The following is a 112,510-nucleotide window of genomic DNA, read 5'->3' on the forward strand; positions in this document are numbered from 1 at the left end:
GGCACTGCACGAGCTGAAACTGCGCGGGGACCTGGTGGCGGTGATCCTCGCCGACTACCGCATGCCGCAGATGAACGGCATCGAATTCCTCGAGCAGGCCCTGAACGTGTACCCGGGCGCGCGGCGCGTGCTGCTGACCGCCTACGCCGACACCAGCGCCGCGATCGACGCGATCAACGTCGTCGACCTCGACCACTACCTGCTCAAGCCCTGGGACCCGCCCGAGGAGAAGCTCTACCCCGTCGTCGACGACCTGCTCGCCGCCTGGCGCTCCAGCGACTACCGCCCCGTTCCCGCCACCAAGGTCGTCGGGCACCGCTGGTCGGCCCGCTCCTCGCAGGTGCGGGAGTTCCTGGCCCGCAACCAGGTGCCGTACCGCTGGTACTCCTCCGACGAGCCCGAGGGACGGCGGCTGCTGGAGGCGGCCGGGGCCGACGGACAGCGGCTCCCCCTGGTCGTCACCCCGGAGTGCACCGTGCTCATCGAGCCCGAGGCGGCCGACCTGGCCGCCCACGTGGGGCTCGCGACGACGCCGGCCGCCGACTTCTACGACCTCGTCGTGATCGGCGGCGGCCCGGCCGGCCTCGGCGCGGCCGTGTACGGGGCCTCCGAAGGACTGCGGACCGTGCTGGTCGAGCGGTCGGCGACGGGCGGGCAGGCCGGGCAGAGCTCCCGCATCGAGAACTACCTAGGCTTCCCCGACGGCGTGTCGGGTGCCCAGCTCACCGAACGCGCCCGCCGCCAGGCCGGCAGGTTCGGGGCCGAGATCCTCACCGCGCGCGAGGTCACCGGCCTCGAGGTCAACGGCCCCGCGCGCCTCGTCCGCTTCTCCGACGGCTCGTCCGTCGCCGCGCACAGCGTCATCCTGGCCACCGGAGTGTCCTACCGGCAGCTCCTGGCGCCCGGCTGCGAGGACCTGACCGGCCGCGGGGTGTATTACGGCTCCTCGCTGACCGAGGCCGCCTCCTGCCAGGGCCACGACGTGTACATCGTGGGCGGTGCCAACTCCGCCGGCCAGGCGGCGATGTACCTGTCGCGCGGCGCGAAGTCGGTGACGCTGCTGGTGCGCGGGCAGTCCCTCACGGCGTCGATGTCCTACTACCTGATCCAGCAGATCGAGGAGGCGCCGAACATCTCGGTGCGGACCCGGACCGTCGTCGAGGCCGCGCACGGCGAGGAGCACCTGGAGCGGCTGGCGCTGCGCGACATCGACAGCGGGGCGACGGAACTGGTCGACGCGCAGTGGATGTTCGTCTTCATCGGCGCGGCCCCGCTGACCGACTGGCTCGACGGCACGGTGCTGCGCGACGACCGCGGGTTCATCCTGGCCGGCCCCGACCTCACGCCGGACGGGCGGCCGCCCGCCGAATGGGCGCTGGACCGGCCGCCCTACCACCTGGAGACCAACATCCCCGGCGTGTTCGTCGCGGGCGACGCGCGGGCCCAGTCCGCGAAGCGCGTCGCCTCCGCGGTCGGAGAGGGAGCCATGGCCGTGATGCTCGTCCACCGCTACCTGGAGCAGTCATGAGCGGGCAGTTCGTGCACTGCGACCCGCAGGAGATCGCCTCGCTGTTCCTGTTCGAGAAGCTCACGCCGCAGCAGCTCGGGCAACTGTGCGCCGAGGGCGGGGTGGAGCGCTTCGACACCGGTCCCGTGTACACCGAGGGCGACCCGGCGTCCTGCTTCTACGTGATGATCGAGGGCACCGTCGTCCTGTCCCGCCGGGTCGGCGGAGACGACGTCGAGGTGAGCCGGACCTCGCAGCGCGGCGTGTACGCGGGCGCCATGCAGGCCTACCTCGGCGACCGGGTGCCCCAGACGTACACGAACTCGATGCGGGTGACCGAGCCGACCCGGTTCTTCGTACTGCCCGCGCAGGCGTTCTCGGACTTCATGCAGGAGTGGTTCCCGATGGCCGCGCACCTGCTGGAGGGGCTCTTCTTCGGCGCGAAGAACACCCAGCGGGCCATCGGGCAGCGGGAACGGCTGCTGGCCCTCGGATCGCTGTCCGCCGGTCTCACCCACGAGCTCAACAACCCGGCCGCGGCGGCCGTCCGGGCCACCGCGACCCTGCGTGAACGCGTCGGCAAGATGCGGCACAAGCTCGCCGTGATCGCCCAGGGCCACTACTCCCGCGAGGCGATCGCCGACCTCATCGAAGTCCAGGAACGCACGGTGGAACGCGTCGCGAAGGCGACGGCGCTCAGTCCGCTGGAGGCCTCCGACCGGGAGGACGAGCTCGCCGACTGGCTCGACGACCACGGCATCGCGGAGGGCTGGCGGATCGCACCGACCTTCGTCCAGGCCGGACTCGACGTCGACTGGCTGGAGCAGGTCGCGGCGGCGGTGGACGACGACATCCTCCCGGGAGCCATCGGCTGGCTCAACTACTCGGTCGAGACCGAGCTGCTGATGGACGAGATCGACGACTCCACCACCCGCATCTCCCACCTCGTCGACGCCGCCAAGCAGTACTCGCAGCTCGACCGGGCCCCGACACGGGTCGTCGACGTCCACGAACTCCTCGACAGCACCCTGCTGATGCTGTCCGGCAAGATGGGCCCCCGGGTGCAGGTGGTCAAGGACTACGACCGCTCCCTGCCGGACGTGCCCGCCTACCCGGCGGAGCTCAACCAGGTGTGGACCAACCTCATAGACAACGCCGTCTTCGCCATCGGCAGCACCGGGGGCGACGGCACCCTGACAGTCCGCACGGCACGCGAGGGGGAACGGCTGCTCGTGGAGTTCCGCGACACCGGACCCGGCATCCCGGCCGACATCCGCGGCCGCATCTTCGACCCCTTCTTCACCACCAAGCCGGTCGGCGAGGGCACCGGCCTCGGCCTGGACATCTCCTGGCGCATCGTCGTCAACAAGCACCACGGCAGCCTCCAGGTCGAATCCGCCCCCGGCGACACCCGCTTCCAGGTACTGCTGCCGCTGACCGCACCGGAACCCGAACCCGGACCCGAGAACGCCCCCGGAACCGAGACGGCCGAGGAGCCCGTATGAGTGACATCAAGGGGATCGAACCGAGCGTCCCGCCGACCGGCACCGGCTGCGCCGACTGCGACGCGGCGGGCGGCTGGTGGTTCCACCTGCGGCGCTGCGCCCAGTGCGGCCACGTCGGCTGCTGCGACTCGTCGCCCGGCCAGCACGCCACCGGCCACTGGAAGGCGACCGGACACCCGCTGGTGCAGAGCTTCGAGCCGGGCGAGGAATGGTTCTGGGACTACGACGCCAACGAGATGTACGAGTCCGGGCCCCGGCTGGCCCCGCCGGGCGACCACCCCGCGGACCAGCCGGCCCCCGGACCGGCCGACCGGGTGCCGGAGGACTGGACGCGCCGGCTGCACCGCTGACCCGCCGGTACGCGGGCACGGACGGGACGGGCTACAAGGCGGGGCTACCGGACGGGCTCCAGGGCGTGGCCGTGCGGGTGGCCCGCGCGGCGCAGGGCGGCGGGCGTCGTGCCGTACCAGCGCTGGACGGCCCGGCGCAGGGCGCGGGCGTCGGCGTAGCCGCTGCGGGCGGCGATCGCGTCGATGCCGAGGTCGGTGGTGTGGAGCAGCCGTGAGACATGGTCCCGGCGTACGGCCTCGGCCTCGGCGCTCCAGGTGGTGCCGTGTTCGTCGAGGCGCCGCTGGAGGGTCCGCGGGCTGACGGCCATGCGCCGCGCGACGGTGGACAGGTCCGGGCCGGATTCGTCCTGGACGGAGGCGAGCGCGCTGCGGAAGAGGTCCAGCCAGTCGCGCAGCGGGACGGCCGAGGCGAGGCTCTGGTCGGCATGCCTTCGGAGTACGGCCGACAGCCCGGGCTGGGCGTGCGGAGTCGGGGCGGTCAGATCGGCGGTCCGGAAGGTGATCGAGCTGATCGGGGCGCCGAACTCGATGGCGCGGGTCCCGTAGAGCTCGATCAGCGCGTCGTGCCGACGGGGCGCCTCGGCGGCCAGGGCCACGTGGAGGGGGACGAGGGGCCGCTGCGCGGCCTCGCGCAGGCGGCGCAGGTACAGGCCGAGGGCGCAGGCGCGGACGGCGCAGGCCGCCTCGTGGGCCAGATCGGCCCTGTTGAGGTGGCTGAGGGTGATGCGGTTCCCGTCCTCGGTGATCCGGAGGTCGTCCGTGCTGGTGTCGACGACGGTGGCGAGGTAGACCGCGGCGTCCCGGATCCCGTCGAGCGGGGTGGGCGCGGAGGTGATCAGGTAGTCCCAGACCCCGAGGCTGCCGATGTCCGACTGCTGTGCCAGCAGCAGGGCCACCTCGGTCCAGTGGGCGTGGACGGTCGCCAGTTCCGCGATGCGGATGCTCGTGACGGCGGGCGGCCGGCACAGGTCGTCGCCCAGGTGCTCGGGTGCCATGCCCAGCAGGTGCGCGTACCCGGTCGGGGGTATCCCGAGCAGACGTGCGGCATGGACGTTCAGGCGGGTGAGGGCGGAGGACGTCGTCCCCGGGTGCGCATGCGAGACCACAGGTGGTGAGCATAGACCAGCGCGAAATGCCAGCTCATCGCCACCATTTGGGACCTGATGCCCCCCATTCGGCGTGGCGGGTCCCTCCTTGGCGCGTTCGGTCCCCTTGCTGACGTCCGCTGCCATGGGTCGAGCCGGCCTCCCCGGCCTAGCGTTGTGATCGTTCTCGCGGGGTGCCGCGGCACCCGGGGACGAGTACGGGAGGTCCCGTCCGGATCGGAGTCCCCCCACGGGGGTGGGGGGCTCGGACCCAGGACGCCCCGTCGCCTCCCGTCCCTCGCTGCGGACCTGCCGTTTGACCCTCGACCTGGTGGAGGGCGCAGAGTTCCGGGTGTGGAGAACGACATGCGCAGCATCGGTGAGATGGCCAGGGACAGCGGCCTGGGCGTGAGCGCGCTCCGGTTCTACGACGGTGCCGGTGTGCTGGTCCCGGCCCGGGTGGATCCGGTCACCGGCTACCGCTGGTACGGCCCCGAACAGCTCGACGAGTCCCGGGTGCTGGCCCACCTGCGCCGGGCGGGCATGCCGTTGGCGGACATCCGGCTGGTGCTGGCGGGCCTGTCCGGTGCGGACACCGACCTGGTGCGCGGGCTCCTCCGGGCGCACCTGCACCGCCTGGAGCAGGGGCTCGACGATGCCCGCGGCGAGTTCTCCACGGTCCGAGCGCTACTCGAACGCAGGGAGAACCCCATGACTTCGCACCGCACCGCCACCGTCCGGCTCACCCTCCGCGCCCCGGAGCTGGCCGAGGCCCTGGACTCGGTGCGCTTCGCCGCCGGCACCGACCCGGAGCTGCCGATGCTCGGCGGCGTCCTGTTCGACATCGACCGCGGGGAGCTCCGGCTCGCGGCCACCGACCGGTACCGGATGGCCGTCGCACGGGCCGGGGCCGCCGCATACGACGGACCCCGTGTCCAGCTGGTCGTGCCCTCCCGGCTGACGGACGCCATGCGGGCCCTGCTGAGCGAGGACGCGTCCGTCCTGCTGACCGTGGACGGCGACCGCGCGGCCCTGCGGGCGGGCGACCACGAGGCGGCCGGCCAGTGCCTCGACCACGACTTCCCCGACTACCGCCGCCTCGTACGCCTGCCCGCGGGACGCCGGGCCCTCGTCAACGTAGCGGCGCTCCGGCACGCGGTGGAGACCGGCCCCGTCCGGGAGAGCGAGATGCGCGAGCCGGACGGCCCGCTCTTCGACCTCAGCGTGCTCGAGGTGGCCGACGGCTCGGTGACCGTCTGCGAGGACGGCCAGGGCGCCCCCGACCGCGTCGCGGTCAACCGCGCCTTCCTGCTGCAGGCCCTCGCGGCCGGGGCCCGGGACGAGTTGGTCGTCGAGGCCGGCGCCCCCACGGCCCCGCTGGCCGTCCGCCGGACCGACACCGGAGACACCTTCTCGATCCTGATGCCCGTCCGCCTGGACGACTGACGGGGGGCGACGTGATGGTCCGGCGCCGATCGGCCGCAGCGCCGCCCGCCCTGTTCGTCACGGCGTGCTGGTGAACGAGCGGCGGTAGGAGCGGGGCGGCACTCCCCGGCGGCGCACGAACTGTTCCCGCAGGATGGCCGCGCTTGCGTATCCGACGCGGTGGGCGACCTCCTCGACGGGCAGGTCCGTGGTCTCCAGGAGTTCCTCGGCGCTGCTCAGACGCAGGTTCCGCAGCCAGGCGTGGGGGGTGGTACCGGTCGCGGCGGTGAAGCGGCGGGCGAAGGAGCGTTTGCTCATCAGGGCCCGCCGGGCCAGTTCCGCGACGGGAAGGGGCTCGTGGAGGTTTGCGGCGGCCCACGCGAGGACGTCGGCGAGACGCTCGTCGCCGCAGTCCTCCGGGACGGGGGCGGCCAGGTACTGCGCCTGCCCGCCGTCGCGGTGGGAGGGGAGCACCACGTCCCGGGCGACGGTGTTGGCCACCGCGGCTCCGTACTCCCGCCGCAGCAGGTGCAGGCAGAGGTCGAAGCCTGCCGCGGCCCCGGCACCCGTGAGGACAGGGCCTTCATCGATGTAGAGGGCGTCGGCTTCGACGCGGACTTCGGGGTGGCGGCGGGCGAGCAGCTCGGCGAACCGCCAGTGGGTGGTGGCCCGCCTGCCGTCGAGCAGCCCGGCGGCAGCGAGCGCGAAGGCACCGACACAGTGGGCGGCGACCAGTGAGCCGCGCGCGTGCGCGGCCGACAGCGCATCGAGCACGGCGGGCGCGGGCGGCGTGCGAAAACCGGCCCACGGCAGGGCGATCACCAGATCGGCCGAGGCGAGCCGGTCCAGGCCGTGCGCGATGGTGAGCGGCACGCCGAGGTCGGAGGGGACCGGCCCGGGCCGGTCGGTGCACAGGGCGAAGTCGAAGCCCGGCAGTTCCTCGCCGCGCGGGCCGAAGACCTCGCTGACGATGCCGACGGCGAGCATGCCGACTCCGGGCGGGGCGTACGCGGCGACGGACACGAAGGGAGGCACCCGCGCAGTGTGGCACTAATCCTGCGATCGGTGGCAGCCGTGCCACTCGTGAACGGCCTTCCGGACAGGGAGGATTGAGGCCATGACAGACGCACCGCTCGGCCGCAGCGCCGTGTACACGATCCTGACCACCGGTTACGTCGGCTCCACCGGCCCCGGAGTCGCCGCCACCGTCTCCTTCATATCCGACGCCGGCCGGCATGTGATCTTCGACCCGGGCATGGTGGCGAGCCCCGACCGCATCCTCGCCCCCCTCGCGGAGTTGGGGCTCGGGCCCGACGACATCACCGACGTGGTGCTCAGCCACCACCATCCGGACAACACCATGAACGTCGGCCTGTTCGGGCGGGCCCGGGTGCACGACCACAAGGTGGAGTACCTCGGCGACCAGTGGACGAACCGGGATGCCGAGGGCTACGAACTCACCCCGTCACTGCGGCTGATCCGTACCCCGGGCCACAGCACCGAGGACATCACCTTGCTGGCGGGCACGGACGCGGGCGTGGTCGCCTTCGCCGGTGATCTGTGGTGGCACGCGGACGGCCCGGCGGACGACCCGGTCGCCCCCGACCGCGCGGTGTTGCGCGCCTCCCGGCTCCGGGTCATGGCAGCCGCGGATCTGATCGTTCCCGGCCACGGCGGCCCGTTCAAGCCCGACGACACCACGCCACGCTAGTCCGTGTCGTCGCCGGTCACACCCGCCGGGCCCGGCCGCCCACCTGGGTGGCGAGCCGCAGGGCGTGCTCCACCGGGCCGCGGCGCAGCGGGCTGTCGGCCCAGATCCGCTGCCAGGCCCAGGTCAGGGCCAGGGCCGCGCCGCTGAAGGCGATCCACGCCCACCAGGACGCGGCGCCGTGGGCCGGACCGGCCAGGACCAGCGCGTGGACGACGTACGCGCTCAGCGCCATCGCGCCCAGCACCGTGAGCGGCCGCAGCAGGCGGGCGCCCACCGCGTGCCGCGCGGCCAGTGCGCACAGGCCGATGAGGGCGCACCCGACCCCCGCGTTGCCGAGGGTCTCCAGCGGGGTCTGGCTGTAGGGGTCGGCGAGCAGCAGCCAGTCCCAGGAGGTGCTCGGTACGGCGCCGAACTGGCCGCTCAGCACCTCCCGTACGGGGTCGGCGGCGGCCATGGCCTCCGGGTGGTGGACCGCTATCGCCTCCAGCAGCCGCTGCCGGGTGCCGAACACGTGGGTGGCCAGCCAGGCGGAGCCGTACCCGGCGACTGCGGCCGCCGTGCCCCACACCGCCATCCTCCGGGCCGTCACCCGCTCCCGCACGTCGCAGAGCCGGGCGAGGGCCATTCCGGCCAGGACGTACGGGAAGTAGGTCGCCAGCGGATACGCCCCGGTCAGCAGCAGCTCGACCACCGCCGCGCCCAGCCCGGGCCAGCTGGTCAGGTCCGCGGCCTCGGGGACCAGGCCGCGCCCGGAGGACCCGTACCCGAACAGCGGGCCCAGCAGGAACGACAGCAGCGGCCCCACCACCACCGACGCGCCCGCCACGGCGGTGAGCACCGGGGTGGAGAGCCGCGTGAAGGGCTCGGCCGCCAGGAAGTACACGGCGAAGAAGGCGAGGATGACCAGGATCCCGGGCCACAATGAGGCCAGATACAGGCCGAGGACGGCCAGGACGGCGCAGCGGATCAGCAGCGGACGCCACCGTGCCGCCCATCCCTCGGGGCGCCGCGCCGGGTCCGTGCCGCGCTGCGCGAGGACCAGGGAGAAGCCGGCGAGGAGGGTGAAGAGCGCCGGGGCGCGCCCGTCGGCGGCGACGAGCAGGTATCCGGCGCCCTCGGGCTGCGGGCTGGGACCCACGTGTACGGCGAACATGCCGAGCACGGCTATGCCCCGCACGGCGTCGACCCCGGCCAGCCGGACGGAGCCGCCGCCCCGTCCGCCCGCCTCCGCTCCGTTCCCGGCACCTGTTCCGGCACCCGTCCCGGCCCCTGCTTCCACCGCTGTCCCCGCCACTGCCGTTCCGCTCCGCCCCGAAGTTGGTCGGACCGGCGGTGTTCATGCCGCCAGTCCGCTCCCGCACCGTACCAACGAAGACATAACCAGGTAATAAGGAGGTATAGCGGTGGCAAAGCCGGTCTGCCGGTTCCGGCCCCGCGGCCTGCCGGTTCCGGCTCCGCGGCCCGCCGTAACCCGCGGGCCGCGCCCGCTGTTGGACAGGCGGCGGGTCCACCCAGGTGAACGGAGTCCCGATGCCGCAGCTGACCGACCACAGCGCGACCGACGATCCTGAGTGCGGCCCGGGGACCTGGATGACCCCCGAGGAGTACGGTGCCTCGCGCGCCGCCGTCTGGACCGCGGCCGTCGTCCTCGTCACCGACACCGACGGCCGGATCCTGGTCCAGAGCGTCGACTACCGCGCCGACCGGCTCCTCCCCGGCGGGGCGATCGACGCGGGCGAGGCCCCGTCCGCGGCGGCCGCCCGCGAGCTGCGCGAGGAGCTCGGTGTCGACGGCCGCTACCCGCGCGGCCTGGCCGTCGACTGGATCCCGGCCGACACCCCCGGCTTCCCGCCGGAGATGCGCTTCCCCGGCGAGATCCTGCACGTCTACGACGGCGGGACCTGGACTCCGGACCGGATCGACGCCGTCCGCCTCCCGGCGCAGGAGATCACCGGCATTCACTTCGCCGAGCCGGCCGACCTGCCCGCCCTGATGGACCCCGGCGACGCCCGCCGCGCCCTGTCCGCCCTGCGCGCCCGCATCAACGGCTGCGGCGCCGCCCTGCTGGAGGACGGCCGCCCCACCGCACCGACCGCCCTCGACCGGCTCGGGGTGCTGCGCGCCCGCCGGACCCCGCAGCGCGGCGCCTGGCACGCCGGCCCGGTCCCCGCGCAGGTGCCTGTACGGTCCGTCTCCGCCTGGCTGTTCGCCCCCGACGGCCGCGTCCTGCTGCTGATCGCCCGGACCAGCGGCGCCGCCCACCTCCCGCCCCCGGCCGCCGCGGCCGCAGCGGGTTCCGCCCCGCTCGGCTACCGCTACGGCGAGGAGGGCGCCCACGCCCGCGTCGCGGCCCGCCTCACCGCACTCCCGCCGGTCGTGGACCCGGCGTACGCCCGGCTGCTGGCCACCCCCGAACAGGTCCGCGAACTCAGCGACTGGGGCCCGGCCGGCGAGGACGAGGTCGCCGCGGTCCACGCGGCCCGCGCCCGGCTGGGCCTCCCGGCCCCCGCCCGCACCCCGCTCGCGGAGCTCGCCGAGGAGGGCGTGCGCTGGTGACCCGGTGGCGGGACCGCCCGCCACCGCCGTGACCGGGAAATCCCTCGTCCACGGTCCGCGGTCCCGCAGCATGGGGCCATGAGCGACAGTGCGATCACCTACACCCTCTACATCCAGGCCGACCCGTCCCGGGTCTGGCAGGCCCTCACCGACCCCGCCCTCACCCGCCGGTACTGGGGCCTGAGCTTCGAGACCGACTGGTCGGTGGGCTCGGCGATGGACTGGGTCGAGCGGGGCACCCGCACCAGCGACCCGGGCCAGCTGGTCCTCGGCTGCGTCCCGGACCGCCTGCTGTCCTACACCTGGCACACCTTCAGCCCGCAGTGGGCGGCCACGGTCGGGATCGACGAGGAGCTGCGGTCCGAGCTGGCGCAGGAGCCCCGCACGAAGGTGACGTACGAGATCGAGCCGGTCGGCGACACCCTCGCCCGGCTGACGATCCGCCACGACGGATTCGAGCCGGGCGGCACCCTGATCGGAATGTGCCGCCGGGCCTGGCCGATGCTCGCTTCGAGCCTCAAGACCCTGCTGGAGACCGGGGCACCGCTTCCCGAGCCGCAGCACGAGACGGGCCAGGGGGCCGGCGGATACGAGGCGCACGAGACCCGCGCGCCCCGAGAGACCCGCGAGGGCTGATCCGCGGGGCACGGTCATCCGGCGGGCTCCACAAGCGGGCGCCCGGCGCCCGCCCCACCCGAACGGCCCGGCACCGCACCTGAGATCATGTGTACGGAGCATGAATCAGGAGCGCAGCCATGACACTCGAACAGCACCGCGTCGTCATCACCGCCGCAGGCCGCGACTTCGGGCGTACCCTCGCCCTCCGGTTCGCGAGCCGGGGAGCCGAGGTCCACCTCTCCGCCCGGACCCTCGAAGCCGCCGAACACGTCCGCGACGAGATCCGGGCCCAGGGGCACGACGCCGACCGCGTCCACGCCTACGCCTGCGATCTCACCGATCCCGTCTCCGTGCGGGAGTTCGCCGCCACGGTGGCCGCGCGCACGGACCACGTCGACGTGCTCGTCAACAACGGCTCCCGCTACCAGCACGGCACCGACCTGCTGTCCGCCTCCGACGAGGACGTCGTCGACACCCTCGCCTCCGGAGCCACCGGAACCGTACTGGCCAGCAAGGCATTCCTCCCGCTGCTGCTGAAGTCGGCCAAGCCGGACATCGTCACCATGGTGTCCGGCTGCGGGGAGACCGGCCACCACCGCTCGGACGCCCACGACGCCTTCTACGCCGCCAAGAGCGCCCAGGCCGGTTTCACCGAGATCCTGTCCCGCCGGCTGCGGGACCGGGGCGTCCGCGTGATCTCGCTCTACCCGCCGGACTTCGACAACCACGACCCCCTGTCGGACGCGTGGGAGGGGGCCCCGCGCACCGCGAAGGACCCCCTCACCGCCCAGTCGCTGGTCGACTGCGTCTTCTTCGCGATCGGCCAGCCGCGCGACTGCTTCATCAAGTCCTTCCACTTCGAGCAGGTCTGACGGCATGGGCCGCACCCTGACCGAGATCCTGGACGCGGCGGCCGAAGGCCGGTTCCCACCCCCCGACGGCGGCACGACCGTGGTGCCGCAGGAACACCACCGCGACGCGGGCGTCCTCGCCTTCACCGCGCACTCCGTCGTGTTCACCGACGAGGACCCGGACTGGGTGCTCGCCACCCTCGCCACCCTGGACTGCGACGCGCTGGCCGCCACCATGAACCCGCGCTTCCTGGCCGCGCTCCTGGACCGCACCGGCCGCCGGACCGACACCATCGACCTGCTCACCGTCGCCGGCCCGCTGCCCGGCAGGCCCGCGGTGGAGCTCCGTGAGACGACCGACCCCCATCACCCGCGCGTACGCAGGGCCCTGCGCCGCCGTCACGACGTACGGGTCTGGTCGGCCGACGGGGGAGTCCTCGTCCTCGGCCGCGGCGTCGCGGGCCGCTGGGAGGCGGCGATCGAGGTGGACGAGGACGTCCGGCACCGCGGGCTCGGCAGGCAACTGGCGCGCGCCGCACGCCACCTCGTCCCCGACGGCCGGCCGGTCTGGTCCCAGCAGGCCACCGGCAACGCGCGCAGCGTCCGCGCCTTCCAGGCGGCCGGATACCGGCCGGTCGGCGCGGAGGCCCTGATGCGGCCTCCCGGGCCCTGAGTACACTCCGGCAACGCGCCGAGGGCGCCCGGACGGCACCCTGACCACCGGCCCGCCGCGGTGATCGTGTGGAATGGGTGCCATGCGGACAGGCAAGAAGCAGCGGCGATCCGCCATAGGCATGCCGCCGAAGGCGCCGGTCGTCCCGGTGGGGGCGGGCCGGGCCATACCCGTCACGGGTGCCGGCCGGACCGGACACGTCCGCGAGGAGGCCGCCCGATGAGCCTTCCCGACGCGGGCACGCCCCCCGAGCACTGGCGCTACGCCCGCCACCTGGAGTCCCTGGCCGCCGTACCGGACGGGAACGCCGGGGCCGAGGCCCAGGTGGTGACCGCCGTACTGGGCGATCCCGACCGGGTGATGGCGGAGGCCGCGGTGGTCACCCACCTCGACCGCAGGGCGGCGGTCCTGCTCGCCGACGACGGGTTCACCGCTTGGGCCCGGGCCATGTCCGGCGTGCTCGCCGGCCGGGCCTTCCCCGAGCGCCGGCTGCGGGAGTGGAGCCTGCTCAAGGCTGTCACCCGGGGCGAGGCCTGGTCCGCCGCCGAGCTGACGGGCGCCTCCGACTGGTGCCAGCGCACCGCGGCCCGGCTGCTCGGCTCCCGCGAGGCCCTGGAGCTGCTGGCCGCCGATGCCCGCACCCGCCGCGTCCGCAACGCCGCCGCCGAGCGCCTGCGCCGGGGCACGGTCGCCTGAATCCGGGTGACCCGCCTCCGGCCACAGCACTAGGCTGCCCGGGTGACCAGCGAGCACCTCTCCAGGATCAACGGCTTCCTGGCGGCCTTCGCCCGCCGCCAGGCCGCCCGTACCGTCCGGCTGCCCGGCGGGTTCGCCGCCTACGACGACGCCTTCGCGCACTCCCGCGGGAACAACCAGGTCGTCATCGAAGGGGCCGTCGACCCCGAGGCGCTGCCCGCGATCGCGGAGGAGGCCCTCGGCCACCTGCCGCACCGCCTGGTCTCCGTCCTCGACGACGAGACCGCGCGCGCGTGCGCCGGACCAATGGTCCGTGCCGGCTACACCCACTCCGCCTATCTGGTGATGCTCCACACCGGACCGGTGCCGGCCCGCGCGGATGCGCAGGAGGTCGGCCTCGACGCACTGCGCGGCCCGCTCACCACCCGCTGGCGCGGCATCCTCCCGGACGTCGAGGACGAGGTCGTACGCCATCTCGTCGACCGGCGCGAGGCCCGCCTGCGCGGTGCCGACGACGTCCGCTTCATCGGCTCCCGCGCCGAGGGCGGGGAGGTCGCCTCCTGGGCCGACCTCTACCTCGACCCCGCGGCCGGCACGGCCCAGATCGAGGACCTGATGACCTCGGAGGCGCACTTCCGGCGCGGCCACGCCGATGCCGTCGTGGCCACCGCACTGAGCCTCGCCGCGGACGCGGGCTGCGACACCCGCTTCCTGACCGCCGACGCGACGGACTGGCCGCGCCACTGGTACGAGCGGCGCGGCTTCCGCGTCATCGGCCACTCGCACGCCTTCGAACGGGACTGACCGGGCCGCCAGCCCCCCGGGGGCGTCGAAGCGGTCAGATGCCGCGGCGCACCCGGGCGGCGCGGCGTGCCTCGGCCTGCTGACGGGCCTCCAGCGTCTTGCGGGACTCCTTGCCCTTCCCGGGCCGGCCCGGCCGCGTGCCGATGCCGCGGAAACCGAGCTCCGTCCCCGAGGGCCGGCCCTTGGCGTCGGTCGGCGCGGCCCCGGCCAGCGGTACGCCGGAAGGCGCCTTCGCACCGGTGATCCGGCTGAGCGCCGCCTCTCCGGACCGCACCTGCGTGATCGTCGGCCGGATCCGGGCGTCGGACAGCAGCCGCACCATGTCCCGGCGCTGGTTCGGGGTGACGAGCGTGACGACCCGGCCGGACTCCCCGGCGCGGGCGGTCCGGCCGCCGCGGTGCAGGTAGTCCTTGTGGTCGGCCGGCGGGTCGACGTTGACGACGAGGTCGAGGTCGTCGATGTGGATGCCGCGCGCGGCGACGTTCGTCGCGACCAGCACGGTGACCGCCCCGGACTTGAACTGGGCCAGGGTGCGGGTGCGCTGGGGCTGCGACTTGCCGCTGTGCAGGCCCTCCGCCCGTACGCCCATCGCGCGCAGGTGCTTCACGAACTGGTCGACGCCGTGCTTGGTGTCGAGGAACATCAGCACCCGGTTGTCGCGGGCCGCGATCTCGGTCGCCGCCGAGATCTTGTCGGCCGCGTGGATGTGCAGGACGTGGTGGTCCATCGTCGTCACGGCGCCCGCCTGCGGGTCGACGGACGACGAGACCGGGTCCTTCAGGTACCTGCGCACCAGCTGGTCGACATTGCGGTCCAGGGTCGCCGAGAACAGCATCTTCTGGCCCGCGTGGTGCACCTGGTCCAGGATCTCCGTGACCTGGGGCATGAACCCCATGTCGCACATCTGGTCGGCCTCGTCGAGCACGGTGATCCGTACCCGCTCCAGGTGCACGTCGCGGCGTCCGACCAGGTCGCTGAGGCGCCCCGGGGTGGCCACGACGACCTCGGCGCCGGTCCGCAGGGCGCTCACCTGGCGGCCGATGGACAGCCCGCCGACCACCGTGGCCATCCGCAGACGCAGGGCCGCCGCGTACGGCTCCAGCGCCTCGGTCACCTGCTGCGCCAGCTCGCGCGTCGGCACGAGGACCAGGGCCAGCGGGCGCTTCGGATCGGCCTGCTGCCCCGCCGTGCGCGCCAGCAGGGCCAGGCCGAAGGCCAGGGTCTTGCCGGAGCCGGTCCGTCCGCGTCCGAGGACGTCACGCCCGGCGAGGGCGTTCGGGAGGGTCGCGGCCTGGATCGGGAACGGCTGCGTCACCGACTGGGCGGCCAGGGTCTGCGCCAGCTCCACGGGCAGGTCGAGCTCCGAGAACGACTCCACCGGCGCCAGCGCCGGCGACTTCGGTTCGGGCATCGCGAACTCACCCTGCGGCCCGAGGCTCCGGGGGGCCTTGGCGGTGTTCTTGGAACCGCCCTTGGCACCGCCCTTCACACCGAAGCGGCCATGAGCTGACGGGTTCCTCATGCAGGACCTTTCGAAGCAGGGGGAGAAGAAGGAAAGAAGATGGTCAACCGCCCATGGTACCAGCGGGGGGCAGGGCCTCGGGGGCGTCCAGCTCGCCCGAGCGGACCTGGGCGCAATGGGCGCGGACCTCGGCCGCGGCGCGCTCGAAGAAGTCGGCGATGACGGCGGTCTCGTCGGGGGTGTAGTCGGCGAACAGCGTGCCGAGCCGGTCGTAGAACGGCTGGTAGACGGCGAAGACCCGGGCCGCCGCGGCGGGCTCGGCCGCGACGCGCACCCGGCGCCGGTCGGCCGGGTCGGGGCGGCGGCGGGCGTAGCCGGCCTTCTCCAGGCGGTTGAGCACGCCGGTGACGGCGCCCGTGGTGAGGTCCACCAGCTCGGCCAGGTCGCCGGCGGAGAGGGGGTGCTCCCCGGCTCCCAGGATGTGCCCGAGGCAGGTCAGGTCGGTGACGTTCAGCCCGAGCCGCTGCGCCACCTCCTGCTGGCCGACGATGCCCAGGGCGACGAACTGGTCCATGCGCGAAAGCGCCTCCGCGGCCGTGGCCGCGGGGCGGGGCTTGCCCTGCACGCAAATACTCCTTAGTATCTAAGTTACTTAGCTACTGAGATACTTACCTCGCGAAATAAGCATCTCCTTGTCCTGAGCCTACTGCTGCCACTCCGACCAGGGAGAACCATGAGCGCGCACGGTCACGTCGATCTCGGCCACACGGTGGCCGGCTGGACCGGAACCACGTTGGCCCTGCTGGGCTTCGCCGGGGCGGGCGCCGCCGTCTGCGCGGCCTGGCCGCCCGGGATCCTGATGGGCCTCGCTGTCGTCGTCCTGGCCGGGGTCGTCACCTGGCTGCTGCACCTCGCCGGGTGGGGCAAGCCGAGCGGCCCCCGCCCGGAATCCGAATGGGACTGGCGCACCCGCGACACCGCGGCCCACGCCGGGCACGCCGACTGCCTGGGCTGCCGGGCCGGCGGACCCCGCCGGGCCGTCGCGGCCGCCCGTCCCCGCCCGGTGGCGCCGCTGCCGGCCGCCGGGGAGGGCGCGTGAGCCCGTGCGGCGTAGGCCCGGTCCCCCGTATCGCGGACAAGGCGGCCGCAAGTTCGAATGCGCGACGCGCCCCGGTTGGCCGCGTCCGGCGTGTGCTCCGCGGGACTGTTGGGCAGGATCGAGACGGCCGCGTGTGCGGCCCGCAGTGGACCGTTGTGAAGGATCAGCAAGATGGCAACAGGTGTCGTGAAGTGGTTCAACTCGGAGAAGGGGTTCGGCTTCATCCAGCAGGACGACGGCGGTCCTGATGTGTTCGTGCACTTCTCCGCGATCCAGACCACGGGGTTCAAGTCGCTGGAGGAGAACGCGCGAGTCGATTACACCGTCACCCAGGGGCCCAAGGGCCCCCAGGCCGAGAACGTGGTCCCCATCGGGTAGCCGCCACCACGAGCCGCGTGCCGTGAACGAAGCCCCGCCGGTCCGCCGGCGGGGCTTTCGGCGTCCCGGACCCGGCCTCAGGCCGCGGGGGCCCGGTGCAGGGCGAGGAGCAGTTGCCACAGGTGGTCCGCAAGGGTGGTCGGATCCGCCGGGATCTCCTCGTGCAGCCAGTCGGCGAGGACTCCGGTGAAGGCCGCGGCGACCGCCGAGGCGACGAGCTCGGGCCGGGGTGCGCCCACCGCCGCGCGCTCGGCGCGGGCGCGGGCGCGCAGCTCCCGGTGCAGCCGGTCGCCGAGGGGGCCGCCGCCGCCCGGGAGGAGCAGGGTGCGGTAGAGCGGTGCGCGGGCCGCCGCCCCCGCCAGGAACCCGGCCAGTGCTGCCGGGGGCTTCACCGGGGGGAGCGGGGAGGGGCCGGTCTGCCAGGCGTGCAGGGCGTCGACCGCCGCGTGCACGACGTCCGCGCAGGCGTCGACGGCGAGCGCGGTGAGGTCCTCGTAGTGCAGGTAGAAAGTGGCCCGTCCGACGCCGGCCCGGCGGACCACCGCGGAGACGCTGACCTCCGCGAGCGTCCGGTCGGCGCACTCGGCCAGCAGGCTCTCCCGCAGCCGCGCCTTCGTCCGCGCCCTACGCGGATCCTCCGGGCTCATGCGGCCAGCAGTGCCGCACCGAGCGCGAGGGCGCCCGGTACGGCCTGGGCGACGAGGATCCGGCGGTTGGCGGTCGCCGCCCCGAACACGCCGGCCACGATCACGCAGGCCAGGAAGAACACCTGCGTGGCGAGCGAGTCGATGGTCAGCCCCCAGACCAGGCCGGCGGCGAGGAAGCCGTTGTACAGGCCCTGGTTGGCGGCGAGCGGCGCGGTCAGCCGCGCGGTGTCCGCATCGAAGCCGTGCAGCGCCCGGCCGGGCGGGCGCTGCCACAGGAACATCTCCAGGACCAGGAAGTACGCGTGCAGCGCGGCCACGAGGCCGATCAGGATCTGAGCGACCGTCTGCATGGCCGCCTCCACTTCTCTGGGGAAGGAACGGGGGATGGGGACACTTCCTGGACAACTGTACAGGAAATGTGGTGTCCGACCCCCTGGCTACCCTGGCCGCATGCTCCTGTACGAGGACTTCGGCACCGAGCGCCACCGTGAGAGCTCCCTCGTCCGGCACGCCCTCGGCAGCACCCACGACGAGGCGCTCGTCGCGGGCCTCGCCGGCGGCATCGGCTTCATGTACTTCGTCTTCGAGTACACCGGCCGCCCGCCCCAGCTCACGATCGTCGCCCAGGCCCACCCCGATCCCTGGATCCGCTCCGCCCTCGACCGGCTCCGCGTCCCCTACGACGTGGCCCACAGCGCCCGTCCGCACTGGGGCCGGGTGCACGCGGCCCTCGACGCCGGGCGCCCGGTGTTCTGTACCGTCGACCGGTCCGGGCTCCCGTGGCACGGCCCCGGCGACGAGATGGCGGGAGCCGATCCGTACACCGTCGTCCTCGCGGGGTACGAAGGCGACACCCTGTACGTCGAGGACGAGGCCCGGACCCCGTACCGGATCCCCGAGGAGGAGTTCGGAGCCGCCTGGTCCGGGCACCGCAAGGGCCGCCACGAGATGATCGTGCCCACTGGACCGGCCACCGGGGACCCCGACGTCGCGGGGGCCCTCGCCGCCACGGCCGCACGTCTCACCGGACCCGTGCTCGGCAACCGGTTCGACGTCAACTTCGGCTTCTCCGGCATGGAGAAGCTGGCCGCGCACCTGCGCGACACCCGTACCAGAACGGGCTGGCAGCGCCGCTTCGCCGCCCCGGAGGCCTTCCTCGCAGGAACCCGCCGGCTGTACGCCTGCCTGGAGCGGGAGTGGACCGCACCCGGAGCCACCCGGCCGCTCTACGCCGACTTCCTCGACCTGGTCGGACGGCCCGCGGCGGCCGCCCTCTTCCGGGAGTCGGCCGGGCACTGGTCCCGGCTCGCGGAACTGGCCCGCACCGCCGGACCGGACCCGGACGCCGGGGCCCGGCGCACTCTCTTCGACGAGTTCGCCACCCTCGTGGAGCACTCGCTGGACCTGGAACGCCGGGCCGTCGCCCTCCTGTGAGCCGGGCCGTGGCATCCGGGTCCGCGGTCAGAGATGGGCGTCCAGGAACGCCCGGAGCTCCGCGAGGCCCATCGGGCCCGCCTGGCTCGCGACCGCCTCGCCCTCCGCGACGAGGACGACGGTCGGCGCGCCGGTCACCCCGTACCGCTTCGTCGGCCCCGGGCAGCGCGTCATGTCGGTGCGGACGGCCGTCAGCCGCGTCCCGTACTCCCGCACCACCTCGGCGACGACGGCGTCCATCGCGCGGCAGGCCTCCACCGCCTTGGGCCAGGTGCCGCAGAAATAGGCCAGGACGGGCCCCTTCGCCATCGACAGGACGAAGTCGAACTCCTCGTCCTCCTGTGGCCGGTGCACCCCATGTGCCATGCGTGTCGCTCCTCGCTCGCGCGCCCCTCCGCCGGGGGCGCGGCACCCATCATCGCCGCCGGCCCGGCGGGCGGCCGCCGGGCCGTTGTCAGTGCCGCCTGTGAAGCTGATCGACATGGACGACAGGATGCTCCGGCGCCGGGTCTACGGCGCCGACCACGAGGACCCCGACCCCGGCCCGCGCCCCGGCCACGTCTACGGCGAACTGGTCGGCGGCCCGCTCGACGGCCTCCTCCTGGACATCACGGGCTGGAGCGCGCCCCAGCTCGACGAGGAGGCCCGCCTCCCCACCGAGATAGGACGCTACGGGGCGGGCGGCCGCGCCCACTACCGCCGCCGCGCGGGCGATCCGGGCCACTGGGACTGGACCGGCGACAGTCGCTGACCTGCTCCCGCGGGTGTCCGGCGGAGTCTTCCGGTGGCCGCCGCGAAAAATTCCTCGAAGTATTTCCGGAGAGCTGTCGATCCGGGCGCCTCCCGTTCGACGCAAGGGTGAGAGGCGGGGAACGGCCCCGCCACCGCGACCGAGGAGTCACCATGCCGCGCTTCCTGACGATGATCCGCATCAACGAGCAGGACCTTCCCCCCAACGAGTTCCCGCCGGAGTTCGAGCAGCGCATGGGCGCCCTGCTGGAGGAGATCACCAAGGCCGGCGTCATGCTCGACACCGCGGGACTGCTCCCCACCTCCGAGGCCACCCGCCTCAGCTGGTCCGGAGGGAAGATCAGCTACACCGACGGCCCCTTCACCGAGACCAAGGAGGTCGTCGGCGGCTACTCCCTCAGCCAGTGCAAGGACAAGGCCGAGGCGATCGAGTGGACCCGGCGGTTCCTGGAGATCCACCCGGCGGAATGGAACGTCAGCGCCGAGGTCAGGGAGATCCAGGAGATGTGATCCCGGAGATCCGGGAGAAGTGATCCGGGAGTGGTGATCCGGGAGTGGTGATCCCGCCCGCTCGCGCCGCGTTTGCCCTGCCTCGTCACGGCTGCTCTGATGGGTGGCCGTGACGGCAGTGGATACGGCCCGGGCGGTCGAAGCGGTGTTCAGGATCGAGTCGGCGCGGATCATCGCCGGAGTCACCCGCATCGTGCGGGACGTCGGCATCGCCGAGGAGATCGCGCAGGACGCCCTCGTCACCGCCCTGGAGCAATGGCCGGAGTCGGGTGTCCCGGACCGACCGGGCGCCTGGCTCATGGCGACCGCCAAGCACCGCGCGATCGACCTGGTCCGCCGCAAGGAGACGTACGCGCGCAAGCTCGCCGAGGTCGGCCGCACCCTGGAGGACGAGCCGCCGCCCGCCGAACCGGCCGAACCCGACGACATCGACGACGACCTGCTGCGCCTGATCTTCACCGCCTGCCACCCCGTCCTCGCCACCGAGGCCCGCATCGCGCTGACCTTGCGCCTGATCGGCGGACTGACGACCCAGGAGATCGCCCGCGCCTTCCTCACCTCCGAGAGCACCGTCGCCCAGCGCATCGTGCGCGCCAAGCGGACCCTGGCCAAGGCCGCGGTGCCCTTCGAAGTCCCGTACGGGACCGACCGCGACGCACGGCTGTCGTCGGTCCTCGAAGTCATCTACCTGGTCTTCAACGAGGGCTACTCGGCCACCTCCGGCGACGACCTCGTCCGGCCCGCCCTCTGCGAGGACGCCCTGCGACTGGCCCGCGTCCTCGCGGCCCTCATGCCCGAGGAGGGAGAGGTACACGGCCTCGCCGCACTGCTGGAGTTCCAGGCCTCCCGCATCGCCACCCGCACCGGCCCCGACGGCGAACCGGTGCTGCTCGCCGACCAGAACCGGGCCAGGTGGAACCGCCTGCTCATCGCCAGGGGCGCCCGTGCGATGAGCCACGCCGGCAGCGGCCCTTACTCCCTCCAGGCCGCGATCGCCGGGTGCCACGCGGCCGCCGTCCGCTACGAGGACACGAACTGGGCCAGGATCGCCGCCCTCTACGGACGGCTGGTCCGGCTGACCCCCTCACCGGTCGTGGAACTCAACCGGGCGGTGGCGGTCTCCATGGCCGACGGACCGGCGGCCGCCCTGCCGCTCGTCGACGCCCTGGCCCGCGAACCGGCCCTGAGCGCCTACCACTTGCTGCCGAGCGTACGGGGCGACCTGCTGGAGCGCCTCGGCCGACCGGGCGAGGCCCGGGCCGAGTTCGAACGCGCGGCCTCACTCACCCGCAACGCGCAGGAACGCACCCTGCTCCTGCGGCGCGCGGCCCGCCTCTGATCCGCGCTCCCGAGCCCCGGATCAGCCGCGGCGCGCGAACGCGGCCACGTCCAGCGGGGTCGTCCGTACCGGACGGCGCTGCGGGGTCAGGGCGACGGGGCGGCGGAAACCACCGCTGCGGGCGACCTCCTGGACCGTCAGGCGCAGCGCCTCCTGGAAGTCGCGCATGGTCCGGCGGGCTGCCGGGGTGTCGACGTAGATGGAGTTCATGTGCAGGCCGTCCGTGTCCCGCTGGAACCACGAGCAGGCCCCGTTGGCGCGCGCCGACCACACGTGGGTGGTCGGCCGCCAGTCGTCGTGGCGCTCGGCGCCCGGGCACTTGCGCATGTCGATGTACGAGAAGAAGTTCACCGGGTACGGCCAGGAGCGGGCGGCGAACTCCTCGGGCGCCAGCAACTCCCAGGCCCGCACGAACGGAACGTCGAGATGGGTCATCATCTCCCCGAACCCGGCCCGGACGGAGGCCATCACCTGGGCGAAGTCCCGGCCGGGCGAGGCGTCGAACTCGATCGGCAGCGTGTTGACGAACCAGCCCACCGAGTTCGTCCAGGTGCTCCGGCCGCGCTCGCTGACCGGCATGAAGCCCCGGTAGACACCCGGACCGCCGGCCTCGCGCAGACACACGGCCACCGAGCCGAGCACGCCCATGAACGGCTTCCCGCCGACCGCCAGGCAGGTCTTCTCGAAGACCTCCGCCTCACCGGCGTCCAGCAGCATCGACGCCTCGTTGACGATGGGGTACATCCGTCCCGGCTCCACGCCGAGATCGAGGGGGAAGCGCGGGAAGAACTCGCCCGCCGGCCCCATGAACGCCTTCCAGTAGTCCAGACGGCCGTCGCCGGCGTCGATGGACAGGTACCGGCGGCGCTGCTCCTCGGCGAAGTCGAGATAGCTGGGCGCGGGCGGCAGTTCGGCGCTCTCGCCGCGGCACAGGCCCTCGTAGGCAGTCAGCACCTCGCGGGCCACGATGGGCATCGACATGCCGTCGCAGACGATGTGGTCGAAGGCCAGGTAGACGGTCGCCGAGTCCTCGCGGACCACCGCGCCCATGATGAACAGCGGCCAGGACAGCGTGTCGATGCTCCGCTTGAACCGCTCCACGAGGAAGTCGCTCAGCACACCGGCGTCCTCGAAGGTGCCCACGAGCTCGGGGTCGAGGATGAGGGTGGCGGGAGCGAAGGGCTCGCAGGCCACCTCGCCGGCCAGCCGCCGGAACGCGCAGCGCAGGACCTCGTGCCGCTGGACGAAGGAGAGCAGGGACTGGGCCAGGGCCTGTTCGTCCAGCGGGCCGGTCACCTCGAAGGTGACCGCGACCCAGGACGCGACGGGGTCGTCGGCGGCCCGGCTCTCCTCCGCGACGGTGAAGTGCTTGTCCTGGTTGAAAGACGCTTTCCGGCTCGCCGCGTCACCCGGCCCGTGGGCCTGCGCCGCGGTGGACCTGAGCCGCCACTCGACCACCCTGCCGGGTGCCACGTGGTGCATCTCCAGAGGAAACTGCCGCATACCGCCATCCCTTCGCCCCCGAGTCAACCCCCAGGCCCTAACGACCCCCGGCCCGGGGAGGTGACGGAATCACTCCTGCGGGGCGGGCGGCGGCCCGGCGGAGCCCTTCCGCCTGCGGAGGGCGGCCTCGAAGAGGGTCCACCCGTCGATCTCCATGCCGGACGGGCCGTCGGGACGCCACCCGCGCTCCCGGGCCTCCTCCATCAGGGCCCGGACGGCGCCCGGTTCGTGCAGGTACAGGGAGTCGGTCGTGGTGAGCGACACCTCCCCGGAGACCATCGGGTAGCCGCTCGGGACGAGTCTGCCGGGGCCCTCGCGGAAGACGATGCGCAGGGCTCCCCGTGCCCCTGTCAGGTGGACCGTGAGCGACTCGCTGCAGTCGCGGCCGGAGCCGCCCGATCGGCTGTGGGAGTGGCGTACCGACCGCGTGTAGGTGTGCCCGTCCACGACCAGACGCCGGGCCTTGTTCGGACTGCGGGGCATCAGCGGCTCCTTCCTGGGGCTCCGGGTGCCGGGGAGCAGCCTACGAAGCCCCGGACGCCGGCCGCATCCGCACTTCCTCCCTGCCCGGTGGCCTATTCGGTGTGCAGGGCCGCCGCGATGGTCATCCGAGCCGCCGCCCGGGCCGGAACCAGCGCACCCACGACGGCGATCGCGACCCCTGCGAGCAGCAGGCCGGACAACTGCGGCGCGTCCCATACGTCCTTCATCGACTCCGGGAAGGAGACCACCCCGACGTTGTCCACGACCAGCCGGTGCGCCAGCATCCCGAGCGGGATGCCCAGCAGCCCGCCGACCGCGCCGACCCCCGCCACCGAGGTCACGGTCATCGCCACCACCTGCCGTGGTGTCATCCCGATGGACTTGAGCATCCCGAGGTCCCGGCGGCGCTCCCGGGTGCCCAGGAGGACGGTGTTGAACACACCGAGCGACGCGACGGCACTCAGCAGGACCGTGAACACCGTGGAGAAGGCGACGACAGTGGTGGTGGCGCTGTTCCCCGCATCCGAGACCGAGGCGCGCAGCCCCGGGCCGACGGCTTCCGCCGCCGCGGCGTACGTCCGGGCGTCGGCTCCGGGAGCCAGCCGCACCTCGTACTCGACCGGGCGGGCGTCCGGTGCCAGCGGCAGAAGGGTCTCCCAGGAAGCCTCCAGGCCACGGGCGTTGCCCTCGATGAGCTCCCCCACGACGGTGGCGGAGGTCTGTCTGCCGCCCAGCGCCAGGGCGACCCGGTCCCCGAGCCGCAGTCCGTTCTGCGTCAGGAAGGCCGGCCCGGCCACGAACTCGCCGGCCGCCTCCGGCATCCGTCCCGCGACGATCCGACCGGCGGACGAGGCGTCGTCCCCGCGGTAGAAGTCGGCGAAGGCCGGCCGGCTCTGCCCCACGACGGTCACCTGGGCCAGTGCCCGGGCCCGTACCCCCGCCGTGCCGGGCAGCGACCGCAGCCGCTCCTCGATCTGGGCGTCGCCCGGCAGGGGAGCGGCCCGGCCTTCGGCGGGCTCCCCGGCTTCCACCCTGACCAGCGCGCCGCCGCGTCCGGCCTCGCTGTACGCGAGCATGGTGCTGGTCAGTCCGGTCGCCAGGGTCACCGTGGTCACGCCGAGGACGACGGCCGCCAGGGTCAGCAGCGTGCGGCTCGGGCGGGCGAACGGCTGACCGAGGCCCATGCTGACCGCGCGGGGCAGCCGGCTGCCGCCGAGGACGCGCTGGACGCGCAGACCGCGGCCGGTCAGCGGGGCGCTGCCCGCGCTGATCGCCCGGGCAGCCGGCAGCCGGTGCGCGCGCAGCGCGGGAACCAGCGCGGTCAGCAGGACGAGTGCGGGCATTCCCAGCAGGCAGACCACCGACACCCAGGAGGAGACGCCGCCTACGGCGGCCCGGCCGGTCTCGATGCCGGAGAACGCGATCCCCAGGATGGGCTCGGCCAGCGCGTTGCCGAGCAGGGTGCCCGCCACGGAGCCGAAGAGGGCCGGCACGGCCATCATCGTCAGGTAGACGGCGACCACCTGGTTCGGGGTGAAGCCCAGGGCCTTGAGCACACCGATGTGCCGGTACCCGGAGACGACCGCCCCGCTGACGACGTTCCCGACGATCAGGGCGGACACCAGCAGGCCGAGGATGCCGAAGAGCGTCATGAAGGGGAGGTAGGCGTCCGCCAGCGACGAGAAGGCCTTCCTCAGATCGAGGTGGGTGTGCGCACTGGTCAGCGCCCCCTCGGGCAGCCCTGCGGTGGCCCGGCCGAAAGCGGCGTTCAGCCGTGCCTCCGTCGAGGAGTCGGTGAAGCGGTACAGCATCTGGGCGGTGGCCGGACGCAGCGCGGTCATCTGCTCGGGGGAGACCCAGGCGTCCGCCGACCTGCCCATGCCCGCGGCGAATCCGACGACCGTCAACGGCGCCGATCCGGGGACCTCCAGCACGGTTCCGAGCAGCTCGTTCCCGGGTGTGCCCGCCGACGGCCAGGCGACGACGATCTCGCCGGGCGCGGTCGCCCAGCGGCCCTCCAGGACCTGGACCCGGTCGACGGGGCCGCCCGGGTCGGCCCGTCCCACCACCGTCAAGGAGCCGCCGGGCATCCAGAGCCAGTCCTTGGGCACGTCCAGGACCCGCTGCCCGAACGGCCCCGCCGCAGCGGTCACACCGGGCCGCCGGGCTGTCTGCGCCAGCTGCTCCGGGGTGGCCTTCGCGGTGTCGAACGCCGCCACGGTGTGCGGGCCGCGCTGGGCGGCGTACGCCTTGTCGAAGGGGCTGGTGGCAACGTCGAGCAGCCCCAGGGCCAGCAGGACGGCCGTGGTCGAGCAGAGCACGACCAGCCCGATGACGAAGGTCTGGAGCCTGCGGCGCTTCACGGCCGCGCGGGAGGCCCGCCACACGGCGCTCACGCGGTCGCCTCCAGCCGGCTCTGCCGTGCGACGCGGCCGTCGGCGACCTCCACCAGGCGGCTGGCGCAGCGGGTGGCCAGCTCCGGGTCGTGCGTGACGACCAGCAGTGTCTGGCCGATCTGGTTGAGGTCGATCAGCAGGTCCATCACCTGCTCGCCGGCGCGGCTGTCGAGGGCCCCTGTCGGTTCGTCCGCGAGCAGCAGTGCCGGACGGTTCATCAGGGCGCGCGCCACGGCGATCCGTTGGCGTTCGCCGCCGCTCAGCGTCGCCGGGTAGTTGTTCCGGCGGTCGGCCACGCCGAGCTCGTCGAGGAGCTCCAGAGCCCGGCGGCGCGCCTGCCGCGCCGGGATGCCGGTCAACTGGGCGGCCAGCGCCACGTTGTCCAGGGCGGGCAGGTCGTCGATGAGGTTGAAGAACTGGAAGACCATGCCGATGTGCCGGCGCCGGAACAGCGCCAGCCCCGTCTCGTTGAGCCCGCCCAGGTCATGCCCCTGCACCTCGACGGTGCCCGAGGTCGGCCGGTCCAGCCCGGCCACCATGTTGAGCAGGGTGGACTTGCCGCAGCCGGAGGGGCCCATCACGGCCACGGCGTCACCCGCCCGGATCTCCAGGGAGAGGCCGTCGAGGGCCTTCGCGTCGCCGTACTCCTTGTGCACGTCGTCCAGTCGTACGACGACCTGCCGTGCGCTGTCGTGATCGGTTGTCATGGCCCCGAACCTAAGTCGGGGGCCGGGGGCGGGGCGTCAGCCCCCGGATGTAAAGGCCGGCGCAGGTCATCCCGGGGATGTATGCGCCGTCCGGCACAATGGCATCAGGGCTCGCGGGGTGGGGAGTTGAGGGTGGGGCAGATCATCGCCACGGTTGTCGCCTGCGTCGCGGCGGCAGGGTGCGGCGTACTCGGCGCGGCGCTGCTGCGCGCCCGGCGCAGCCACCGGGCGGCGATCGAGGAGCGCGGCTGGCTGCTGGAACGGGAGCGGGAGAGCGCCGCCCGCAGTGCGGTCGACGCCGAACGGGCCAGGATCGCTGCCGAACTCCACGACATCGTCAGCCACAACGTCAGCCTGATGGTGGTCCAGGCGGGAGCCGCCCGCGAGGTGCTCACCAGCCTGCCCCAGGAGGCCGCTGCGGCCATGGGCGAGGTGGAACGCGCCGGGCGGAACACCATGACCGAACTGCGGCACCTGCTGGGGCTGCTCGCCCCCGCGCAGGACGGCGCGGACGCCCCGTACGAGGAACGGCTCGCCGCGGCCACCCGGCTGGCCCCGCAGCCGAGCCTGACCCGGCTCAGCGCGCTCATCGACCGATTCGCCTTCGCGGGCCTGCCGGTGGAGGTACGCGTGTCCGGCGACCCGCGCCCGCTGCCGGCCGGGATCGACGTCACGGCGTACCGGATCGTCCAAGAGGCGCTCACGAACGCGCTCAAACACGGAGAGGGAGGCAGGACACAGGTGACGGTGCGGTACGCGGCACACGCACTGCGCGTGGAGGTGCTGAGCGGCGGAACGAGCGTCCTCCCGGGAGGTGCGCCCGAACCCCGCCCGCACACCCCGGGCGGCAGCGCGCCGAAGGCCGAGGGAACCGGGCGGGGCCTGCTCGGCCTGCGCGAACGGGTCGCAGTCTACGGCGGAGACCTCGACGCCCGCCGCCGCCTCGGCGGCGGCTACCGGGTGCGCGCCCGCCTCCCCCTGGACCGGCCGTGACCGCGCCCGCAGCCCCGGCCGCCCCCGCGGCCGACGGGCCGGCGCCCCGCGTGGTGATCGCCGATGACCAGGATCTGGTGCGCACCGGCTTCCGGCTGATCCTGACCGCCCGCGGGATCGACGTGGTCGGCGTCGCCGCCGATGGCGCGGAAGCCGTCGCCCAAGTGCGCCGGCTGCTCCCCGACGTAGTCCTCCTCGACATCCGCATGCCCGTCATGGACGGCCTGGAGGCGGCCCGGCGCATTCTCGCCGAGGCCCCCCACTGCCGGGTGATCATGCTGACCACCTTCGACCTCGACGAGTACGTGTACGCCGCCCTCGCCGCCGGGGCGAGCGGCTTCCTGCTCAAGGACGTCACCCCCGAGCACCTCGCCGCCGCGGTGCGTCTGGTCGGCACCGGCGACGCGCTGCTCGCCCCGTCGATCACCCGCCGGCTGGTGGAGCGCTGCGCCCCCGGCGCGGCGGACCGCGACCGCGTGACCACGGCCGGCACCCACCGCGAGCTGGCCGCCCTGACGCCGCGCGAACGCGAGGTACTGACGCTGATGGGCCACGGCCGCTCCAACTCCGAACTGGCGGCGGAGCTGACGCTCAGCGAAGCGACGGTGAAGACCCATGTGGCCCGCATCTTCGCGAAGTTGTCGCTCCGCGACCGGGCCCAGGCCGTCGTCCTGGCCTACGAGTGCGGCCTGGTGACACCCGGTTCGATGGGCTGACGGGCCGTCACGTGATGTGCTGCGCCATCACGGCGGGCGGCAGTGAGGGGTTGCCGGCCGCGGCCTCCACCACGTCCGGGTCCGGATCGTCGAGCAGCCCGACGACGACCGCCGCAGGGAGCGCCGGATGGGCGGCGGCGCTCACCCGCGACCTCCCGCCGGCCAGGCAGGGCAGCAGCGCCTCGGCGGTCGCGTGCGGGTGCGAGGCGATCTCCCGCAACGCCCGTCGTGCCGGCGGATCGTGGCGGGCCACCTCCGCCAGCAGGTCGCCGGGCGCCTCCGGGTTGGCGGCGACCCGTGCGAGGACCTGTTGGCCGTGCAGTGCGACCATGGCCCGCAGTCGCTCCGGCGACAGCCCCGGGTGCGGGGCCACGGCCTTGGCCACCGAGGCGTCGGGATCGGCGGCGAGCCGGTCGCGCAGCTCCGGCGGCAGATCGTGCCGGTGCGCCACGAGCATCCGTACGCGCGCGTTCGCCGACGCGGCCCCCTGCGCCAGCTCCTCCGGGGTGGCGGCGGAGATCCGCGGCAGTGGCTCCTGGCCCAGGCGGGTCGTGGGGGTCAGCCGCTCCAGCACGTCGAACGGCACCCGGGGATGGTGCGCCACGGCCCGTCGTACCTCGACATCGTGGTCGGCGGCCAGCACGCGGCTCACCTCCGGGCCGCTCCCCGGGTTCCGCGCGACCGAAGCCCGTATCCGGGAGTCGGGATCACCGGCGAGGCGGGTGTAGACCTCCGCCGGGAGACCGGGGTGCTCGGCGACGGCCCACCGCAGCAGCACGGAGGGATGGTCCGCGAAGGCCGCCACGGCCTCCGGGGGAGTGGCCGGGTTGGCCAGGGCCCGCCCCCAGGTGCCGTGGACGGTCGAGCCGTGAGTCCCGTCGCATGCGGCGCCGGCCGGCAGGACGCAGTCGGCGTCCGGGCAGTGGGGGTCGTGGAGGAAAGGGATCTCGCGGCCGTCGCACACCAGGCAGGAGTGGGCGGGCGGCAGACCGTCTCCGCTGAGGAGAGCGGCCAGCGCGGCGGGCGGCGCGGCCTCGTTGCACGCCACCGCCTGCCGGACCTCGGCGTGCGGATGCCGCGCGAGGCGGGCCGCGACCGCGGAGGACGTCGTCCACAGCGCGAGCTCGGCGGCCACTTCGTGGTCCGGGTCGGCGGCCAGGGCGTCCTCGACGTCCGCGGGCAGCCCGGGGCAGGAGGCGAGCTGCCACCGCAGCGACGGGTCGGGGTCGACAGCGAACCGGCGGGCCCACTCCGGCAGGCCGCGGCCCTCGTCGAGGAGGGCGAGGGCCGCGAGCGGCCACACGTCCGGGTCGACGTCGGCGGCGCCCAGGTGCCCGCCGCGGGCGAGCCGTGCCGGGGTGTCCTCGTCGAGCGCGGCCAGGGCCGCCACCTGCGCGGGGCCGAGGTCGGCGCGCTCGGACAGGTGCCAGACCAGCACGTCGGCGAGGAAGCCGGTGGGGTCGGAGAGGTCGGACGGCCGGGGCGCCGCCGCGGCCAGGGCGATCAGCCGGTCGACCAGCTCGGGCGGGAGAGCGGGATTGGCGGCGAGGCCGCACAGGAGGGGGTTCAGCGACGGGCTCCGATCGGTGTGACGGAGGCGGAGGCGGTGGTGGTGGCGGTGGCCGCGGCCGTGAGGGCATCGGCCAGCGCCTCGGCGCAGGGGTCCGCGCGGCGCCGGCGCGGCAGCACCAGCCCGATGTGCCGGGCGGGACGCGGAGGTTCGACCAGGACCGCGACCGCCTCCGGGACGCCGGCCAGAGCGACCTGCGGGACGAGGGAGACCCCGACCCCCGCCGCGACCAGTGTCTGGGCGAAGAAGTAGTCGGTGGTGGAAGCGGCCACGCGCAGCTCGAAACCGGCGAGCTCCGCATGGCGGCGCAGGAACGCCTCCGTCTTGAGGCAGCCCAGCACCCACCGGTCGCCGGACAGCTCGCCGAGGTCCACGGAGGGCCGGCCGGCCAGGCGGTGACCCCGCGGCAGCACCAGCCACAGCGGGTCCTGCATCAGGGGCCGCCAGTCGAGGCCCGGCCGCCCGCCAGGACGCGGACCCACCGGCGGCGGTCCGTCGAAGTGGTAGGCGAGTGCGAGATCCGCCGCACCGCCGCGCACCATCGGCACGGCGTCCTCCGGTTCGCTCTCCAGCACCGTCAGTTCCACCTCCGGGTGCGCTTCCACGAAGTGGGAAAGCGCCGCCGGCAGCAGATGGCGGCCCCCGCTGGTGAAGGTGGCGACGGTCAGCCGCGGCCGATCCTGCGCCAGCCGGTCGATCGCCCGGCGCACCTGGTCCAGTTCCGCGGAGATCGTCTCTGCCGCCTCCACCAGCAGCCGTCCCGGCTCGGTGAGCGTGACACCGCGCGTGCTGCGCACCGCCACCGGGTGGCCGAGGGTGCGCTCCAGCGCCGCGATGTGCTGGGAGACGGCCGACGGGGTCAGCAGCAGTGCCCCGGCCGCCTTGTTGAAGCTGCCGTGCTCGGCCACCGCCCGCAGGACGCGCAACCGCTGCACATCGATCATCAGTTTTCCTTACGACCCGTTCAGCGGCCGGTCGGTTCCGCTGGGGACGATACAACGCGAGAGTCGGACGCATGAAGCGGATTCTTGTCATCGGCGGCAGCCGGTACTTCGGGAAGTCACTGATCACGCGGCTGCGCGACGCGGGGAGCACGGTCACGGTCCTCAACAGGGGCTCCAGCGCCCCGCCTCCCGGCGTCGGCCGCCTCCTCGCCGACCGCGACGACGAGGCCGGGCTACGGGCGGCGCTGGACCGGCGGGACTTCGACGTGGTCGTCGACCAGGTCTGCTACACACCGCTCCAGGCCGCCGTCGCCCGCCGGGTGTTCGCCGGCAGGACCGGGCGCTACGTGATGACCTCGACGATGGAGGTCTACGACCCGGCCACCCTCCCCGCCGACTGGGCGCCGCACACCGTACCCGTCGCCGAGGAGTCCCTGGACCCCGGGCGCCCACCGCGTCCGCGCGGCGACGATCCGGGCAGCCCCTCGCGGGCCGGCGCCGCCCATGCCTACGCGGAGGGCAAGCGGCGCGCCGAGGCCGTCTTCCTGCGCGAGCCGCCCTTCCCGTACGTCAGCGTGCGGACCGCGCACGTCCTCGGCGGCGGCCGGGCGGAGTTCACCGGGCGCCTCGCGCACTACGTGGAGCGGATCGGTGCCGGGATCCCGGTCGACGTCCACGAAGCCCCGTACGGCACCTCGTTCATCCACCACCTGGAGATGGCCGACTTCCTCCGGTGGACGGCGGGCCAGACCTTCACCGGGCCCGTCAACGCCGCCTCGCACGGCTCCCCGGACGTCCTCGAGCTCTGCATGACGGTCGCGGAACAGCTCGGACGGCGGCCCCGCCACCGGGTCGTCGAAGCGGGTGCCGACGCCTCGCCCTTCTCCTTCGACCGCGCCTACGCCATGGACAACGGCCGGGCCGCGGCCCTGGGCTTCACCTTCGGCCGGGTCGCCGACTGGCTGCCCGGCGCGGTCGCCGAAACCGCGCGCGCCACCGCCTGACGGGGCCGGCCGCCACTGCCTGACGGGGGCGGCCGCCGCCCCGTCGCGGACCCGCGGCGGACCCGTCGCCGACCTGCCGCGTCAGGACATCGGCAGGCCGAGGATCTCCAGGATGCCCTCGGCGTACGCGGCCGTCCCGGAGCCCGGGACGGCGGCCAGCTCCTGCCGGAAACCGTCCACACCGGTGCGGATGAAGGCGGCGCACTGCCCGTGCAGTCCCGCCTCGTGCGTGCCGCCGTCGTCCACCGTGCACAGCAGGGCCAGCAGAGTCCACAGCAGCGCCTCGCGGGTCGCCCGCCGGGGCGGACGCGCCGACCACACCGCCATCAGCACGGCGCACACCGCCGGGGCGGGGGGTTTCAGGTGCTGGGCGAAGAAGACGTGCCCCTCCAGCGCGTGGAACGCGGCAGGATGCCCCTCGGCGGCGTCGCGCACGGCGTCCACCAGATGGCCCGCGGACCGGCCGCAGCCGCACGCGATGCGCTCCCAGTCGTGCCGGGCGATCTCCGCCAGCACGGAGTCCGGAACCATCGGGCTGCGCGGTAGCGCGTTCTGGCGCCGCAGAGCGTGCGGCTGCTTCTCACTCCCCCTCATGCGCCACAGTATGAGCCAGGCCGGATCCTGCGGCGACAGGGGGCGGAACCGGATCACCCGGTCGGCCGTCCCAGACCCCGTGTGGATGAAACGAAGGATCCTGATTCTGCTGTTCGCCCTGTTCGCGACGCAGGTGGGCGCGCTGGTCAACCCCGCCTGGGCCTGCGGCTGCGGGGCCATGATCCCCGACGGCCAGTCCCGGATCGGCGTCGACCGGGAGACCTCCGTCGTGCGCTGGGACGGACGCACGGAACAGATCGTGATGCGCTTCACCGTCGGCGGCAACGCACAGCGGGCCGCCTGGATCATGCCGGTGCCGGGCCGCGCCACGGTGGAACTGGGCGACGGGGACATGTTCGACGAACTACGCGAACTGACCCGGCCCGAGCGCAGGACCCGCAGCTACTTCTGGCCGCGCGACGGCGACTGGCCCTTCTCCCGCAACAAGGGCGACGGCGCGGGCGCCCCGGCGCCGGGCGCCGCACCGCCCGTGGGCGTGGTCGGCCGCGAGCAGCTCGGCGACTTCGACGTGGCCCGGCTCACCGCCACCGACCCCGACGCCCTGAAGAACTGGCTGGAGAGCAACGGCTTTCAGCTCCCCGACCGCCTCGCCACCGAGGTCAAGCCGTACGTCGACCAGCACTGGGAGTACGTGGCGATACGCCTCGCCCCGCGCGACGCCGGACAGGGCAAGGTGCTCCGGGGCGACCTGGACCCGCTGAAGATCCGCTTCGACAGCGACCGGCTGGTCTACCCGATGCGGCTCTCCCGCATGGCGAAGACGCCGCAGTCACTCGGCCTGTACGTACTGGCGGACCACCGCATGGAGCCTGCCACGAGGATCGGCGGCTCCGCGCCCAAGGTCACCTTCGCGGGCACCATCGAGCCGGAGGGCGGCCCGCTCGCGGCCCTCGCCGACGGAAAGCCGGTGTTCCTGACGGCGATCGAGCAGGAGTTCCCGGAACCGGGCCGCATCGACGCCGACCACGAACTGCGCGCGACGCCGAAGGACACCCCGTACCGCCGGGCCGTCTACCGCGACGAGCTGCTCACGGTGGGGGACGGCATCCCGGTCTGGCTCCTGACGGTCACGGCGGCCGCCGCGGCGCTCTCGGCCGCCGCCTACGCACGCACCCGGCACCGCCGAAACCGCCGCCTCTCCGGGCTCACGGCCTAAGGGTCTCGCGGACCCGGCCGCGGGCCGGGAGGCTGCGCCGTACGGATGGACTCGGGCCGTACAGCGGCGGGTACGGGCTCTCGCCGGGCGAAGCGTCCTACCTTCGCACTGCTCTTCCTCCACCCCTCCACGAAAGGCAGTACTCGTGCGTTCGATCCGTTGCGCCCTGACCGCTCTCGCCGCCGGCGGCATCATCCTGGCGGGCGCGTCCGCGGCCTCCGCCGACGACACCTTCACCATCTACGCCCCGGTCAGCAACACCTACTCGATCGTCTTCGGCGACCTGAGCCAGGTCGCGGGCGACGACGTCTTCAACGCCGGCCGCGACAACACGGTCGGCTCCCACAACGGCGCGGCGCCGGCCGGTGACATCGGCATGGCGGCCCTGCCGGGGACCCAGATCCTGAGCAACGAGGCCATGATGCAGGGTGCCGGCCAGTGGACGGGCAACATCCTCGGCAAGTGAGTCACGGCTCCTCCGCGCCCTCACCGGGGCGGAGGAGCCTCACGCCGGCCTGACGCCGCCTCAGTCGCATGAGGACCGCGGCCTGCGCCCGGCCCAGCGCCTCGGTGTACGGGACAGGCGGCTCCTTCCTCAGGTTCGCGCCGCCCCGGACCACGCCGGGCAGCCAGGTCTCCACGCTGTCGTCGAGCGAGAGCCGTCCCTCGCCCTCCAACTGCAGGAGCACCGTCGCCACGAACGACTGGGTGCTGCCGGCGATCCGGAACCGATGGTCCGGCCGGGCCCGCTCACCGGTCGCGGTGTCCGCGAGCCCCGCCGCCGTCCGCGACTCCCGCGCCCCGCGCCGGGCGTACGCCACCGCCCCGGGGAATCCGTCGGACCGTCCGCTCCAACGCGGCCACCAGGCCGGCGGGCGGCGCCCCCGACCCGAGGGGTCTTCGCCGGCTCAGAGGGCCCTGGGCGGCTCTGCACGCCAGAACGCGCACTGGTGGTCGGCATCGAAGGACGTGGTCGTCCGCGTCGCCGACGGATGCAGGCTGAGGACGGTACCGGTACCCACCGTCGGCCACCCGGCCTGGCCCGGTACGACGGGCGCGCCGAAGCGCGCGAACGCACCCCAGTAGCGCTTCATCCGGTTCCCGAGTGCGACCTGGACCGGGGTCAGCGGGCGCTCGCCCATGGTGAAGTCGTGCAGGTAGGCCAGCTCCGCACTGTGCGCGTTCGACTGGTCCAGACCCGGCACCTGCGCGCCCGCAAGCGTGGGTGAGCGCGGATCGTCGAACTCGTAGACGAACGTCGGTACCTGCGTGGCGAAGAGCTGTGCGGTCCACGAGGTGTGACAGGCGAAGGTCGAGTCCGTCATCAGCGCCGAGAGCGCAAGGTACGGCGAGCCGTGTTCCGCGACGGGATAGCGGGCCAGCACCTCCGGTCCCGCGGCCCCGTAGCCGGCGAGCACCTGCGCCGCGTACTCCTCGGCCGTCAGCCGCGGCTGCGTCAGCGCGACGAAGAAGCGGGCCTCGGAGCGGGTGCTTCCGATCATGACCGGCACCTTGTTCCACGCCCCGCTCCCGATCGCCCGCGCGGGGGTGACGGGCAGCAGCCCGTCACCGGACGCCGGGCCCGGAGTGGGCAGCGTACGGGCCGCCTCGATCAGGGCGGTGCCGGACGCGGCGCGCAGGCACGCGGCCACCTCCGCCGGGACGGAGCACCCCGCTCTGGCAGCGAAGGACAGCGCGTGGGCCTGCGCGTCCGTGCTCTCCGGAGTGGCCAGCAGGGTGCACGGACCGCTCTGCAGTACGGCCCGGTGGAAGAGGCCGGCGGCCGGCGGGGCGGCCAGCAGTGCGCAGACGGAGCCGCTGCCCGCGGACTGCCCGGTGATCGTGACGCTTCCCGGATCACCGCCGAAGGCGCCGATGTTCTGCCGGGTCCAGCGCAGGGCCTCCAGCTGGTCCATCAGCCCGAAGGACCCCGACCGCAGGGCGTTCTCGCGGCCCAGTTCGGGCAGCGCCAGATAACCGAGCTGACCGAGGCGGTAGTTGATGCTCACCACCACGCTCCCGGTGAGCTCGGCCATGGTGTGCCCGCCGAACTGGGTTCCCGTTCCCTGGCTGTACGCGCCCCCGTGCATCCAGAGGACCACCGGCAGGCGTGCCCCGGGCCGGGCGGCCCGGGGCCGGTACACGTCCAGGTACAGGCAGTCCTCGCTGACGGCCTGCGGGTCGCCCAGTCCGAACGGCGAGAACTGCAGGCAGGCCGGGGACTGCCGGGCGGCCTCCCGCACCCCCTGCCAGCGGGCCGGCGGCCGGGGCGCCCGCAGCCGCTGCGTACCGACCGGGGGAGCGGCATAGGGGACGCCGAGGAACTCCTGGGCGCCGTCCCGTGCCTGGCCGCGCAGCACGCCCTGCGCGACGGCCACCACCGGACGCGGTGGCCCGCCGGGTGCCGCCGCGCCGGGTGCCGCCGCGGCGGATGGCACCGCAGTGAGCAGGGCAGCCAGAGCCAGGGCCGTACCGAGCAGGGATCTCACCGACGACAGCCGCGACGGCTGTTTCCCGGGTCTTATCATCCGTCCTCCAGCGATCTCGCATGGTCGTTACGGGGTTCCGCAGGGGCAGGGGGCGGAGCCGCAGGTCGCTCCGCCCCCTGCCGGTTCCGGGGGTGTTACGGGCGCAGGCCCGCGACGAGGGCGGAGGTGATGACCTGGTCGGCCGGACCGGTGTTCCAGTCGCCGTTCATCGGGCTGACGGCGATCCGGCCGGCGCTCACGGCCTCGACGTCGCCGCCCCGGGCCGCGGGTCGCAGGGCCACCTTCACGGCCATCTTCCAGGTGCCGTCTCCCGCGTCGGTGAAGTCCGGCTCCAGGACCGTCTGCGGATCCTGGAAGGTCGTGGAGACGCCGGCGGCCTTGCCCTTGCCGTCCGTACCGACGACCGGGTGGTTGACGTTCAGACCGACGCCCTTCGGCAGCAGCGGCCCGGACCGGGCGCGCGACCGCAGCCGGTCGATCAGCTTGACCGCGAAGTCGAGCGTCGGTCCCATCGCGTTGACCGTGGTCACGGGGTCGGGAACGGAGAGGCCGCCCGTGCTCAGCGCGATGGCCGGCACGCCGTGTTCGAGCGCGGCGACCGCGCCGCCGACCGTGCCGGAGTGGGTGGCGAGCCCGCCGACGTTCGGGCCGAAGTTGGTGCCGGAGACGACCAGGTCGGGCGCCTTCCCGGCGAAGACCTCGGCGAGCCCGAAGGCGACGGAGTCGCCCGGGGTGCCGTCGACGGCCCAGACCTTCGGCTCGGGGTGCTTGACCGTGACCGAGGGCGCGTTCATCACCTTCGTGCCGGTGCCGCTCTGGTTGGTGAGCGGGGCGACGATCGTGACGTCGTGTCCGGCGGCCGTCAGGCGCTCGAAGGCCTTGCGGATACCCGGGGCGTCGTAGCCGTCGTCGTTGGTGAGCAGGATCCGCAACGGGCCGCCGGAGGCGGGAGCCGGAGCGGGCGCGGTCTGCGGCGCGGCGGCCGCGGGCGCCGTGCCGGCCAGGGCCGGCGCGCACAGCAGCAGGGCGGCCAGCGGCAGAACTCGCTTGCGTCTCACGGGGGCTCCTTCAGAGGGGTGGGAGGAGAGGAAGAGGGTGCGGTTGAGGGTGAGAGGTGAGGGTGACCGGCGGGCGCGCGACCCTCGGCACGCGCCCGCCGGAGTACTCGACCGGGCGGGACCGATGCGGATCGGTCCGCCCGGGCCGGCCGGACGGGGCCCGGCAGGTCCGACAGGGTTCGGCAGGTCCGACGGGGTGGCCCGACAGGGTCCGTGCCGGGCTTTGCCCGGCCGGGGGCGGGTCAGCGCACGCTGCGGATCGGGAGGATCGCCAGCGCGCCGATCAGGGAGAGCGCTCCGCCGACCAGGAAGAGCGGTGTGTAGCCGCCCAGGGCGGTGACCACGGCCGAGGCGACGAAGGGGGCGATGATCTGCGGTCCCGCGTTGGCGATGTTGAGGACGCCCATGTCGCGGGCCGCGTCCTCGGCGCGGGGGAGGACCAGGGTGACCAGCGCGGTGTCCACGGCCATGAAGCAGCCGAAGGCGAGTCCGTTCAGCGCGCTGAAGACGAGCATGCCGGTCCAGGTCGGGCTGACGACGGGAACCACCATGACGAGGCCGGCGAGGGCGGCCGACACCCCCACGAACACCTTGCGGCGGTTCCAGCGGTCGGACAGCAGACCGCCCAGCACGGTGGAGACGGCCATGGCGACCATCGACACGGGGGTGAGGATCGCCATCGCGGCGGGCGGGGTGAGGCCCTCGGGGAGCGCGATGTGGTCGCCGAGGATGTAGAGCTGGTAGCCGACGACCGAGAAGTAGCCCAGGACCATCAGGGCCCGTCCGATGAAGGCCCATCGGAAGTCGTGACTGGCCAAGGACGAGAGGAACGCGGCCAGTTGGGCCCGGAAGGGCACGGGCGGCTTGTCCGCCGCCGGCCCGGAGCGCGGTACGTCGCGGAAGAAGCCGGTGAGCAGCAGCGCGGCCACGGCGACGATCGCGCCGAAGACGAGGTAGCCGGTGCGCAAGTGCTCGGCGGTCTGGGAGGCGACCAGCACGCCGACGGTGCCGCCGATCGGCAGACCCAGTCCCACCAGGGCGGACGCGGTGCCGCGCCGGGCCGCGGGAACCCGGTCGGGCACGATCGCGGTGACCGCGGCCTGGTAGATGTTCATGGTGGCCTGGACCAGACACCAGCCGGTGCCGACGAGCAGCGCGGTGGTCATGCTGCCGAGGAAGGCAAGGCCGGCGAGCGACGCGAGGGCGCCGCCGAGGATCCAGGGGTTGCGGCGGCCGCTGCGGTCGGAGAGGGCTCCGGCGATCGGATTGAAGGCGGTCGCGAAGATCGAGCTGATCCCGCCGATCAGGCCCAGGACGGCGACCTTGTCATCGGGTGCGATCGCGGCGATCTGGGTGGGCAGGAGGACGGATCCGACACCCATGTAGACCGCCATCATGGCGGAGTTGGCGACGAGCAGGAGGAGCATCAGCCCGCGGTGGCGGGCGGGCTCGGGGGCTGGAGGGACGGGTGGATCGACTACTTCGTGCGTGGCCATGACGACTCCTCGGGGGACGGAGCGGGGAGGTGGCGATGTGTGGGGGGAGAGGGCGCCGCGCGGGGCGGGCGGGGCCGGGAACGGTTGTCACCGGGGGTGGGGTGCCGAATGCGTTCCGGGGAGATGGCGGTGTTGTTACACGTGTCACCAAGTGCGCTGGAGACTGTGTAGCACCCATTTCCGGCCCTCGCCAGGCCCTGAGATGGGTTGTTGTGCGGATCGTGATGGGTCGCCGCGGGCGGTGGTGGGCGCCGTGCCTTGACGTGTAACTGCCGCTGCACCACCTCTGGGCAGGGGTGATGTATCGAGAAACCCTCTTGCACTTGTGGCGGCCGTCACGCATCGGCAATACTCCGTGCCGCGCCGCCACAACCGGTCCCGGTGTGGTGGCAGCGCCCGCTGTTCGGAGCGTCCGGTGCGGCTCCACGCCGTTCCGCTGCGCTCGGCAGGGCGGGCGTGCTCGGCAGGGCGGTGGGGGCGTGGCCGCCGACCGGGTGCGTCCGCTCCGTTGCCCATCGATCCACCCCGCTCCTGCTCCGCCGTCCCGCCCACCCGGCGGGTCGGCCTGTCCGGCCCGGTCCGAGCCGGGACGTCCCCGCCCGGGCCCGAGCGCCGTGGGCGGGCCGCCCTGCCGGGGTTGCCTGTGCCGGACGGCCTGCCGGTCCACCCGGCCGGGCCTTCTCGGCCCGGTCCCGGCGCGGCCTGCTTGATTCGGGTCGGCCTGCCGGTTCGACCTGGTCGGCCCGGCTGCCGCCCGGTTCTGCCTGCCGGGCCTGCCCGGCCCGGTTCCGGCACGGCTTGCCTCGGCCTGCCCGGGCTGGACAGCCCGGTCGGGCTGCCTGGCCCGACTGCCCCTCCGGCCGGTCTACCGGGCCGTCCGACCCGACCTGGCCGAGCGGCCCGGTCCGGCCGACCTGACCGACCGGCTGGCCTGACCGACCGGCCCGGTCCAGCGGGCCTGCCCGGCCGGCTCGACCTGCCCGGCCGACCCGGTCCAGCGGACCTGCCGACCCGGCCATCCCGGTCAGCCGACCCGACCCCGCCCGACCCGCCCCCGGCCCAACCCAACCCGATCCGGCCCAACCCGATCCGGCCCAACCCGATCCGGCCTGGCCCACCCGGCCCCGACTTGCCCGACTCGGCTGGCCGGGCCTGCCCCGCCCACCCGACCCAACCAACCCGACCCGGACCGCCCGGCCAGCCCACCTTGTCCGCCCCGCCCAGCCCACCTTGCCCGCCCTGCCCGGCTCGACCTGGCCGTCCCGGCCGGCCGACCCGGCCCGGCTTGCCCGATCCGCCCGGCCTGCCCGTCCCGGCTTGCCCGGACTGCCCCGCCCGACCCGGACTGCCCCGCCCGACCCGGACTGCCCCGCCCGACCCGGACTGCCCCGCCCGACCCGGACTGCCCCGCCCGACCCGGTCGGGCCGACCCGACCCGCCACGCCCCACCCGGCCGGACCGACCCGCCCCGCCCCGGCCAGTCGACCCGCCCGGGCGCCCCGTTCCGGTCTGCGTGCTTCGGCCGGGCGGGGTGCGGTCGCTCCGGTCCGCTTCCGCCGTCCCCGCTTCGTGCCGCTCCGCGAGCGTCCCCACCGCCCGTGCACCGGCGCCGAAAGGTCCGCCGTGTTCTCCTCGTACCCCTCCCCGCCGCCGCCCCGCCCGCCCCGGCACCATCTGCCGGCCGCCGCGCCGCGGCATGCGCTCGCCCTCGGGATCGGGCTCCTGCTCCTCTCGCTCCTGTTCGCCCTCCTGCTCCGGCTGGACCGCAGGCCGTTCTTCCAGGGGGTCGACGACCGCTGGGCCGCCGCGGTCGACCATTCCTCCGCCGACGCCTCCGGGGAGCCCGGCGGATTGCTCGTCGTCCTCGATCGGCTCGGCGGCCCCCTCGGCATGGTCCTTCCGCTGGTCCTCCTCGGCTGCCTCTGCGTCTACGGGCGCTGGCGCTCCGGGCTGTTCGTCCTGCTGGCGGCCGTGGTCGCCAACGCCCTCGTCGTCCTGCCCGTCAAGCAGCTGGCCGATCGCCCGCGGCCGCCCCACCCGTGGGTGCTGGTCAACGACGGCTCGTACCCCTCGGGGCAGGTGTTCGGCGCGGTGACGCTCGTGATCGTGGTCGCGGTGGTGGTGTTCCCGCCCCGTGCCCGACGCTGGTGGTGGGCCTTCGGGGGCGCGTACGTCCTCGCCATGATGGGCAGCCGGACCTGGCTGCACGCCCAGTGGCTCAGCGACACCGTCGCGGGCGCGCTCCTCGGCGCCGGCACCTGCCTCGTGCTCTGGCGGATCCTCGCGCCACTGCTGGAGACGGAGGCGCAGCGTATGGCCTCGAACAGTCTGTGGCTGTGACGCGCCGCCTCGGAGGGGTGGCCATCCCCGCCGAAATATCTCGACACATTGACGGACGGCAAATTTACGCCATACCGTCGGAGGGTCCGGCGCCCCGGCGCGGCCCCAGTCACGAAGAGAGAAGGAACGGCCCATGCCCCACTCCCCAGGCCAGGACCAGCCGGAGGTGCAGCTCCCCGCGGGCCGCCTGCGCGGCACGACGGAGGGCGGGGTCGCCGTCTTCCGTGCCGTGCCCTACGCCGCACCGCCCGTCGGCGACCTGCGGTGGCGGCCCGCACAGCCGCACCCCGGCTGGAGCGGCACTCGCGACGCCACCGCCGACGGCCCCAGCGCGCCCCAGATGTACGCGGAGGGCGGCGACCCGGTGCTCGGCGGGCACGGGGCGCCGCCTTTCGACGACGACTGCCTCACCCTCAACGTCTGGACCCCCGCCGCCGACGGCGCTCGCCGTCCGGTCCTCGTGTGGATACACGGCGGCGGCTTCGTGTCCGGCTCGGGCTCGCTGCCCGGTTACTCCGGCGAGACCTTCGCCCGCGACGGCGACCTCGTCGTCGTGAGCATCAACTACCGCATCGGCCCCCTTGGTTACCTCAACCCGGACGATGACGACGCGAGCGCCAACCCCTGGCTCGGCGACCAGATCGCCGCCCTGTGCTGGGTGAACGCGCACATCGCCGCCTTCGGTGGCGACCCCGGCCGCGTCACGGTCGCCGGGCAGTCCGGCGGGGCGCTCTCCACCGCCGCCCTCACCGGACACCCGCTCGCCCGGGGCCTGATCCGGCGGGTGATCCTGCAGAGCCCGCCGCTCGGACTCGACCTCCCCGACCCCGCCGCGTACCGGGAGCGCACCGCCGCCTACCTGGAGCTGGCCGGCGCCAAGGACGCGGCGGAACTGCGCGCGCTGCCCTGGCAGGAGCTGATCACGGCGGCCGCAGGCCTCTTCGCCCGGACCGCGGCGTGGGGGTACTGGCCGACCCCCTTCCTGCCCGTGGTCGACGGGACCTCCCTGCGGACCCATCCGGCCCTGGCCCTGCTGGACGGGGCGGCCGCGGACCTCGACGTCATGATCGGCTGGACGCGGGAGGAGGCCAACTTCGGCTTCGCCCTCGACGCGGGGTACGCCGACGCCACCCGCGAGCAGGTCACCGACCGGATCGCCGACACCTTCGGGGCGGAAGCCGCGGCCGACGTGTACGCGGCGTACGCGCGGGCCCGGCCCGGCTCGCGCCCCGTGGACGTCCTCATGGACCTGATCACCGACGAGCTCTTCCGGGTGCCGGCCGTCCGGCTGGCCGAGGCCAGAGCCGCGTCGGGCCACCCCGTGTGGGCCTACCAGTTCGACCTGCCCGCAGCCGCGTACGAGGGCCGGCTCGGCGCCGCCCACTGCCTCGAACTCCCCTTCGTCTTCGACAACTTCGACCGGTGGGCGCACGCCCCCTTCCTGGCCGGACTCGACCCGGCCGTCCGCGACGGCCTGGCCTGCGCGATGCACCGGGCCTGGATCTCCTTCGTTCGCACCGGCGACCCGAACCACCCGGACCTGCCGTGCTGGCGCCCGTACGACGCGCAGTCGCGCACCACGATGCGCTTCGACACGGTCGTGACCGCCCTCGACGACCTGGCGGGGGCCTCGCGCCTGCTGCACGGCCCCGCCCGCACGTCCGGGCAGTCCTCCGCTCCCTTGATTTAACTCGTGTAACCTGAAAAGGAAGGAGCACCAGGGAAACCCGAGCACAAGGAGCGTCGAGGGACGTCATGGCCAAGGACACTGCCAAAGACACTCACGTCCCCGCATCGATCACCAGCGCCGACGTGGCCCGCCTCGCCGGGGTGTCGCGCGCCACGGTCTCCTTCGTCCTCAACGACACCCAGGGCCACCGGGTCAGCGCGAGCACCCGCGCCCGGGTGCTCGACGCGGCCAGGCAGCTGGGCTACGTACCGCACGCGGCCGCCCGCTCCTTGCGCGCCGGCCGCAGCAACCTCGTCCTGATGCCGGCGTCGATCTCCGCCGCGGGACGCCTCGTCAGTGACTGGGTCGACGACCTGCACAGCGAACTCGAACGGCTCGGCTACACGGCCGTGCTCCACGCGGGCCGCTTCGCCGACCCCGTGGACGCCGCCCGGGCCTGGGCCGAACTGCGCCCGGCTGCCGTCGTCGCCCTGGACGGCGACCGGTTCACCGCCGCGGCGGCCGACGTGCTGACCCGGGCCGGGGTGCGCGGCCTGCTCGCCTTCGCGTCCCACCCCGTCGAGGGCGTGCACACCATCGGCTTCGACCACACCCGCATCGGCGCCACCGCGGCCGAGCACCTCATCGCCCGCGGCCGGACCGCGATCGGCGTTGTCCTGCCCCAGGAGCGGGGCCTGGGCATCATGGCCCGGCCGCGCCTCGCGGGCGCCGAGTCGGTCGCCGCCCGGCACCTGGCGACCGTCACCCCCCTGGAGCTCGCCTACACCCGGGAGTCAGCCCGAGACCTGGCCCGGCGCTGGCCGAGCCTCGGCCTGGACTCCGTCTTCGCCTACAACGACGAGTACGCCGCCCTGCTGCTCCACGCCTTCCAGGCGGAGGGGATCTCCGTACCGGAGGAGGTCGCCATCGTCGGCTGCGACGACCTCGTGCTCTCCGCGCTCCAGCAGCCCGCGCTCACCACGGTCCGGCTGGAACTGCCGTCGGCCGCGCGGATCGCCGAGGCCGTGCACGAGCTGGTCGAGTCGGGTACGGCGGCGCCGGTGCCGGCCGTGGACGCCGTACTGATCCACCGCCAGACCTCCTGAGCGCCCCTGCGGCGACCCCGCCCCCCGCACATCGGTCGCGCAAACCGGTCGCGCGCCGGCGGGCCCCCGGACTCGCCCCGCACCCGGCGTCCGACGGCGGTTCGCGGGCCTCGCCGGGGCGGGCGGGCACCTCATCGGCTTCCACGGGTCGACGGCCGCACCGCCCCTTCTGGCCGGGCGCAGACGTGCGCCAGCAGGCCCACCCGGACTGCGCAGGTGAGGCCCGCCCGGAGGGTTCCGGGCGGGCCTCCTCCGGGTGCGGCGGCACGGTGCCGGGGCGGTCAGCCGCCGTCGGGTACCGCCGCCGCGTCCCGGTCCGCCCCCGCGGCCGCCCCCCGGCGGTCGTGGGGACGGACGCTCTCCCGGGTGAGCGCGGGCTGGAAGAGCCACCACGTCAGGAGCCCCGCTCCCGCGCCGGCCGCGGCCCCGGCCACCGTGTCGGTGAACCAGTGCGCATGGAGCCAGGTACGGCTCCACATCATCGCCAGCGTGAAGACCGCGCCCCCGCACCACCACGCCCGCCGCCGGGCGGCCGGCACCAGCAGCGCCCCCGCGACGACGACGAGGAGCGCCGCGGTGGCCGCGTGGCCCGACGGAAAGGAGCCGTGGTCCACGCGCACCAGGGGGTCGGCCGGGCGGGGCCGGTCCACCAGGTGCTTGAGCCCCTGGACGACGAGCATGTTGCCGCCGAGGTAGGCGACCAGCAGGAAGCAGGCCGAGGCCCAGCGCCTGCGGAAGAGCAGCAGGAACAGCAGGGAGAGCGGCAGGACGGCGCCGACCGGGCCGCCGAACCAGTTCAGGGCGGTGGCCGCGGCCAGGTACGGCCCGTCGTGGGGGCCGCCCATCCAGCCCAGCCAGCGGTCGTCCAGCGGCTGGAAGGGCGGATCGGTGATGTCGGAGCGGACGACCAGGGCCGTCGCCGCGGCGGCGGCCAGCGGCAGGAGGCCCGCCACGAGGAGGCCGGGGCTGCGGCGGATCCGGGATGCGCCGGGCTTGCGGGATCGCCGGGACCCGTCGGGTCCGGCGCTGCCGGGCCCGACGGATCTGCCGGGTCTGCCGGGCCCGACGGATCTGCCGGGTCTGCCGGGTCTGTCGTGCGGGGTGGGGGCCGGTTCGGTGGCCGGGCTGGCGGACATGGCTGCCTCTCGCGCCCGCGGGGCGCGCCCGCGGCCGTGTGTGCTGTGAAGGGATGCGGGGGAGGGGTGCGGGGGCTGCCCGGCGGCGTGCCCCCGCGGGTGGAGCGGGTCCGGGCTTCAGGCGCCCGCGCCGAGGTGGCGGGCCAGGAAGGCGACGCTCTCCTCGACGATCGACACGATGTCCGGGGAGCCGAGGAAGATGTGGTCCGCGCCGTCCACCGGCTGGAGGGTGACCTCGCCCCCGGCGCCCTTGAGGGCGGCGGCGAGGACCTCGCTCTGGCTGTACGGCACCAGGCCGTCCCGGGTCCCGTGCACCAGCAGGAAGGGCGGCGGCGGGGTCGAGCCCTCGGCGTAGGTGACCGGGCTCGCGGCCCGTGCCAGGTCCGGGCGCTCGGCCGCGGAGGCCCCGAGCAGGGCTTCGTAGGGGTCGGGGAACTCCGCACCGGAGGGCATCGGCGGCATCGGGTGGGAGGCCAGGGCGACCAGGTCGGAGACGCCGTACCAGTCGACGACCGCCACCACGCCGGTCTCGCCCGATCCGACCCCCTGCGTGCCCTCCAGCGGGACGCCGTCGGCACCGTCGGCACCGTCCGAACCGTCCGCGGGGCCGACAAGGCCGGCGAGCGCGGCCAGGTGGCCACCGGCTGACTCGCCCCAGACGCCGATCCGGTCCGGGTCGATGCCCAGGTCCCCGGCGAAGGCGCGGACGTAACGGATCGCGGCCTTCACGTCGTGCAGCTGGGCCGGGAAGGGTGCCTCCAGGCTGTGCCGGTAGTCGATGGAGACGAGCGCGAGCCCGGCCGCCAGCACGGCCCCGTGCAGCAGCGCGGCGGGCACGGTCGGCGGCGGGTAGCGGCGGTCGCCGTCCAGCCAGCCGCCGCCGTGGATCCACACGACGGCGGGGAACGGTCCTTCGCCGGCCGGCACCTGCACGTCGAGCAGCCGGGGACGGTAGCCGGGCGTCGTGGCGTAGGTGATCCCGTCGAAGCGGCGCACGCCGTCCGCGGCCGTCACGGGCGGTACGGGGGGCTGGTACGGCGGGGGCGGCCAGGTCATGTCGGCGATGTCGAAGGCGGTCGGAGGAGATTGCGTCATTGCGGCCCTTCCAAATCAGCGGGTTCCGGCGGGGCGGGTGCACAGGCTTCGCGTCGTTTGTCCGAAATGCTTGCGCGGGCAACCGGGGAGGCGTAGCGTGTTACACGTGTAATCAAGGACTCTAGCGACGCGTTTCCGCTGATGACAAGCCCAGAAATGATCCGACTTCAGGGTGGGTAACACGAGTCAGCGCAGTGGTCGCGCCGCCTTCCCCTCCGGGAGCGCGTCATGCTCACCACCACCGGCACATCCGTGATCGCGGCGATCCCCGCGATCCGGCGCTTCGTCCACTGGGTCGCGGACCCGGACGACACGAGCGTTCCGCAGGTCAGGGCCCGTGTGCGCGCCACGCTGGAAACCTGGGCGGTCCCGCTCGACGCCGCGGACGTCCTGCTGCTGGCCGTCAGTGAACTCGTCGGCAACGTCGTCCGCCATGCCGGCGCCGGCCGGTTGCGGGTCGCGGTCGCCTCGGGTGCCGGCTGGCTGCGCCTGGACGTCGCCGACCAGGGGGCCGGTCTGCCGCGGCTGCCGACTCCCCGTGCCGAGGTGGACCCGGAGTCCGAGGGTGGCCGCGGGCTGCTGATCGTGCAGCTGATGGCGGCCGAGCTGGGCGGTGAACTCTCGGTCGTGGCCCACGAGTTCGGCAAGTCGGTCCGAGTGCGCATACCCGCCGCCTGAATCGGGCGCCGCGCGGGAGGAGGGCCCTGCCGGAGGACGCCCGGCCCTTGGAATGTCGCGAGATGTTGACGGTCGCCAAATATTCGACATACCTTGCTCCCGTCTCCCCCCGCTGCTCCCCGATCGAGGTGCCGCCCCATGGAGCTCTCCCCTTCCGCGCATGCCGACCCCTTCTGCAGGGATCGGCTTCCGCCCATCGACCTCTGGCCCGAACTCCACTTCGACCTGCCGGAGTTGGACTACCCGGACCGCCTCAACTGCGCCGCTCGCCTGCTCGACGAAGCCGTCGAACAGCACGGCCCCGACCGCCCCTGTCTGCTCACCCCGACCGAGCGCTGGACCTACGGCGAACTGCGGCACCGCGCCAACCAGGTCGCCCAGGTCCTCACCGAGGACCTCGGCCTCCGGCCCGGCAACCGCGTGCTGCTGCGCGGCCCCAACAACCCCTGGCTCGTCGCCGCGTGGTTCGGCGTCCTGAAGGCCGGCGGGGTCGCCGTCACCACGATGCCGATGCTGCGTGCCGGTGAGCTCGCCGAGCTCACCGACATCAGCCGGCCCTCGGTCGCCCTGTGCGACCACCGCTACGCCGACGAGCTGGAAGCCCTGCACCGCCCCGGCGCGCCGGAGCCGGCCGGCCGGCCCGGACCCGCGGACCCGGTGGCGGGGTCCGCGGCGCCCGCCGCCCCCGCTCCCCCCGTGCTCAGGTACGGGGGGACCGGCGCGGCGGACCTGACCGCGCTCTGCGCGGCCAAGGACGGCCGGTTCGACACCGTGGCCACCGCCGCGGACGACGTGGCGCTGATCGCCTTCACCTCCGGCACCACAGGCCGGCCCAAGGCGACCCTGCACTTCCACCGCGACGTCCTCGCCAACGCCGACACCTTCTCCCGGCACGTCCTGAGGCCCCGTCCGGACGACGTCTTCACCGGCACACCGCCGCTCGCCTTCACCTTCGGACTCGGCGGCCTGGTGGTCTTCCCCCTCTCCGTGGGAGCCGCGACCCTGCTGATCGAGCAGGCGACCCCGCTGCAACTGGCCGACCTGGTCGCGGAGCACGCAGCGACCGTGCTCTTCACCGCGCCCACGGCCTACCGGGCGATCATGGAGGCCGGGGCGGTGGACCGGCTGTCCGGACTGCGCCGCTGCGTCTCCGCAGGGGAACCGCTGCCGGCCGCGGTGTGGCACGAGTTCCACGCCGCCACCGGCCTGCGCATCATCGACGGCATCGGCGCCACCGAGATGCTGCACGTCTTCATCTCCGCGGCCGACGAGGACATCCGGCCCGGAGCCACCGGCCGCCCCGTCCCCGGCTACCGTGCCGCGGTCGTCGACGAGCACGGCGCCCCCGTCCCCGACGGGCAGCCCGGCCTGCTGGCGGTCACCGGACCCACCGGCTGCCGCTACCTCGCGGACCCGCGCCAGACCTCGTACGTCAGGAACGGCTGGAACATCACGGGCGACACCTACGTCCGCGACGCCGACGGCTACTTCTGGTACGTCGCCCGCAGTGACGACATGATCGTCTCCTCCGGCTACAACATCGCGGGCCCGGAGGTCGAGAAGGCCCTCCTCGCCCATCCCCACGTCGAGGAGTGCGCCGTCGTCGGCGCCCCGGACGAGCGGCGCGGCATGCTCGTCAAGGCGTACGTCGTCCTCGCCGCCGGGGTCGCGGCGGACGGGGCGACCGTCGCCGAGCTCCAGGCCCACGCCAAGGCGTCCATCGCGCCCTACAAGTACCCGCGGGCCGTCGAGTTCGTCACCGAACTCCCGCGCACCGGCACCGGAAAGCTGCGGCGCGGCGCCCTGCGCGAGCGCGCCCGCACCGATACGCGGAGCGCATCGCCCTCGCCGGCCGCACCGGCCCGCGTCGTCGTCGAACGCCGCGTCGAGTGGACCGACACCGACGCCGCCGGCCACTACCACCACTCCACCGTCGTGCGCTGGGTCGAGGCGGCCGAGGCCGTCCTGCTCCACCGGCTGGGCCTGTCCCACCTGTTCGGCAGCACGCCCCGCGTCCACTTCGAGGCCGACTACCGGGCCCGCCTGTGGTTCGGCGACACCGTCCGCACCGAGCTGAGGGTCACCAAGGTCGGCTCCGCCTCCCTGCACTACGCCTTCACCGTCCGCGGCGAGCAGGGCGGCGAGGCGGCCACCGGCCGCATGGTCATCGCGCACTCGGCGGCGCACGCGACCGGGTCGACTCCCTGGCCCGACGACGTACGGGAACTGCTGGGCGCGGCCGGACCCCAGCAACCGGAACTACTCACCACCGCAGAAGCACCAGGAGGCACGCCGTGCGCGTCGCAGTCATAGGAGGTGGGCCCGGCGGACTGTACTTCGCGGCCCTCGCCAAGCAGCTCTCCCCGCACTGGGAGATCACCGTCTGGGAGCGGAACGCCCCCGACGACACCTTCGGCTTCGGCGTCGTCTTCTCCGACGAGACGCTCGACGGGATCGCCCAGGCCGACCGGGAGATCCACGAGGCCATGTCGGCCGAGTTCGCACGCTGGGCCGACATCGACGTCCGCTACCGCGGCACCACCCTCACCTCCGGCGGCCACGGCTTCGCCGCCCTCGGCCGGCGGCGCCTGCTGAGCATTCTCCAGGAGCGCTGCGCCGCCCTGGAGATCGACGTCCGCTACCGGACCCGGGCCCCGTCCGCCGCCGAACTCGCCGCCACCCACGACCTGGTGGTGGCCTGCGACGGCGTACGGTCGGCCACCCGCACCGCCCACGCCGACGTCTTCGGGACCGAACTCGACGAGCGCGCCGGCCGCTACATGTGGCTCGGCACGGACAAGGTTTTCGAGGCCTTCACCTTCATCGTCGACGAGCACGACTTCGGCACCCTCCAGGTGCACGCGTACCCCTACGACGCGACCCGCTCCACCTTCATCGTGGAGCTGGAGGAGGAAGCCTGGCGGCGCGCCGGCTTCGAGGGGCACACAGGCCACGAGCACCCGCCCGGCACCAGCGACACGGACAGCATCCGCCGCTGCGAGGAGCTCCTCGCCGGCCACCTCGACGGCCACCGCCTGCTCCCCAACAACTCCAAGTGGCTGCGCTTCACCACCGTCCGCAACCGCACCTGGCGGCACGGCAACATCGTCCTCCTCGGGGACGCCGCGCACACCGCCCACTTCTCCATCGGCTCCGGCACCAAGCTCGCCATGGAGGACGCCCTCGTCCTCGCCGCCAGCCTGCACGAACACCCGGACGTCCCGGCCGCGCTCGCGGCGTACGAGGAGGAGCGCCGGCCGGTCGTGGAATCCACCCAGCGGGCGGCCCAGGCCAGCCTCGAATGGTTCGAGCACATCGACCGCTACACCGGCCAGGACCCGCACCAGTTCGCCTTCAACCTCCTGACCCGCAGCCGCCGCGTCACCTACGACAACCTGCGCGTGCGCGACGAGGGCTTCACCGCCGCGGTCAACCGCTCCTCGGCCGTGCCGCCCATGTTCCGGCCCTTCCCGCTCGGCGGACTGCTCCTGCGCAACAGGGTCGTCGTACCGCCCACCGCCCTGCACACCGCGCGCGACGGGATCCCCGGCGACTTCGACCTCGTCCACCTCAGCACCCAGGCCCTCGGCGGAGCCGGCCTCATCCTCGCCGGGATGACGGCCGTCAGCGCCGACGGCCGGGCCACCCCCGGCTGCCCCGGCCTGTGGACGGACGAGCAGGAGGCGGCCTGGCGGCGCATCGCGGGCTTCGTCCACGGCCAGTCCGACACCTGCCTGGGCATCCAGCTCACACACGCCGGCCGCCGCGCCGCCGGCGGTGGCCCGAGGCCCCTCGCCGCCTCCGCCCTGGCCTGGGACGAGCGCAGCCCCGTACCGCGCGAGGCCGACCGCGCCGACATGGACGCCGTCACGGCCGACTTCGTGAGCGCGGCCCGGCGCGCCGACCGGGCCGGCTTCGACGCGCTGGAACTGCAGTACGGACACGGCCACCTGCTCTCCGGCTTCCTGTCCCCGCTCACCAACCGGCGCACCGACGAATACGGCGGCGACCTCGACGGCAGACTGCGCTTCCCGCTCGAAGTGCTGCGCGCCGTACGGGAGGTGTGGCCGTCCGGCAAGGCTCTGCTCGTACGGATCTCCGCAGCCGACTGGGCCGAAGGCGGCACCAGCGAGGCCGACGCGGTCGCGATCGCCCGCGCCCTCGCCGGGGCGGGCGCCGACGCCGTGGACGTCTCCACCGGCGAGGTCGTCGCCCACGAACGGCCCCGGTACGGCCGCAGCTACCAGACCCCGTACGCCGACCTCATCCGCAACGCCACCGGCATCCCCACCATCGCCGTCGGTGCGATCTCCACCTACGACGACGTCAACTCGATCATCCTGGCCGGGCGGGCGGACCTGTGCGGCGTCGGCCGGGCCCAGCTCCACGACCCGCTGTGGACCCTGCACGCGGCCGCCGCCCAGGGCTACCAGGGTCCGGCCGCGCCGTGGGCGCGGGCCTGGCGGGCGGGCAGCGGCCGGCCCCCGTCCGCCCGGACCGACCGGATCCCGCCCCGGCTCGAACTCCTGCGGCAGCCCGCCGCGTCCGTCCACCGCCGCTGGCTGCCCCGCGCGGCTGCCGCACCCGCCCACTCGTAGCGGAGACGCCCATGACCCTGCCCCCACGCCCCGCCGCTCCCGCGGAGGACCTGCCCCGGTTCACGGCGGCGGCCGTCCAGGCCGCACCCGTCTACCTCGACCCCGCCGCCACCGTCGACAAGGCCGTCGCCCTGATCGCGGAGGCCGCGGCGAACGGCGCCCGGCTCGTCGTCTTCCCCGAGGTGTTCGTCCCCGGCTACCCCTACTGGAACTGGACGATGAACCCCGTCCAGGGTTCCCCCTGGTTCGAGCGGCTCCAGCGCGCCTCCGTCGACATCCCCGGCCCGCACGTCGACGCCCTGCGCGCGGCGGCCCGCCTGCACGGCGTCGTCCTCGTCATCGGGGTCAACGAACGCGCCCCGCACAGCCTCGGCGTCCTCTACAACACCCTGCTCACCATCGGCCCCGACGGCGAACTCCTCGGAGTCCACCGCAAACTGGTCCCCACCTGGGCCGAGAAGCTCACCTGGACCGGCGGCGACGGCAGCTCCCTGGTCGTCCACCCCACCCCGATCGGCCCGCTCGGCGCCCTGGCCTGCGGCGAGAACACCAACACCCTGGCCCGCTTCACGCTCCTGGCCCAGGGCGAACTCGTCCACGCCTCCTGCTACATCGCCCTGCCCGTCGCACCCGCCGACTACGACATGGCCGACGCCATCGCCGTCCGCACCGCCGCCCACAGCTTCGAGGGCAAGGTCTTCTCCATCGTCGCCTGCTCCACGATCTCCCCGGACATCGTGGACGCCCTCGCCGGCGACGACGAGGAACTGCAGAAACAGTTCACCCGCCCCCGCAGCGCCCTGTCCGGCATCTTCGGCCCCGACGGCCGCCCCGTGACCGAACCCCTCGTCGACGACGAGGGCATCGTCTACGCCGAGATCGACCTCGCCCGCTGCATCCAGCCCCGGCAGATGCACGACATCACCGGCCACTACAACCGCTTCGACGTCTTCCGCCTCGAAGTCGACAACCGCCCCCGCACACCCGTGACCTTCACCGCGCCCACGGCCCCCGCCGCCGGCACCGCCACTCCCGAGGAGGACGCATGACCATCGAGCAGGACGACAGCATGCTCGGCCGCGCCCGGGTGTCCGACACCCCCGAACTCACCGCCTACTACGACGAGCTCGGCGCCCTCGACGCGGGTGCCCTGTGGACCGTCGCCAACGACATCGAGCCCTGGTACCCGCAGCCGAGGTCCGTACCCGTCCTGTGGCGCTACGACGACCTGCGCCCCCTCGTCCACAAGGCCCTCGGCCTCGTCCGCGGCGACGACGCGGGCCGCCGCGTCGTCATGCTCGTCAACCCGGGCCGCAGGGACGTCAGCGCCGCCGCCGGACTCCTCTACACCGGACTCCAGATCATGGGCCCCGGCGAGGCCATGACCGCCCACCGCCACCAGGCCGCGGCCCTGCGCTTCGTCCACGAGGGCACCGGCGCCTGGACGATCGTCGACGGCCAGAAGCTGAAGGTCGGCCCCCGCGACTTCGCCATCACCCCGAACGGCACTTGGCACGAGCACGGCAACGACGCCGACGACGCCCCCGTCATCTGGCAGGACGGCCTGGACATCCCGCTGGTCAACGCCCTCGACGCCGGCTTCTACGAGGTCCACCCCGAGCTGTACCAGACCCCCGGGAAGGTCATCAACTCCTCGGTCCTCACCTACGGGGCGAACCTGCTGCCCCACGGCGCGCAGAAGTGGACCCGGCCCTACTCGCCGCTGCTCGCCTACCCCTGGGAGCCCACCTACGAGGCCCTGCGGAACCTGGCGAAGGCGACGGAGGGCTCCCCGTACGACGGGGTCATCGCCGAGTACACCAACCCGGTGACGGGCGGCCCGGTCATGCCCACCATGGGCGCCCACATGCAGCTCCTGCGCCCCGGGCAGGCCACCCTCGCCCACCGCCACACCGGCTCGGTGATCTACACGGCGGCCAAGGGCCGCGGCGTCTCGGTCATCGCCGGACGGCGCTTCGAGTGGAAGCAGGGCGACATCTTCTGCGTCCCCTCCTGGGCCTGGCACGAGCACCACAACCTCGACCCGGCCGAGGACGCCTGCCTCTTCTCCTTCAACGACTTCCCCGTCATGCGCTCCCTCGGCTTCCACCGGGAAGAGGCGTACGCCGACCACGGCGGGCACCAGCCCGTCACCGCCGCCTGAACCGCGAGGAGCCCCCCGCATGCGCTTGCTGACCTTCACCGCCACAGCCGCCACCGGCACCACCGTCGACGGAGCGGCCGGACGCCTCGGCGCCGCCGAGACCGACGGCACCGTCGTCGACCTCGCGGTCCTGGCCCGCCACGCCGGCGTACCGCTCCCGCACGACCTGCTCTCCTTCGTCCAGGCCGGGCCGGCCGCCCGGGAGACCGCCCGGGACCTGCTCGCCGCCGCCCCGGCCGACCGGCCCGCCGGGGCCGTGCACCGCATCGAGGACGTGTCCCTGCACGCCCCGCTGCGCCCCGGCAAGATCATCGGCGTCGGCCTCAACTACATCGAGCACGTCGAGGAGTCCAGCCGCAGCCTCGACACCGACAAGGACCTGCCGCCGCGCCCCGTCCTCTTCGGCAAGCCCGCCACCGCCGTCACCGGCCCCGGAGCGCCGATCCTGCACAACGCGGACCTGACCACCCAGCTGGACTGGGAGTGCGAACTGGCCGTCGTCATCGGCCGCACCGCCTTCCGGGTGAGCGAGGAGGCGGCGTACGGGCACATCTTCGGCTTCAGCATCCTCAACGACATCAGCGCCCGTGACCAACGCCGCTCCGGCCAGTGGTTCTTCTCCAAGGGCCAGGACTCCTACGCCCCCTTCGGCCCGGTGATCGCGACCCGCGACGAGATCCGCGATCCCATGGCCCTCGACCTCTCGCTGCGCGTCAACGGAGTCACCAAGCAGAAGTCGAACACCCGGCACATGCTCTTCCCCATCGCGCGGCTCATCGCCGACATCAGTTCCGGCATGACCCTGGAACCCGGTGACGTCATCGCCACCGGCTCGCCCTCCGGAGTGGGCGCCGGCATGGTCCCGCCGCAGTTCCTGCACCCCGGTGACACCGTCGAGGCCACGGTCGAAGGCATCGGAACCCTCACCAACCCCGTCGTCGACGCCCGCTGACCCGCCAGGCCAAGAGGAGCCGCCCCGTGTCACCCCGCACCTACCGCATCGGCCAGATCGTGCCGAGCTCCAACGTCACCATGGAGACCGAGGTCCCCGCCATCCTCCGGGCGCGGCAGGCCGTCGCACCCGACGAGCGCTTCACCTTCCACTCCAGCCGCATGCGCATGACCCACGTGACCCCCGAGCAGCTCAAGGCCATGGACGCCGACTCCGACCGCTGCGCCGTCGAGCTCTCCGACGCCCGGGTCGACGTACTCGGCTACGCCTGCCTGGTCGCCATCATGAGCATGGGCCTCGGCTACCACCGGACCTCCGAGCAGCGGCTGCACACCCGGACCGCCGAGAACGGCGCCCCCGCCCCCGTCGTCACCAGCGCCGGGGCCCTCGTCCACGGGCTGCACACCATCGGCGCCCGCAGGATCGCGCTGCTCGCCCCCTACATGCGGCCGCTCACGCGGACCGTCGTGGACTACCTCACGCACGAGGGCATCGAGGTACTGGACTACGAGGCCCTGGAGATCCCGGACAACCTCGACGTCGCCGCCCACGACCCGGCCCGCCTGCCGGGCCTCGCACGGGCGCTGGAGTACTCCGACGCGGACGCGGTCGTGCTCTCGGCGTGCGTGCAGATGCCGTCCCTGGGCGCGATCGAGGAGGCAGAACAGCTCCTGGGCAAGCCCGTCGTGTCCGCGGCCGTCTGCACCGCCCACCAGATGCTCCGGGCCCTGGACCTGGACGCCGTGGCCCCGGGTGCGGGCCACCTGCTCTCCGGAGCGTACGCGAGGACCCCGCTGCCCGGGCTGCCGTAGGGCCGAGTCGGCCTGGTCGCGTACAGGGACGGGGGCCGCCGTCACCGCATGGGCGGCGGCACCGTGTAGTTCGGGATCGACGGGTCCTTCGGGTCGAACGGCGTCGGCTTCCACGTCGGCAGCGGGGGCCGGTCGGGCGCCGGCGGCGGGTTCGGGCCGCGGTTCGGGTTCTGCGGGACGTCCGAGGGATCCGCCGGGGTCCGCTGCGGCGCGGGCCCGCCGGTGGCCGCAGGCTTCGGCTCCGCGGCCGGCGTGGAGGGCGGGGCGGACGGCTGCGCGCTCGCCGGCTCCGAGGGGGCGGGAGCCAGCGGGGCCGTCGACGACGCGGAGGCGGGAGCCGGCACCCCCGGCTTCGCCCCGGCCGGCTCGCCCGAGCAGCCGCCCAGCACCAGGGCGCCGACGAGCGGCACGATCACGACACCTGTGACCCTGCCCCTGGAACCCACATCCACCACCCGCCGTTCCCGCTTACAGTCCGTCCGTCCTCCGAGTCGGGTGATCGTAGCCCAGCGGGGCGCGCCGCATCCGGCCGCGCGCCCCCCGTCGCGCCACATCGTGTGGAAACGGCCCGGTTCGGGCACCCCGGAGTGACACCAGGGGCGACTCCAGCGCTGAAGGGCATGGGTCGCCCCACGGTGACCGCGTTCCCGCCAAGACTTCCGACACCCGTCGCCCGACCCCCAGAGGCCACGACGCATGCACCCAGCCCCCGCCCCGGACGAAGACACGATGGAGCTCTTCCTCGGTAATGTGGGCGCGGCCCACACGGCGCAGGGACCGCCGGACCCTCCCCTCGCCGCGGCCCCCGTTTTCGTGGACACCTCTGGGCGCAGGCAGCGTCGCGTGCGCCGATGGGGCTACCTGCTGGTGATACCGGCCGCCGCCTACGTCATCCTGCTCCTGAGCACGCTGATGGGCGGCCCCACCTTCCGATCGCCGTTCCTCCCCTCCGCCCAGGCCCCGCACAACCCGGCGCCCGGGGAGTCGGCCAAGGCCGGAACAGCGGGCCCGTCCCCCCGCGGCACGGCGAGCGGACGCCCCCGGGCCACTCCGGCCGCCTCGCTGCCCAGTGCACCCGCACCGGCCGCCACACCCGGGGCGGGCAGTACCGCACTCGTCACGGCACCGGGCCCGACGAAGGCCACCGACGGACCGGCGAACCCGGCTCAGCCGTCCCCCCATGGCCGAGGCCGCTTCAGCACGCCGCCCGGCCAGGGCGGCGGCAAGCCCACCGGTCGGCCCTGAGCCCGCAGCCCGGTACCGCCCACACCGCACGTGTCGCATTGTCCGACGCAGCAGTCAGGAAGCCCCACCCCCGTGTCGAAGAACCGTCGTCGCCGAGCGCAAGGCCGGCACACCCCCGTACGCAACGTCCCCCTGCGCACCCACTGGCTGTTGCTCACGACCCTCGTGCTCACGCTCTCGGCGGCGCTGCTCCTCGAGGGCTACACCCAGCACCTGTTCGACGACCGTCCCGACGGGGCTCCCCGGGGGCAGGCACCCGGAACGTCCGTGCCGGCCGCGATCGGCTCCGGTGGCCCGGTGATCGAGGGGGCGGCCGGCCGCACTGCCACCCCGGCGCCCCGCACCATCGCCCTGACCTTCGACGACGGGCCCGACCCCCTCTGGACCCCGAAGATCCTCGACGTGCTGCGCCGCAACGACGTGCGCGCGACCTTCTTCACCGTCGGTACCCGCGTCGCCGAGAACCCGGACCTGACCCGCCGGATCGTCGCCGAGGGCCACCAGATCGGCCTGCACAGCTTCACGCACACCGACCTCGGCACCGCGTCCGCCTGGCGCCGCTCCCTGGAGCTGCGCGAGACCCAGCTCGTCATCGCCGGGGCCACCGGGGTCACCACGCCCCTGCTGCGCCCGCCCTACTCCTCCACCAACAAAGCGCTCGGAGACGCAGACTGGAAGGCGGTCGTCCAGGCCGGGCAAGAGGGATACCTGACCGTCCTGACGACCCTGGACAGCCAGGACTGGCGGCGCCCCGGTGTCGAAGCGATCGTCGCCGGCGCCACCCCTGCGGATTCCGCCGGGCAGATCGTGCTGATGCACGACGCGGGCGGGGACCGCACGCAGACGGTCGCCGCGCTGGAACAGCTCGTACCGCGCCTGAAGGCCTCCGGCTGGAAGTTCGCCACAGTCGGGGACTCGGTCGCTCTTCCCGCCACCGTGCAGAACGCCGGCACCGCCGACCGGTGGCAGGGACTGGCTCTGATCACCGCGATGCGCACCAGCGGCTGGATCCTCGACGTGCTGTCGTGGCTGCTGTGGGCGGCCGGCGGGATCAGCCTGCTCCGCGCGGTCGCCGTGTTCGTCGCCGCCCGGCGGCACGTACGGATGCGACGGAGGCCGTGGGGCGCTCCGGTGACCGAGCCGGTGAGCGTGATCGTGCCCGCCTACAACGAGAGCGCCGGGATCGAGGCGGCTGTCCGTTCCCTGCTCGCGTCCGACCACCCCGTCGAGGTCATCGTGGTCGACGACGGCTCCACCGACGGCACGGCCGACATCGTGGAGGCGCTCCGGCTGCCCGGCGTACGGGTCATCCGGCAGCAGAACGCGGGCAAGCCGGCCGCCCTCAACACGGGGATAGCCGCGGCCTCCTGCAACCTGCTCGTCATGGTGGACGGCGACACCGTCTTCGAACCCGACGCGGTCCGCATGATCGTCCAGCCCTTCGCCCACCGCCGGGTGGGCGCGGTCTCCGGCAACGCCAAGGTGGTCAACCGGGGTGGTCTGCTCGGCCGCTGGCAGCACATCGAGTACGTCGTCGGGTTCAACCTCGACCGCCGTCTGTTCGACCTCGCCGAGTGCATGCCCACCGTCCCCGGTGCCGTCGGGGCGTTCCGACGCGAGGCCCTGCTCAGGGTCGGCGGCGTCAGCGACACCACCCTGGCCGAGGACACCGATCTGACCATGGCCCTGTGCCGGGACGGCTGGCGCGTGGTCTACGAGGAGCGGGCCACGGCGTGGACGGAAGCCCCGGCCTCGCTCGGCGCCCTGTGGAAGCAGCGCTACCGGTGGTGCTACGGCACCCTCCAGGCCATGTGGAAGCACCGCGGTGCCCTCGCCCAGCGAGGGCAGGCCGGCAAGCTCGGCAGACGGGGCCTGGTCTACCTCCTGATGTTCCAGGTCCTGCTGCCGCTGCTCGCGCCCATCGTGGACGTCTTCGCCGTCTACGGTCTGGTCTTCCTCGACCCGTTGCGCATCCTCGGCCTGTGGACGGCCTTCCTGCTGCTCCAAGTACTGATGGGCCTGTACGCCTTCCGTCTGGACGGCGAGCGCCCCGGACCGCTGTGGAGCCTGCCGCTCCAGCAGTTCGTCTACCGCCAGCTCATGTACCTGGTGGTCATCCAGTCGGTCTTCACCGCAGTCGCCGGCTCCCGCCTGCGCTGGCAGCGGATGGAGCGGTACGGCAGTCTCGAGGTGCCCGTCACCGCCGCCGCGCCCGCCGCCGAGCGGCCGTACGGGAGAGAGGCCCCGTCGGCCGCCGAGGCCTGGGCCGACCCCGGCGTCCCGTACGGGGGCTACGACAACGACCCCGGCTGGGCTTCCCACCCGACGGCGCCGGGCCCGCAGAACCACGTCTGGCCCTCCTCGCAGGGGCACCCGCATCCTTAGACCGTCACGGCGCGCCCTCGCTCGCCCGGGACAGGGCGAACACCCCCGCGCAGACCAGGGCCACGCCCAGCAGCTGGGGGAGCAGCCACCAGCCCGAGCGCAGGTGTTCCTCGTACAGGACCACCCCCAGCGCGATGCTGATGCTCGCGTCGCCGAGGGTCAGGGCGGGCTGCGAGGCCACCAGCGGCCCGCCCTGCATGGCGTGTTCGAGCAGCAGCAGGGCGCAGATGCCGCTCGCGCCGAAGGCGTACGTCTCCCAGGAGGTGAAGAACGCGCCGATGCCGTGCTCGTCGAGGACGTGCACGGAGGACTTCATCAGGGCGGCCGTGAGCGCGTAGCAGACGGCGGTGGCCGCGCCGAGGCAGCCGGCCCGCGAGCGGCCGGGCGGCCGTCGCAGGCCGGCGACGGCGAGGAGGGCGACGATCACCGCGCAGGCCGGCAGCGCCACCACCCACCGCTCGGTCGGCACGTCGGTGCGGTTGCCCGCAGGCGAGGCGGCCACCAGCGCGACCCCGAGCCCCGCCACCACCCCCGCCACGGCCAGCCACAGCGCCCCCGGCAGCCGCTGCCGGGTCAGCAGCGAGGCGATCAGCAGGGCGAGCGGCAGCTCCAGCACGAACAGCGGCTGTACGAGGGCCAGCGCACCCGTGGCCAGCGCCGCGGCCTGGCCGGCCCCGGCCGCGATCACGGCCAGGATGCCCGCCACCCACACGGGCCGGCGCAGCAGGTCCAGGACCAGGCCGAAGCGGAAGCCCTTGCTCTGCGGCACGGTCAGTGCCGCCCGGCGCTGGAGCACGGTGGCCAGCGCGTTGCTTAAGGCCGCGAACAGCGCGAAGAGGACCGGCAGGACGACGCCCATGCCCCGATCCTCACCGCGTCCGCCGCCCGTCCGTGCCACGACACCGGGCCGCGGGCGTCGCGGAGGCCGCATTCCCCCGTCCGGACCTGCCGGAGCGCCGCGTCAGGTGCGGTCGGCCGCCGCCCGGCGCAGGGCCAGTGCCGCGAGGGCCTCCGGGGCCCCGGACTGGCCGCGGATGCCGGGGAAGGCGTTGACGTCCACGATCAGCGGTGTCCCGCCGCCGGTGTCGATGATGTCCACCCCGTAGACGTCCAGCGCGAACGCCGATCCGACGCGGCGCACCAGATCGGCCCAGCCGGCGGGCAGTTCGTCCGGGGCCAGCGGGTGGGTGGGGCCGCGTCCGCCGGGGGAGAGCTCTGACCGGCGCAGGGCCGAGAAGACCTGGTCGCCGATGGCCCACAGTTTGTGGTCCCAGCCGTTGTTGGGCGCGTACTCCTGCACCACGACCGGCTCCTGCGGCCACTCCCGTGCCAACTCCCGCAGCCGCGCGGAGCCGTCGGCGCGGGCGACGAGGTCGCCGCGCCGGCTGAGCCGGCTCTTGACCACCACGGGAGCGGACGGCCGTGCCTCCCGCGCCCAGGCCCCCAGGACACCGACGGTACGGGTCGCGGCGAACGGCAGACCGGCCCGCAGCGCGAGCGCGGCCATCTGCGTGCGGTCCTGGCACAGCGCCGTGGCCGCCGCGGTGTTGACCACCGGCGCTCCCCGGCGCTCCAGGTCCCGCGCGAGTTCCAGCGCGTGCGGCGTCCGGGACTTCAGCAGGTACACATCGGCCAGGGGCAGGGGCGCCCCGTCCCCGAGAGCGACCGGATCGAGCGCCACCACCTCGTGCTCCGCAGTGAGCAGCGCGGTGGTGTCCGCCAGCAGCGGGTGCCCGGGTTCCGGGGTGATCAGGCCGATCCTCATACGGCGTCACCCGCCGCGGCGGGGATCTGCGCCGCGGCCTGGGCCGGGATCGACAGGGGCAGCGTGTACGGCAGCGTCACGGGCGCCGCCGGCGCCGCGCCGCCGGCCCGCGCCAGGTCCAGTACCGCGCGCGCCACCCGTGCCGCCGCGTCCGGCACCTGCCGGAAGCTCGGGAAGTCGTTGACGTCGACGACCACCGGCCCATCGGGTCCCAGCAGCACGTCCACCCCGTACAGGTCGAGGCCGTAGACCGTCCCCACCTGGGCGGCGATCGCCGCCACTTCCGCCGACAGCGGCACCCGGCGTTCGCGCACCGAGGGGTCGGGGTGCAGCGGGGAGCAGCGCTCGGTCGCGAACAGCTCGCCACCGACCGCGTACACCTTGATGTCCGTACCCGAATTGGGCACGTACGGCTGGGCGATGAGCATGCCCTCGCCCGCCAGCGCGGGCAGCAGGGCCTGCAGCCGCTCGGGCGAGGACACCAGGTGCACGGCCCGCCCGGAGCTGCCGTCGGAGGGCTTGACGACGAGCGGGTACTCGGCCGCGGGTATCTCCCCGAGCAACTCGGGGCGGGCGACGGCGTACGTGGGCGGCAGCGGGAGGCCGCGGCCGCGGCCGATGGCGGCGGCCAGCGCCTTGTCGCGTACGCCGCGGATCGACCGGGCGTCGTTGACGGTGGTCAGCCCGGCCGCGGCGGCGGCCTCGAGGAGGGTCAGTCCCGGGCCGCCCGAGACCGTCTTGAGCACCCAGGCGTCGTGGGCGCCCGTGTCCACGGCCTCGGTCATGCGCAACAGCGAGCCGCCGGGCCGCACGACGTCCACGCGGTGCCCCCACGCGGTCAGCTGTCCGATCACCTCGTTCGGCATCCCGTCGTGGCGGTAGTGCTCCTCCACCAGGAAGCAGAGCCTCATCGACCTTCCCCAAATTCCCGGACGTCCGCCGAATCCGCCCGGCGAGTTGTGACGTCACAGGATGTCATGGACCGCAATGTGATGATCGGTCCACCTGTGGGCTTCCGGCCCGCCCGGCCCTGGCGCACCGGCTCCCGGGCCGGGCGCAGCTGCCGGAAATCCGGGTGAATGATCGGACAAGCGGCTGCTAGGTTGATCACGTGCCGAAGCTGAATCAGATCATCGCAGTCGAAAAGGGCGTCAAGTCCAAGTCCCTCCAGGAGCTCACCCAGGCTCACCACGACGTGCAGAAGCCCGCCCTGCTGGCCGGCATCTCGCGGACGTACCAGCCCAAGGACGAGGAGGGCGAGCAGCTGCCGCCCGAGTCCACCCGGGTGCAGGTCAAGGCGGAGGACGTGCTGCGCGCGACGGCGGGGACGCTCACGCGGCTCTTCGACGTGACGGCCACCAAGGACTGGGCGAACCGCAGTGCGGCCGCGGACGTGGTCGTCGACGGCAACGTCCTGCTGGCCCAGGTGCCCGTCCCGTACCTGCTCTTCCTGGAGAAGCAGCTCACGGACCTGCACACCTTCGTGCGGAAGCTGCCGGTGCTGGACGCCTCCGAATCCTGGAACCTGGACCCGTCCACGGACTCCTGGAAGACGGACGCGGTGCGCACGATCCGTACCAAGAAGGTGCCGCGCAACCACGTCAAGGCCGAGGCCACCGAGAAGCACCCGGCCCAGGTCGAGGTGTACTACGAGGACGTGCCGGTCGGGTACTGGACGACCGTGAAGTTCTCCGGCGCGCTGCCCGCCCGGCGGGTCAACGAGCTGCTCGACCGCGTCGAGAAGCTCCAGCAGGCCGTCAAGTTCGCCCGCGAGGAGGCCAACAGCGCCGAGGTCACCGACCAGAGGGTCGGGGACGCGGTGTTCGGCTACCTGTTCAGGTAGCCCACACATACCCCTCCCGTATGTCTGCGGGAGGTGCGCGAGAGCGCAAGCTGAAACTGATGTTGAAGCTGAACAGGGGTGTCAGTTGGGGGTTCGAATCCCTCCCCCGGCATTTCGTGCCGGGGTGGCCCAAGCCGGTAGAGGCGGCCCCGTGAATCTCAGATTCTCGCTCCAGTCTCAGTATTCGCCGCCGAACACCGGATCGACCGAGCGTGGACGACCATCGATGGATGGGGGTTCAAGTCCCTCCTGCGCCTCTTCCGTGGCGCGGTAGTTCAAAGGCAGAACACGTCGATCTCAGAATGATCCGCGACTCTTAAACGTGCCGGTGTGCGCAATTGGGTGGCAAACAGGAGCCCGGGAGCTGGATATGCTCCCGGGCTCCGTCACGCCCGCCCGACGGTCATGCGGTCAGGCGGTCACACGGGGACGGACACGAAGGTCCTGCCGGCCTCGTTCTCGACCAGGACGGCCTTGACGTCGGCCCGGTCGACGGCTGCCGAACCGTCCAGCCCGGCGCCCTTGGCCTCGCCGTTCTCCTGGCTTCCCACGACCCAGCTGCCCGCGGTGGTGCGCTTGCCGTCCTTGGACACCACGATCAGCCGGCAGCGCTCGCCCGGCGGCACTCCCGTGACCGCCGCCCGCAACCGCACCCACTTGGTGGCCGGCGTCATCTGTACGGTCATCCGGGCACCCGTGCCCGCATCGGTCGCGGAGTGCAGCGTCGTGCCCTTGGGCGGGGGAGAGGGGTCCGCCGAAGCGGTCGGCGACGGGGGCACGGGCAGCGCGATGGGGTCCGGATCGCCTCCACCCAGCTGCGTACCGGCCCAGAACACGGCGGCCAGAGAGGCCGCCACCGCCAGTCCCGTGAGCCCCGCGCGACGGCGTGCCGCACCGGCCCGCTCGCCCCGCATCTGCCGCAGGGTGCGCTGGAGCAGCAGGTCACCGCCCTGCGGCGGTCCGTCGAGGAACGCCTCCTCGGGCACCTCGCCCAGTGCCGCCTCCATCTCGCGCAACGCGGCCACCTCCTCCCGGCACTGCACACATCCGCTCATGTGTCCCTCGACCCGGCGGACCTCCTCGTCGTCCAGGACGCCGAGCACGTACGGGCCGAGCAGTTCCTCCTCGTGCCGCTGCCGGTTCATGCCACCACCTCACGCAGTCCGGACGGCTGCTGGGGCGGCCTGCCCGATCTTGTTCCGTCTCTTGTTCCGCTCTCCCGGAAGCCGTCGTCCCTGAAGACGTCCCGCAGGGCCTTGAGCGCGTAGTGCGATCGCGACTTGACCGTTCCTGCCGGGATGCCGAGGGTGTCGGCGGCCTCCGCCACGCTCAGCTGCCGGTAGTACAACTCCTTGAGCACGTCCCGGTGTTCCGGGGACAGCCGGTCGAGTGCCCCCAGCACCGTCATGCTGTCCACCACGGAATCGGCGTGGTCTGCCTCCACCGGGGGAGCGGCCGACGAGCCGGAGACCTCCGGCGGCCGGGCGGCCCTGGCCCGGTAGCGGTCGGTGATGATGTTCCGGGCCACGGTGAGGAGCCAGCCGCGCACGGAGCCCTTTCCGTTGACCAGGACCTCGGAGTGCCGCCAGGCACGTATGAGGGTCTCCTGCACGACGTCCTCGGCGGAGGCACGGTCCCCGGTCAGCCGGGTGGCGTACGCGAGCAGGGCGTGGCCGTGCTCCTCGTACACCGACTTGATCAGTGCCTCATCGGTCGAGCCCCGCCGAGTGCGGGGCCACAGTGGTCCGGCCATCTCACCCTCTCCGTCTTCCTCGCTTGCGTGGTGCGGTCGGAACACGCCGGCGGAGCCGATACGGTTCATGTGACCTGCGTCACTCGGAGATCGGGATGCTCAAGTCCGGCAGGAACGGCCCCTGTTGAGGCAGTCGACGACCGCGGCCATCTGCGGTTCGGTCATCGCGTTCACGAACATCGCGTGGTCCGTCCTGGGACTGTGCCGCTGCTCGGGGAAGGAGTCGATCGCCACGGGCGCCCCCGCGGGGACCTCGTAGGCGAGGGAGAGGCGCAGTTCGGGCACGGGGAAGGTGTCGGTCGGGCAGACTCCGTTGCCCCCGGGGAACAGCAGGTGCGAGCGGTGCCCGGCGCTCGCGGTGTCGAGGCCGTTCCAGCAGCTCGGGAAGATCAGGGTGCGGGTGACGAGGTCGCCGTCGGGGCAGCGGGGGTAGAGGGTGGTGGAGCGGTCGGGCGAGCCGGAACAGCCCCAGCGGGCCCGGACGTGGGCGTCGCTGCCAGCGGTACGGGCGACGGCGTCGCCCGTCATCGCGCGCAGGAAGGGCGGCATCGCCACGACCTTGCTCACCGGATTGCCCCGGAACTCGACCTGCACCGACGTCTCGGGCACGATCGCCCCGGCGTTCCCGTGCCCGGCGGACGTCTCGTGGGGGCTCGTGCCCGGCCGGTCCAGGCGGCGCAGGACGGGCCAGTAGTACGTCGACCGGTCGCCGCCCGCGCAGCTCGTGGCGGCGGAAGCCAGCGAGGCGTCGCTCGACATGGCGTCCGTGGACAGGTTGCCCACGTAGGAGTGCGTGTGGTGGGCGCCGGCCCGCAGGCCGGGCGAGACCACCAGGTTGTCCTCGTTGTAGTGCCTCTGCTCGTTGCGGCCGCAGTCCACCGCCACCGACCCCGGCGAGCCGTCGCTCCGGTCGGCGGGCATGGCCGGAGCGACGGCAGGGGCAGGTGGAACATCGCGTATGTCCACGTAGTCGGACGGTGCCGGGGCGCCGGCCGCCACGCCCGCGTGCGGACCGGCGGCCCGGGTGGCGCCCAGCACCGCGGCGGCCAGCCCACCCCCCAGGACCAGGCAGATGACGAGAGTGAGCAGTCGGCGTTCTTTCCCCATGGCGGTCACGGTTACCGGTGGCGACCCCGTCGTCAACCTGGCAACCGCATGAGTGCCGCCGCGCCGCGTTCGTGGGTTCCGACAGAGCCGTCCGGTGACGTGTGGCGGTCCGCCCCGTCAGCCCCGGACCGGGCCCCGCAGGAAACGGTCGACGACGTCCTCGGCCTCCCGCGGGTGCTCCTCCAGCCACGTGCCGAGGTGCGCCCGGACGGCTTCGGCGACACAGGGGCGCACGGCGACGTTACCCAGCTTCAGGCGGGTGGAGTCCGCGGGCTCGATGCGGTCCAGCTTGACCGACACGACCGCCGTGAGGTCCGCTCCGACGCGGTCCGCGGTGACTTCGGGGTCGGCGGCCGTCAGCAGTCCCCGTTCGCGCGCGTACGCGTCGACGGCGGCCGCCACGCCCTCCCGCAATCCCGTCTCGTGGGTGCCGCCGTTGCTGGTGGCCAGGCTGTTGGCGAATCCCCGGACCCGTTCCCCATGGGTGCCGGACCAGGACAGGGCCACCTCCATGCTCCCCGCCATCCGCGGATCCTCCCGTTCGAAGGCGATGACATCGGCGGCGAGGTGCTCGCCCGCCAGGGCGTCGAGGAACGTGACGAACTCCCGGACACCGCCAGGGAACCGCAGGCGCGCCCGCTGCGGCCGGTCCGGGGACCGCTCGTCGGTCAGTACGAGGTCCAGCCCGGGGTTGAGGAAGGCCAGCTCCGTGAGGCGGGCCGCGAGCACGGCGTACGCGTACTCGACGGTGTCGAAGATCTCGGCGTCGGGCAGGAAGGTGATGGTCGTGCCGCTTCCGGTGGCCGGACCCGCGTCGCAGGGCGGGGCGAGCGCGACGCCCCGAGCGAACTCCTGGACCCGGCGCACCCCCTCGCGCCGCACCTCGGCCGTGAGCCGGCTCGACAGGGCGTTGGTGACGCCGGGCCCGCCGACCCAGGGCGCCATCAACACGGTGCTGCGGTCGTGGTGCTCCCGCGCCCCCGTGAACGGTCGGGTCAGCTGCGTCTCCAGACCGGGGCGGCCGGTGTCCGGGCAGTCCTCGAACGGCGTGCCGGGCCCGTCGTCGGTCACCCGCACGCCTCCGTCGGGCGTGAGGGTGACCTCGACACGGCCGCCGCGGCCGGACAGGCTCGCGTTCACCGCCCGGCCCACCTCGTCCAGGAGCATGTGGTGCAGGCCACGGACGCCGGTCGAGCCGACGTACATTCCGGGCCGTTTCCGGATCGCTTCCCGTCCCTCCAGCACCCTGATCCGTGCCGCGTCGTATCCGGTCGATTCCGCATTCATGAGGTCCCCCTCCGATGGTGTCCGACAGACCTCGCCAGGTTAGGTGAATCCATAGGAAACTCCAGGTCAGGACTGGTTTGGTGGGGCTCTGGGCGGGCGGGTGCGGGGCTGCCCGGCGGCGGTCGGCCGCAGGGGTGCGGACCGCGGCGCAATCGCGGCCGCGGGCTCGACGGGGCCGCGTACGCCCCCTTTCCGGGCGGCTCCCGGGTGCCGGATTCCGCAGGATGCGGCAGATGCCTCAGAACGGCCCGGAAGAGGGCGTGAACCCGGCCGAGACGTCGCCGACCAGCTCGGGGGGTCGACCGCGTTGACGTTCCCGGGCACGGGGACCTCGCTGACCGGCTCCCCGTGGCCGAGCTCCCGCACGATGCGCACCTGTTCCCGCAGCAGGCGGAGCTGTTCGTCGTAGGGCGGTTCGTTGGTCATGACGGTGTAGCTGCGGTCGTGGTGCACCTGCCGCCGGCCGCCGAGGTGCTCGACGACCGCGGAGTCCCCCGACGCGTCCTCCAGGGCCACGTGCACCGTGGCCGCGAAGCCCCGCATCCCCACGGGCACCATCCGGCAGGTGTCGAGCAGGTCCAGCGCCTCGGCCACCGTTGCGGCGCCGTCCAGCAGGTACTGGATCCACAGGGCGATCTGGAGACCCGGCCGGCCGGGGTCGCGGGGGCCGAGGTCGGTGCTGTCCAGGTACAGCATGTGTGCCGCGAGCCCGGCCTCGTTCAGGCCGTCGGCCGTCCCCGCGCCGTACACCGTCGTCACGATGCTGCCGAACCGACTCGTCCACAACAGCGGGTTGTCCCCGACCACGTCGGTGCCGCCCAGTTTCCCGCCGTCACGTTCGACGCCCCGGGGGGGGGGGGGGGGGAAGACGGTCAGGACCGGCTCCGTCGACTCGGGCCAGTCCATCGTCCGGCCGGCGAGAACGGCATGGCCGCCGGTGTTCCACAAGATGCGTGTGCACATGGGTGAATCCCTCTCCGAGCGAGCCGCACCCGCCGGCCCGTGGCCGCGGTGCGCACCTCTGGCGGTCCGCACGGCCGCCAAGCACCCGTGCCACCGACACCGACCCGGCAGGACTCCCACCCGCGCGGGGCGCCCGCCACCGGACGGGGCCGAAAGAACCTGATCGGCCGTCATCGGCCCGCCACCGCGGGGCCGGGATTGTCCGTGGAGCCGCTTGTCCGGCCCTACGGCGACCGGACACAGTGGGGCGCATGACACCAGCCGCTACAGCCGCCGAGCTCCTGCACGCATTCGCCCGCACCCGCGCCCGGCTCGACGGCGGCGAGGTCACCTACTGGTGGACCGGCGACGTCCACTCCTGGGCACCGGGCGAGCCCTACCGGCGGCTCTTCGGCTTCGAAGGGCTCAACGTCGCGCGCCTCGTGGCCGACGAGGAGAGCGGCGGCTACCAGCTGCTGTCCCGGGAGGCCGCGTTCTACCTGGACCCGGTCACCCGCGAGATCATGGAGACCTGGCAGGACAAGCCCGTGGTGCACGTCTGGAACGACCCGGCCAACCAGAAGTGGCGCCCCTTCCCGATCCCCGTGACCGAGCTGGGCGACCAGATCTGCTTCAGCCTGGAGATTCCGCTCGCCTACCCCTCGCCGCTGCCGGTCGAGGAGTACCCGGACCACTCCGCCGACGACACCTACCGGGCGCTGGAACTCTTCCAGTTCTTCGCACCCGCTACCGCCCTGACCACCGAGGCGGCGAGCGTCCCGGCGACGATGTCCTGGACCCGCATGTCCCCGTGGCTGCCGTGGATGGAACAGGGTGCCCGCCCCGGCGGCCTCACCTTCCACTGCCGGGGCCGCAAGCTCGACGCCTACACGCAGGTCCCCGAACGCACCCGCGCGTACATCGCCGACCACCATCCCGAGTTCGCCCACGCGCCGGAGAAATGGAGCGAACCGAACGAGACGAGCTGGACGTACTTCCGCAGGCTCTTCCCGCCGCACCGGGAGCAGTCCTGAGCACCACCCCCGCCCACCGGGCCGGCCCTCGGCCGCCGATGGCCGGAGCGCACCGGAAAAAGGCCTGATCACACCCCCTGCTGAGGGATCCCCGGGGGGAGTCGCAGGGGGCGGACAAGGGTTTTCCCCGTATCCAGTTCATCACCGCGTTGCCTACTGTCTGCCCACCGGCGATCTTCCCCAGGCCGGGTGGTACACACTCCAACCCCACATGGCGTGTAGGCCTCCCACCGGGGGAAGCGAGCCGGGACCGCCGTTGCCCCTGCCTCGCCGTTGCGGCCGGGACAACGTGGCGTGCGGCGGCAGCCGGGGCGAGACCGACCAACTCGCTCCCGGCCCCGCGGCCGCCGGAACCTCCCCCACTGCACCGAACCGGCCGCTCCGGCCTGCCCGGAACCGGCCCTCGAAAGGGATCACGTGCACGCAACGAGACGCAGGCTCATATCCGTGGTGGCCATGTCCGTCACCCTGCTCGCCGGCGCCGCCACCGCCTCCGTGGCCGTGGCCTCCGAGACCCCCGCCGCGGCCCCCGCGGCCGCGCTCGCCCCCACCGCGCCGGTCGAGAACCTGATCGTCGGCTACAAGTCGTCCGCCTCCGAGGCCAGCTCCAACAGCGCCGCCGCCGACGACGCCACCGCCAAGGGCAAGAAGGCCGGCAAGAAGGCGAAGTTCGACCGCCGCCTGGGCACCGGTGCCGCGCTGGTCAACCTCGGGGGGACCGTCGCGCCGGCCGAGGCCGCCGACGTGATGGCCCAGTTCCGTGCCGACCCGGACGTCGCCTACGTCGAGCCCGACACCCGTGCCTACGCCACGGCCGTGACCCCGAACGACACCGAGTACGCCAAGCAGTGGGACCTCTTCGAGTCCACCGCGGGCATGAACGTCCCGGCCGCCTGGGACAAGACCACCGGCTCCGGCGTCACCGTCGCCGTGATCGACACCGGCTACGTCGCCCACTCGGACCTCGCGTCGAACACCGTCGCCGGCTACGACTTCATCAGCACCGCCTCCTACGCCCGTGACGGCGGCGGCCGCGACAGCAACCCCGCCGACGAGGGCGACTGGAACGCCACCGACGGCGAGTGCGGCGTCGGCTCCAAGGCCAGCACCTCGTCCTGGCACGGCACCCACGTCGCGGGCACCATCGCCGCGGCCACGAACAACTCCAAGGGCGTCGCGGGCATCGCCTACGGCGCGAAGGTCCAGCACGTTCGCGTCCTCGGCAAGTGCGGCGGTTCCACCTCGGACATCGTCGACGCCATCACCTGGGCCTCCGGCGGCTCCGTCGCCGGCGTGCCGGCCAACGCCACCCCTGCCAAGGTCATCAACATGAGCCTCGGCGGCCCCGGCGCCTGCGGCACCAGCTACCAGAACGCGATCAACGCGGCCGTCGCCCGCGGCACGACCGTCGTCGTCGCCGCCGGCAACAGCAACGCCGACGCGGCCGGCTACTCGCCCGCCAGCTGCAACAACGTGATCAACGTGGCCGCCAGCAACCGCGCCGGGGACCGCTCGTACTACTCCAACTACGGCGCGATCATCGACATCGCCGCCCCGGGCGGTGAGACCCGCCGCGCCACGGACACGCCCGGCACCGTCACCACCCCCGAGAACGCGATCCTCTCGACCCTGAACGCGGGCACCACCACCCCGGGCGCCGAGATCTACAAGCCCTACCAGGGCACCAGCATGGCCGCCCCGCACGTCGCGGGCCTCGCCGCGCTGCTGAAGTCGGCGAACTCCGCGCTGACCCCGGCCCAGATCGAGACGGCGATCAAGAACAACGCCCGTCCGCTCGCCGGCACCTGCACCGGTGGCTGCGGCGCCGGCCTCGCCGACGCCGCCGCGACCGTCGCCGCCGTGACCTCGACCCCGCCGGCCCCGGCCTTCGAGAACACCTCGGACGTCACCATCGGTGACAACACCACGGTCGAGAGCCCGATCACCGTTACGGGGAAGACCGGCAACGCCCCGGCCGCCCTCAAGGTCGGCGTGAACATCCTCCACACCTACATCGGTGACCTCAAGGTCGACCTGATCGCCCCGGACGGCAGCGTCTACACGCTCCACAACCGCACGGGCAGCAGCACCGACAACATCAACCAGGTCTACACCGTCAACGCCTCCTCCGAGGTCGCGAACGGCACCTGGAAGCTCCGGGTCAACGACAACGCCGGCGGCGACACCGGCAAGATCGACTCCTGGAATCTCACCTTCTGAGACGGCTCCCGCCGACTCGGGGTCCGGCACCAACTCCGCCTGACGGAGCGATAGTACGGACCAATAGAATCCCCGGGCCTGCCGATACTACGGGTATCGGCAGGTCCGCCGGGTTTTCCGTGCCACGTGACTGAATTCTGCGTCACAATGCGGCTCCAGGGGCCGTCCGACCTCGTATTCTCGCCTCTCACAGGAAGGGCACAGAAGCTGGGGACTGGAAGGCTGGTGGCTGTGCGTGGTGGCGGCGACGGGGCACGCTGACACAAGTGTCGGACACGGAGAACTGATCAAGGCGGTCGACCGCGCGCTGACCACGCACGGCCGGGCGCTCCTGACCGGACCCGCAGGCGCGGGCAAGACCGAGGTCGTCCGCGCCGTCTCGGCCGCGGCCGAAGCGCGCCGTGAGAGCGTTCTCCGCCTCGCTCCCGAGGCGGCGGACCAATGGATACCCGAGGCCTCCGCCGCGGCCCTCCTCGCGTCCGTTCCCGCGGCCGCCCTGGCAGAGCTCTCCGGCCCCCAGCGCACCGCGATCGCCCTCCTGCGCCGCGAGGCCGACGCCCCCCGCGCCGGCCGCGACCACGTCGCACTGCGCCTGGCCGTCGTCGAGGTCCTCCGCACCCTCGCCGCCCGCCAGCCCGTCCTCCTCGTCATCGACAACGCCCAGTGGCTCGACGCCGAGAGCACCGACCTGCTCCGCTTCGCCCTGCGCCTCACCCCGCCCCGCGTGCGGGTCCTCGCCGCCGAACGCGTCCAGGGCGGTTCCCCGGTCGGCGAACCCCTCTGGGGCCCGGGGGTCCCCGCCGTACGGGTGCCCCCGCTCGGCGCCGACGAGGTCGCCGAACTGCTCGTGCGCCACGGCCTGCCCGCCCGCCTCGCCGGCCGCATCCACCAGGCCAGCGGCGGCAACCCCCGCCTGGCCCTCGCCCTCGGCCACTCCCTCGCCGAAGCCGCCGAGGCCCGCGACTGCAGCGCCCACCACGCCGACCCCCTGCCCGTCTCCGGACAGGCGCGCGAGGTCGCCCGCCGCCTCCTCGCCGGAGCCCCCGCCCAGGCCCGCCGCACCCTGCTGCTCGCCGCCCTCGCCTCCCGCCCCACCATCTCCCTGCTGCGCCGGGCCGGCCGCCCCGACGCCGAGGCCGAGCTGGCCGAGGCGGAACGGGCCGCGCTGGTCAGGGTCGGAGAGGACGGCAGCGTCGAGTTCACCGCCGGCGCCCTGCCCACCGCGCTCGCCGCCGATGCGGGGTGGCCCGATCGCGCCGCCGGACACGCGGCACTGGCCGCCGCCGTCGACGACCCCGTCCAGGCAGTACGCCACCGGGCGCTGGCCGTCGACACCCCCGACCAGCGGCTCGCCGCCGAGATCACCGAGGCCGCCGCGGTCTGCCGCAGCCGGGGCCAGCGGGCCCTCGCCGCCGAACTGGGCCTGCTCGCCGCCGAACGTACGCCGTCCCGGCTGGCCGACGAGGAACTGTCCCGCCTCGTCACCGCCGCCGAAGACGCCGGCTGGGCGGGCCGCGCCGACCTCGCGCGGCGCGCCTCCCGGGCCGTGCTGGCCCGCGACTCCACGCCCGCCGACCGGGTACGCGCCCGGCTCGCCGTGATCGACGCCGCGGGCCAGGCCCTCGGAGCACTCGACGAGACCTTCGCCTACGCCATGGACGAGGCCGCCGGGGACCCCGCCCTGCAGGCCGCCGTCCAGCTGCGGATCGCCTGGAAGCACAACCTCAGCGACGGCGACCCCGTCCGCTCCCGCGACGCCGCTGCCGAGGCCGGCACCCTCGCAGCCCTCGGCGGCGACCAGACCGCCGAGGCCATGGCCCTGACCGTACGGGCCCGCATGGGCCGCATCCTCGGGGACGCGGGAGCCGAGGAGATCCTCTCCGAGGCACTCGCCCTGCCCGCCCCCGAGGTGCCGCTCGGCATGCGCAACGCCCCGCAGTACCTCGCGGTGCGGCACGCCCTCTTCGACGACCGTCTCACCGACGCCCGGCGCCAGCTGATGGTGCTGCTGCCGGCCGTCCAGCGCACCGGTTCGGCAGAGGACGTCTTCGAGGTCCTGCGCAGCCTCACCGAGGTGGAACTGCGCAGCGGCCGGTGCGAGGCCGCCACCGCCCACGCCCGCCGGGCCCTGGAGCTGACCATCGAGGCAGGCCTCTCGCCCGGCCCCGCCTGGTACGTGGCGGCGATGGCCGAGACCATGGGCGGCAGCTTCGCGCGCGCCGAGAGCTTCGCACGTCGCGGCATCCAGGCCTCCCAGGAGGAACAGGACCAGGTCTTCCTCTCCCGCAGCCTGCACGCGCTCGGACTGATCGAACTGGCCAACGGCGAGGCGGCCAAGGCGGTCGCCACCCTGCGCCGCGTCGCCGAACTGGAGGCCGCCCAGCAGGTGGTGGACCCGTCGATCCTGCGCTGGCACGGCGAACTCGCCGAGGCCCTGATCGCCGCCGACGCCCCCGGCGAGGCCGCCGAACTGATCGACCCCGTCCGTGCGGTCGCCCATGAGCTCGGCCGGACCGGCGTCGTCGCCGCCCTCGACCGCGCCCGCGCCCTGTGCCGGTCCGCGCAGGGCGACGCGGACGCGGCCGTCCGGCTCCTGGAGGACACGGCGCAGCGCTTCGAAGCCCTCGGGCTGCCGTTGGAACGGGGCCGTACGCTGCTCGCCCTCGCCCGGGTGGAGCGCCGCCGCCGGCGCCGGGCACCGGCCCGTGCCGCGCTCCGGGCCGCGGCCGAGGTGTTCGACCGGGCCGGAGCCGCACCCTGGACGGAGCTCGCCCGGGAACCGGCCCAGGGTGAGGGAGCCGGCTCCCCGGTCACCGCGGCCGCGGCCCTGACCGACGCCGAGACCCGCCTTGCGCTGCTCGTCAGCCAGGGCGCCAGCAACCAGGAGGCCGCGGCGAAGCTGTTCCTCAGCGTCAAGACCGTCGAGGCCCGGCTGACCCGCATCTACCAGAAGCTCGACGTACGGTCACGGGCCCAGCTGGCCACCGCGCTGCGCACGCGGTGACCGTACGGCACGCCGGGTCAGCAGCTCAGGTTGCTGCCCGGCGTGACGCCCAGCAGCTGGGTGAAGCTCTGGTACTTCGAGATCCGGCTCTGGACCTGGGCGGGGTTGCCGCCGTTGCACTCCAGGGAGCCGTTGATGGAGCGGATGGTCTCGCCGAATCCGGCGCCGTTGACCATGGCGGCGTGGGCGGTCATGGTGCCGGGACCGTTCTGGGTGTTCCAGTACCAGAGCGCCGTCTTCATGGCGACGGCCGGATCCTGCTCCACGAGGTACGGGTTGGCCAGCAGGTTGATGCCGAGCGCGTCACCGGCCGCCTTGTAGTTGAAGTTCCAGCTGAGCTGGATGGGCCCGCGGCCGTAATAGGCGGCCTGCCCGGCCGGACAGCCGTACGGCTGGGTCGCGTCGCAGTAGTGGGGGTAGTTGGCGGTGTTCTGCTCCACGATGTGTACGAGTCCGCCGGTCTCGTGGGAGACGTTGGCGAGGAAGGCGGCGGCCTCCCGGCGCTTGACGGTGTCGTCGCCGGTCTTGGCGAAGCCGGGGTACGCGGACAGTGCCGCGACCAGGCCGTTGTAGGTGTAGAAGGGATTCCGGTTCGGGAACATCTGGTTGAACTGGGCCTCGGAGACCACGAATCCGGACGGGTCGGGATCCGGGTCCTGGCCGCCCCCGCCGCCGCAGACGCCCTGGTCCGCCCAGACGCCCCACTGGCCGGTGGTGCCGGGGGTCTCGCCCTGGGTCCACCACTTGGCCTGCCAGTTGCGACCGCCGTACGAGGCGCTCATGCCGTTCGTGTAGACGGCGGACGAGGCCCAGGCGGAGGCGCAGGGGGCAGCTGCCGAGGCGGAGGAGGAGGGAAGGGCGATGGCGAGACCGGCCGTGACGGCCGCGGCGGCGACCAGGCTGAGGGCGCGGCGGCGAAGCGCACGTATCACGTAACTGCTCCTTCAGTGGGGGGACTTGCCGTGGGGCAACAGCGCCCACTGAAACGGAATGGTCTGAACCTGTCAAGGTCTAGACCAAAAGGAAACGCCGGTGCCACGCGTGACGCGTGGCACCGGCGCGATGGAACCGATCAGCTTCCGGCGGAGAGGTTGCCGGAGAGGACCGGGATGTTGCTGGCGATGTGCGAGAGGGCCTCGTCACCCTTGGCCTGGGTGGAGTTCTCGGCGCACTGCTGGTTCTGCGGGTTGGACAGGACGTTGACGTCCTGGACGCCGATGTTGGCGAGGACCGCGAGCAGGGACTGGGCGTTGACCTTGGCCGGCAGGCCGACGCAGAGCTTGTTGAGGGAGCCCTGGATGGGGGCGAGCTGCGGGCTCTGGTTGCCGCGGGTCTCCGCGTTGCCGTAGATCTGCGCCGAGTCGTTGCCGTTCACGGTGTTGACGCCGTTGTCGTTGCCGATCGCCATCGCGGGCGAGGCGGCGGCGGCGCCCGCGCCGAGCACGGCGGCGGTGGCGGCGGCGGTGGCCATGAACTTCTTGAGCATCTGGGGGATCCTTCGGTCGCACTGTCGCATGAGATAGCTGCCCACGGCGGGACGCGCTGATCAACTGCCGGCAGTGCCCGGGGTTATGCCCCCTCACCCGAGTGGCCCAATGATCCGTCGGACCGGCCGGGCCCCGCCGCGGTGGCGGCGGGGTCCGGACCGCTGGATCCGCAGGCTCAGCCGCTCTTGCGGCGGACCTTCTTGTTCTTGCCGCTCGCGGCGCTGCTGGAGCCCTGGACCTTGTTCCGGTTCTGGTGTGCCTGCTGGGAGTGGGCCTTCGCGGCGTTGCGCTCCAGGGCCTCCCGGAACCGGCGCTTGGCCGCGTCGGCCGGGGATTCGTCCTGCGGAGCGTCTGTTTCGTCAGCCATGTGTCCTCCTGGGGTGATCAAGCGGCCCCAGTCTGTCAGTCGCCGTACGCGCTGACCAGCGAGTTCCTGGAGACCCCAAGGGTGGCTTGGAGAGGTTATAAGCTTGGGTTATGAGGGCATAAACCGACACCGGGTGCTGAGTTAGGCTTACCTTCGTTTAGGGTTCCCTTTGATCCGACTTGATCCACCTTGCCGTCGCTCGAAGGGAACCTCTGCCATGCCTCGCCCTCTGCGGGTAGCAATCGTCGGTGCCGGCCCGGCCGGCATCTATGCCGCCGACGCGCTGCTGAAGTCCGAGGCCGCCGTTGATCCCGGTGTGTCCATAGACCTCTTCGAGCGCATGCCCGCGCCCTTCGGACTGATCCGCTACGGCGTCGCCCCGGACCACCCGCGCATCAAGGGCATCATCACCGCCCTGCACCAGGTGCTCGACAAGCCGCAGGTCCGCCTCTTCGGCAACGTCGACTACCCGGGCGACATCAGCCTCGACGAGCTGCGGTCCTTCTACGACGCCGTGATCTTCTCCACGGGCGCCACGGCCGACCGCGAGCTCCGCATCCCCGGCGTCGACCTCGACGGCTCCTACGGCGCCGCCGACTTCGTCTCCTGGTACGACGGCCACCCGGACGTGCCGCGCACCTGGCCGCTGGAGGCCGAGAAGGTCGCCGTCCTCGGCGTCGGCAACGTCGCCCTGGACGTCGCGCGCATCCTCGCCAAGACGGCCGACGAGCTGCTGCCCACCGAGATCCCGGCCAACGTCCACGACGGCCTGAAGGCCAACAAGGCCCTCGAGGTGCACGTCTTCGGCCGCCGCGGTCCGGCCCAGGCCAAGTTCAGCCCGATGGAGCTGCGCGAGCTGGACCACTCGCCCAACATCGAGGTCATCGTCAACCCCGAGGACATCGACTACGACGACGGCTCGATCGCCGAGCGCCGCGGGAACAAGCAGACCGACATGGTCGCCAAGACCCTGGAGAACTGGGCGATCCGCGACATCGGCGACCGCCCGCACAAGCTGTTCCTGCACTTCTTCGAGTCGCCCTCCGAGATCCTCGGCGAGGACGGCAAGGTCGCGGGTCTGCGGACCGAGCGCACCGAGCTGGACGGCACCGGCAACGTCAAGGGCACCGGCCGGTTCACCGACTGGGACGTGCAGTCCGTGTACCGCGCGGTCGGCTACCTCTCCGACGAGCTGCCCAAGCTCCCCTGGGACGTCGAGTCCGGCACGGTCCCGGACGAGGGCGGCCGCGTGATCGACGCCGGCGGCCCCATGCAGTCGACGTACGTGACCGGCTGGATCCGTCGCGGCCCGATCGGCCTGATCGGCCACACCAAGGGCGACGCGAACGAGACCGTCGGGAACCTGCTCGCCGACCACGCCGAGGGCCGCCTGGGCACGCCGGCGTCGCCGGAGCCGGAAGCGGTCGAGGCCTTCCTCGCCGAGCGCAGCGTGCGCTACACCACGTGGGAGGGCTGGTACCGGCTGGATGCGGCCGAGAAGGCCCTCGGCGAGCCCCAGGGCCGTGCGCGCGTGAAGATCGTGGAGCGCGAGGGAATGCTCGACGCGAGCGGCGCCTGACCGCAAGGGGGGCCGGGACCCGGACGGGTCCCGGCCCCCTCGCGCGTCGAGCGGCCAGGGTGTCCTTCGTACGGGGGACGACCGCTCGGGCGCGGAATGCCGCGCCGCCTACGGGAGTTGGACAGGAGCACGACGGACGACCCCGAGGCACTGGAGAGCTCATGAAGATCGGCATCATCGGCGCGGGCAACATCGGCGGCAACCTCACCCGCCGGCTCACCGCCCTCGGACACGAGGTGGCGGTGGCCAACTCGCGGGGACCCGAGACCCTGGCCGCACTCGCTGAGGAGACCGGCGCGACCGCCGTCACCGTGGCCGAAGCTGCGCGCGGCGCCGAGATCGTCGTCGTCACCATCCCGTTCAAGAACGTGCCCGACCTGCCCGCCGGCCTCTTCGACGGGGCGGCCCCGGGCTTCGCGGTCATCGACACCGGCAACTACTACCCGCGGCAGCGCGACGGACGGATCGCCGGCGTGGAGGACGACGGCCTGACCGAGAGCCGCTGGACCGAGAAGCAGCTCGGACACCCCGTGATCAAGGCTTTCAACGGCACGTACGCCCAGGACATCCTCGACCGGCACCGCCCGGCCGGCGCCGCGGACCGGATCGCGCTGCCCGTGGCGGGCGACGACGAGGTGGCGAAGAAGGCCGTACGCGACCTCATCGAGCAGCTCGGCTTCGACACGGTCGACTCCGGCGGCCTCGACGACTCCTGGCGGCAGCAGCCCGACACGCCCGTCTACGGGCTCCGGGAGGGCGTCGAAGGAGTCACCCGGGCCCTCGCCGAGGCCTCCCCGGACCGCCCGGAGGGCTTCCGCGGCTGACGGGACCGGGCGCGGCGGGAACCCCTGTCCGGGCAACGGGACGAGCCCTGCCGGCCGCGGGAACGGCCGCCCGCGGTGCTGCGTCTCAGCGGGCAGACGGAGAGGCCGGGCCGGGAGAACGGGACGGCGGCGAAAGGCGGGGCGGTGCGGTGCGGGAACGCCGAGGGGCGGGAGCGGGTCTGGTGGCCGTCGCGGTGGGGCTGCCCCTGCTCGTGGCCGCGATCGTCATGGCGGTCGTGTTCACGGGTACCGGTGTCGTGGGGCGCAGCCCGCTGCACCGTGCCGTGGACGGGTACCTCGAAGCGGTGGGCGGTGGCGGAACCGTACCGGCCGCCGGGCCGGGAAGCGGGTGCCCCGACGGCGCCCCGGATCCCGCGGACGCCCTGCGGGGCCTCGCACCGCGGTTCGGGCACCACATCGTGTCGTCCACCGAGAGCGGCGACAGCGCCGCCGTCAACGTGGACCTCGTCCCGGCCGGCGACGGCCGGGACGGCGGCGACCCGGTGGCGGTGCTCCTGGAACTGCGCCGTACCGGGGACCGCTGGGACGTCTGCGCGGCGTCCGCGGGCCGTCTGGCGATCGACCCCTTCTGAGGTCCGCGTTGCGAGTGGCGGGGCCGGACCGCCGGCGGCTCAGGAGTCCCCGCCCCGCTCCAGTACGCCGCGTACGAAGGCCGCCTGGCCGGCGTGCTGGAGGTCGTCGGAGACCACGCTGACCAGGCGCACTCCGAGCGTGACCGGCGGGTCCCAGCGCTCGTCGACCACCCGGTCCAGGTCGGCGGCCGCGAGCCCCCGGACGAAGCCCAGGGTCTGCTCGTGCACCGCGTCGAAGTAGCCCAGGAGCAGCTCGCCCGAGTCGACCCGGACCGTGCCCGCCTGTCGCGCCGAATGGCCGTATCCGGTGGACCCGGCGGGCAGCGGCAGGTCGAACCGCTCCGCCCAGCCCCCGGCCTGCCACACCTGCTCCGAACCCGCTGCGGCCGCGATGTGGTCGTCCTGGATCCGGGTCAGGTGCCAGACCAGCCAGGTGATCGAGTTCGCCGCCGGGTCGACGCGGGCGTTCAGCAGCTCCGCCGGTACCCCGTCCACGGCCTCGTGCACGACCTCCCGGATCCGACCGAAACCGTCCGCGATGACGTCCGTAGCCTTCATGCACCCACCATGCAAGGCCCGGCGGCCCGCCCGGCGCGAACGACACGCGGGGGCGGGCCGCCGGGTCGGCGGTCACGCGGGTCAGCCGACGGCGTCGGCCTTCTCGGGCCGGGCGGTCCGGGCCGGTTCGGCCGCGGCGGGCCGCTCGGGGGCTGCCGCGACGGGTCCCCGGCCGCCGCGCAGGCCGAGCCAGCCGATCAGCCCGACCAGGGCGAAGGCCGCGGCCCCGATCGCGAAGGTGAGGGTGAACCCGGACTCGGCGGGCAGCGGGGGCACCCCCGCGGGGAGGTGCTCGATCGTCTTGGAGGCCAGGATCGTGGTGACGACGGCGCTGCCGATCGCGCTGCCCGTCGAGCGGGAGATCGAGTTGATGCCGTTGGCGATGCCGCTCTGGTGCGGCGGGACGCTGGACATGATCACGGCGGGCATGGCGGCGTAGCCGAAGCTGACGGCCGCCCCGACGACCAGGCCGGAGCCGATCACCGAGAACGCGTGGCTGTGGTCCGCCGCGAGCCAGGCGAAGCCGACCGCTCCCAGTGCGGCGGCCATGCCCAGGGCGACGCGCGGACCGCGGTGGCGCACGATCTGGCCGCCGATGGGGGAGGCCAGCAGCGAGACGATCGCGCTGGGCAGCAGGAACTGTACGGAGGCGCGCAGGATCGAGGCGTCGAAGCCGTAGCCGGTGAGCGCCTCGGGCATCTGCACCAGGTACGAGACGCCGAGGAAGCTCGCGAACATGCCGAAGCCGACGAAGAGGCCGGCCAGATTGGCCATGAGCACCGGGCGGTGCACGAACATCTTCATGTCGACCAGGGGCTCGCGGACCTTGAGCTCGGTCACCACCCACACGGCGGCCATGACGGCGGCGCCGGCGAAGCTGCCCAGCGTACGGCCGGAGGTCCAGCCCCACTCGTGGCCCTGCGAGATCGCCAGCAGGAGCAGCAGCAGCGCGGCACCGAGGGTCAGGGCGCCGAGGAAGTCGGTGCGCCCGCCCGTCCTGGTACGGGTGGCGGGAACCAGGAAGACCACGGAGAACAGGGCGAGGACCGCGAGTCCGGTCGCCATCCAGAAGGCGTTGCGGTAGTCCGCGTCCGGTCCCGAGGTGAGCAGGCCGGTGGCCACGAGCGCGAGGCCGCTGCCGAACGCGAGCGTGCCGCTGACCAGGGCCATCGCACCGGGCAGCTTCTGCGGGCGGACCTCTTCGCGCAGCACCGAGAGTGCGAGCGGGAAGATCGCGGTGGCGGCGCCCTGGAGGACGCGGCCCAGGATCAGCAGCGGGAGCGAAGTGGCCAGCGCCGTGAGGACGGAGCCGGCGACCATCACGCCGAGGACGGCCACCAGGGTGGGCTTCTTGCCGTGCTGGTCGCCGAACCGGCCGAGGAGCGGCGTGAAGACCGCCGCCGACAGCAGGGTGGCCGTGGTCACCCAGCTCACGTTCGCGGTCGAGGTGCCGAGGTCGTCGCGGATCAGGCCGAGGATGGGGACCGGCAGGGTCTGCATCATCGACACGACCATCGCGGCGAGGCTCAGGGCGAAGACGATGACCGTCTCGTTGCGCTGCCCGGAGGCAGGGGCGGCTGCGGATGGGGTGCTCATGGCTGGGGGGACCTTCTTCGTGTTTCGGAGCTGAGGAGCTTCGGAACCCATATGTTTGATGTCATCAAGTAACTCGATCGAAGGTAGAGGTCGATATTTCAGGTAGTCAAGTAAACAATTGATAATGTGAAGCATCCTGAGTAGGCTCCAAGGCATGAGCGAGACCGCCATCCACCCCACGAAGGTCCAGCTGCTGGAGCTGCTCGCCGCCATCGGCACCGCCCAGTGGCGCGAGTTCGCCGCGGCCGCGGCCCAGTACGGCCTCACCCCCACCCAGGCCCGGGTCCTCGCCCAGCTGGACGGCCCGGTGCCCATGCGCGGCCTCGCCGCCCTGCTGGTCTGTGACGCGTCCAACGTGACCGGCATCGTGGACCGCCTGGAGGCCCGTGAGCTCGTGCGCCGGGAACCGTCACCCGCCGACCGCCGCGTCAAGAACGTGGTGGCCACGGAGGCAGGCCGGGACGTCATCCGCCGGGTACGGGAGGAGATGCAGTCGGCGCACGGCGCGCTCGACACCCTCGACGAGACCGAGAGCGCGACGCTCTACGCCCTGCTGGCCCGCCTGCGGCCGTCGATGGAGAAGAGCTAGTCTCGACCCCCGTGGACACCCTTCAGAAGATCAACGACGTGCCCGTCCTGATGTGCGGGGCCGAGGGCGAGACCATCGCGGGTGAACGCGAGGCGCTGGACTGCATCGGCAACGCCTCCTACCAGGGCGCCGAGTGGGCGGTCATCCCCGTCGAGCGCTTCGACGAGGCGTTCTTCCGGCTGAGCACCCGGGTCGCGGGCGAGATCATCCAGAAGTTCGTCCAGTACCGGATGGGCATCGTCGTCCTCGGCGACATCTCCCGCCACACGGCGGACAGCACGGCGCTGCGGGACTTCGTCCGCGAGTGCAACCGGGGCCGCCAGACGTGGTTCCTCGCCGATGCCGAGGAGCTGCGCGGCCGGCTGGCCGGGACCGGGGCGTGAGCGGCGGCGACGTCCGCCTCCTGCGCGCGGCCGACCGCCCCGCCACGGTGTGGAAGAACGGCGGGGGAGTCACCCGGGAGATCGCCGCCTGGCCCGCGGACGCCGACATGGACTCGTTCCGGTGGCGGGCGAGCCTGGCCGAGGTGGCCGCGGACGGCCCCTTCTCTGCCTTCCCCGGCATCGACCGCACCCTCACGCTCGCCGAGGGCGCGGGCATGGACCTCGTCGTGGGCGGTGTGCACCGGCTCGTGGCCGAACGCTTCGCGCCGCAGGACTTCGCGGGGGACGAGCCGACCGACTGCCGGCTCGTCTCCGGCCCCGTCGTGAACTTCAACGTGATGTACCGCCGCGGCGCGGCGACGGCCGAGACCGCCGTCGTACGGGGCCGCCTCACCCTGGCCGCAGAACCCGGCGAGACCCTGCTGGTGGTCGCCCTGGACGGCCCGGCGACGCTCGAAGCGGCATGGGGCCCGGGCCACGCCCTGGGCCCCTACGACGCCGCCCTCGCGCGGGGGCCGTTCACCGGACGGCTACGGACCGACGGCCGGGCGGCCGTGGTCCGCCTGCGGTAGCACGGCCGACGGCCCGTGGGTCGAGCTGTACGTGGCGGAGCCGCCGGTGTCCGCGACGACGGTCGGGCAGACGGCACAGGCCGCGGCCCCGCGCTGTGCGAACCAGCGGCAGTCGCGGCGGATGCCGCAGACCGGCAGTGACCCGCCGTCCTGCGGCACGGCCGTGCCGTCCGTGCCCTCCGGGTCGTCGAGGATGTGGTCGATGACGCCGCAGGCGGTCCCGGTCCACTGCGCGCAGGCGGCTTCCGAGCAGGGTGCGGTGAACCGGTAGCGCATCTCGGGGCGACCCGCGGCGTCGAGCCGGTCGGCGAAGGCCCGGTCGACGAAGACGGGCTCGGGCAGGTAGGCCAGCCGCCCGCCGCCGGTCATCACGCCCAGCACCGCGGAGCCCTCGCGGCAGACACTGCTGGGGCAGCTGCGCGGCCTCGCCGGCCGCTCCTCCTCACCGTTGCCCACCGGGCTCATCGCTGGAATCCGGCCTCCTCCTCGGCGAACCTCTGGAGGTCCTGCACCATTACCTCCCGGGGCACGCCGTGCCACCAGACCTTCGGATTCAGCCGCACGGCGACGGCGTCGCGCGGCCCGAAGTCGCCCAGCGCCAGCGCCCCGGCCTGGGCGACGGCCCGGCCGATCCGCTCCTGCTGCTCGTCGCTCAGCTCGACACCGGTGACGACGAACGTGAACTCGTTCTTGTTGTTGCCGCCCATGCTGACTCCTCTGTCCGGGACGGTCGGTTCCCCGCTCGACCGTAGGAGCGGGGACGTAATGCCGCGATCGGTGCGGATCGAGCGGGTGAAGATCCGGGGCCGGTGAAGGTACCCGCCCGGGCCGGGCCCGGGCGGGGCTCAGCGGGTGCCGAGCTTGACCCACTTCGCCGTGCTGGGGACGCCCTTCGCGTCCAGCAGGAAGAGCATGTAGTGGCCCGGCGGAGCGTCGGCCGCGCCCGGCGGGGTCCGCAGCCCGATCCGGTCGCCCTGGACGCCGGTGAGCCGCAGGTCCAGGTGGCGCTGGCTGGTGTTCACCGAATGCGTGACCGTCGTCGGGGCCAGCAGGACGGCGCGCTTCACGTCCTTCGCCGTCGAGCTGGACACCTGGAAGGCCGCGTCGTAGCGAAGGTCGCCCGCCGGGACCCGGCCGAGGGCCGGCCGGGCGCCCCGGTGCAGATAGGCGGGCTCGTAGAGCTCGATGCTCCCGTCCATCCCGTCCCTGATGTCGGGATCGTTGGCGATCTGCTGGAGTTCGTCGCCGGTGACCATCATCCGGCCGTCGGGCAGGATCAGGGCGTTGGAGTGGTAGCCGCGGGGCAGCCGCTGGGCGGGCCCCAGCTTCCAGCGGCCCTGCGCGTCGCGCACCTCGATCTGCCGGTACTTCAGATCGGCCTTCGGATTGAACGGGCCGTGGCCGTAGTCCCGGGTGTCCAGGGCTCCGTTCACGGTGAGCAGCGTGCCGTCCGGCAGGATCAGGGTGCCGTCCTGGGTGCGGCCGAAGGCCCTGGGCTCCTCGGTCGTCCAGCGTCCGCCGGACAGCCGGTAGGTGTGCGGGTCGCGCGGGTCGCCGCCGAGGACCAGGACGGAGTCCGGGCCCCGGAAGCCGGCCGGCAGCGGCACGGCCGAACCGTAGCCGCGGAAGTCGGCGGGCCGCCGGGGCAGGTCGCTGCGTACGTCCTTGACCGGGTCGAAGAGCCACTGCTGGTCCGCGTCGCGGCCGAGGCCGTAGACCATCCCGTCGCGCAGCGAGAAGAGGTGCGGGTAGTCGTTGCGGAAGGGGGCGTCCGAGCGGAGCCGCTCGGCGGGGACGCCGGCCGGGATGTCGTACGGCCGCCACGGCACGCGGTGCCCCAGTGCCGGGAAGCGCTCCACCACCGGGGTGGGGGTGCCGGTGCCGCGCTCGGACTGGCCGGACATGATGATCTGCCGGCCGTCCGCCCCGGTCACGACGGAGGGGTACCAGCGGCCGACGGCCATGTCGCGGTTGCGGAACCACTTCTCGGTCCACGGGTCGAAGACGAAGGACAGCTTTGCGCCGCTGCCGCCCTTGCCGCCGACGTTGCCGCCGAAGACTCCGACCATTCCGTTGGGCAGGTACGAGTGCCCGGCGCAGAAGAACGGTGCCGGGCGCGGGGAGTAGGTGCCGTCGGGCATCAGCACCAGCGGCGGCGGCACGTTCCGGAAGGCCCGGGCCCCGGTCCCCTCGGCCGGGTTCCAGAGCCAGGCGCGGCCCGCGTTGGTCCGCCCGACGGTGTTCGTCGGCCCGGTCTCCTTCGTGGGGTCGGCCTCCACGCGTTCGAAGGAGAACAGCAGCACCTTGCCCGTGGGCAGCAGGGCCACGTGGACGCCGAAGTCGGGGGAGGGGAAGAACTGTGCGAAGCGGCCGAACCGGGCCGCGTCGAAAGCGGCGTTGGCCTTGCGCTGGGACTCCTCCAGCGAGGCCAGGCTCGCCGTCCGCTTCGACTGCGGGTATCCCCGGGTGCCCTGGGCGGCCCGGCGCAGCCCCGCGTGGGCGCGGGCATGGTCCTCGCCGAGCACGGCGGCCTCGTCGCCGGTGTGGTGGACCGCGGCCCGCGCCGGAGCGGGCGGCCCGGCCGTCGGGACGGCCAGGGCGGCAGCGAGGGCCAGCACCGACAGGACGGCGGACCGTGGTGCGCGGGACATGGGACTCCTCACCGCAGGAGGGCCCGGAGCCGAGACCGGCTCCGCACCCGCTGATGGCCTGAAGGATCTCGGCGATATTAGGACAAAGGGAATGCCCGGGTGGCCGCGACCCGGCGTGATCGGCGCTCTCCGAAGGCCTCTTGGGGCCGTTCGGCGGGGGGATATGTGGCGGTTTATCGTTTCTGCGGTGAATCGCTACGACCGTCAAGGTGAGACCGCGTACCCGCCGACCGGCCGCGCCCGCCGCGGACCGCTATCCATGTCGGTGTGATCAAGTCGCTCCGTACCGGATTCACCGCAGCCGCCGTGACCGCAACGCTCGTCACGCTCAGCCCCTCCGCGGGGGCCTCCCCCTCGGCCCCCCTCGACCAGGTGACCGTGGACGTCGCCACGGTCAACGGATCGGGCTGCCGCCCCGGCAGCGCCACCGTCGCCGTGTCGCCCGACAACTCGGCCTTCACCGTCACCTACAGCGAGTACCTGGCCCAGGCCGGCGGCGGAGCCCCCGCCGTCGAGGGTCGCAAGAACTGCCTCCTGTCCCTCGACGTGCACGTCCCGCAGGGCTACACCTACGCCATCGCGAAGGTCGACTACCGGGGCTTCGGCAGCCTCCAGCCGGGCGCGATCGGCACCCAGAAGGCCAGCTACTACTTCCAGGGCATGAGCCAGACCGCCTACCGGACCCACCGGTTCGACGGCGCCCTCGACGACAACTGGCAGGCCACCGACACCACGGGCATCGAGGCCCTGGCCTGGTCGCCCTGCGGCGAGCAGCGCAACTTCAACATCAACACCGAACTGCGCGCGGAGGTGGGCACGTCCGACCCGTCGAAGACCAGCTTCATGGCCCTGGACTCGACGGACGGCAGCATCAACAGCGTCTACCACTTCTCCTGGAAGCAGTGCGCCCGGCGGTGACCGGGCAGGACCCGGGGCCCGCCGCCGCGCGGGCCCCGCGTCAGCCCGACGCGCGCTGGACCAGGGCCGTCTCGGTTATCACCGGACCCGGCACGGCCCTGCCCTCGCGGCTGTCGGCCAGCCGCTCCATCAGCAGCCGCGCCATCATCCGCCCCATGCCCTCGATGTCCTGACGCACGGTCGTCAGCGGCGGGTCGGCGCTCTCCGCCACCGGCTCGGCGTCGTCGAAGCCGACCACCGCCACCTCCGCCGGGACCGCCCGGCCGCGTTCCCGCAGGACGCGCAGCGCACCGGTCGCCATCAGGTCGTTGCCGGCGAACACCGCGTCGATCGAGGGGTCGCGGTCCAGCAGTTCGGCCATCGCGCGGGCCCCGCCCGCCGCGGTGAAGTCCCCCACGGAGACCAGCTCGGGCTCCGCGGCCGGGAGCACGTCGTGGTAGCCGCTGAGCCGGTCGGCCGCCGAAGTCTGGTCGAGCGGGCCGCAGATGTGCGCGATCCGCCGCCGCCCCTGCGCGAGCAGGTGCCGTACGGCGTCCCGGGCGCCCCCGCGGTTGTCCGCGTCGACGTACGTCACCCTGTCGTCCTCGCCGGGCCCGGCGGTCCAGCCGGGGCGTCCGCCGTAGACCATGGGCATGCCAATGCGGCTGGCGATGGCGGGCAGTGGGTCGTCGGTGTGCAGCGAGAAGGCGAGCGCCCCGTCGACATGGCCTCCGGCCAGGTACCGCTCGATGCGGTCGTAGTCGCAGAGGTCCTCCACCAGCAGCAGCACCAGCTGGGTGTCGTGCGCGGTCAACTCCTTGCTGATACCGCGTATCTGACGGGAGAAGAACGGGTCCGAGAAGATCCGGGCCTCGGGCTCGGGGATGATCACCGCGACGGCGCCGGTGCGCCGGGTGACCAGCGTCCGCGCCGCGTGGTTCGGGATGTATCCCAGCTCCTGGATCGCCGTCTGCACCCGGTCCGCCAGATGCGGGCGGACCCCGTCGCCGCCGTTGACCACACGGGAGACCGTGGCCCTCGACACGCCCGCGAGCGCCGCGACGGCCTCCAGGGTGGGACGGCTGCCGGAACGCGGTTCGGGCACGTGATTTCCTCCATGATCCACAGGCGGTGGCCTCGCCGAACAGAAGGGTAACGGGTGATCAACGCAGGGTGTGAGGTCAGGTGGGCAGCGGTGTGCGTTCCGGCGGGACGGCGGCTGCCTCGAAGAGCGGTCCTCGGGTCGCGGCCCTACATGTGGGACTGGCCGTAGTAGTGGCCGAAGCGGTCCATGAAGTTCGGCTCGCCCGCGTACTTGGCCTCGTCGTAGTCCGGAGCGTTCTTGATCTGCTCCTTGGTCAGGTTGAGGTAGACCTTCTCCTCCGCCGTGTCGATGCGCTCGACGACGCCGGCCGGCAGCAGGACGTGCTTGCCGAAGATCCAGACCCCCGTGTCGACGACGATGTGGGAGGCCTGGAAGTCGGCGGAGTGCTTGTCGACCTTTCCGATGTGGCCGTCGGTCGCCTCGACCTTGTAGCCCACGAGATCGATGCCGCCGTGGTGCCCGGCGTCCGCGCGGTATCCCCAGATGTCCTTGTCGTTCACGGCTCTCGCCTCTCTGTACCCGTACGTGTGCCCGTACCCGTGCCCGCCCCGGAGCCGGACGGGAGTGCCACCAGGCGCCTCCCCGCAAATGACCGGCTCACGCCCAGGATGCCGGAGGGATCACCCTCCCGCGCGCGCCCGCCCGCCGCGGGGCGCGCGCATGCACCGCGGCAGCACGGGTAGGCGCTCCACACCCCCAGCGCCCTCCCGGAGAGGAGCCGACACGATGACGCGGCACGCACCGGCGGAGAAGAACACCGGACGCACGGCCGAACGGCGAGGGGAGGCCGCCCACGTCGTGGTCGTCGGGGCCACGGGCAACGTCGGGACCAGCGTGGTGCTGGCCCTCGCCGAAGACCCGACCGTCGGCTCCGTCCTCGGCCTGGCCCGCAGGCTTCCCCAGTGGCGGCCGCCGAAGACGCGCTGGCAGGCCGTGGACGTGGAACCCGGCGGTGCGGACCTGGCCCCGCTCTTCACCGGCGCAGACGCCGTCATCCACCTTGCGTGGAAATTCCAGCCCACCCACCACCCCGCGGAGACCTGGCGCACCAACGTCCTGGGCAGCATCCGCGTCTTCGAGGCCGTGGCCGCCGCCGGCGTGCCCGCCCTCGTGCACGCGTCGTCGGTCGGCGCCTACTCACCGGGACCGAAGGACCGCGCCGTCGACGAGTCCTGGCCCACCCACGGCTGGCCGCAGGCCGCCTACACCCGGGAGAAGGCCTATCTCGAACGGGTCCTCGACACCTACGAACGCACCCATCCGGACATCCGGGTCGTGCGGATGCGGCCGGGCTTCCTCTTCAAGCGGCAGTCCGCCTCCGAACAGCGCCGCATCTTCGCGGGCCGGCTGCTCCCGAGCCGGTTCCTGCGCCCCGAGCTCCTGCCCGCCGTGCCCGACCTGGCCGGGCTCCGGTTCCAGGCCCTGCACACCGACGACGCGGCCGCGGCCTACCGGGCAGCGGCCCTGCTCCCCGTCCGCGGGCCCTTCAACCTGGCGGCCGACCCGCCGCTGGACGCGGAGGTCCTCTCCCGGATCCTCGACGCCCGGCGCCTGCCGATGCCGACGGCGCCCGTTCGGGCCGCGCTCGCCGCGGCGTGGCGGCTGCACCTGGTCCCGGCCTCGCCGGACCTGTTCGACGCCGTCCTGAGGCTGCCGCTCATGGACACCTCGCGGGCGCGCGGGGAACTGTCATGGGAGCCCCTGCACACCTCGGTGGAGGCCGTCGAGGAGTTCCTCGACGGCCTCCGTGCGGGAGCGGGCATGGACACCGCCCCGCTGGCCGCGGACGCCAAGCCCGCCGGGCGCTTCGCGAGGTCCGGCGGGCGGCTCTGAACCGCCCCGGCGGGCCGATGCCACACCGGGGCGGGCTCAGGTCTCAGGTGCCCACCCGGGCGGGCTCAGCTCTCAGGACCGGCTCGGCCCGGGCAGGCCGTGCAGGCCCCCTCGGCGCCATACGGCCTGCGCGGCGTGCGGCGTCGCGGCCCGGCCGCGCGCCTCGCGGGCGAAGAGCTGCGACGCGCAGGCGCTGCGCATGGCCTCCAGGGCGCGGATCTGCTGCTCCGCCCGCCGGATGAGCTCCTCGAGCTGGGAGGTGTCGATCCGCGAGTCGGTGCGGGCCAGGCTGCGCAGCGAACGCCAACAGGCCGCCTTGCCCTCCACACCGACGCGCATCGCCTCCAGCTCGAGGACGTCGCTGAGCGGGGAGCGGGACAGGATCCGCCCGTTGAGTTTCAGCCTGCCCACCCGCTCGGCGAGCCGGCCGAGGGCGGCCCGCGTCCGCATCACGGGAACGTCGAGATCGGCCATCAGGGTGTGCAGGCTCTCCCGGTCCTCGGCCACCTGCTCGGCCAGCGACTCCAGGGACGTGCCGAGGGTGCCGCCCCGGTGTGCCTCCGCGGCCCGGCGGAGCATCTCGACGCCGCCGTTGGCGCCGGTCAGGTGGTCGTTGAGGTAGATGGCCAGGAAGGTGGGGGCGCGGCCCGTGGGGGGCCGGTGGCTCCGGTTGCTCCGGCTGTGGCTCCGGTTCACTCCGGCCTCCTCAGGGGGATCGCCGGGGCGTGGCGGGCCGGTCGTCGTCCGGTCCCGTCCAGCGGGTGCCCCGGCCGGACCCGCCGGAGTCCGCCGGCCGGTCGAGGCGGCTCGCCTCGTCCGTGTCCGCGGCGCGCGTGGTCCCGTCGTCCTTGCCCGGCTTTCCGGTGTGCGGTGTCCGGCTCCGCCGGCCCTCGTCGCCGCGGTGCGCCCCGTCGCCGTGGTGCAGGGGTACTCCGCCTGCTCCGCCCTGGTCGTCCATGACAGTTCCTCTCGTGTCGCCGGAACCTCCCCTCACCCGGCGCGTGCCCGGCCGCGGGGACGGGAAACCCCTCAGCGCCCTCGGCGCCGCGCTCACACGGCCGCCGTCGTCCTCGCCAGGCTGTCGACCACGTCGGCCGGCCGGCCGCGCCGGACGAGGGCGGCACGCTGACGGGCCGCTCCGCCGCCCTCCGCACGCAGCCGGTCCAGCAGCGTGTCCACCATGCCCAGGTCGCCGGCCGCGGCGAGCCCCGGAGCGGCCCGCTCGCGCAGCCGGTCCAGCATGTCCCACACCGGCACATGCGCTCCGCCGACCGGATCGAGGCCCTCACCGCCGCCCAGCCCGTGCAGGGCCGCGAGCCGGTGGGCCTCCCGCAGCCACCCGCATTCCAGGAACGGCGGCGGCCTGCCCTCGTCGCGCTCCGGCAGCAGCACCCCGGCCAGCCCGCGGACGAGCGCCGCCAGCAGGACGACGGTGTCGAGGCGGGCGTTCACGTCGGCGACGCGGATCTCCAGCGTCGGCACGTGCTCGGACGGGCGGGCGTACCAGTAGATCATCCGCCGGTCCAGCAGGGCCCCGCACTGCACCAGATCGTGGGCGATGCGCTCGTACGAGGCCTCGTCCAGGAAGGGAGCCGGCCCCACCGTGGGCCAGCGGGCGTGTTCCACCGCCCGCCAGCTCGCATGGCCGGTGTCCCTGCCGCGGTCGAAGGGGGAGTTCGCGCTGAGCGCCTGCAGGGTGGGCAGCCAGGGCCGGAGCCGGTTGGCCAGGTCCAGCGCCTGTGCCCGCGAGGACACCCCGATGTGGACGTGGCATCCGCACACCGGCTGGTCGCAGCCTCCCAAGGCCGAGGCGAAGCGGACCGCCATCCGCCGGTAGCGTTCGTCCGGTGTGATGGTCAGCGGATGCTCCGGCGGGATCACCGGCGTGCCGGTGCCGACGAGCAGGCAGTCCTGTGCCTCCGCGGCCCGGACCAGCTCGGCCCGCAGCCACGCCAGCTCGGCGCGCAGCACGGCCGTGCTCGACGTGGGGCTCGTGCACGTTTCGACCTGAGCGGTGAAGAACTCCGGCTGGACCAGGGGCCCGAGTCTGCCGGAGGCCGCCTGTATGACCCCTGCCGCGCGGCCCACCGGGGCCCTGCTGCGACGGTCGACGAGCAGGAACTCCTCCTCCACGCCCATGGTCGGCACGGTGGCAGCGGCGGAGCGGCTGCTTCCCGCTCGGAGGGGCGCGAGGGTCCGGCTCCCGTGACGGGGCGCCGACGGGGACACGGCCAGTGACATCGGGGGTCCTCTCGGTGAGGGTGGACGCCGCCGGCAACCGATGTGGGACCGGCCGGCCGAGGCGGTGGTGCCGTCCTTGAAGGCCCTCCTCTGCGCTGCGCCTACCCGCCGGACCACCCCTCACTCGGGGCCGCGGCCGCGGCTAGAGTTCCGGAATGAAAGGGAGGTAGTCCGCGTCCGGACCGGACGGGAGGACCGCGTAACTGCTCTCCGGGAGTTCGTTCCACACGCCCGGTAGGTCTCCCAGCGGCTCGGAGACCACGATGCGCGTGTCGTCGGACACCTCCCTGAGGTAGTCGATCTCCGGATAGAGGTGCCGCACCGTATCGGCCCTGCTGCTGTAGTAGAGGGAGCGCGACTTGCCCTGGCTGGAGTACCGGAAGGCCCACACGCGCTCGCCGTCGCTCACCGCCACCGTCATCTGGAGCGGTTCCGCCACGCCGTGCTCCTTGCCGAGCCGTTCCACCAGCCCGGCCATCCTCGCCACTGCCCCCGGGGGGTCCTGGTCGAGCCCGTAGGTCACCGCGAGGTAGAACATCACCTCGGAGTCCGTGGACCCCTCGATGCACGAGAACAGGGCCGGGTCGACGGCCATGCACAGATCCCGCTGCAGCCGGTGGAAGTCCCCGATCGCCCCGTTGTGCATCCACAGCCAGCGGCCGTGCCGGAAGGGATGGCAGTTCGTCTGCTGGATCGCCGAACCGGTCGAGGCCCGGACATGCGCGAAGAACAGCGGCGAGCGGACGTGCGCGGCGAGCTCCTGCAGGTTCCGGTTGTTCCAGGCGGGCCCGATGTCGCGGAACACCGCGGGCGTGCCGTTGCCGTCCGCGCTGTACCAGCCGAGTCCGAAGCCGTCGCCGTTGGTCGATTCCACTCCCAGCCGGGACTTCAGGCTCTGGTTGATCAGCGAGTGCTCGGGGCGGTAGAGCACGGTGTCGAGCAGGACGGGCGTACCCGAGTAGGCGAGCCACCGACACATGCGCACCATCCCTTTCGCGGCTTGCTCCGAGGGTAACTCCGCGGACGGCGCCCTTCCCGCGGGGCGGCGGGCGCGCCGGGCCCACGATGCGGGACCACAGCCGGGCGCGTACCCGGGTACCGCCGTGCCATCCTCAAGGTATGACGCACGACGTCGTGCCTCCCGACGAGGGCGCCTCACCCGAGGTGCTCGCGTTGGCCAAGGTGGTGGCCAGGCTGCGATCGGAGATCGCGGACCTGGAGGGCGTCGCCGCGTCCACGGCCGTGCTGGAGCGGGCCAAGGGCGTCCTGATGGCCCAGACGGGAATCTCCGCCGACGCGGCCTACGAGAGGCTGCTGGAGCGGGCGGCCCAGCGGGGCAGCACCCTGATGGAGGAGTGCTGGCTCGCCCTGGGCCGGATCCGCCCCGGCCCAGAGCCCGCCACCTCGACCGAACTGCCCCCGACGCCCGCCTCGGCCCGGGCCCGGCAGCAGCCGGCCGACGGCGCCGCGGGCCCGTGCGACGGTCCGCCGGACGAGGACGGGCTGCGTCCGCTGCTGGCCCGGATCGCGGAGTGCCTGGCCGAGGCGGGCGACGAGGGGGACATCGCGGAGCTGCTGCGGGCCGTGCTCGCCGAGGCGGTCGGTGTGGACGCCGTGATGATCTACACGGTGACGGCCGCGGGCAGCCTGGAACTGACGGGACACGCCGGCGTGGGCCGTGAGCTGGCCGACCAGTGGAGCCACGTTCCGCCGCTCAGCGGCGTCGCCGCCCTGGAGGCCATCGCCGCGCGGCACCCGGTGTGGCTGGAGGACCCGGTCGAGGACGCACGCCGCTACCTGCTGATCGGCGATCCGCCCGAGCGGTGGCCCTCCCGCGCCTGGATCCCCGTACCGTCCGACGCGGTCGCCCGGGCCGCCGTCGGGTTCCTGCGCACGCGGCCGGGCCCCTTCGACACCGGCACCCGGATGCTGCTGCGCAAGGCCGTGCGGCTGTGCGGCGCGCTGCTGCGTGCCTTCGACGGGTCCGAGGACGGCCGACCCGGGGGCGTTGCGGCTCCTGGCGCCGTGGACGAGGTCCAGCGGATCCTCGACGTGCTGTCCGGCCCCGCGGTCCTGCTCACCCCGCTGCGTTCGGCCACGGGGGAGATCGAGGACTACCGGATCGACGCGGCGGCGCCCGAGTCGGTCGACGTGGCCGGGCGCCGGGGCAAGGAGCTCGTCGGCCGGAAGGTCCTGGAGACCTACCCCACCGTGGCGGGCACCGCGTTGTGGGACGGCTACCAGGACACCCTCGCCACCGGGGCGGTGTACGAGGGCGAGCCCTTCCGGTACCAGGAGGTGGGCGCCGGTTTCCCGCAGGAGTCCGTGTACTCCGTCCGGGCCACCCGCCTCGGCGAGCGCCTGGTCGTCTCCTGGATCCGGCACGACACCAGCGAGCGCGAGATCCGCAGGCTGGCCGACATGCAGCGGCTGGGCAACCTCGGCTGGGCGGGATGGCAGCTGACGACCGACCGGATCATCTGGTCCGACCATGTCTACGCCATTTTCGACCGTGAGCCCGCCCTGGGACCGATCGGCATCGAGGAACTGCCCCGCCACGTGCTGCCGGAGGACCGGGCGAGGCTCGGCACGGCCGTCCAACGGCTGCTGAGGCTCGGGCACGCCGTGGACGAGCCCTTCCGGATCACCACCGCGGACGGGGTCCGGCACCTGCGGATCGTCGTGGAGGCGCAGACCGACGCGGGCGGTACCCCGGTCGAGGTCCACGGGTTCTTCCAGGACGTCACCGCCCAGCGCGACGCGGAACTCGCGCTCCGCGAGAGCGAGCGGGCCGTTCTTGTCCAGCGCGGCATGCTCCAGGCCGAACGCGCACTCGCCGCCCGGCTCCAGGCGACGCTGCTGCCGATCTCCGAGCAGTCCCTGGAACTCGCCGGCCTCTGCGTCGGCGTGGCCTGCACACCCGCCGACAGCGGGGTCAACGTCGGCGGCGACTGGTACAGCGCCATCGAACTCCCCGACAAGAGCGCGCTCTTCGTCGTCGGGGACGTGGCCGGCCACGGCCTCGCGGCCGTCGGCACCATGGCCCAGCTGAGGTTCACCGCCAAGGGCATGGCCATCACCGGATCGGCGCTCATCGACGTTCTGCGCCGACTCAACAACCTGCTGCTCCATACGGATTCGGAGCCGTCCGCCACCGCGACGATGGTCATCGGCCGCTACGAGCCGGAAAGCCGGCGCCTGACCTGGGCGCGGGCCGGGCACCTGCCGCCACTGCTGCTCCGCGGCGGCCGGGCCCGGTTCCTCCCGCAGCCCGACGGCTGCCTCCTGGGCGCCGCCCGCGACTCCGCCTACGGACAGGCGGTCATCGACCTCGTGCCCGGTGACCGCCTGCTGCTCTACACCGACGGGCTCGTGGAGGAGCCGGGCGAGGACATCGACCTCGGGCTGGACAGGCTCGCGAAGGACGCCCTCAGACTCCTGCGGGAGGGAGCCGACGAAGAGCTGGCCCGCACGCTGGCGGGACGGCGCCTGGCCAACCGGGACGACATCTGCGTCCTGGACATCCACGTCCCGGACGGGGCGTGACCGCGTCCGGGACGTCCGACCCTCCGGGTCGTTCGGGTGCTGGGGCGTTCAGGTCTTGAGGAGACGGTTGAAGAACGAGCGGTAGTGCTGAAGCGACACGCGCAGATCCTCCGTCGCCACCTGCTCACCGCGTCCCCACTGCCCTTCCAGGCCCTGCTTGCGGCTGGAGAAGCTGCCGGCCAGCGCCTGCATGACCTCCGCCACCAGGGTGTCTGCCGACCTCACCGCGTCCTGCGGGTCGTCGACGAAACGGCCCTGGATCTCACTCCACTTCCTGCGGTACTCCTCGGTTTCCGTGGTGCCGAGCAGCGGCTCCTCGGTGTCGCCGCCCAGGGGTTCGGCACGCTCCTCCTGCTGCTCGGCCGCTGCCTCCCCGCCCGGCTCCGCGGCGTCCGCGGCCGGGTAGCCGTCCGACATCCCGGAGGTGGCCTCGCCCGGGTAGACCGCTGCGCCGCGGTCGCGCTCGGCTCCGGAGGCTTCGCTACCTTCAGTGCCTTCGGTACCCGAGTTCATGATGTCTTCCGTGGTCGGACCGGAATCTGTGTCCCGGGCCTCCTGCTCTCCACGCATCCGCATGTCAACGACTCCTCTGATCCGTCAGAAGCTCTTCGAACAGGGCGCGGTAGTGCACCATCGCCCCGCGCAGTTCCTCCGTCGTCGCCCGGCCCCCGCCGCTGCGCACCTTGACGTCGTGCGCGGCCCGGTAGTGGTCGAGGGTGCGGCCGTGCTCGACGGACAGGTCACGCAGCCGGCCCTCGTACTCCGCGGTGGGGTAGCCGCGCTCGTCCATCAGCCGGGATACCAGGTCGTCCGCTTCCGCCACGGAGTTCTCCGGGCGGTCCACGAAGTGTTCCTGGACTTCGCTCCAGGCCTCGGCGTACTCACGGCGCCGCCCGGCGGGCAGTTCTTTGATGTCGAGCTGCTCGTGCCGCTGTTCCCGGGCCCTCAGGTCGCGCTCGGCGGCCCTCGCGCCGCCTTCCTCCTGCACCGTGCGCTCGTACTCGGGGCCGAAGCGTTCGCGCAGGTGCCGTCGCCGGGCCGACAGCCACAGCGTCGCGATGAGCGCGAGCACCACGACCGCCGCGATGACGATCACCACTACGAGTGTGGTTGTAGACATGTCCGCACTCCGTTCCGTGGTCCGTTACAGGGCCTTTGTTCGTGTGTCACGCGGCTGCCCGCGCTGCCGTGCGCCAAACCACGACGTACCCTGCGTCCGCAGCCGGGCGGCAGGGCCCTCCCGGGTGCCCGCCCGCTGCCCCGGGGGCACCCTGGAGGCATGGCCCGAGCCAACGACCAGGTCGAGGCGATGCTCCAGGAGTACGCGGACCTCATCGCGATCCGGGGCGGCGAAGCGTTCAAGGCGCGCGCCTACGAGAAGGCCGCCCGCGCCGTCGGGGGCCACCCGCAGGACGTCGCCGCCCTCGATGCCGAGGGCCTGCGTGAGATCCCGGGCGTCGGCCGGTCGGTCGCCGGCAAGATCCTCGAGTACCTGCGGACCGGCCGCATGTCCGTCGTCGACGAGGCCAGGGCCTCCGTGCCGTCCGGCGTGCGCGAGCTGATCGCGATCCCCGGCCTCGGACCGCGCAAGGCCATGGCCCTGTACGAGGAGCTGGGCATCACCTCCGTCGACCAGCTCCTCGAAGCCGTCCACCAGGAACGGCTGCGCGACCTCAAGGGCTTCGGAGAGCGCACCGAGGACAACATCCTGCACGGCATCTCCCTGCTCCAGGCGGCGGGTGGGGGCCGGATCCTCGTGGGCGCCGCCATGGAGGCCGCCGAACAGCTCGTCGCCGAGCTGTCCGCCGTACGAGGCTGCGTCCGCTGCACGTACGCGGGGTCCCTGCGCCGCATGCGGGAGACCATCGGCGACGTCGACGTCCTGGTGGCGGCGCACAGGTCGGCACCGTTCATGGAGGCCCTGACCTCCCTCCCGTACGTCGCCGAGGTCATCGCGCGCGGCGAGAAGAAGACCTCGGTGCGGACCGCCACGGGCCTCCAGGTGGACCTGCGCGTCCTTCCGCCCGCCTCCTGGGGCGCGGGGCTGCAGTACTTCACCGGGTCCAGGGCGCACAACATCCGCACCCGCGAACTCGCCGTACGCCAGGGCCTCAAGCTCTCCGAGTACGGGCTCTTCGACGCCGAGAGCGGTGAGAGCATCACCTCGGAGACCGAGGAGTCCGTCTACGACCGGCTCGGACTGCCCTGGATACCGCCGGCGCTGCGCGAGGACCGCGGCGAGATCGCGGCCGGGCTGCGCGGCGAGCTCCCGGACCTCCTCGACAACCGGGACATCCGCGGCGACCTGCACACCCATACCGACCTCACGGACGGACTCGCCCCGCTGGAGGACATGGTCGCCGCCGCTGCCGCCCGGGGATACGCCTACTACGCGGTCACCGACCACGCCCCGAACCTCTCCATGCAGCGCATGACCCGCGAGAAGATCCTCGCCCAGCGCGAGCGGGTGCGCGAACTGGACGGCAGGCACCGCGGGATGCGGCTGCTGCACGGCACGGAACTCAACATCGGCCCCGACGGCTCGCTGGACTGGCCCGACGAGTTCCTCGCGGACTTCGACCTCTGCGTGGCCTCGGTGCACTCGCACTTCAACCAGAGCCGGCCGGAGCTGACGCGCCGTCTCATCCGCGCCTGCGAGAACCCGCACGTCGCAGTGATCGGGCACCCCACGACCCGCCGCATCGGCAAACGCCCCGGCATCGACGCCGACTTCGACGCCGTCTTCGAGGCCTGCGCGCGGACGGGCACCGCTCTGGAGATCAACGCCCACCCGGAGCGGCTCGACCTGTGCGACGAGGACATCCTGCGGGCGAAGCGGTACGGAGTGAAGTTCGCGGTGAACTCGGACGCCCACGCCACCACGCATCTTCCCTACATGCGCTACGGGGTGGGGACGGCGCAGCGCGGCTGGCTGACCGCGGACGATGTGATCAACGCCTGGCCGCTGACGGGACTGCGCCGCTTCCTGGCCGAGAGGACCGGGTGACGGCCGGCTCGCGGGCGGGACCGGTTCGCACCGGCCGCACCCGCGAGCAGGTCCTGTCAGTGGCCGAAGGCGAACCAGTTGACGTTCACGAAGTCGGCCGGCTGGCCGCTGGTGAAGGTCAGGTAGACGTCGTGCGTGCCCGTGACCGCGGTGATGTTCGCCGGGATCGTGCGCCAGCTCTGCCAACCGCCGGTGTTCGCGACGGAGAAGCTGCCGACCGGGGGTGAGGTCCGGCTGTCGAGCCGTACCTCGACGAGCCCGCTGACTCCGCCGGCGGCGCCGCTCGCGACCCGGCCGTGGAACTGCCGCGCCGGGGCGGAGCCGAAGTCCACGCCCCGGAACAGGGCCCAGTCGCCGTTGCCGAGGGCAGCGAGGTTCTGGCCGCCGCCCGTGTCCGTGGAAGCTTCCTCGGCCACGCCCGACCTGTCGTCGTGCGACTCGGCCTGGATCGCGGCGTAGGCATCGCGATTCCCGGACGGCGGCGTGGTGGGCGGCGTGGTCGGGGGAGTGGTGGGCGGCGTGGTGCCGCCCGCAGACCGCAGGACGGAGACGTAGTCGACGACCATGGCGTGACCCGGCTCGGTGCCGGCGTCGGGCCCGCCCCCGAAGGCGTCGGGGAAGCCGCCGCCCATGGCGACGTTCAGGATGATGAAGTAGCCGTGGTTCGTGGCGTTGGTCCACGTCGTCGCGTCGACCTGGTCGGCACGCACGGTGTGGAAGTTCAGCCCGTCGACGTAGAAGCGCATCTGCTCGACCGCGGTCGAGCGGTCCCACTCGACGGCGTAGGTGTGGAAACCGGACTGGCAGGTGGCCCCGGGGCAGACGCGCTGGCCGCCGATGCCGGACGTCTCGTTGCAGGGGCCGCCCGGGCTGGTGCCGCAGTGCACGGTCGCCCAGACGGTGTTGAGGCCCTGGACGTTCTCCATGATGTCGATCTCGCCGATGCCGGGCCAGTTCCACCAGTTCCCGCGGTACGGCGTGCCGAGCATCCAGAAGGCGGGCCAGTAGCCCTTGGCGGCCGCCCCGGTGACGTTCGGCATCTGGATGCGCGCCTCGGTGCGGAGCGTGCCGCCCGCCGGGGGCTCGAAATCGCCGCGCCGGGTCTCGACGCGACCGGACGTCCACCGGCCCGCGGCGTCCCGCCGGGGGGTGATGCGCAGGTGGCCCGCGCCGTCGAGGGAGACGTTGGCGGGGTCGGCCGTCATCGTCTCGATCTCGCCCGTTCCGAAGTTGGCGGGACCGCCGGGGTAGCTGGTGCCGGTGGTGTACTGCCAGTCGGCGGTGTCCACCCCGGAGCCGGCGGGCCCGTCGAACTCGTCCAGGAACACCTGGGACCAGCCCGCCGGCGCGGGGGGAGCCGCGGCACTGGCGGGCAGCACGACGCCCGCGGCGGCCGCCGCCAGGGCGGTCGTACCGATCGCGGCCAGGACGGCCCGCCGTAAGGTCGCTCGTTTCCTGCCGGATGTCTCGCGCATGGGTGCCCTCTCTGAAGCGCGCGCCGAGGCGCGGGGTGCGGGGGATGTAGAGCCGGGTCCACCGTTCTGAGAGCGCTCTCAGAACGGTGGCCACTGTGCTCCGCGCCCCCGCCACCGTCAAGAGCCGCAACACGCGCCTCCCCGCCGAGTACGACCCGGCGGGGAGGCGGCTGAAGCGGAGAGGGGCCGGTCAGCCGAAACGGCCGAAGAGGTCGACGACGACGTGGGCGGAGCCCCAGCCGAGGTTGGCGATCTCCACCTTGCCGTCGGCGCCCACCGGCACGGTGACCAGGTTGGCGACGGTCCGCCCGCTCGCCCAGTTGAGGTTGGAGGAGTCCGGGCGGGCGACGCCGGAGGGCCAGACGGTCAGGTGGCCGTCGGACTCCGGGTCGGTCACGGTCACGTTCAGCACGACCGCCCTGGCCCGGCCGAGTTCACCGTGACCGGAGAGATCGAGCACGGTGCTGCCGCGCGCGGGGACCGCACCGGAGGTCCGGGTGTCCAGTATCCGCTGGGGGCCGGCGGTGTGGAAACCGGCACCGGCCTGGTCGTCGGAGTAGTGGCCGAACACGTCGGCGATCAGGTGGGTGGTGCCCCAGCTCGCGTTGAACAGCTTCACCGTCCCGTCCGGACCGACCGGGACCACCACGTGGTTGGGTACGGTCTGGCCGGCCGTCCAGTTGAGGTTGGAGGAGTCGGGGCGGGCGGCGCCCGACGGCCACACCGTCAGGTGCCCGGCGTCCTTCGCGTCCGTCACGGTCACGTTCAGCACGACGGCCTTCACCCCGGACTGCGGCACTCCGCCGCGGCCGGCGACCTGGAGCGTCACCTCGCTGCGGGCCGCCACCGGGGTGGTGCCCGACCGGCCCACCGCCGTACGGGAGTCCAGCAGGCGGGCCGGGCCCGCCGCGGTGAAGGTGCTGCCCGAGGCGTCGGCGGAGTAGTGGCCGAAGACGTCGGCGATCAGGTGCGCCGTGCCCCAGCCCGCGTTGCGCAGGTTGACCTTGCCGTCCTCGCCGACCGGGACCACGACCTGGTTAGGCACGGTCCGCCCGGTCGTCCAGTTGAGGTTGGAGGAGTCGGGGCGGGCGGTGCCCGAGGGCCAGACCGTCAGGTGGCCGTCGGACGTCGGGTCGGTGACGGTCACGTTCAGCACGACGGCCTTCACCCCGGACTGCGGCACTCCGCCACGGCCCGCGACCTGCAGCGAGACCTCGCCGCCGGCGGCCACCGGAGCCGTTCCGGCATGGCCGAGGCCCGCCCGGGTGTCCAGCAGCCGGGCCGGGGACAGCGCGGTGAAGCGGTCGCCGGCCTCCGCGGCCGGGATGCCGTGGTTGGCCACGTGGACGCGCTGCCCGTCGGCGTCGGTCCACACGATGTTCGACCCGGTACGGTCCACCGCCCAGGACCGGTTCGGGTGGCGCCGGCTCTTCCACTCCTCGCCCTGGGCGAGCGTGCTGACCCGCACGGTGCTCTCGCCGCCCGAGGTCTTGATGCCGTCGTGGAAGTCGAGCAGCAGCAGCCTGCCGGTGGCCAGGTCCTGGCGCACCAGATAGCCGTCGCCGAGCAGCGACTCCCGGCCCTGGACGCTGTTGGTCCAGTCCTTGCTCATCACCGGCACCGAGAGGGTCTGGCGGGTCTCGGTGTCGTACACGCCGCTGGTGCGCACCGTGCCCTGACCGTCCTGGCAGGCCCAGGCGACGTAGCGTCCGACGGCCTCCAGCAGCGTGGCCGGGCACGGCGTGGTGAAGGTGCCGCGGTCCATCTCGCCCTTGATGTCACTGGCGTAGACGGTCTTGTCGTTCTGCCGGGAGAGCCAGAGCGTGTCGCCCTGGAGCGCGACGCCGGTCGCCTGCGTCGTGAACACCTGGGCGCGGGCGTCGAGATCACCGACGATGACCTGGTGGTTGGATGTCCAGTTGCCGTACGCGGTCTGCGCGAGCGCGACGTAGCGGCCCACGGCGTCCGCGGTCTGGAGCCCGCCCACGTCACCCGTGGGGATCTTGCCGGCCCAGTCGCGGTTGCCGGCCTGGCGGATGGCGGCCGCCTTCCACGTCACCGGCTCGTGCTCCAGGTACCGGCCGTCCCCGGTGGAACGGATGCCGACGCAGCCGGGGGCGTGGCTGAAGCAGTTGCCGATGGTGTGGGTTCCGTCGAGGTACTCGAAGGTCTTGACCGGGGTCGGGTCGTTCGAGATCCGGTAGCTGCGGAACGCGCCGGTGATGTCTCCCGGCTGGAACTGGACGGTGTCCGAGGCGGTGGTGAGCACACCGCCGCCGATCGACAGGCCGAAGACCGTGGCAGGCGCCGCGGGGACGTCCGTCAGCCTGCCCGCCTGCGGCTTGGCACCGGTGGCCGCAGTGAGCCGCTGGACCGCGACCTGGGGCTGGCTGCCGTACGCGGGAGCCTTGGGGCTGCCGACCGCGATGAGCGAGCCGTCCGGGGCGGGCAGCAACTGGGCATCGGCGAGCTCCAGCAGGTACTCGACGATTCCGGTGTCCGAGCCGACGCCGGTGAAGTGCAGCGGACGGCCCCGGTTGTCGCCGGAGGTCCCCGCACTGGACTGGGTGCCGATCAGCCAGTCGCCCAGCATCCGCAGTTCGCCCGAGACCGGGTTGAGGTAGGTGGAACTCAGCACCGTCTGCGGCTGCGTCCGGTCCAGTGCGTCGACCGTGTTCCCGTCGCCGGTGCGCAGCACCGTGCCCTTGGCCAGTCGGAAGGTGTGCGCGGACTCGGACTCGCCCTCGTCCGGCAGTGCGGTGGTCTGCCCGGTGACGACGTCCACGAGGACGGAGTGGCTGCGGTCGTCGAGGCGGTGACGCAGGATCAGTGAGCTCTGGTCGCCGTCGTGCACCGCGGGCGCGAGGGCCGCGCCGGCGGGCAGCACCACCTCGGTGCGGACCGTGGAGCCGCCGTCAAGCCGGTTCAGGAACCAGCCGGTGACGGCGGAGGCGGTGCCCTCGTAGGTCAGCACGGTACGCCCGTACGTCCCCGAATAGCCCTGTCCGGCGGGGATGGTGACGGTGCCCAGCGCAACCGGCGTGCCGGTGGCCAGGTCGAACAGGTCGACCTTGGCGGGAGCCTGCGCCGTGGCCGCCGCGGGGACGGCCACGGTGTCGGAGGAGGTTCCGTAGCGGTGGTCGGGAGCGCCGCGGTAGCCGCCCGAGGGCAGGCCCTGGCTGACCTCTCCGCTGACGGGGGCGGGCAGGCGCAGTCCGGTGTCGGTGGTGGCGCCGGTGTCGTACCGGGTCCACAGCAGCTGGTCGCCGCCCTCACGGGCGTGCAGCAGGCCGGTGTCGCCGGCCACGAAGAGCTGGTCCCGGGCCGGAAGGCCGCGCGGGGCGGCGGGCAGTACGAGCTCGGCGGGGGCGCCGGCGGCCGGGGCGGCGACCGCCTCGGGCGGGGCCGCGGCGAGCAGTGCGGCTCCGGTGACCAGGGCCAGCGCGGCTCCGAATCCCCGGTGCGGGCGTGACGTTCGTCTTACGGTTGGGTCCACAACCACCCTCTCCTGGGCGAACACGGAGGAAGGGGGCGTCAGGGAGTCGCCCCGGGCAGCCGCTCGCGCGGGCCGGTCGGCATGACTCTCTGTGATCGGCCCCCCTCCGATCGTGTCGGAGCATAGCAATGGTGATCACCGGGTCGCACAGGAGTTCCAAGGAGTGGGCGCTGCAATTCGTTCGAATGTTCGAGGTCTGGCAGGATGGTGGGCATGGCGATGGAACGCGAAGCCTTCGAGGCCCACGAACCCCGCGAAGCCCCTTCGCGGGTCCCGAACGACCTGCTGCGGGCCAAGGAGCTGGCGTACGACCCGGGCGGATTCACCTGCTCGGCGCCGGTGCCCGAGGCGGAGAGCGCAGACTACGGGGCCTGCGGGTTCACCCTCGACGGCCTCTCGGTCAGGTTCCGCGTCGCCAGGACGACCCCCACGAAGGCCGGCCAGTTCGTCACGGTGTGGAAGAGGTCCGCGGGCGGTCCGATCCAGCCCTTCGACGCCGCGGATCCCGTCGACCTGTTCGTCATCAGCACCCGCGAGGGCGATCGGTTCGGGCAGTTCGTGTTCCCGCGGGAGGTGCTGCGCGAACGGAACGTCGTGTCGACGAACGGCGCCGGTGGGAAGCGGGCGTTGCGCGTCTATCCGCCGTGGGTGACGACCACCAGCCGGCAGGCCCGCGGTACGCAGGCCTGGCAGGTGGAGCACTTCCTCCGGCTGCCCGGGGACGGACCGGTCGACATCTCCCGTGCGTACGCGCTGTATCACCCCGGGGCGGGTCGCCCTTAATGCGTTGTCGCAGGCGGCCGGGCTGAGCGAACATCCGGTGCATGGAAGAGCCCGCCGAAAGTCTTCGTTCGGACCAAGTCGACCTGCGCCGGTGGCGCATGAGCGATCTCGGCGCCCTGGAACGGGCGATCCACGAGTCACTGGACCATCTGGTGCCGTGGATGCCCTGGGCTGCCGATCCCGGCCGCCGGCAGACCGCCGAATTCCTCGCCAGGAGCCACGAGACATGGGAGACCGGGGCGGACTACAGCTACGCGATCATCTCGGACGCCGAAGTGATCGGCAGCTGCAGCCTCATGCGCCGAATCGGAGCGGGCGGCCTCGAAATCGGCTACTGGATCCATCCTGCCCGGACCGGGCGGGGCCTGGTCACGATGGCCGTCGCGGGCCTCGTCGACGCGGGCTTCCAGCTGGACGGCGTCGACCGCATCGAGATCCACCACGACGCCGCGAACCACGCCAGCGGTGCTGTTGCCCGGCGCTCGGGATTCACCGAGATCGGCCGCGAACCGGCACCTGAAGGGCCGCTCACTTCCGGCGAGTCGGGGATCGACGTCATCTGGCGGATGACGGCGGACGAGTGGAGGTCGCGGACGGCGCGGACCACCGCCGCCCGGCGGACGCACTGACCGGCGCAGCTCCGGTTTCCGGCCGGGACGCGGCCGTCAGCCTCTCCCCACGGTGAGCGCTCCCGCCCGCCCACCGGCGGCCTCCGGCCGGAACCGCTCGGCCAGACAGTGCCGGTGGGCGACGACGGTGAGGCTCCCCGGCCCGTCGTTGCTCCGTGCATCCAGGACCAGCGCGTCACCACCCGGGCCGACCGCGGTCCGCTCCCCGCAGAATTCGCAGGGCCACGTGAAGCACTCCAGGTCGGCCGGAAGGATGCTGAGGCGAACCGACACCGGCGGATGCGACCGACGGACCTGCTGGACCACGGCGTCGATCTCCGCCCCGACGGGCGGGAAGAGGGTCAGCAGATCGTCGTGGCTGTCCGTGGTCCCCGAGTACAGCGCGATCATGTCGACCGATGCCGAGACGCCCGCCTCCTCGTACCCGGGTATCACCACGAGGAGGCCCCACGGCTGGCGGCTCATCACCTTCGCCCGGACCCGCTGGCCGGGCATGAGCGACAGGCTGTCGGATTCGAAGCGCTCCCTGCCCGAACCGCCGGTCAGGGCGGTGGTGATGGGCGGCTGTCCGGTCACGGTGGCTCCTTCGCGCCGCCACGATCGCGATGCGCGCGGCAACCACGCCGGAACGGGGCATGCGGAGATCGGTGGCGGCGTGCGGTCCCGTACAGTCCCGAAGCCATGACGGTACTCGCATCCTTCACCTTCGTGCGCCACCTCGACGGGCTCCGCCACCGCTTCGAACGCGACGGCGTGCACAACGGCCGCCCCGCCTACCGCCGGACGGACGGGAACGTGCTGTGCGTCTGGTCGCCCGCCGACGGCTGGCACTGCGAGATCGCCGACGGCCTGGTCACCGCGCACCCCCTCGACGGCCGCGCCGACGGGCCCGAACCGCCGGCCACCGTCTGGCGCAGCTTCAAGAACGACCGCTCCTACCTCTACGACCTCCGGACCCCCGACTGCGCCGTCGTGGAGTGACGGGGGAGCCGACAGGGCCCCGCACTTTCTTTCCGCCGGGACGGTGGCCGCGGACCAAGGGGAGAAACCTTCCCGCACCCGCCGACGGACCGGTGCGTGCAGTTCCGCCTATCGGCAAAACCGTCCGTGGACCCCGTGGGTGCGGTTACGGTCTGGGCCCATGAAGTTCCTGCACACCTCGGACTGGCACCTGGGCCGCCGGTTCCACGGAGAAGACCTGATCGACGCCCAGCGCAAAGTCCTCGACCACATCTGCGAGACCGTCCGGACCGAGCAGGTGGACGCGCTGCTCGTCGCGGGAGACGTCTACGACCGGGCCATTCCCAGCCTCGACGCCGTGCGGCTGTTCAGCCACGCCCTGCACCGGCTGGCGGACCTGGACATACCGACCGTCATGATCAGCGGGAACCACGACTCCGCCCACCGGCTGGGTGTCGGCGCCCGGCTCCTGGACCGGGCCCGGGTGCACCTGCGGACCGACCCGGCCGAGGTCGGCACCCCGGTCCTGCTCGAAGACGCCGAAGGACCGGTCGCCGTCTACGCGGTGCCCTACCTCGAGCCCACCCTCGTACACACCCAGCTGGACGCCGAGACGGCGTCCCACGAGGCCGTGCTCACCTCCGCCCTGGACAGGATCCGGGCCGACCTCGCCACCCGCCCCGAGGGCACCCGCTCCGTCGTCCTCGCCCACGCCTTCATCACCGCGGGCGCCACCCCTGCGAGCGAGACCGACAGCGAACGCAGCATCAGTGTCGGCGGCATCGCCCATGCCGGGGCCTCCGTCTTCGACGGCATCGACTACACCGCCCTCGGGCACCTGCACCGGCCCCAACGGGTCACCGACCGCATCCACTACAGCGGCTCCCCGCTCGCGTACTCCTTCTCCGAAACCGGACACGACAAGTCGCTGACCCTCGTCGACCTGCCGGGGAGCGCCCAACCCACCGTGACCCGCACGGCGTTACCACCCCACCTGCGGCTCCCACTGGCACGCCTGACGGGCCACCTGGAGGACCTGCTGACCGACCCGGCCCAGGAGACCCTGGTCGAGTCCTGGCTGCACGTCACGCTCACGGACACCGCCCACCCCTACGAGCCGATGGCCCGCCTCAAGCAGCGCTTCCCCCACACCCTGGACATCAAGCACGCACCCGCGTCCATCCCCGCCCAGGCCGCCACCTCCTACGGCGAGCGGCTGCGGGGCCGGAGCGACCTCGACATCACCCACGACTTCATCACCAGCGTGCGCGGCACCGAGCCCACCGCCGAGGAGAGCGCGCTCCTGCGGGAAGCGATCGACGACTCCCGCATCAGCGCCCAGGAGAAGGAAGCCGTCTGACATGCGCCTGCACACCCTGCACCTGCAGGCGTTCGGCCCCTTCGCCGGCACCCACACCGTCGACTTCGACGCCCTGACCCGCGACGGACTGTTCCTCCTCCACGGCGACACCGGAGCCGGCAAGAGCACCCTCTTCGCCGCCATCTGCGTCGCCCTCTACGGGGAGCCGCCCACCGACCGCAAACTCCAGTTGCGCAGCGACCACGCACCCGCAGGCCTCCTCACCGAGGTGACGCTCGAAGTCACCCTCGCAGGCAAGCGGTTGCGGATCCGACGCGTTCCCGCCCAGCAGAAGCCCAAGGTCCGAGGAGGGGGAACCACCCAGCAACCGGCCGAGACCCACCTCAGCCAATGGTCCCCGGGTCCCTCGGGAGAGGGCCACTGGGAAGCGCTGAGCCGGTCCCACAGGGAAGCCGCGGACGAGATCAAGACACTGCTGGGGATGAGCCGGCAGCAGTTCTGCCAGGTCGTGCTCCTGCCGCAGAACGAGTTCACCAAATTCCTGCGCGCCAGCGCCTCCGACCGCAAGGACCTGCTCGGCAAGCTCTTCCACACCCACCGGTTCGGATCCGTCGAGAGCTGGCTGGCCGCACGGAAGAACGCCCTCGCCACACGGCGCGACGAGGCCCGTACGTCCGTCGTGCACCTGACCGAACGCATCCAACAGGAGGCGGGGAAGGAGCTCGAGCCCCATGAGGGCGCTCCTCTCGTCGCCGACCCCGCCACTCTCACCGGCCCCGCCCTCGCCTGGGCAACCGCCCTGCACGCCAAGGCCGTCGCCCGCGAGCGCGACGCGGTCACCGCCGCCGGGCTGGCAGAGGAGGAGCTGACCGCCTTCCGCGACGCCGAACGCGCCGCGCACGACCTCGCCTCCCGCCAGGACACCCACCGCCGGGCCGGCGAGCGGCTCAAGGCCCTCGACGAGCAGGCGGACCGGCAGGCCGACCTCGGCCGGCAACGACAGCAGGCCCTGCAGGGGCAGAAGGTCGCCCCCCTCCTGGAATCCGCGACCGCCGCCGCCGGCCAGTACGCCCGCGCGCAGGAGGACGAGCGCCGGGCCCGCGCCGCCCTGAGCCCCGAGCAGCGGCCCTCGACGCCGCTGCCCTCACCCGCACCGGGCAGCGCCTGCGCGCCGACGTCGGCGCCCTGCACGCACTCCTGCCCGACGAGGCCTCCCTCCAGCAGCACATGACGGACCTGCGGAAACTGGACGACGAACGCCAGGAACTCGCCCAGGACCTGAACGATGCCGAGGCCTGGCTGGACGAAGCGCCCCAGCGCCGTACGGAGCTGCGCGCACGCCTGGAAGCCGCACGCACCGCGGAGGAGGCCGGCCGCCGGCACACCACCGCACTGGACCTGCTCGCCGCCCGCGTCGACGCGGCCGAACGCCGTGACGCGCACGTCGAGCAGATCGGTGACGCCGAGCAGGCCCTCGCGGCGGCGCAGCAGGCGGCGAGCGAGGCCGCGCGGGAACACATCGACATCCGGCGCCGGCGCACGGACGGCATGGCCGCCGAACTCGCCCTCGGGCTCACCGACGGTGAACCCTGCGCGGTCTGCGGTTCACCCGTCCATCCGAACCCGGCCGCCCCGCACCCCGATCAGCCCACGGCCGCCGACGAGAAGCGGGCCGAAACCCGCGACGCGCAGGCCCAGGACACCGAGCGCAGGCTCCGGGACGGCCTGCAGCAGCTCCTCCAGCAGGCAGCGGCAGCCCGCGGCCAGGCGGGCGGGGACACCGCCCTGGCCGACCTCACCGCCGAACACACCACGCTGCGGGACCTCCTGGCAGCAGCCCTCGAATCCGCAGCCGACAGCGGACCGGCGACCGAGGAACTCGTCGCGCTGGAACGCAGGCACGCCCAGACCGACGAGGCCCGTACCGCGGCGGCCACCCGGCTCGCAGCGGCCGACGCCGCCTACGACGCGCTCGCCCAGCAGATCCAGGACCTCGACCGGAAGATCACCGGCGCCCGCGCCGACGACCCCACCCTCGCCCTGCGCATCGCCCGGCTCACCCGGACGGCCGACCTCCTCACCACCGCGGCCGAACGCTCCGGCGCCACCGCGCGCACGGCCGCCGAGCACGAGGAGTCGACGCGGACGGCGCAGCAGGCCGCCCGCTCGGCCGGCTTCGACTCCCTGGAGGCCGCCGCACGGGCACGACGCTCCGACGAGGAGATCCGCACCCTGGAACAAGAGATCGACCAGTGGCGCGAACAGCGTGCCGTGGCCGCCGCACGCCTGCAGGAACCCGGCATCGCCGCGGCGGCGGCCCTGCCGCCCGCCGACCCCGCGGAAGCCACCGGGCGACTCGACGCCGCCACGGCCCGCCACACCGGAGCGGCCGCCCGAGCCGCACACGCCGCCACGCGCGCCCGTGCCCTCGCGGACCTGCTGGCCCGGCTCACGACCCTCGTCGCGGACCTCGAACCGGCCGAACACGCCCACCGCACCGTCGACCACCTGCACGGCCTGATCAACGGCACCTCGCCCGGGAACCGGTTGCGCATGCAGCTGGAGGCCTACGTCCTGGCCGCCCGCCTCGAAGAGGTCGTCGCCGCCGCCAACACCCGCCTCACCCGGATGTCGGACCACCGCTACACCCTCGTCCACTCGGACGGCCGGGCCGCGCACGGCGCCCGCTCCGGGCTCGGCCTGAAGATCACCGATTCCTGGACGGGCAAGGAACGGGACACCGACACCCTCTCCGGCGGCGAATCCTTCTTCGCCTCCCTCTCCCTCGCCCTCGGACTGGCCGACGTCGTCACCGCCGAATCGGGCGGCCAGGCCCTCGACACCCTGTTCATCGACGAGGGCTTCGGCACCCTCGACGAGGACACCCTCCACAAGGTCCTCGACGTCCTGGACTCCCTGCGCGCGCACGACCGCACGGTCGGAGTGATCAGCCACGTCCCGGAACTCCGCCGGCGCATCACCCACCGCCTCCACATCCGCAAGACGACGACCGGCTCGACCCTCGCCCAGCTGACCGAGGCCGAGCAGTAACACCGTCCGCGCGCGGCCGAGCACCGGCCCGCGAAACGCGCCGTCCGCCGCCGCGGTGATCGCGGCGGCGGACGGAACTCACCCGTGCGGCCCAATCCGCCGGATTTCAGCGGGGCGGGCCCAATACCTCCTCGGCGCCCGGCAGGTCGTGGACGGAGACGCCCCGCCCGGTCAGCGGCAACAGCCCCGCCAGCGGGCACGACACGGGCATCTCGTGGTCGACCTCCCACTGTCCGACCTTGTTCCCGCCCGTGTGGTCCGTCGTGCAGACGGCGTACAGGTGGCCGGCGCACCCCCGGCAGAGCAGGGGCTGGTGGCCCTTCACGGTCGCCCCGCCGGGGGCGGCGGACTCGGCGTGCCGCGTCCGTCGGGCGCTTGTACCGTCGGTCGCGACAGGAGTCCTTGAGATCCCCCAGGACCCCACAGGCCGGTTCGCGCATGCGGAACACGTCCCGTCAGCGCGCCGAGCCACCCGTGTGCCGCCCGCGTCGATGCCGAGCCGGTCAGCCCCTCGCGACGCGACAGGGCGCACGCGCAGCCCCCGTGAGAGAGGCCGTGCCGATGTCGAACGATGTTCCGATAGCGAGCCTGCTGCGTGTGGAGAGGGGCGTCGCCGCCCCGGAGGAACTGGCCGCGATCGCGGTCGTCGTCGCCTGTTACGCGAACCGGACCTCCCTCGACCGTGACCGTGACAGCGGCGCGACGGGCGGCACCGGCAAGGGGGCCGGCAGCGGCTCCGGCCGCCGCCGCACCGTCCAGCCCGACGCCGGCTGCTGGGCAGGTTGCTGGACCTGCCGCTGAACCCCGTCCGCCGGCCGCGCGCACGGCCGGCGGACGGGGGGAGTGGGTGGTCACGCCCGGCGCAGCACCGTCGAGAGGACCTCGCGCAACGCCGCCGCCGGGTCGGCCGCGGCGCCTTCCGAGCGCCAGGCCACGAACCCGTCCGGGCGTACGAGCACGGCGCCGTCGGCGCCCAGCCGGTGGACCTCGGTCCAGGGGGCGCCGCCCTGCGGGACCAGGTCCGCATCCGGCCCGGAACCGATCGTGTAGGCCTCCAGCCGCACCCCCAGCTGCCCGGCCACCCGCTCCGCGGCCGCCTGCCACGGCGTACCCGCGCCGCTGAGCAGCACGAAGGAACGCTCGTACAGGTCCAGGGTGGAGAGCCGCTCACCGGCCCTGGTCAGCCACATGTGCGGGGCCCGGGTCCCGGTGTCGCCCATCGACGTCAGCGTCTCCGGGATGACGGGCCGGTTCGGGTCGCCGCCGATGAGCGCGCCCTGCGTGTAGCAGTAGGCCATCGCCGTGGTGAGGACACCGCTGCCGGGACCGCCGCCCATGGTGGGCGGAGGCACGTACCCCGGGTGGCTGTGTTCGGCCGAACGGGCCGACGCCCGCTCACTCGTGGCCCTGGCCACCGGAAGCCGCTCGGCCTCGTAGGTGTCGAGCAGCCCGATGCCCGCCGACCCGTTCAGCACCGCGGCGATCTTCCAGGCGAGGTTGTGCGCGTCCTGGATGCCCGTGTTGGAGCCGAAGGCACCGGTGGGCGACATCTCGTGGGCCGCGTCCCCGGCCAGGAACACCCGTCCGGACGAATACCGCTCGGCCACCCGTTCGGCCGCGTGCCACGGCGCCTTGCCGCCGATCTCCACGTCCAGGTCGGGTACGCCGATCGCCTCGCGGATCTGGTCCACGCACCGCTCGTCGGTGAAGTCCTCCAGGGTTTCGCCCTGGTCGGGGTGCCACGGGGCGTGGAAGACCCACTGGGTGTCGTTGTCCACGGGCAGCAGCGCCCCGTCGGCACCGGGGCGCATCAGGTAGCAGACGATGAAGCGCAGGTCGCCCAGCACCTTCACCAGCCGCTCCGAGCGGAAGGTGACGCTCACGTTGTGGAACAGCTCGCCGTTACCCGTCTGGGGGATCCGCAGCTGCTCGCGGACGGGGCTGCGCGGTCCGTCCGCCGCGATCAGGAAGTCCGCGCGCACCGTGATGTGCTCGCCCGTCGTGCGGTCCTTCACCACGGCGTTCACCCCGGTGGAGTCCTGGTCGAAGCTCATCAGCTCGTTGCCGAAGCGGATGTCGGCGCCCTGCGCCCGGCTCTGCTCGGCCAGCACCGGCTCGATGTTGTTCTGGCTGCACAGGCACCACTCCGTCGGGCTGAAACGCGCCAGCGCGCCGGACGGGTCGATGGACTTGATGAGCCAGTTGTGGTCGGAGGCGTCGGTCAGCGACCGCGCCTGCAGAATGCCCTGAATGCCCTCCAGTACGGACGCCGCCCGGCGGATCGCGCGTTCCGCCCCTGCTGTGCGGTAGAGCTCCATCGTCCGGGCGTTGATGCCACGGCCGCGCGGGTGCGCGGAGGTACCGGAGTGCTTCTCGACCAGCAGGTGCCTCACTCCGTGGCGGCTCAGGAAAAGCGAGGTGGACAGGCCCACGAGGGAGCCGCCCACGACGAGAACCGGTACGCGAACATCGGCGTTGTCTTCCATCAGCTGCGGGCTCCTGTTTTCTGTGTGGGGGAGTGGACTCTTTATGCCCCCGATCCGGGATGAGGCCCAGTTGATTCGCCGGTTGTCACCCGCTTGATCCCGACATGTAGCGGTACGCCCCTACCCGGATGACGATGAGCGACAGCGGCTCCCCCCGGGACGCGCCGGCCTGTCCTTCCCCCGGCGAGGCGGCCGCCGGCCCGGGCGGACGCCACCGGTGACGGACGAGGGGTCCGTACGCGATGGATCTCCACCCCCTCATGAAGGAGTGAGTAGATGACAACCACCCTGTCCGAACGGGTGTCGCAGTCAGCCTTCGACGGCTCCATGCTCCGGGTCGTCCTTCTGATGGATCTCCACGAGGGGACCCAGCAGCGGTTCTTCGAGGCGTACGAAAAGCTCCGCAACGACATCGCGTCGGTCCCGGGCCACATCAGCGACCAGCTGTGCCAGTCCTTCGAGAACCCCTCGCAGTGGCTCATCACGAGCGAGTGGGAGAGCGCCCCGCAGTACCTCGCATGGGTCAACAGCGAGCACCACGCCGAACAGGTACGCCCGCTCGGCGCATGCGCGCGATCCATGCGCCCGCTCAAGTTCACCGTCCTGCGCGAGACCGGCCGCGGCTACGACCAGGCGTCCCGCCCCTCCACGGCGCGCCTGCAGGCCACGCCCCGCCTCGGCGCCGGCATCGTCCGCCACGCCCTCACCTTCACGGTCAAGCCGGGCAGCGAGGAGGACGTCGCGGCCATCCTCTCCAGCTACGCCTCCCCGGCGGCCCGCGTCGACGACCACACCCGCCTGTGCCGCACCTCGCTG

General features: G+C 73.3%; 107 protein-coding genes and 2 pseudogenes (2 of these 109 running past the window's edge). 58 read left to right on the top strand and 51 right to left on the bottom strand.

Annotated features, from left to right (window positions below; all coding sequences use genetic code 11):
- The 3 genes in view from E6U81_RS03375 to E6U81_RS03385 are tightly spaced (each overlapping or abutting the next) and all read left to right on the top strand, a layout consistent with a single transcriptional unit that may run on beyond the window.
- On the top strand, positions 1-1,528 hold the 3' portion of the coding sequence (locus tag E6U81_RS03375) for an FAD-dependent oxidoreductase (RefSeq protein WP_136228564.1). The gene continues 149 nt to the left of window position 1, outside the view; the window shows 1,528 of its 1,677 coding nt (coding positions 150-1,677); the start codon falls outside the window, past its left edge; the stop codon is at positions 1,526-1,528.
- Positions 1,525-3,012 (top strand): ATP-binding protein, encoded by a 1,488-nt coding sequence (locus tag E6U81_RS03380; RefSeq protein ID WP_136228565.1) that lies wholly within the window; start codon positions 1,525-1,527, stop codon positions 3,010-3,012. The genes E6U81_RS03375 and E6U81_RS03380 overlap by 4 nt, the downstream gene beginning before the upstream one ends.
- The gene (locus tag E6U81_RS03385) at positions 3,009-3,362 is read left to right on the top strand and encodes a UBP-type zinc finger domain-containing protein (protein WP_136228566.1); all 354 of its coding nucleotides are present in this window, start codon (positions 3,009-3,011) and stop codon (positions 3,360-3,362) included. Before E6U81_RS03380 ends, E6U81_RS03385 begins: the two co-directional genes overlap by 4 nt.
- A 44-nt stretch (positions 3,363-3,406) precedes the next feature.
- On the opposite strand, the gene E6U81_RS03390 is transcribed toward E6U81_RS03385, so the two are convergent.
- Positions 3,407-4,468 carry an AraC family transcriptional regulator gene (locus E6U81_RS03390; RefSeq protein ID WP_168714534.1) on the bottom strand — a complete coding sequence of 354 codons (1,062 nt, stop codon included), beginning with the start codon at positions 4,466-4,468 and terminating at the stop codon, positions 3,407-3,409.
- A 345-nt stretch (positions 4,469-4,813) separates the two neighbouring features.
- On the opposite strand from E6U81_RS03390, the gene E6U81_RS03395 reads away from it, so the two are divergent.
- Positions 4,814-5,893, top strand: a complete 1,080-nt coding sequence (locus tag E6U81_RS03395; RefSeq protein WP_136228568.1) for a MerR family transcriptional regulator — start codon at positions 4,814-4,816, stop codon at positions 5,891-5,893.
- 57 nt (positions 5,894-5,950) lie between these two features.
- Here E6U81_RS03395 and E6U81_RS03400 read toward each other — a convergent pair whose 3' ends face one another.
- Positions 5,951-6,859 carry a helix-turn-helix domain-containing protein gene (locus E6U81_RS03400; protein ID WP_136228903.1) on the bottom strand — a complete coding sequence of 303 codons (909 nt, stop codon included), beginning with the start codon at positions 6,857-6,859 and terminating at the stop codon, positions 5,951-5,953.
- Positions 6,860-6,989: 130 nt separating this feature from the next.
- Here E6U81_RS03400 and E6U81_RS03405 point away from each other — a divergent pair, with 130 nt between their 5' ends.
- The gene (locus E6U81_RS03405; protein ID WP_136228569.1) at positions 6,990-7,583 is read left to right on the top strand and encodes an MBL fold metallo-hydrolase; all 594 of its coding nucleotides are present in this window, start codon (positions 6,990-6,992) and stop codon (positions 7,581-7,583) included.
- Positions 7,584-7,599: 16 nt separating this feature from the next.
- Here the strand turns inward: E6U81_RS03405 and E6U81_RS03410 are convergent, their stop codons facing one another.
- Positions 7,600-8,862 (bottom strand): DUF418 domain-containing protein, encoded by a 1,263-nt coding sequence (locus tag E6U81_RS03410; protein ID WP_136228570.1) that lies wholly within the window; start codon positions 8,860-8,862, stop codon positions 7,600-7,602.
- Positions 8,863-9,113: 251 nt separating this feature from the next.
- Between E6U81_RS03410 and E6U81_RS03415 the strand changes: the two genes are divergently transcribed.
- The 7 genes from E6U81_RS03415 to E6U81_RS03440 all read left to right on the top strand — a co-directional run bounded on the left by E6U81_RS03415 (position 9,114) and on the right by E6U81_RS03440 (position 13,781).
- Complete coding sequence (locus E6U81_RS03415) at positions 9,114-10,139, top strand: NUDIX domain-containing protein (protein WP_240803605.1); 1,026 nt, start codon at positions 9,114-9,116, stop codon at positions 10,137-10,139.
- Between the two features lie 78 nt (positions 10,140-10,217).
- A complete protein-coding gene (locus E6U81_RS03420) occupies positions 10,218-10,775 on the top strand; it encodes an SRPBCC domain-containing protein (RefSeq protein ID WP_136228571.1) in 558 nt (185 codons plus the stop codon).
- Between the two features lie 119 nt (positions 10,776-10,894).
- Positions 10,895-11,629 (top strand): SDR family oxidoreductase, encoded by a 735-nt coding sequence (locus E6U81_RS03425; RefSeq protein ID WP_136228572.1) that lies wholly within the window; start codon positions 10,895-10,897, stop codon positions 11,627-11,629.
- A gap of 4 nt (positions 11,630-11,633) precedes the next feature.
- The gene (locus E6U81_RS03430; RefSeq protein ID WP_136228573.1) at positions 11,634-12,281 is read left to right on the top strand and encodes a GNAT family N-acetyltransferase; all 648 of its coding nucleotides are present in this window, start codon (positions 11,634-11,636) and stop codon (positions 12,279-12,281) included.
- Positions 12,282-12,363: 82 nt separating this feature from the next.
- Positions 12,364-12,504, top strand: coding sequence for a hypothetical protein (locus tag E6U81_RS39625; RefSeq protein WP_168714535.1), 141 nt, complete (start codon positions 12,364-12,366; stop codon positions 12,502-12,504).
- On the top strand, positions 12,501-12,977 hold the full coding sequence (locus E6U81_RS03435) for a hypothetical protein (RefSeq protein ID WP_136228574.1): 477 nt from the start codon (positions 12,501-12,503) through the stop codon (positions 12,975-12,977). The genes E6U81_RS39625 and E6U81_RS03435 overlap by 4 nt, the downstream gene beginning before the upstream one ends.
- Before the next feature lie 42 nt (positions 12,978-13,019).
- Positions 13,020-13,781, top strand: a complete 762-nt coding sequence (locus tag E6U81_RS03440) for a GNAT family N-acetyltransferase (protein WP_136228575.1) — start codon at positions 13,020-13,022, stop codon at positions 13,779-13,781.
- A gap of 34 nt (positions 13,782-13,815) precedes the next feature.
- Here the strand turns inward: E6U81_RS03440 and E6U81_RS03445 are convergent, their stop codons facing one another.
- Entirely contained in the window at positions 13,816-15,192 is a 1,377-nt protein-coding gene (locus E6U81_RS03445) for a DEAD/DEAH box helicase (RefSeq protein ID WP_240803653.1), read from the bottom strand.
- Between the two features lie 154 nt (positions 15,193-15,346).
- Entirely contained in the window at positions 15,347-15,868 is a 522-nt protein-coding gene (locus tag E6U81_RS03450) for a MarR family transcriptional regulator (RefSeq protein WP_136228577.1), read from the bottom strand.
- A 108-nt stretch (positions 15,869-15,976) separates the two neighbouring features.
- Between E6U81_RS03450 and E6U81_RS03455 the strand changes: the two genes are divergently transcribed.
- Both E6U81_RS03455 and E6U81_RS03460 read left to right on the top strand, forming a co-directional pair.
- A complete protein-coding gene (locus E6U81_RS03455) occupies positions 15,977-16,342 on the top strand; it encodes an HGxxPAAW family protein (protein ID WP_136228578.1) in 366 nt (121 codons plus the stop codon).
- Between the two features lie 171 nt (positions 16,343-16,513).
- Complete coding sequence (locus tag E6U81_RS03460) at positions 16,514-16,720, top strand: cold-shock protein (RefSeq protein WP_030032248.1); 207 nt, start codon at positions 16,514-16,516, stop codon at positions 16,718-16,720.
- Between the two features lie 77 nt (positions 16,721-16,797).
- On the opposite strand, the gene E6U81_RS03465 is transcribed toward E6U81_RS03460, so the two are convergent.
- Positions 16,798-17,367 carry a TetR-like C-terminal domain-containing protein gene (locus tag E6U81_RS03465; RefSeq protein ID WP_136228579.1) on the bottom strand — a complete coding sequence of 190 codons (570 nt, stop codon included), beginning with the start codon at positions 17,365-17,367 and terminating at the stop codon, positions 16,798-16,800.
- The gene (locus E6U81_RS03470; protein ID WP_136228580.1) at positions 17,364-17,717 is read right to left on the bottom strand and encodes a DUF1304 domain-containing protein; all 354 of its coding nucleotides are present in this window, start codon (positions 17,715-17,717) and stop codon (positions 17,364-17,366) included. The genes E6U81_RS03465 and E6U81_RS03470 overlap by 4 nt, the downstream gene beginning before the upstream one ends.
- A 100-nt stretch (positions 17,718-17,817) precedes the next feature.
- Between E6U81_RS03470 and E6U81_RS03475 the strand changes: the two genes are divergently transcribed.
- Positions 17,818-18,801 carry a BtrH N-terminal domain-containing protein gene (locus E6U81_RS03475; protein WP_168714536.1) on the top strand — a complete coding sequence of 328 codons (984 nt, stop codon included), beginning with the start codon at positions 17,818-17,820 and terminating at the stop codon, positions 18,799-18,801.
- A 27-nt stretch (positions 18,802-18,828) separates the two neighbouring features.
- On the opposite strand, the gene E6U81_RS03480 is transcribed toward E6U81_RS03475, so the two are convergent.
- Positions 18,829-19,167, bottom strand: a complete 339-nt coding sequence (locus E6U81_RS03480) for a thioredoxin domain-containing protein (protein ID WP_136228582.1) — start codon at positions 19,165-19,167, stop codon at positions 18,829-18,831.
- Positions 19,168-19,282: 115 nt separating this feature from the next.
- On the opposite strand from E6U81_RS03480, the gene E6U81_RS03485 reads away from it, so the two are divergent.
- From E6U81_RS03485 to E6U81_RS03495, 3 genes are all read left to right on the top strand, one after another.
- Entirely contained in the window at positions 19,283-19,552 is a 270-nt protein-coding gene (locus E6U81_RS03485; protein WP_136228583.1) for a hypothetical protein, read from the top strand.
- Between the two features lie 152 nt (positions 19,553-19,704).
- Positions 19,705-20,061, top strand: a complete 357-nt coding sequence (locus E6U81_RS03490; protein WP_030654218.1) for a YciI family protein — start codon at positions 19,705-19,707, stop codon at positions 20,059-20,061.
- Between the two features lie 118 nt (positions 20,062-20,179).
- Positions 20,180-21,400 carry an RNA polymerase sigma factor gene (locus E6U81_RS03495; protein ID WP_136228905.1) on the top strand — a complete coding sequence of 407 codons (1,221 nt, stop codon included), beginning with the start codon at positions 20,180-20,182 and terminating at the stop codon, positions 21,398-21,400.
- Between the two features lie 21 nt (positions 21,401-21,421).
- On the opposite strand, the gene E6U81_RS03500 is transcribed toward E6U81_RS03495, so the two are convergent.
- The 4 genes from E6U81_RS03500 to E6U81_RS03515 all read right to left on the bottom strand — a co-directional run bounded on the left by E6U81_RS03500 (position 21,422) and on the right by E6U81_RS03515 (position 26,489).
- On the bottom strand, positions 21,422-22,903 hold the full coding sequence (locus tag E6U81_RS03500; protein ID WP_136228584.1) for a condensation domain-containing protein: 1,482 nt from the start codon (positions 22,901-22,903) through the stop codon (positions 21,422-21,424).
- Positions 22,904-22,972: 69 nt separating this feature from the next.
- Positions 22,973-23,386 (bottom strand): hypothetical protein, encoded by a 414-nt coding sequence (locus E6U81_RS03505; RefSeq protein WP_136228585.1) that lies wholly within the window; start codon positions 23,384-23,386, stop codon positions 22,973-22,975.
- A 92-nt stretch (positions 23,387-23,478) separates the two neighbouring features.
- Positions 23,479-25,782, bottom strand: coding sequence for an ABC transporter permease (locus tag E6U81_RS03510; RefSeq protein WP_136228586.1), 2,304 nt, complete (start codon positions 25,780-25,782; stop codon positions 23,479-23,481).
- A complete protein-coding gene (locus E6U81_RS03515; protein ID WP_136228587.1) occupies positions 25,779-26,489 on the bottom strand; it encodes an ABC transporter ATP-binding protein in 711 nt (236 codons plus the stop codon). Before E6U81_RS03515 ends, E6U81_RS03510 begins: the two co-directional genes overlap by 4 nt.
- Before the next feature lie 132 nt (positions 26,490-26,621).
- On the opposite strand from E6U81_RS03515, the gene E6U81_RS03520 reads away from it, so the two are divergent.
- A complete protein-coding gene (locus E6U81_RS03520; protein WP_240803606.1) occupies positions 26,622-27,482 on the top strand; it encodes a histidine kinase in 861 nt (286 codons plus the stop codon).
- A complete protein-coding gene (locus E6U81_RS03525) occupies positions 27,479-28,198 on the top strand; it encodes a response regulator transcription factor (protein WP_136228589.1) in 720 nt (239 codons plus the stop codon). The genes E6U81_RS03520 and E6U81_RS03525 overlap by 4 nt, the downstream gene beginning before the upstream one ends.
- A 7-nt stretch (positions 28,199-28,205) precedes the next feature.
- Here the strand turns inward: E6U81_RS03525 and E6U81_RS03530 are convergent, their stop codons facing one another.
- Positions 28,206-29,768 (bottom strand): hypothetical protein, encoded by a 1,563-nt coding sequence (locus E6U81_RS03530; RefSeq protein WP_136228906.1) that lies wholly within the window; start codon positions 29,766-29,768, stop codon positions 28,206-28,208.
- Positions 29,765-30,712, bottom strand: coding sequence for a LysR family transcriptional regulator (locus E6U81_RS03535; RefSeq protein ID WP_136228590.1), 948 nt, complete (start codon positions 30,710-30,712; stop codon positions 29,765-29,767). The genes E6U81_RS03530 and E6U81_RS03535 overlap by 4 nt, the downstream gene beginning before the upstream one ends.
- A 71-nt stretch (positions 30,713-30,783) precedes the next feature.
- On the opposite strand from E6U81_RS03535, the gene E6U81_RS03540 reads away from it, so the two are divergent.
- Complete coding sequence (locus E6U81_RS03540) at positions 30,784-31,716, top strand: NAD-dependent epimerase/dehydratase family protein (protein ID WP_136228591.1); 933 nt, start codon at positions 30,784-30,786, stop codon at positions 31,714-31,716.
- Positions 31,717-31,797: 81 nt separating this feature from the next.
- Here the strand turns inward: E6U81_RS03540 and E6U81_RS03545 are convergent, their stop codons facing one another.
- On the bottom strand, positions 31,798-32,310 hold the full coding sequence (locus tag E6U81_RS03545; RefSeq protein ID WP_136228592.1) for a hypothetical protein: 513 nt from the start codon (positions 32,308-32,310) through the stop codon (positions 31,798-31,800).
- Positions 32,311-32,395: 85 nt separating this feature from the next.
- Here E6U81_RS03545 and E6U81_RS03550 point away from each other — a divergent pair, with 85 nt between their 5' ends.
- A complete protein-coding gene (locus E6U81_RS03550) occupies positions 32,396-33,487 on the top strand; it encodes a DUF2330 domain-containing protein (protein ID WP_136228593.1) in 1,092 nt (363 codons plus the stop codon).
- A 145-nt stretch (positions 33,488-33,632) separates the two neighbouring features.
- On the top strand, positions 33,633-33,953 hold the full coding sequence (locus E6U81_RS03555; protein WP_136228594.1) for a hypothetical protein: 321 nt from the start codon (positions 33,633-33,635) through the stop codon (positions 33,951-33,953).
- 142 nt (positions 33,954-34,095) lie between these two features.
- Here E6U81_RS03555 and E6U81_RS40790 read toward each other — a convergent pair.
- The 4 genes and pseudogenes from E6U81_RS40790 to E6U81_RS03575 form a co-directional block, all read right to left on the bottom strand.
- Positions 34,096-34,269 (bottom strand): annotated as a pseudogene (locus E6U81_RS40790) (serine hydrolase domain-containing protein); the annotation flags it as partial.
- Positions 34,270-34,395: 126 nt separating this feature from the next.
- A complete protein-coding gene (locus E6U81_RS03565) occupies positions 34,396-35,865 on the bottom strand; it encodes a carboxylesterase family protein (RefSeq protein ID WP_168714537.1) in 1,470 nt (489 codons plus the stop codon).
- Positions 35,866-36,110: 245 nt separating this feature from the next.
- Positions 36,111-37,034, bottom strand: coding sequence for a 5'/3'-nucleotidase SurE (gene surE / locus E6U81_RS03570; protein WP_136228596.1), 924 nt, complete (start codon positions 37,032-37,034; stop codon positions 36,111-36,113).
- Positions 37,035-37,276: 242 nt separating this feature from the next.
- Positions 37,277-38,530 (bottom strand): MFS transporter, encoded by a 1,254-nt coding sequence (locus E6U81_RS03575; RefSeq protein WP_136228597.1) that lies wholly within the window; start codon positions 38,528-38,530, stop codon positions 37,277-37,279.
- Between the two features lie 1,623 nt (positions 38,531-40,153).
- Between E6U81_RS03575 and E6U81_RS03580 the strand changes: the two genes are divergently transcribed.
- The 3 genes from E6U81_RS03580 (at position 40,154) to E6U81_RS03590 (ending at position 43,645) form a co-directional block, all read left to right on the top strand.
- Positions 40,154-40,870, top strand: coding sequence for a phosphatase PAP2 family protein (locus E6U81_RS03580; protein WP_136228598.1), 717 nt, complete (start codon positions 40,154-40,156; stop codon positions 40,868-40,870).
- 133 nt (positions 40,871-41,003) lie between these two features.
- On the top strand, positions 41,004-42,560 hold the full coding sequence (locus E6U81_RS03585) for a carboxylesterase family protein (RefSeq protein ID WP_136228599.1): 1,557 nt from the start codon (positions 41,004-41,006) through the stop codon (positions 42,558-42,560).
- A 65-nt stretch (positions 42,561-42,625) separates the two neighbouring features.
- Positions 42,626-43,645 (top strand): LacI family DNA-binding transcriptional regulator, encoded by a 1,020-nt coding sequence (locus E6U81_RS03590; RefSeq protein ID WP_136228600.1) that lies wholly within the window; start codon positions 42,626-42,628, stop codon positions 43,643-43,645.
- 281 nt (positions 43,646-43,926) lie between these two features.
- Here E6U81_RS03590 and E6U81_RS03595 read toward each other — a convergent pair whose 3' ends face one another.
- Together E6U81_RS03595 and E6U81_RS03600 are read right to left on the bottom strand one after the other, a co-directional pair.
- On the bottom strand, positions 43,927-44,598 hold the full coding sequence (locus E6U81_RS03595; protein ID WP_240803607.1) for a phosphatase PAP2 family protein: 672 nt from the start codon (positions 44,596-44,598) through the stop codon (positions 43,927-43,929).
- Positions 44,599-44,898: 300 nt separating this feature from the next.
- Positions 44,899-45,876: an alpha/beta hydrolase gene (locus E6U81_RS03600; RefSeq protein WP_136228601.1), complete on the bottom strand. Its 978-nt coding sequence runs from the start codon at positions 45,874-45,876 to the stop codon at positions 44,899-44,901.
- Between the two features lie 228 nt (positions 45,877-46,104).
- Between E6U81_RS03600 and E6U81_RS03605 the strand changes: the two genes are divergently transcribed.
- The 8 genes and pseudogenes from E6U81_RS03605 (at position 46,105) to E6U81_RS03635 (ending at position 55,080) form a co-directional block, all read left to right on the top strand.
- Entirely contained in the window at positions 46,105-46,554 is a 450-nt protein-coding gene (locus E6U81_RS03605) for an ATP-binding protein (RefSeq protein WP_136228602.1), read from the top strand.
- A 138-nt stretch (positions 46,555-46,692) separates the two neighbouring features.
- Positions 46,693-48,366 (top strand): annotated as a pseudogene (locus tag E6U81_RS03610) (AMP-binding protein); the annotation flags it as partial.
- Complete coding sequence (locus E6U81_RS40795) at positions 48,343-48,867, top strand: acyl-CoA thioesterase (protein ID WP_346766124.1); 525 nt, start codon at positions 48,343-48,345, stop codon at positions 48,865-48,867. The pseudogene E6U81_RS03610 and the gene E6U81_RS40795, both read left to right, overlap by 24 nt.
- The gene (locus E6U81_RS03615; protein WP_136228604.1) at positions 48,849-51,152 is read left to right on the top strand and encodes an FAD-dependent monooxygenase; all 2,304 of its coding nucleotides are present in this window, start codon (positions 48,849-48,851) and stop codon (positions 51,150-51,152) included. The genes E6U81_RS40795 and E6U81_RS03615 overlap by 19 nt, the downstream gene beginning before the upstream one ends.
- An 11-nt stretch (positions 51,153-51,163) precedes the next feature.
- On the top strand, positions 51,164-52,201 hold the full coding sequence (locus E6U81_RS03620) for a carbon-nitrogen hydrolase family protein (RefSeq protein ID WP_136228605.1): 1,038 nt from the start codon (positions 51,164-51,166) through the stop codon (positions 52,199-52,201).
- On the top strand, positions 52,198-53,316 hold the full coding sequence (locus tag E6U81_RS03625; RefSeq protein WP_206309829.1) for a cupin domain-containing protein: 1,119 nt from the start codon (positions 52,198-52,200) through the stop codon (positions 53,314-53,316). Before E6U81_RS03620 ends, E6U81_RS03625 begins: the two co-directional genes overlap by 4 nt.
- Positions 53,317-53,335: 19 nt before the next feature.
- The gene (locus E6U81_RS03630; protein ID WP_136228606.1) at positions 53,336-54,268 is read left to right on the top strand and encodes a fumarylacetoacetate hydrolase family protein; all 933 of its coding nucleotides are present in this window, start codon (positions 53,336-53,338) and stop codon (positions 54,266-54,268) included.
- A gap of 80 nt (positions 54,269-54,348) precedes the next feature.
- Positions 54,349-55,080 carry an Asp/Glu racemase gene (locus tag E6U81_RS03635; RefSeq protein WP_136228909.1) on the top strand — a complete coding sequence of 244 codons (732 nt, stop codon included), beginning with the start codon at positions 54,349-54,351 and terminating at the stop codon, positions 55,078-55,080.
- 41 nt (positions 55,081-55,121) lie between these two features.
- Here the strand turns inward: E6U81_RS03635 and E6U81_RS03640 are convergent, their stop codons facing one another.
- Entirely contained in the window at positions 55,122-55,496 is a 375-nt protein-coding gene (locus E6U81_RS03640) for a hypothetical protein (RefSeq protein ID WP_136228607.1), read from the bottom strand.
- A gap of 280 nt (positions 55,497-55,776) precedes the next feature.
- Between E6U81_RS03640 and E6U81_RS03645 the strand changes: the two genes are divergently transcribed.
- Both E6U81_RS03645 and E6U81_RS03650 read left to right on the top strand, forming a co-directional pair.
- Entirely contained in the window at positions 55,777-56,325 is a 549-nt protein-coding gene (locus tag E6U81_RS03645; RefSeq protein ID WP_168714538.1) for a hypothetical protein, read from the top strand.
- 72 nt (positions 56,326-56,397) lie between these two features.
- Entirely contained in the window at positions 56,398-58,710 is a 2,313-nt protein-coding gene (locus E6U81_RS03650) for a bifunctional polysaccharide deacetylase/glycosyltransferase family 2 protein (protein WP_240803608.1), read from the top strand.
- Between the two features lie 4 nt (positions 58,711-58,714).
- Here the strand turns inward: E6U81_RS03650 and E6U81_RS03655 are convergent, their stop codons facing one another.
- The 3 genes from E6U81_RS03655 to E6U81_RS03665 form a co-directional block, all read right to left on the bottom strand.
- The gene (locus E6U81_RS03655) at positions 58,715-59,569 is read right to left on the bottom strand and encodes a DMT family transporter (protein ID WP_136228609.1); all 855 of its coding nucleotides are present in this window, start codon (positions 59,567-59,569) and stop codon (positions 58,715-58,717) included.
- Between the two features lie 102 nt (positions 59,570-59,671).
- Entirely contained in the window at positions 59,672-60,475 is an 804-nt protein-coding gene (locus E6U81_RS03660) for an alpha-L-glutamate ligase (protein WP_136228610.1), read from the bottom strand.
- Positions 60,472-61,386, bottom strand: coding sequence for a hypothetical protein (locus E6U81_RS03665; protein ID WP_136228611.1), 915 nt, complete (start codon positions 61,384-61,386; stop codon positions 60,472-60,474). The genes E6U81_RS03660 and E6U81_RS03665 overlap by 4 nt, the downstream gene beginning before the upstream one ends.
- A 200-nt stretch (positions 61,387-61,586) precedes the next feature.
- On the opposite strand from E6U81_RS03665, the gene E6U81_RS03670 reads away from it, so the two are divergent.
- A complete protein-coding gene (locus E6U81_RS03670) occupies positions 61,587-62,318 on the top strand; it encodes a hypothetical protein (RefSeq protein ID WP_136228612.1) in 732 nt (243 codons plus the stop codon).
- Between the two features lie 419 nt (positions 62,319-62,737).
- On the opposite strand, the gene E6U81_RS03675 is transcribed toward E6U81_RS03670, so the two are convergent.
- The 5 genes from E6U81_RS03675 to E6U81_RS03695 form a co-directional block, all read right to left on the bottom strand.
- A complete protein-coding gene (locus E6U81_RS03675; protein ID WP_136228613.1) occupies positions 62,738-63,463 on the bottom strand; it encodes a zf-HC2 domain-containing protein in 726 nt (241 codons plus the stop codon).
- Entirely contained in the window at positions 63,460-64,071 is a 612-nt protein-coding gene (locus E6U81_RS03680) for a sigma-70 family RNA polymerase sigma factor (RefSeq protein ID WP_136228614.1), read from the bottom strand. Before E6U81_RS03680 ends, E6U81_RS03675 begins: the two co-directional genes overlap by 4 nt.
- Before the next feature lie 99 nt (positions 64,072-64,170).
- A complete protein-coding gene (locus E6U81_RS03685) occupies positions 64,171-65,178 on the bottom strand; it encodes a DUF1996 domain-containing protein (protein WP_136228615.1) in 1,008 nt (335 codons plus the stop codon).
- A 117-nt stretch (positions 65,179-65,295) separates the two neighbouring features.
- On the bottom strand, positions 65,296-66,465 hold the full coding sequence (locus tag E6U81_RS03690; RefSeq protein ID WP_136228616.1) for an ATP-binding protein: 1,170 nt from the start codon (positions 66,463-66,465) through the stop codon (positions 65,296-65,298).
- Positions 66,466-66,531: 66 nt separating this feature from the next.
- Entirely contained in the window at positions 66,532-67,428 is an 897-nt protein-coding gene (locus E6U81_RS03695) for a linear amide C-N hydrolase (protein WP_136228617.1), read from the bottom strand.
- Between the two features lie 251 nt (positions 67,429-67,679).
- On the opposite strand from E6U81_RS03695, the gene E6U81_RS03700 reads away from it, so the two are divergent.
- From E6U81_RS03700 to E6U81_RS41635, 3 genes are all read left to right on the top strand, one after another.
- Entirely contained in the window at positions 67,680-68,441 is a 762-nt protein-coding gene (locus E6U81_RS03700) for a DUF1838 family protein (RefSeq protein WP_136228618.1), read from the top strand.
- A gap of 456 nt (positions 68,442-68,897) precedes the next feature.
- Entirely contained in the window at positions 68,898-70,661 is a 1,764-nt protein-coding gene (locus tag E6U81_RS03705) for a S8 family serine peptidase (RefSeq protein WP_136228911.1), read from the top strand.
- Between the two features lie 235 nt (positions 70,662-70,896).
- A complete protein-coding gene (locus tag E6U81_RS41635; protein ID WP_276615793.1) occupies positions 70,897-73,665 on the top strand; it encodes an AAA family ATPase in 2,769 nt (922 codons plus the stop codon).
- A gap of 17 nt (positions 73,666-73,682) precedes the next feature.
- On the opposite strand, the gene E6U81_RS03715 is transcribed toward E6U81_RS41635, so the two are convergent.
- The 3 genes from E6U81_RS03715 to E6U81_RS03725 form a co-directional block, all read right to left on the bottom strand.
- Positions 73,683-74,597, bottom strand: a complete 915-nt coding sequence (locus E6U81_RS03715) for a glycoside hydrolase family 19 protein (protein ID WP_240803609.1) — start codon at positions 74,595-74,597, stop codon at positions 73,683-73,685.
- A gap of 140 nt (positions 74,598-74,737) precedes the next feature.
- Entirely contained in the window at positions 74,738-75,151 is a 414-nt protein-coding gene (locus E6U81_RS03720; RefSeq protein WP_136228620.1) for a rodlin, read from the bottom strand.
- Between the two features lie 176 nt (positions 75,152-75,327).
- Complete coding sequence (locus E6U81_RS03725; protein ID WP_136228621.1) at positions 75,328-75,519, bottom strand: DUF5302 domain-containing protein; 192 nt, start codon at positions 75,517-75,519, stop codon at positions 75,328-75,330.
- 217 nt (positions 75,520-75,736) lie between these two features.
- On the opposite strand from E6U81_RS03725, the gene E6U81_RS03730 reads away from it, so the two are divergent.
- From E6U81_RS03730 to E6U81_RS03740, 3 genes are all read left to right on the top strand, one after another.
- A complete protein-coding gene (locus E6U81_RS03730; RefSeq protein WP_136228622.1) occupies positions 75,737-77,098 on the top strand; it encodes an FAD-dependent oxidoreductase in 1,362 nt (453 codons plus the stop codon).
- Between the two features lie 161 nt (positions 77,099-77,259).
- A complete protein-coding gene (locus tag E6U81_RS03735; RefSeq protein ID WP_136228623.1) occupies positions 77,260-77,922 on the top strand; it encodes an NAD(P)-binding domain-containing protein in 663 nt (220 codons plus the stop codon).
- A 182-nt stretch (positions 77,923-78,104) separates the two neighbouring features.
- Complete coding sequence (locus E6U81_RS03740; protein WP_136228624.1) at positions 78,105-78,515, top strand: hypothetical protein; 411 nt, start codon at positions 78,105-78,107, stop codon at positions 78,513-78,515.
- A 39-nt stretch (positions 78,516-78,554) separates the two neighbouring features.
- On the opposite strand, the gene E6U81_RS03745 is transcribed toward E6U81_RS03740, so the two are convergent.
- Positions 78,555-79,073, bottom strand: a complete 519-nt coding sequence (locus tag E6U81_RS03745; protein WP_136228625.1) for a DinB family protein — start codon at positions 79,071-79,073, stop codon at positions 78,555-78,557.
- Positions 79,074-79,154: 81 nt separating this feature from the next.
- Positions 79,155-80,669 (bottom strand): MFS transporter, encoded by a 1,515-nt coding sequence (locus E6U81_RS03750; RefSeq protein WP_136228626.1) that lies wholly within the window; start codon positions 80,667-80,669, stop codon positions 79,155-79,157.
- A gap of 154 nt (positions 80,670-80,823) precedes the next feature.
- Between E6U81_RS03750 and E6U81_RS03755 the strand changes: the two genes are divergently transcribed.
- Genes E6U81_RS03755 through E6U81_RS03765 form a run of 3 tightly spaced genes read left to right on the top strand, consistent with a single transcriptional unit; the run spans position 80,824 to position 82,213 of the window.
- A complete protein-coding gene (locus E6U81_RS03755) occupies positions 80,824-81,258 on the top strand; it encodes a MarR family transcriptional regulator (RefSeq protein ID WP_136228627.1) in 435 nt (144 codons plus the stop codon).
- Positions 81,259-81,269: 11 nt separating this feature from the next.
- Complete coding sequence (locus E6U81_RS03760) at positions 81,270-81,641, top strand: DUF4180 domain-containing protein (RefSeq protein WP_136228628.1); 372 nt, start codon at positions 81,270-81,272, stop codon at positions 81,639-81,641.
- Positions 81,638-82,213, top strand: a complete 576-nt coding sequence (locus E6U81_RS03765; protein ID WP_136228629.1) for a HutD family protein — start codon at positions 81,638-81,640, stop codon at positions 82,211-82,213. The genes E6U81_RS03760 and E6U81_RS03765 overlap by 4 nt, the downstream gene beginning before the upstream one ends.
- Here E6U81_RS03765 and E6U81_RS03770 read toward each other — a convergent pair.
- The 3 genes from E6U81_RS03770 to E6U81_RS03780 form a co-directional block, all read right to left on the bottom strand.
- Complete coding sequence (locus E6U81_RS03770; RefSeq protein ID WP_136228630.1) at positions 82,172-82,678, bottom strand: hypothetical protein; 507 nt, start codon at positions 82,676-82,678, stop codon at positions 82,172-82,174. The two genes, E6U81_RS03765 and E6U81_RS03770, sit on opposite strands and share 42 nt — an antisense overlap.
- Positions 82,675-82,920, bottom strand: coding sequence for a hypothetical protein (locus E6U81_RS03775; protein ID WP_136228631.1), 246 nt, complete (start codon positions 82,918-82,920; stop codon positions 82,675-82,677). Before E6U81_RS03775 ends, E6U81_RS03770 begins: the two co-directional genes overlap by 4 nt.
- Before the next feature lie 138 nt (positions 82,921-83,058).
- Positions 83,059-84,864 carry a glyoxal oxidase gene (locus E6U81_RS03780; RefSeq protein ID WP_136228632.1) on the bottom strand — a complete coding sequence of 602 codons (1,806 nt, stop codon included), beginning with the start codon at positions 84,862-84,864 and terminating at the stop codon, positions 83,059-83,061.
- Positions 84,865-85,131: 267 nt separating this feature from the next.
- On the opposite strand from E6U81_RS03780, the gene E6U81_RS03785 reads away from it, so the two are divergent.
- On the top strand, positions 85,132-85,782 hold the full coding sequence (locus E6U81_RS03785; protein ID WP_136228633.1) for a DUF4360 domain-containing protein: 651 nt from the start codon (positions 85,132-85,134) through the stop codon (positions 85,780-85,782).
- A 40-nt stretch (positions 85,783-85,822) separates the two neighbouring features.
- Here the strand turns inward: E6U81_RS03785 and E6U81_RS03790 are convergent, their stop codons facing one another.
- Together E6U81_RS03790 and E6U81_RS03795 are read right to left on the bottom strand one after the other, a co-directional pair.
- Positions 85,823-86,866, bottom strand: coding sequence for a LacI family DNA-binding transcriptional regulator (locus E6U81_RS03790; protein ID WP_136228634.1), 1,044 nt, complete (start codon positions 86,864-86,866; stop codon positions 85,823-85,825).
- 146 nt (positions 86,867-87,012) lie between these two features.
- On the bottom strand, positions 87,013-87,366 hold the full coding sequence (locus tag E6U81_RS03795) for a PRC-barrel domain containing protein (RefSeq protein ID WP_136228635.1): 354 nt from the start codon (positions 87,364-87,366) through the stop codon (positions 87,013-87,015).
- 298 nt (positions 87,367-87,664) lie between these two features.
- Here E6U81_RS03795 and E6U81_RS03800 point away from each other — a divergent pair, with 298 nt between their 5' ends.
- Positions 87,665-88,699, top strand: coding sequence for an NAD-dependent epimerase/dehydratase family protein (locus E6U81_RS03800; RefSeq protein WP_240803657.1), 1,035 nt, complete (start codon positions 87,665-87,667; stop codon positions 88,697-88,699).
- 72 nt (positions 88,700-88,771) lie between these two features.
- Here the strand turns inward: E6U81_RS03800 and E6U81_RS03805 are convergent, their stop codons facing one another.
- The 4 genes from E6U81_RS03805 to E6U81_RS03820 form a co-directional block, all read right to left on the bottom strand.
- Complete coding sequence (locus E6U81_RS03805) at positions 88,772-89,395, bottom strand: hypothetical protein (RefSeq protein ID WP_206309830.1); 624 nt, start codon at positions 89,393-89,395, stop codon at positions 88,772-88,774.
- Positions 89,396-89,405: 10 nt separating this feature from the next.
- A complete protein-coding gene (locus E6U81_RS03810) occupies positions 89,406-89,657 on the bottom strand; it encodes a hypothetical protein (RefSeq protein ID WP_136228637.1) in 252 nt (83 codons plus the stop codon).
- A gap of 92 nt (positions 89,658-89,749) precedes the next feature.
- Positions 89,750-90,838, bottom strand: coding sequence for a glutamate--cysteine ligase (locus E6U81_RS03815; RefSeq protein WP_240803610.1), 1,089 nt, complete (start codon positions 90,836-90,838; stop codon positions 89,750-89,752).
- A 244-nt stretch (positions 90,839-91,082) separates the two neighbouring features.
- Entirely contained in the window at positions 91,083-91,919 is an 837-nt protein-coding gene (locus E6U81_RS03820) for a class II glutamine amidotransferase (protein ID WP_136228639.1), read from the bottom strand.
- A 140-nt stretch (positions 91,920-92,059) separates the two neighbouring features.
- On the opposite strand from E6U81_RS03820, the gene E6U81_RS03825 reads away from it, so the two are divergent.
- The gene (locus E6U81_RS03825) at positions 92,060-94,486 is read left to right on the top strand and encodes a SpoIIE family protein phosphatase (RefSeq protein WP_136228640.1); all 2,427 of its coding nucleotides are present in this window, start codon (positions 92,060-92,062) and stop codon (positions 94,484-94,486) included.
- Positions 94,487-94,534: 48 nt separating this feature from the next.
- Here E6U81_RS03825 and E6U81_RS03830 read toward each other — a convergent pair whose 3' ends face one another.
- Both E6U81_RS03830 and E6U81_RS03835 read right to left on the bottom strand, forming a co-directional pair.
- The gene (locus tag E6U81_RS03830; RefSeq protein ID WP_136228641.1) at positions 94,535-94,999 is read right to left on the bottom strand and encodes a hypothetical protein; all 465 of its coding nucleotides are present in this window, start codon (positions 94,997-94,999) and stop codon (positions 94,535-94,537) included.
- A gap of 64 nt (positions 95,000-95,063) precedes the next feature.
- A complete protein-coding gene (locus E6U81_RS03835; protein WP_136228642.1) occupies positions 95,064-95,606 on the bottom strand; it encodes a hypothetical protein in 543 nt (180 codons plus the stop codon).
- A gap of 159 nt (positions 95,607-95,765) precedes the next feature.
- Here E6U81_RS03835 and polX point away from each other — a divergent pair, with 159 nt between their 5' ends.
- Entirely contained in the window at positions 95,766-97,493 is a 1,728-nt protein-coding gene (gene polX, locus E6U81_RS03840) for a DNA polymerase/3'-5' exonuclease PolX (RefSeq protein WP_136228643.1), read from the top strand.
- A gap of 56 nt (positions 97,494-97,549) precedes the next feature.
- Here the strand turns inward: polX and E6U81_RS03845 are convergent, their stop codons facing one another.
- On the bottom strand, positions 97,550-98,968 hold the full coding sequence (locus E6U81_RS03845; protein WP_136228644.1) for a glycoside hydrolase family 16 protein: 1,419 nt from the start codon (positions 98,966-98,968) through the stop codon (positions 97,550-97,552).
- Between the two features lie 190 nt (positions 98,969-99,158).
- Entirely contained in the window at positions 99,159-102,464 is a 3,306-nt protein-coding gene (locus E6U81_RS03850; RefSeq protein WP_168714539.1) for a hypothetical protein, read from the bottom strand.
- 219 nt (positions 102,465-102,683) lie between these two features.
- Here E6U81_RS03850 and E6U81_RS03860 point away from each other — a divergent pair, with 219 nt between their 5' ends.
- Together E6U81_RS03860 and E6U81_RS03865 are read left to right on the top strand one after the other, a co-directional pair.
- Positions 102,684-103,247 (top strand): MepB family protein, encoded by a 564-nt coding sequence (locus E6U81_RS03860; RefSeq protein WP_136228913.1) that lies wholly within the window; start codon positions 102,684-102,686, stop codon positions 103,245-103,247.
- A gap of 41 nt (positions 103,248-103,288) precedes the next feature.
- The gene (locus E6U81_RS03865; protein WP_136228647.1) at positions 103,289-103,876 is read left to right on the top strand and encodes a GNAT family N-acetyltransferase; all 588 of its coding nucleotides are present in this window, start codon (positions 103,289-103,291) and stop codon (positions 103,874-103,876) included.
- A gap of 36 nt (positions 103,877-103,912) precedes the next feature.
- On the opposite strand, the gene E6U81_RS03870 is transcribed toward E6U81_RS03865, so the two are convergent.
- Positions 103,913-104,452 carry a hypothetical protein gene (locus tag E6U81_RS03870; RefSeq protein ID WP_240803611.1) on the bottom strand — a complete coding sequence of 180 codons (540 nt, stop codon included), beginning with the start codon at positions 104,450-104,452 and terminating at the stop codon, positions 103,913-103,915.
- A gap of 105 nt (positions 104,453-104,557) precedes the next feature.
- Between E6U81_RS03870 and E6U81_RS03875 the strand changes: the two genes are divergently transcribed.
- From E6U81_RS03875 to E6U81_RS40820, 4 genes are all read left to right on the top strand, one after another.
- The gene (locus E6U81_RS03875; RefSeq protein ID WP_136228648.1) at positions 104,558-104,857 is read left to right on the top strand and encodes a hypothetical protein; all 300 of its coding nucleotides are present in this window, start codon (positions 104,558-104,560) and stop codon (positions 104,855-104,857) included.
- A 160-nt stretch (positions 104,858-105,017) separates the two neighbouring features.
- Complete coding sequence (locus tag E6U81_RS03880; RefSeq protein ID WP_136228649.1) at positions 105,018-106,196, top strand: exonuclease SbcCD subunit D; 1,179 nt, start codon at positions 105,018-105,020, stop codon at positions 106,194-106,196.
- 1 nt (position 106,197) lies between these two features.
- Positions 106,198-107,388: an SMC family ATPase gene (locus E6U81_RS40815; protein WP_240803612.1), complete on the top strand. Its 1,191-nt coding sequence runs from the start codon at positions 106,198-106,200 to the stop codon at positions 107,386-107,388.
- On the top strand, positions 107,385-109,208 hold the full coding sequence (locus E6U81_RS40820) for an SbcC/MukB-like Walker B domain-containing protein (RefSeq protein WP_240803613.1): 1,824 nt from the start codon (positions 107,385-107,387) through the stop codon (positions 109,206-109,208). The genes E6U81_RS40815 and E6U81_RS40820 overlap by 4 nt, the downstream gene beginning before the upstream one ends.
- 106 nt (positions 109,209-109,314) lie before the next feature.
- Here E6U81_RS40820 and E6U81_RS03890 read toward each other — a convergent pair whose 3' ends face one another.
- Complete coding sequence (locus E6U81_RS03890; RefSeq protein ID WP_030818030.1) at positions 109,315-109,533, bottom strand: hypothetical protein; 219 nt, start codon at positions 109,531-109,533, stop codon at positions 109,315-109,317.
- Between the two features lie 236 nt (positions 109,534-109,769).
- On the opposite strand from E6U81_RS03890, the gene E6U81_RS03895 reads away from it, so the two are divergent.
- Positions 109,770-110,009 carry an acyl-CoA carboxylase epsilon subunit gene (locus E6U81_RS03895; RefSeq protein WP_136228650.1) on the top strand — a complete coding sequence of 80 codons (240 nt, stop codon included), beginning with the start codon at positions 109,770-109,772 and terminating at the stop codon, positions 110,007-110,009.
- 50 nt (positions 110,010-110,059) lie between these two features.
- Here the strand turns inward: E6U81_RS03895 and E6U81_RS03900 are convergent, their stop codons facing one another.
- Entirely contained in the window at positions 110,060-111,694 is a 1,635-nt protein-coding gene (locus tag E6U81_RS03900) for an FAD-dependent monooxygenase (protein WP_136228651.1), read from the bottom strand.
- A 276-nt stretch (positions 111,695-111,970) separates the two neighbouring features.
- Between E6U81_RS03900 and E6U81_RS03905 the strand changes: the two genes are divergently transcribed.
- On the top strand, positions 111,971-112,510 hold the 5' portion of the coding sequence (locus E6U81_RS03905) for a SchA/CurD-like domain-containing protein (RefSeq protein WP_136228652.1). Its footprint extends 558 nt past the window's final position; only the first 540 of its 1,098 coding nucleotides appear in the window; its start codon is at positions 111,971-111,973; the stop codon falls past the right edge of the window.

Origin of the sequence: Streptomyces sp. A0592 (assembly GCF_004795115.1) — a bacterium.
In the GTDB taxonomy this organism is placed as follows: domain Bacteria; phylum Actinomycetota; class Actinomycetes; order Streptomycetales; family Streptomycetaceae; genus Streptomyces; species Streptomyces erythrochromogenes.

Bases quoted from the DNA above. Each gene is read 5' to 3' on its own strand.
- E6U81_RS03775 (WP_136228631.1), bottom strand. From the start codon at position 82,920: ATGGGCGGCAACAACAAGAACGAGTTCACGTTCGTCGTCACCGGTGTC.
- E6U81_RS03810 (WP_136228637.1), bottom strand. From the start codon at position 89,657: ATGGACGACCAGGGCGGAGCAGGCGGAGTACCCCTGCACCACGGCGAC.
- E6U81_RS03830 (WP_136228641.1), bottom strand. From the start codon at position 94,999: ATGAACTCGGGTACCGAAGGCACTGAAGGTAGCGAAGCCTCCGGAGCC.
- E6U81_RS03865 (WP_136228647.1), top strand. From the start codon at position 103,289: ATGGAAGAGCCCGCCGAAAGTCTTCGTTCGGACCAAGTCGACCTGCGC.
- E6U81_RS03770 (WP_136228630.1), bottom strand. From the start codon at position 82,678: ATGAGCCCGGTGGGCAACGGTGAGGAGGAGCGGCCGGCGAGGCCGCGC.
- E6U81_RS03680 (WP_136228614.1), bottom strand. From the start codon at position 64,071: ATGGCCGGACCACTGTGGCCCCGCACTCGGCGGGGCTCGACCGATGAG.
- E6U81_RS03655 (WP_136228609.1), bottom strand. From the start codon at position 59,569: ATGGGCGTCGTCCTGCCGGTCCTCTTCGCGCTGTTCGCGGCCTTAAGC.
- E6U81_RS03460 (WP_030032248.1), top strand. From the start codon at position 16,514: ATGGCAACAGGTGTCGTGAAGTGGTTCAACTCGGAGAAGGGGTTCGGC.
- E6U81_RS03635 (WP_136228909.1), top strand. From the start codon at position 54,349: ATGGAGACCGAGGTCCCCGCCATCCTCCGGGCGCGGCAGGCCGTCGCA.
- E6U81_RS03820 (WP_136228639.1), bottom strand. From the start codon at position 91,919: ATGTGTCGGTGGCTCGCCTACTCGGGTACGCCCGTCCTGCTCGACACC.
- E6U81_RS03515 (WP_136228587.1), bottom strand. From the start codon at position 26,489: ATGACAACCGATCACGACAGCGCACGGCAGGTCGTCGTACGACTGGAC.
- E6U81_RS03470 (WP_136228580.1), bottom strand. From the start codon at position 17,717: ATGCAGACGGTCGCTCAGATCCTGATCGGCCTCGTGGCCGCGCTGCAC.
- E6U81_RS39625 (WP_168714535.1), top strand. From the start codon at position 12,364: ATGCGGACAGGCAAGAAGCAGCGGCGATCCGCCATAGGCATGCCGCCG.
- E6U81_RS03815 (WP_240803610.1), bottom strand. From the start codon at position 90,838: ATGGGCGTGGAGGAGGAGTTCCTGCTCGTCGACCGTCGCAGCAGGGCC.
- E6U81_RS03400 (WP_136228903.1), bottom strand. From the start codon at position 6,859: ATGCTCGCCGTCGGCATCGTCAGCGAGGTCTTCGGCCCGCGCGGCGAG.
- E6U81_RS03645 (WP_168714538.1), top strand. From the start codon at position 55,777: ATGCACCCAGCCCCCGCCCCGGACGAAGACACGATGGAGCTCTTCCTC.
- E6U81_RS03445 (WP_240803653.1), bottom strand. From the start codon at position 15,192: ATGCCCGAACCGAAGTCGCCGGCGCTGGCGCCGGTGGAGTCGTTCTCG.
- E6U81_RS03490 (WP_030654218.1), top strand. From the start codon at position 19,705: ATGCCGCGCTTCCTGACGATGATCCGCATCAACGAGCAGGACCTTCCC.
- E6U81_RS03485 (WP_136228583.1), top strand. From the start codon at position 19,283: ATGGACGACAGGATGCTCCGGCGCCGGGTCTACGGCGCCGACCACGAG.
- E6U81_RS03385 (WP_136228566.1), top strand. From the start codon at position 3,009: ATGAGTGACATCAAGGGGATCGAACCGAGCGTCCCGCCGACCGGCACC.
- E6U81_RS03535 (WP_136228590.1), bottom strand. From the start codon at position 30,712: ATGATCGATGTGCAGCGGTTGCGCGTCCTGCGGGCGGTGGCCGAGCAC.
- E6U81_RS03875 (WP_136228648.1), top strand. From the start codon at position 104,558: ATGACGGTACTCGCATCCTTCACCTTCGTGCGCCACCTCGACGGGCTC.
- E6U81_RS03600 (WP_136228601.1), bottom strand. From the start codon at position 45,876: ATGACGCAATCTCCTCCGACCGCCTTCGACATCGCCGACATGACCTGG.
- E6U81_RS03475 (WP_168714536.1), top strand. From the start codon at position 17,818: ATGCTCCTGTACGAGGACTTCGGCACCGAGCGCCACCGTGAGAGCTCC.
- E6U81_RS03750 (WP_136228626.1), bottom strand. From the start codon at position 80,669: ATGAGCACCCCATCCGCAGCCGCCCCTGCCTCCGGGCAGCGCAACGAG.
- E6U81_RS40815 (WP_240803612.1), top strand. From the start codon at position 106,198: ATGCGCCTGCACACCCTGCACCTGCAGGCGTTCGGCCCCTTCGCCGGC.
- E6U81_RS03395 (WP_136228568.1), top strand. From the start codon at position 4,814: ATGCGCAGCATCGGTGAGATGGCCAGGGACAGCGGCCTGGGCGTGAGC.
- E6U81_RS03860 (WP_136228913.1), top strand. From the start codon at position 102,684: ATGGAACGCGAAGCCTTCGAGGCCCACGAACCCCGCGAAGCCCCTTCG.
- E6U81_RS03900 (WP_136228651.1), bottom strand. From the start codon at position 111,694: ATGGAAGACAACGCCGATGTTCGCGTACCGGTTCTCGTCGTGGGCGGC.
- E6U81_RS03550 (WP_136228593.1), top strand. From the start codon at position 32,396: ATGAAACGAAGGATCCTGATTCTGCTGTTCGCCCTGTTCGCGACGCAG.
- E6U81_RS03590 (WP_136228600.1), top strand. From the start codon at position 42,626: ATGGCCAAGGACACTGCCAAAGACACTCACGTCCCCGCATCGATCACC.
- E6U81_RS03430 (WP_136228573.1), top strand. From the start codon at position 11,634: ATGGGCCGCACCCTGACCGAGATCCTGGACGCGGCGGCCGAAGGCCGG.
- E6U81_RS03505 (WP_136228585.1), bottom strand. From the start codon at position 23,386: ATGCCCCGCAGTCCGAACAAGGCCCGGCGTCTGGTCGTGGACGGGCAC.
- E6U81_RS03435 (WP_136228574.1), top strand. From the start codon at position 12,501: ATGAGCCTTCCCGACGCGGGCACGCCCCCCGAGCACTGGCGCTACGCC.
- E6U81_RS03630 (WP_136228606.1), top strand. From the start codon at position 53,336: ATGCGCTTGCTGACCTTCACCGCCACAGCCGCCACCGGCACCACCGTC.
- E6U81_RS03455 (WP_136228578.1), top strand. From the start codon at position 15,977: ATGAGCGCGCACGGTCACGTCGATCTCGGCCACACGGTGGCCGGCTGG.
- E6U81_RS03690 (WP_136228616.1), bottom strand. From the start codon at position 66,465: ATGAATGCGGAATCGACCGGATACGACGCGGCACGGATCAGGGTGCTG.
- E6U81_RS03405 (WP_136228569.1), top strand. From the start codon at position 6,990: ATGACAGACGCACCGCTCGGCCGCAGCGCCGTGTACACGATCCTGACC.
- E6U81_RS03675 (WP_136228613.1), bottom strand. From the start codon at position 63,463: ATGAACCGGCAGCGGCACGAGGAGGAACTGCTCGGCCCGTACGTGCTC.
- E6U81_RS03665 (WP_136228611.1), bottom strand. From the start codon at position 61,386: ATGAGGCTCTGCTTCCTGGTGGAGGAGCACTACCGCCACGACGGGATG.
- polX (WP_136228643.1), top strand. From the start codon at position 95,766: ATGGCCCGAGCCAACGACCAGGTCGAGGCGATGCTCCAGGAGTACGCG.
- E6U81_RS03895 (WP_136228650.1), top strand. From the start codon at position 109,770: ATGTCGAACGATGTTCCGATAGCGAGCCTGCTGCGTGTGGAGAGGGGC.
- E6U81_RS03880 (WP_136228649.1), top strand. From the start codon at position 105,018: ATGAAGTTCCTGCACACCTCGGACTGGCACCTGGGCCGCCGGTTCCAC.
- E6U81_RS03545 (WP_136228592.1), bottom strand. From the start codon at position 32,310: ATGAGGGGGAGTGAGAAGCAGCCGCACGCTCTGCGGCGCCAGAACGCG.
- E6U81_RS03835 (WP_136228642.1), bottom strand. From the start codon at position 95,606: ATGTCTACAACCACACTCGTAGTGGTGATCGTCATCGCGGCGGTCGTG.
- E6U81_RS03725 (WP_136228621.1), bottom strand. From the start codon at position 75,519: ATGGCTGACGAAACAGACGCTCCGCAGGACGAATCCCCGGCCGACGCG.
- E6U81_RS03420 (WP_136228571.1), top strand. From the start codon at position 10,218: ATGAGCGACAGTGCGATCACCTACACCCTCTACATCCAGGCCGACCCG.
- E6U81_RS03480 (WP_136228582.1), bottom strand. From the start codon at position 19,167: ATGGCACATGGGGTGCACCGGCCACAGGAGGACGAGGAGTTCGACTTC.
- E6U81_RS03685 (WP_136228615.1), bottom strand. From the start codon at position 65,178: ATGGGGAAAGAACGCCGACTGCTCACTCTCGTCATCTGCCTGGTCCTG.
- E6U81_RS03735 (WP_136228623.1), top strand. From the start codon at position 77,260: ATGAAGATCGGCATCATCGGCGCGGGCAACATCGGCGGCAACCTCACC.
- E6U81_RS03755 (WP_136228627.1), top strand. From the start codon at position 80,824: ATGAGCGAGACCGCCATCCACCCCACGAAGGTCCAGCTGCTGGAGCTG.
- E6U81_RS03415 (WP_240803605.1), top strand. From the start codon at position 9,114: ATGCCGCAGCTGACCGACCACAGCGCGACCGACGATCCTGAGTGCGGC.
- E6U81_RS03605 (WP_136228602.1), top strand. From the start codon at position 46,105: ATGCTCACCACCACCGGCACATCCGTGATCGCGGCGATCCCCGCGATC.
- E6U81_RS03625 (WP_206309829.1), top strand. From the start codon at position 52,198: ATGACCATCGAGCAGGACGACAGCATGCTCGGCCGCGCCCGGGTGTCC.
- E6U81_RS03780 (WP_136228632.1), bottom strand. From the start codon at position 84,864: ATGTCCCGCGCACCACGGTCCGCCGTCCTGTCGGTGCTGGCCCTCGCT.
- E6U81_RS03380 (WP_136228565.1), top strand. From the start codon at position 1,525: ATGAGCGGGCAGTTCGTGCACTGCGACCCGCAGGAGATCGCCTCGCTG.
- E6U81_RS03745 (WP_136228625.1), bottom strand. From the start codon at position 79,073: ATGAAGGCTACGGACGTCATCGCGGACGGTTTCGGTCGGATCCGGGAG.
- E6U81_RS03540 (WP_136228591.1), top strand. From the start codon at position 30,784: ATGAAGCGGATTCTTGTCATCGGCGGCAGCCGGTACTTCGGGAAGTCA.
- E6U81_RS03585 (WP_136228599.1), top strand. From the start codon at position 41,004: ATGCCCCACTCCCCAGGCCAGGACCAGCCGGAGGTGCAGCTCCCCGCG.
- E6U81_RS03425 (WP_136228572.1), top strand. From the start codon at position 10,895: ATGACACTCGAACAGCACCGCGTCGTCATCACCGCCGCAGGCCGCGAC.
- E6U81_RS03695 (WP_136228617.1), bottom strand. From the start codon at position 67,428: ATGTGCACACGCATCTTGTGGAACACCGGCGGCCATGCCGTTCTCGCC.
- E6U81_RS03660 (WP_136228610.1), bottom strand. From the start codon at position 60,475: ATGAGGATCGGCCTGATCACCCCGGAACCCGGGCACCCGCTGCTGGCG.
- E6U81_RS03720 (WP_136228620.1), bottom strand. From the start codon at position 75,151: ATGCTCAAGAAGTTCATGGCCACCGCCGCCGCCACCGCCGCCGTGCTC.
- E6U81_RS03700 (WP_136228618.1), top strand. From the start codon at position 67,680: ATGACACCAGCCGCTACAGCCGCCGAGCTCCTGCACGCATTCGCCCGC.
- E6U81_RS03500 (WP_136228584.1), bottom strand. From the start codon at position 22,903: ATGCGGCAGTTTCCTCTGGAGATGCACCACGTGGCACCCGGCAGGGTG.
- E6U81_RS03465 (WP_136228579.1), bottom strand. From the start codon at position 17,367: ATGAGCCCGGAGGATCCGCGTAGGGCGCGGACGAAGGCGCGGCTGCGG.
- E6U81_RS03620 (WP_136228605.1), top strand. From the start codon at position 51,164: ATGACCCTGCCCCCACGCCCCGCCGCTCCCGCGGAGGACCTGCCCCGG.
- E6U81_RS03705 (WP_136228911.1), top strand. From the start codon at position 68,898: ATGTCCGTCACCCTGCTCGCCGGCGCCGCCACCGCCTCCGTGGCCGTG.
- E6U81_RS40820 (WP_240803613.1), top strand. From the start codon at position 107,385: ATGACGGACCTGCGGAAACTGGACGACGAACGCCAGGAACTCGCCCAG.
- E6U81_RS03825 (WP_136228640.1), top strand. From the start codon at position 92,060: ATGACGCACGACGTCGTGCCTCCCGACGAGGGCGCCTCACCCGAGGTG.
- E6U81_RS03730 (WP_136228622.1), top strand. From the start codon at position 75,737: ATGCCTCGCCCTCTGCGGGTAGCAATCGTCGGTGCCGGCCCGGCCGGC.
- E6U81_RS03575 (WP_136228597.1), bottom strand. From the start codon at position 38,530: ATGGCCACGCACGAAGTAGTCGATCCACCCGTCCCTCCAGCCCCCGAG.
- E6U81_RS03845 (WP_136228644.1), bottom strand. From the start codon at position 98,968: ATGCGCGAGACATCCGGCAGGAAACGAGCGACCTTACGGCGGGCCGTC.